The sequence below is a fragment of the Rhizobium sp. N122 genome, from assembly GCF_002211295.1.
GTDB lineage: Bacteria > Pseudomonadota > Alphaproteobacteria > Rhizobiales > Rhizobiaceae > Rhizobium.
The window spans coordinates 111,539-200,640 of sequence record NZ_LOKU01000003.1 but is presented as its reverse complement, the minus strand read 5'-3'; the positions used below and the strand labels follow the sequence as shown (position 1 = coordinate 200,640).

The following is an 89,102-nucleotide window of genomic DNA, read 5'->3' as shown; positions in this document are numbered from 1 at the left end:
AACCGGCTCCAACGCTGCGCGAGATGAAAGCTTCGCGTTTCCGCCGGTTGCTCACACCGCGCCACTTGGCGTATTCAAAACCGCCGGGGCTCTAATCGCTGCCGGATGAAAGTTCGGTGGCAGGTCAACCAAGACATACATACACAAAAAGTTGCGGCATAATTTCTGTTCATTTTCAAAGATATGAAGCCGAAAAGTGAATCACTTTTCGGCTTCATCGTCTTCTTGATTCATCGCATTAAGAACGGCGCGCTTTCTACGCGGCGTCCTCGATCCCTTCGTCCGCCTTGCGCGGCACGTAGTTCAGCACCGGTCCGAGCCAGCGCTCGACTTCGGAAATTTCCATGCCCTTGCGCTTCGCATAGTCTTCCACCTGATCGCGCTCCACCTTGGCGACGCCGAAATAATAGGAGTCGGGGTGGCCGATATAGAGGCCGGAGACGGATGAGCCGGGCCACATTGCATAGCTCTCCGTCAGCTTCACGCCTGCCGTATGTTCCGCATCGAGCAGCTTGAAGAGTGTCTTTTTCTCCGTGTGGTCGGGCTGAGCGGGATAGCCGGGTGCAGGACGGATGCCGGCATAGGCTTCGGTGATGAGCTCCTCGTTGCTGAGCGTCTCGTCCTTTGCATAACCCCAATATTCGCGCCGCACCTGCTCATGCATGCGCTCGGCAAAGGCCTCGGCGAAGCGGTCGGCGAGCGCCTTGACGAGGATCGAGGAATAATCGTCATTGGCCCGTTCGAAGCGCTCGGCGATGGCGATCTCTTCGATGCCGGCCGTCACCACGAAGCCGCCGACATAATCCTGCACACCGCTCGAAACCGGGGCGACGAAATCGGAGAGCGCCACATTCGCCCGCCCATCGCGCTTCGAAAGCTGCTGGCGCAAGGTGTAGAAGGTGGCAAGCTCCTTGCTGCGGCTCTCGTCGGTAAACAGGCGGATATCGTCGCCGACGGCGCCGGCCGGCCAGAAGCCGATGACGGCGCGCGGACGGAACCACTTCTCGTCGATGATCTTCTTGAGCATCGCCTGGGCGTCGGCCCACAGCGCCCGTGCTGCCTCGCCCTGCTTTTCGTCCTCGAGAATAGCGGGGTAGCGGCCGCGCAGCTCCCAAGTCTGGAAGAACGGCGTCCAGTCGATGTACTTCGCAAGCTCGGCCAGATCATAATCCTCGAACACCCGGGTGCCGAAGAATTGCGGCTTTGTCGGCTGGTAGTCGGACCAGTCAACCTTATGCGCATTCTCGCGAGCCCGCGGCAATGGCAGGCGCACCTTCTCTGCCTCGCTGCGCGCATGGGCGGCCGCCACCTTGGCATATTCGGCCCTTGTATCGTCGACATAGCTCTGGCGCATCTCCGGCGACAGCAGCGCCGAGACGACGCCGACGGCGCGGCTCGCATCGGTAACGTAGATCGCCTGGCCCTTGTTGTAACCGGGATGGATCTTCACCGCCGTGTGCACGCGGCTGGTCGTCGCCCCGCCGATCAGCAACGGGATCTCGAAGCCCTGCCGCTCCATCTCGGACGCAACATGGACCATCTCGTCGAGCGACGGGGTGATCAGGCCGGAAAGACCGATGACATCGACCTTTTCGGCGATCGCCGTTTCCAGGATCTTCGTCGCCGGCACCATGACGCCGAGGTCGACGATCTCGTAATTGTTGCAAGCCAGCACGACGCCGACGATGTTCTTGCCGATATCGTGCACGTCGCCCTTGACCGTCGCCATCAGGATCTTGCCGGCCGAGCGACGCTCCTCGCCGCCGTTGAGGCGCTTTTCCTCTTCCATGTAGGGCAGCAGCACGGCGACCGCCTGCTTCATGACGCGCGCCGACTTGACCACCTGCGGCAGGAACATCTTGCCCGAGCCGAACAGATCGCCGACGACGTTCATGCCGGCCATCAGCGGCCCTTCAATGACGTGCAGCGGCCGGGCGGCCTGCTGACGCGCTTCTTCGGTATCGGCCTCGATATATTCGGTGATGCCGTTGACCAGCGCATGTTCGAGACGCTTCTCGACGCTCCATTCGCGCCAGGACAGATCCTGGACGCGGCCTTCCTTGGCTCCGGCACCGCGGAAACGTTCGGCGACTTCGAGCAGCCGCTCGGTGCCGTCGGGTCGGCGGTTCAGCACCACGTCCTCGCAGGCCTCGCGCAGCTCGGGATCGATATTGTCGTAGACGGCCAGCTGGCCGGCATTGACGATGCCCATGTCCATGCCCGCCTGGATGGCGTGGTAGAGGAACACGGCATGCATCGCCTCGCGCACCGGCTCGTTGCCACGGAACGAGAAGGACAGGTTGGAGACGCCGCCGGAGATATGCACGAGCGGCATGCGCTCACGGATCGTCCGCGTCGCCTCGATGAAGTCGACGCCGTAATTATTGTGCTCTTCGATGCCGGTCGCCACCGCGAAGATGTTCGGATCGAAGATGATGTCCTCGGGCGGGAAGCCGATCTTCTCGGTCAGCAGCGTGTAGGCGCGCGTGCAGATTTCCACCTTGCGCTCATAGCTGTCGGCCTGTCCCGTCTCGTCGAAGGCCATGACGACGACGGCCGCGCCGTAATTGTGCAGCAGCCTGGCCTGGGCGAGGAAATTCTCCTCGCCTTCCTTCAGCGAGATCGAGTTGACGATCGGCTTGCCCTGCACGCGCTTCAGGCCGGATTCGATGATCGAGAATTTCGAACTGTCGATCATGACAGGCACGCGGGCGATATCGGGCTCGGCGGCGATCAAGTTGAGGAACTCGACCATCGCCTTTTCGGAATCGATCAGGCCCTCGTCCATGTTGATGTCGATCACCTGGGCGCCGTTCTCGACCTGGTCGCGGGCGACATCGAGCGCTGCGGTGTAGTCGGCGTTGGTGATCAGCTTGCGGAACTTCGCCGAGCCGGTGACATTGGTGCGCTCGCCGACATTGACGAAGGGAATATCCTTAGTCAGCTCGAAGGGTTCGAGGCCGGACAGCGACATGAAGGGGCGGTGCGCCGGGATCGGGCGCGGCTTGTACTTGGCGACGGTCTCGGCAATCGCCCTGATATGTTCCGGCGTCGAGCCGCAGCAGCCGCCGACGATATTGACGAGGCCTTCGCGGGCAAAGCTGTCGATCTGCGCCGCCATCAGTTCCGGCGTTTCGTCATACTGGCCGAATTCGTTCGGCAGACCGGCATTCGGGTAGGCGCAGATGAAGGTGTCGGCAACGCCGGAAAGCTCCTGCAGATGCGGGCGCATCGCATTGGCGCCAAGCGCGCAGTTCAGGCCGATCGTGAAGGGATTGGCGTGGCGCACCGAATTCCAGAAGGCCGACGGCGTTTGGCCGGAAAGCGTGCGGCCGGAAAGGTCGGTGATCGTGCCGGAGATCATCACCGGCAGGCGCACGCCCTTGGCCTCGAAGCGCTCCTCGCAGGCGAAGATCGCCGCCTTGGCGTTCAGCGTGTCGAAGATCGTCTCGATCAGGATGATGTCGGCGCCGCCGTCGATCAGGCCGTCGATCTGTTCGCCATAGGCGGAGCGCAGATCGTCGAAGGTGACGGCGCGGAAACCGGGGTTGTTGACATCGGGCGAGATCGAGGCAGTGCGGTTGGTCGGGCCGATGGCGCCGGCGACGAAGCGGCGGCGGCCGTCCTCGCGCTCGGCACGCAGTGCTGCCCGGCGGACGATCTCCGCACCTTCCTTGTTGAGGTCGTAGACCGCGCCTTCCATCTCGTAATCGGCCTGCGCGATGCGGGTCGAGGAGAAGGTGTTGGTCTCGAGAATATCGGCGCCGGCCTTGGCGTATTTATAATGGATCTCTTCGATCGCATCCGGCTGCGTCAGGATCAGAAGGTCGTTATTGCCCTTCTGATGACAGGCGCAGCCGATGAAGCGAGTGCCGCGGAACTGGTCCTCGTCATAGCCGAGCCCCTGGATCTGCGTGCCCATGGCGCCGTCGAGGACGAGGATGCGTTCGCTGGCGGCTTTGCGCAGCGCTGCGAAAACTTCATTGCCGTCACGTTTGCCCGTTTCCGGACCAAAGAGAGTATCGAACACGGGAGGGCTCCTTGACGTCGTAAGATCAAGCAGTTCAAATCACATAAAGATATCTTTATGTCAATATATGCCTGTCGATTTCGTGCTTTGCAAGTCTGGGCGGATGACAGGCGTGAACGGCCTCTATATAGGCATTTCAAAAGCATCGCCCACGAAATCGGAGGAAGTGTCATGGCACCCGTGCTTGGAAACTGGACGAGCCGCGCCTACCATCGCAGCTGGCTGCTCGCCCAGGCAAACGGCCTCTTCGATTTCTTCCAGCATAATTCGGTCAACCCGAAGGGCGGCTTCTACGATCTCGACGACACCGGCAAGCCTCTCGACGCCGAGGGCCAGGTGCGCGGCATCCATATCGCGGCGCGCGCGGTGCATTGTTTCTCGATCGGCACGCTGCTCGGCCGCCCGGGTGCGAGCGACCTCGTCGACCATGGCATGGACTATCTCTGGAACCATCATCGCGACCGCAAAAACGGCGGCTATTTCTGGTCGCTCGACAATAGCGGCCCGGTCGACACCAACAAACAGGGCTACGGCCACGCCTTCGTGCTGCTCGCCGCCTCGTCCGCCAAGACGATCGGCCACCCGCTCGCCGACGGCATGCTTGCCGACATCACCGAAATCCTGAACACCAGGTTCTGGGAACCGCGCCATGGCGCCATCGCTGAGGAATTCACCGCCGACTGGCAGCCGCTCGATGGCGGCGCCTATCGCGGCCAGAACTCCAACATGCACCTGACCGAAGCGCTGATGGCCGCCTTCGAAGCATCAGGCGACCGGGACTACCTGACCAAGGCCGAAAGCATCGCCGATCTCGTCATCCGCCGGCAGGCGGGTTCCGTCGACTGGCGCGTCGCCGAACATTTCGACGCCGACTGGAAGCTCGACAAGCAATATTATCATCCGAACGAAATGTTCCGCCCGGCCGGCACGACCCCCGGCCACTGGCTGGAATGGGCCCGCCTCATCCTGCAGCTCTGGGTGCTCGGCGGAAAACGCATCGAATGGATGCCGGATGCGGCCAAGGCGCTCTTCGAGCAATCGATGGCGCTCGGCTGGGACAAGGATAAGGGCGGCTTCTTCTACACGCTCGACTGGAACGACAAGCCCGCCAAGCGCAACAAGCTCTGGTGGCCGGCCTGCGAGGGCGCTGCCGCCGCCCATTTCCTCAACGAGCATCTGCCGAGCGACGACCACGAGGAATGCTACCGCAAGATCTGGAATGTCATCGAACGCGCCTTCATCGACCACAAGAATGGCGGCTGGCACGAGGAGCTGACGGAGGATCTCGTTCCCGCCCATTCGCTCTTCCCCGGCAAGGGCGATATCTATCACGCCCTGCAGGCCTGCCTCATCCCGCTCTTCCCAGCAACCGGCAGCCTGACAAAGGGCATCACCGAGGCCAGCGGCAGGCTCTGAGCTTCACTGCCGGCGCCCGCCGGCAAGGAACACCCCGCTCAGAGCGCCGCGAGCCGCAACGTATCCAGGTCCTTCGCCAGCATCAGCGCTAAGGCCTCGACCACGAGATTATGGTCGTCGCGCTGCGGTAGGCCGGAAACGGTGACCGCGCCGATGCAGCCGGTGCCTTTGACGTTGATCGGGAAACTGCCGCCATGCGGCGCATAATCGTCGCCGGAAAGGCCGTTGTCCTCGACGGTCTTGCCGTCCTTTTTCAGCTTCAGGCCCGAGGCGTAGCTACTGCGGAAATAGCGGAATACCATATTGCGCTTGCGGCGGACCCAGTTGACGTTGTCGGGCGTCACCCCCGGCAGCGCCGCATAGAAGACCGGCATCGAATACAGGGTCACATCAATCGCGACCCCGAGGCCGCGCTCGGTGGCGAGTTCCTGCAGGAGTTTGCCGAGCTGCCATGCCGTCGTCAGGTCGAAGGCATCGAAGCTCAGCACCTTCTCCTGCTCCGCGATCCGGTGGAGATCGTCGTCGAGTGTCATGATAAGGCGCTCCTCTGCCGCAATGATCCGTTGCAGACCATTCTCGCGGGAGGCGAAAAAGTAAAGCAAAACTTGGTTCTGGGTGGCCTCAGACCTTCGGCGTCAGCATCTCGAAACGGTCGCGTGTCGTGGCGCAGGTATCGCCGCCGAGCCGCGCGATGGCATCGACCGCGGCCGGATCGACGTGCAGCCGTTCCGGATCGACGACGCCGTCGCGGTAATGCGCATAGACGATCTCGCCCATGACGATCTGCCGCGAGCGGCCGAGCTCCAGCGTCACATGCCGCCGGCATTCGAAGGCGGCCGGCGCCTCGGCAATCCAGGGCGAAGCCACCTTCTCGCCCGGCATTGCCGTCAATCCCGCTTGCTTCAGCTCATCGACACCGCGCGGATATTTGGCGCCGCAAACATGCATCGCCTCGGCGATGGCGAAGGAAACGATGTTGACGGTGAACACCTCGGTCATGCGGATATTGTGGCCGGTGTCCTTGAACGACATGTCGGCATTGTTTTCGACCCCGATCGCCAGGATCGGCGGATCGGCCGACAGGCAGTTGAAGAAGCTGAAGGGGGCGGCGTTGATCCGGCCGTGTTCGTCGACTGTGGTCACCAGCGCGATCGGTCGCGGAATGATCGTGCCGATCATCAGCTTGTAGCGCTCGCGCTCGGAAAGCTCTGTGAAGTCGAAGGAGATAGCCATGGCTCAGCCGGGCCTTCCGGCCGGCGAGAAGGCGCTCATCGCCCCGGTAAAGGCTTTCGGCAGCGGCGAGGCGTAAGAGCCGCGCTTGCTGGTGGAAAGCCCGAGCGACACCAGCGCCTCGGCCTGCTTGACGGCGGCCGAGACACCGTCGACGACGGGCACGCCGTAAATATCCTGCAACTCCCTGGCGAGATCCGTCATGCCGGCGCAGCCGAGCACGATCGCCTCGGCGCCGTCTTCTTCAAGCGCCCGCTCGATCTCCGCCCGGAGCTTGCCGATCGCGCCCGAGGCAGCATCTTCGAGCTCCAGCACCGGGATGTCGGAGGCGCGCACCTTGGCGCGCTCGCCCATGCCGTAACGGCGCACCAGATTGTCGATCAGCAACCGCGACCGCTCGAGCGTCGTCACCACCGTAAAACGCTGCGCCAGGAAACCTGCCGTCGCGACGGCGGATTCGCAAAGCCCGAGGATCGGCACGTCGGCAAAGCTGCGTGCCGCTTCCAGCCCGGTATCGTCGAAGCAGGCGATGACGGCCGCGTCGTAGCCGGCCGCCTGTCGGCCCTTCAGTTCGGAAAGCAGGCCCGGGATCGCCAGCGCCCCGTCGTAGTGGCCTTCGATGGAGACAGGCCCCATCGGCGAGGTGGCGGCGATGATCTCGGTGCCGGGCGCGGCCACCGCGCGCGCCGCGGTGGCCGCCTTCTCGGTCATGGAGGCGGTGGTGTTCGGATTGACGATGAGAATGCGCATGTCAGTTGATCTTTGCCTGTCGCCGGCTGAGCATGGTCATGATGCCGAGCGCAATGAGAATGATGGTGAAGGAAAACAGCGTCGTCACCGTGCCGAGCGCATAGAGCACCGGCGTCGTGACATTGGTCGTCATGCCGTAGATTTCAAGCGGCAGCGTATTGTAACTGCCCGAAGTCATCAGCGTGCGGGCGAATTCGTCATAGGAGAGCGTGAAGCCGAACAGGCCGACGCCGATCAGGCTCGGCGCGATCATCGGCAGCACGACATGGCGGAATGTCTGCCAGGAGCTGGCGCCGAGGTCGCGCGCCGCCTCCTCATAGGCCGGCGAGAAACGGTTGAAGACGGCAAACATGATCAGCACGCCGAAAGGCAGCGTCCAGGTGAGATGCGCGCCGAAGGCCGAGGAATACCAGGCGGGCTTCAGCCCGCCCTCCTGGAAGACGACGCCGATGCCGAGAGAGACGATGATCGACGGCACGACGAGGCTGGCGACCGTGGCATAGAACAGCACGGTCGAACCGCGGAAGCGGCGGCGGAAGGCAAGGCCGGCGAGCAGCGAGACGGTGACGGTCACCACCATCACCATCAGCCCGAGGGTGAAGGAGCGGCGGAAGGAGGCGCCGAAATCGCCGACCGCCTGTTTCTCGAACAGGTTGAAGAACCAGTGCGTGGAAACGCCGTTCATCGGGAAGGTCAGGCCGCCATCCGGCCCCTGGAAGGAGAGGATCAGGATCGCCGAGAGCGGGCCGTAGAGGAACAGCACGAAGACGGCGAAGAAGATCGCCAGAAGATAGAATTCCAGGCCGCGTTTTTCGTGGTTCATCTCAAAGCTCCTTGCGGATGTCGACGACACGCAGGATGGCCGCGACCATCAAGAGCACGACGGCAAGCAGCACCACGGCATTGGCGGCCGCCGCCGGATATTGCAGCAGCGACATCTGGTTCTTCATCATCAGCGCCACCGAGGCGCTCTGGCCGCCGGACATCACCTGCACCGTCGAGAAATCGGCCATGACGAGGGTGACGACGAAGATCGTGCCGATCGCCATGCCGGGTTTGGCGAGCGGAATGACGACGTTCCACAGCACCTGCCAGCCGGACGCGCCGGCATCACGCGCCGCCTCGAACAGCGACCGGTCGATGCGCATCAGCGTGTTGAAGATCGGCGTCACCATGAACAGCGTGTAGAGATGCACCATGGCGAGCACGACGGCGAAATCGGAATAGAGCAGCCATTCGATCGGCTGCGGGATGATGCCCATTTTGATCAGCGACGAATTGACAAGGCCATTACGCCCGAGCACCGGGATCCACGAGATCATACGGATGATGTTCGAGGTCATGAACGGCACGGTGCAGACGAGGAAGAGGATCATCTGCGTCGAGGTCTTGCGGATATGGAAGGCCAGAAAATAAGCGACCCAGAAACCGATGAGAAGCGTCAGCCCCCAGACAATGGCGGTGAATTTCAGCGTGTTGAGATAGGTCTTCCACGTCACCCACGAACCGAGCGTATCGGTATAGTTCATGGTGAGGAAGTCGGGATAGAGGCCGGCGAAATCATAATCCCAAAAGCTGACGACCGCGATCATGGCAATCGGCAGCAGGAAGAAGAAGCCGAGAATGGCGATCAGCGGTGTCGCCTGGAGATAGGAGATGGCCGAGGGGGAGAGGCGGAAGGCGCGGCTGCCGCGGCTGCTCTCTTCCGTGTCTGCTGCGATAGTTGCCATATCCCGTTCTCCGTTCTGATTACGTCAGGTTGGACGAAGGCGCGTGCAGCCCCCTCATCCGCCTGCCGGCACCTTCTCCCCGCAGGCGGGGAGAAGGGAATCGCCGTAGCGCCTTGGCTACCGCGGACCTTGCGTCGCTTGGGGAGGGCTCGAAAAAGACCCCTCCCCAACCCTCCCCACAAGGGGGAGGGAGTTACTGTGCCGCGCCCTCACCGGGCTCCTTCCCTACAAGGGGCAGGAGTTTTTTTGCCATAACCTCGCCAGGCTCCCTCCCCCTTGTGGGGAGGGTTGGGGAGGGGAAAGCGACAACCGCCGACTTGCGTCAGGCCGCGATGAACTCGTTCCAGCGGCGGACCATGTAGCGGTCTTCGTCCATGACCGAGTTCCAGCAGGCAACCGCGCCCATGCGGGCTTCGAAGGCGCCGCCGTCGCGGACGGCTCCGGCCTTTTCCATGACCTTGCCCTCAGGCGACAGGATATCGCCCTGCGCCGGCTTGCCCTCGATCCAGTAGCCCCATTCGTCGGCCGACATGAAGTTCTTGGCGGTGTCCATGCAGGCGGAATAGTAGCCCTGGCGGTTGAGGTAGCCGCCGACCCAGCCTGACGTGTACCAGTTGATGTATTCGTAGGCCGCATCGAGCTCAGCGCCCTTGAGATGCGAGGCAAGGCCGAGACCGCCGCCCCAGGCGCGGTAGCCTTCCTTGAGCGGCTGGAAGGTGCAGGCGATGCCCTTGGAGCGGACGGCGGCGACGGCCGGCGACCACATCGACTGGATGACGACTTCGCCCGAGGCCATCAGGTTGACCGACTCGTCGAACGACTTCCAGAAGGCGCGGAACTGGCCGTCGCCCTTGGTCTTGATCAGGAATTCGATCGTCTTGTCGATCTCTTCCTTCGTCATGTTGCCCTTGTCGGCATATTTGATCTTGCCGGCGGCTTCCATGATCATCGCCGCATCCATGATGCCGATCGACGGAATGTTGAGGATCGCGGTCTTGCCCTTGAAGGCCGGATCGAGAATATCGGCCCAGCTGGTGATCGGACGGCCGGTAAGGTCGGGGCGGATGCCGAGCGTGTCGGCATTGTAGATGGTGGGAACCATCGTCATCCACTGGGTCGGTTCCTTGGCGAATTTCTTGGAACCCTGCGCCTCGACGAAGCCGACCGTGTGCGGCGCCGTGCCCTGGGCGATGACGCTGTCCGGCTTCAGCTTGCCGTTGATGAACAGCGGCACGATCTTGTCGTAATATTTCAGCTTCTTGACGTCCATCGGCTGCAGCACGCCTGTCGGGAACACCTTCTTGGCGATCCAGTATTCGATATCGGCAATGTCGTAGCTGTCGGGCTGGGTGACGGCGCGCTGGGCGGCGGCGTCGGAATCGGTCGCCGTCATCTCCAGCGTGATACCGAGATCGGCCTTGCACTTCTCGGCGATGGCATTGATGTTCGAAACGCCGGTGCCGAACTGGCGAAGCGTGATGTTCGTCTTCGCCCAGATTGTCGGGAAGCCGGTGATCGCGCCGGAGCCGGCGATGGCGCCGACGGCGGCGGCACCCGTCTTCAGCAACGTGCGGCGGGAAAGACCCTTCCCAGCCTTGGTCGATGCTATTTCAGTCGTCATGTCAGTTCCCCTTTTTGTTGATGCGGAAGGATGGATGGTGATGGTTCATGCGGAAGAGCGGCCGAGAAGCACGGCATCCTCGAGCGCCCAGCTGAGCGCAACGGCATCGCCGACCGAAACCGGCCGGGCGAAATAGTCGCTGTCGTCGGATATGACGGTGAAGTCGTCGCTGCCGGCGCCAGTAACGGTGATCTTCACCGAGGAGCCGCGATATTCGACGTTGGAGACGGTGCCGTTGAAGCCGAGCGTCCATTCGGTCGCCACCTGAAGGCGCACGCGGTCGGTGCGGATGCCGATATCGACCGGTTCGCCGACCTCCCTGCCCGCTCCGCGCACCGAAAAGCTCTGCCCCTCCGGCACGGTCATGACGAGCACGCCGTTCTCGCTTGAGGTCACCCGGCCTGACAGGACGTTGTGATCGCCCATGAAGCGGGCGACGAAGGCGGTTGCCGGCTTCTCGAACACGTCGCGGGGCGCGGCCGCCTGCTCGATCCGGCCGTCATTCATGATGACCATGATATCGGCGAGCGCCATCGCCTCTTCCTGGCTGTGGGTGACATGGACGAAGGTGATGCCGAGCGACTTCTGCAGTTTCTTGAGTTCGGCGCGCATGCGGATCTTCAGGAATGGATCGAGCGCCGACAGCGGCTCGTCGAGCAGCAGCGCCTCCGGATCGGTGATCAGCGCGCGCGCCAGCGCCACACGCTGCTGCTGGCCGCCGGAAAGCTGGGCCGGGCGCCGGTTGGCATAGGGCTCCATCTGCATCAGCTTCAGCAGGTCAAGCGCCTTGGCCCGCCGCTCGGCCTTGTCGACGCCCTTCATCTTCAGGCTGAAGGCGACGTTGTCGATGAGATCGAGATGCGGAAACAGCGCATAGGACTGGAACATCATCGCCGTGCCGCGCCTGGCCGGCGGAAAATCGGTGACGACCGTATTGCCGAGCCGGATATCGCCCGACGAAATGCTCTCATGGCCGGCAATCATGCGCAGCGTCGAGGTCTTGCCGCAGCCCGACGGGCCGAGGAAGCAGCAATAGGCGCCGGCCGGAATTTTCAGGCTGATGGCATGGACGGCGGTTGTCGCCCCATAGACCTTCGAAACGGATACTATATCGATCTCTGCCGCTTTCGACATCATGCCTTCCCCTGTTTGGAAAAGACGATGCATCTGCCGTGCCAGATTCCGTTTCGCCGACCAAACCATTGTGAAAAAACAGTTTTATCGACGATCCATCCGAGAGGTAAAATTATCGGCTAGGCAGTGTCTGCACATGATTTAGGCTTTCGTGCTCAATTTGTGCAGAAAATCGTATACAATTAGCCGGCGTTTCGGGCACAAATTCCGTTTAACTTTTGCCGCGAAGCCGGATATGGTTTGCCCGCCATCAGGGAATGATCTCATGAAATCCGCCGCCAAGGCTATGCAGGCCGAAGACTCCGCCGAAACCGGCGCGCAACAGATCCGCGACGCCATTCGCGAGGCGATCGTCGAGCGCCGGCTTTCACCCGGCACCAAGCTTTCGGAAAGCGATGTCGGCAATCTCTTCAACGTCAGCCGCACGCTCGCCCGCGCCGCCCTGCAGGCGCTCTCCTATGAGGGCCTCGTCAGCGTCGAGAAGAACCGCGGCGCCTTCGTCGCCTATCCCTCGCCGGAGGAGGCCCGCCAGATCTTTTCCGCCCGCCGCCTGGTCGAACCCGGCATATTGCGTGAGGCGGCGGCGCGGATCACCACGGATGATATCAGCCAGCTGAAACAGCTTCTGCTGGAGGAAGGCCGGCTGATGAGCGAACGCGGCCAGACGGCGCGACGCGCCGAGATCAAGGCGTCGGGCGATTTCCATCTGATGCTGGCGGAGATCTCAGGCAATGCAATCATGCAACGCTTCATGGAAGAGCTCGTTGCCCGCTCATCCCTGGTGATTGCCCTTTACGGCCAGTCCACCGCATCGAGCTGCGGCCATTCCGAACATGGCGAGATCATCTCGGCGATCGAAAGCAACGACCTCGACCGCGCCTGCCGGCTGATGCTGCATCACATCGCCCATATCGAGACCGATCTCGACCTGCGCGAACGCAAGAGCCTCGGCCTCAAGGAAGCCTTCGAGCTTTAGGAAGCAGGAGACGTCGGACGCACGTCACACGGGGTTCCGAACCCTACCAGGGCGTCTGCTTCGGCAGCATCTCGAGGGCTGCGAAAATATCCTCCGCGGGCCTCGGCTCGCTCGAGCGCAGTTTCACGGTTCCGTCGCGCCCGATCAGGATCAGCCCGAACTCGCCGGATGGCGGCCCCTGCAGCCGCTCTCTGACGTCGTCGGCATCGAGTTCGGAGCCGTCGTCGAGCAGCGAGAAAGCGCCGCCGCCGGCGATGATGAAAACCTCGATGTCTTCCTCGATGAGACGCATATGCGCGTTCCGCAGCCACTCGTCCTGGATGACGGCGCGGTCGTCCTGCGCATCGGCAAAGATGATCAGCACCCGCTTCCTGTCGCGAAACTGCTCGAGCGATTGCGGAAGTTCTGGCTCACGCCGCGGCGTGCCGATGATTTCTTGAACGATGGATTTCAGCATGGTGCTCATTCCTCACCCGCACGAGCGGCGGGCATGCCAGTAAACGGCTGGCAATCGGCGAGGTTCCGCCAGGAAGCGGAAAAGGATCGCAGCCGGGGCCGCGATCCTTTTTCCGTCAGTCGCGGCTCTGGTCTTCGGCTGCATGAGCCGAAACGGCCACGAGATCGACCGTGCCGTTGGCAAGCAGGCGCTTGCGCACCAGTACGCGCATGACGCGCGCCGCCGTCGAGAAGGTCATCTGGTCGAGCGGGCCTTCGCCCTCCCACGGCTTTGTCAGCCGCTCGGTGACGGCGCCGACGATATTCATCGGCACGATGTCGGTGCATTCGCGCATGGCTTCGAAAACGAAGCTGATCGGGATGACGCGGCCTTCGTGGGTCACGATCGGCTCGGTCACTTCGCTGTCCCATTCCTCGAAGGCGTAGAGCGCTTCGCGAAACAGCTGCTGGAGGGTAAACGGCGCGTGGCCGTCATGAAGTGGCGGCAGGGCATTCATCATGTCTGTCTCCTCTTGATGGGTTGAGGCCAAAGTCCTCCGGTATCGGTCGCGCCAACGCGGGGAACGGACGTTTTTGCTGCCCCTGCGAACCGATTAACACGATTGATTCTATAGACTAACGCGCCGGGGTAAAGCCCATTTATCGGCCCTCGCGGAAGCCAATTCCATAACGCGCTGATTTTCTTGCGTGTTTTAGGCGAAATTTTCGCAGCCGCCACCTTTGCTGAAAATCCATGCCGCAGCTTATGGATCGCCCGCGATGCAGAAAAAACCCTGCAAATTCACGGAACTTTTGCCGCTGTAATCTGTTTTGTTCTCACATTTCGAAAACAGTCTGGGGTAATCACCAATGACGCAAATCCGTGAACCGGAGCGCCGAAGCAGGATCCTGCGCGGCCGTCCCTACAGCCTTGACGAATTCGCCTCCAAATACGGCCTGGGCGGCGAGCAGGCCGAAAGCCTCTTTACCCGTTTCGGGCCGTCCTCGATCGAACTCGACCTGCTGATGGCCGCCAAGCGCCGCTTGCCGGTTCGAGAAGACGGGCCGGTTCCGCAGGACAGGCCGGTTCCGCAGGACGGAATTGCCGAATAACGCTTTCACGAATGGAATGGGTAAATGAGCGACAGACGTCACGAATGGATCAGCAAAAGAGCCTACGCGATCTGGGAAGAACAGGGCCGCCCCGACGGGCGTGGGGACGATCACTGGCGCCAGGCGGTTGCCGAACGCAACTCACTCGAACGCACGCAGGCCTCCGTCGACGGCAGAGAGGTGCTGGTGAAATTTCGCCCGAAGCAGCCGAAGCCCGAAATACCGCTCCAGGACTGGGTCAATCCATCGACCAAGGTTGGTTGATATCGGCTGGTGCGCCGGTGGCCGGCCTCGCCCTTCGAGGCCCCTACGGGGCACCTCAGGCTGAGGGCGGAGAGAGGTTGCGGCATGCTCTCATCGGAGAACGCAGCACCCTGCCCCCGATAGTCTAGCAGCAGGGCACAACAACGAGGGCGGAGAGAGGGCGCGGCTTGCCCTCGGAGAGCGGAGCAGCACGCTGGAGCCCAGCAGCACGCTGCAGCCCAGCCTGCAAAACGCGGCACACCGCTCAGCCCACCAGCCAGGCGGCACAACGATTAGCCCTCATTGTGAAGAGGCCCGCAGGGCCGTCTCGAACCACGAGGGCGGGTGGCTGCCGATACCTCTGAGCGCCGGTGGCCGCCCCCGTCCTTCGAGGCCCCTGCGGGGCACCTCAGGCGGAGAGAGGGCGCGGCTTGCCTCATCCGAGAGCGGAGCAACACGATTGCTGCTCACTTGTTCCCCATGCTAGCCTCCCGCCATGGAAGTCACCGTCTATATCCTCCGCTGCAGCGACGGCTCTTATTATACCGGGCTGACCAAGCAGGAGATCGAGGCGCGTGTCTGGGAGCACAATGCCGGGAGCTATGACGGCTACACCGTCAAGCGCTTGCCCGTCGAACTCGTCTTCACCGAAACCTATGACCGCATCATCGACGCCATCGCCCGCGAGCGCCAGATCAAGGGCTGGTCGCGCCGCAAGAAGGAGGCGTTGATTGCGATGGATTACGAGGCCTTGCCGGCATTGTCGAAGCGCGGGGCAGTCAAGGTTGAGTGAGCGCGTGTGGCCGGTGGCCGCCCTCGTCCTTCGAGGCTCCGGCCTATGGCCTCCACGCCTCAGGATGAGGGCGGAGAGAGGTTCACGGCTTGTGTCACTGGCGGGCGGAGAGAGATGCAGCGCCTCTCTCGGAGAGCGGAGCGGCAAGCCATAGCCCACTCTGTTTGCTATCCCACCAGCCCATCAGTCACGCCGCCCACCAATCAGTCCGGTCAAACGGCACCACGATCAGCCCGCCGATACGCTTAGGCGCCGGTGGCCGCCCCGTCCTTCGAGCCCCCTACGGGGCACCTCAGGATGAGGGCGGAGAGAGGTTGCGGCTTGCCCTAACCGGATAACGCGGCGCCCTCCCCCGGATAGCCCAGCCGCAGGGCACAACGATTAGCCCTCATGGTGAGGAGGCCCGCAGGGCCGTCTCGAACCACGAGGGCGGGTGATGAGCGCGCTCCCCTGCGGGGCACATCAGGATGCGGGCGGAGAGATGCCGCAGCTTGCATCAGCGGAGTGAGCGTTGGCGCGGCTGTCGCGGGAAAGTGTCAGCAATGGCACAGTCTAGCCGTGTCAACGACACACCACAGCGCCCGCTGGTAACGTTTCGTCAAGCATAATGGCACAAATCCAGGGAGTATGCGCTTTCCCTCTGCCCGCCCGTGAGAATGCCGCTCGACACTTTCTTCGCAAAATCGGAAACGGATGAGCATGGAAACGTGGTCGCTGGCGGGACACGGATTTCACCTTGCGGTGGCCGATCCTGGTGCCGAGCCGATCCAGTCAATATCGGGAAAAGCCTGAAACACCCGCCGGGGCGGGCCATGTCAGAAAACGTTGTTATCAACGCAAAGCGCCCGGTGGACCTCGGTCCAGAACAGCGCCAGGGGGGTGTCGCCGTTGCGTTCGGCAACGAGCGCGCGGATCAGCGCTTCGGAGCCTGCCATGTCCTGCCAACTGGATTTCAGGCCCTTGGCGGCCTGTTGGCATTCGGCAATCTCGAAGGGTCTCTTGCTGTCCATATGAGGTCTCCTCGTGGAAAGGCGCTAGCAGACGGAGCCGGGATTGTCATTCCCCGCATATGTGGGGATGCCTTGTATTTATGACGGTCCTCACGGTAGGATTGAGGGAATTGGGGCAGTGGAAATGATCGAGAATACCTATAGCGAAAAGTTCGAACCCGCCTTCGAACAGATCAAGGCGGCGGCCAATGTGGATGCGGCCATCCGCATTCTGCAGGCGGAATACGGCCTCGATTTCGTCACCTACCACCTCGCCCAGACAATCGCCAGCAAGATCGATTCGCCCTTCGTGCGCACCACCTATCCGGATGCCTGGGTCTCCCGCTACCTGCTGAACAGCTATGTCAAGGTCGACCCGATCGTCAAGCAGGGCTTCGAACGCCAGTTGCCCTTCGACTGGAGCGAGGTCGAGCCGACGCCGGAGGCCTATGCCATGCTGGTCGACGCCCAGAAGCACGGCATCGGCGGCAACGGCTACTCCATTCCCGTCGCCGACAAGGCGCAGCGCCGGGCGCTGCTGTCGGTGAATGCCCGCATCCCGGTCGACGACTGGAACGAACTCGTCCGCCGCTGCCGCAACGAATGGATCGAAATCGCCCATCTGATCCATCGCAAGGCCGTCTATGAGCTGCACGGCGAAAACGACCCGGTGCCGGCCTTGTCGCCGCGCGAGATCGAGTGCCTGCACTGGACCGCACTCGGCAAGGATTACAAGGATATCTCGGTCATCCTGGGCATATCCGAGCACACGACGCGCGATTATCTGAAGACCGCCCGCTTCAAGCTCGGCTGCGCCACGATCTCGGCCGCCGCCTCGCGGGCCGTGCAATTGCGCATCATCAATCCATAGTCTCTGGCCGGCGCATCTCATAACGCCGGCCCTCATACTTTTGGGCTAATCCCCCCATCTGAGGGGGCCCATCTGAGGGAATTTCCGATCCGGCCCGCCTGAACCATTCTGCTCTCCACGGACTTGCAAACGCTGGAGGGCAAAATGTTCGTTATCATTCAGGCACATGAGTATCAGAAATACGCTGCCGTACTCGATCAGATGTTTCGCCTGCGCAAGAAGGTGTTCGCCGATACGCTGGGTTGGGACGTACCCGTCGTCGGCCCCTACGAGCGCGACAGCTACGATGCGCTGGCTCCGGCCTATCTCGTCTGGTGCAACGACAGCCGCACCCGTCTTTATGGCGGCATGCGCCTGATGCCGACGACCGGCCCGACCCTTCTCTACGATGTCTTCCGCGAGACGTTTCCGGATGCCGCCGATCTTATTGCGCCGGGCATCTGGGAGGGCACCCGCATGTGCATCGACGAAGAGGCGATCGCCAGGGATTTCCCCCAGATCGACGCCGGCCGCGCCTTTTCAATGATGCTGCTGGCGCTCTGCGAATGCGCGCTCGACCACGGCATCCACACGATGATTTCCAACTACGAGCCCTATCTCAAGCGCGTCTACAAGCGCGCGGGGGCCGAAGTGGAAGAACTCGGCCGCGCAGACGGCTACGGCAAGTACCCCGTCTGCTGCGGCGCCTTCGAAGTGTCGGACCGCGTGCTGCGCAAGATGCGCACCGCCCTCGGCCTGACCCTACCCCTTTATGTCAGACATGTTCCGGCCCGCTCGGTCGTGACGCAATTCCTGGAGATGGCAGCATGAACCGCCTCGCTGAAACCGCAATACAGAAAGATATCGGCGCCCTGGAGCGCCACGTGCTCGCCTCCCGCGACATCGCCACGCAGATCGGGGACCCCTTCCTCTCCTATCTCCTCTCGATGGCGCTGTTCACGATCTATGAGAAGAAGGCCCACCACGAGAACGAGGCGCTGAAGAGCAGCTTCAGCTGAGGGCGCGACCCCCTCCGCACGCCTGAAGACGAGCATGTCTCCCGGCGCCTCGCGCGCAGCCGCAAAACCTGTCCCCGTTTTGCGGCTGCGCGCCCCCTTCATCTCATTCGGCGAGCCAGTCACGTCATCAGCGAATCGATCGTCGAGATCAGCGCATCGTGCATGTAGGGCTTCGGCAGGAAGGCGGTATTGGCGGGCAGCGCCATGGGGTCGAGCCGCACCATGCCCGAGGTGATGATGATGCCGATATTCGGCCGCATCGCCCTCACCCGCTTGGCAAGCTGGATCCCGTCCATCGAACCGGCCATGTTGACGTCGGTGAACAGGATATCGACATCCGGCCTGCCCTTCAGCACCACCATCGCCTCGTCGGCATTCGCCGCCTCCAGCGCCACATGGCCGACATCTTCAAGCACGTCGAGAACATTAAACCGGATCAGCGGCTCGTCCTCGACGATAAGCACCACGGCACTGTTCAACGCCACCATCTGCAATCGCCCTCTTCATCGAATCCAATCTCTGTAATTGTCGTCCGCGCGAGAAGGTTCCAGTACCGGCGCCGATGAAATATGCATCGTCCACAGATGCTTGCGCTCTGCGCTTGTGGCTCCCTGCAATTTGCGTTAGAGCGAACCGATGCTGCGGGAACCATTGCCCCGGCATCCAGGCGCCGGCCTCCGGCGCCAAGGCGCATCACCGGCGTCAAGGGCCTGTAGCTCAATGGTTAGAGCCGGCGGCTCATAACCGCTTGGTTGGGGGTTCGAGTCCCTCCGGGCCCACCAATTTTCTTGTTTTTAAGGGATTTGAAGAGTGGTTTTTGCCGGACGCGAAAAATCGGAATTTTGACACTTGGTTCCGGAATTTTTGGAATTTCCTCGAAGCGTCGTCAAAGGTTATTTGAAGGTCGTGGCGGGCGCCTCGAACGGTACCATTGAAGCCCGATTGATGATCCGGTAGCAGGATTTAGAAACCTCGGTAATTGCCGCGTCGATCTCCACCTAGGGCCGTAACATTCCGAGATCGTTGCGAGCGGTGTCGTCATCGTGTACGCACCCTGCTCTATTTTACCTCAGAGGCAGCAATGAATTTTATCTCGCCTGAATATGCGCTGCTTTTCTGCCTCGTCTTCGCGCTCTATTATTTCTTCCCTCGGCTGCAGATTACAATTCTGTTGGTCGCAAGCCTTGTTTTTTATGGTTGGGCGCAACCTCTCGAGATACCGCTCCTGCTAGCCGTTTCCCTTTGCTCCAGCACCGTGACCTACATCATTCTCCAAGGTTGCGCCGCTCCAAAGCCGCTGATGGCTCTCGGCGTCACGGCCAATCTATCGGTACTAGCGTTCTTCAAGTACAAATTTCTCTTCATTGATGCAAAGATGGCAGCAGTTTCGACCTCCAACGGGCTGGTTGAGAGCATCTTGTACGCCCCCCTTCCGATTGGCATCTCTTTTTACACGTTTCACTGCATTAGCTTGATCGGAGATGCCTATAAACAGCAGTTCACCAAAGGCGACCTCCCCGGCGGCCTGAACTACTCTCGCTTCCTCCGAAACGGGCTCCTCTATCTCGTTTTTTTTCCGCAGATCGTCGCGGGGCCGATCGTGAAAGCCCACCAGTTCATGCCTCAGATCGCTAAGAAGACGATCAGGGATGTACCTTTCGCAGAGGCGGCAAAATGGATTATCTGGGGCCTCTTTTTCAAATCTTTCGTCGCCGACAATCTTGCTCAGTTTACAGTTTGGATGGATCAGCCGGAAACATTTCAAGGGCTGGGGCGATATGATCTGCTCGCGCTGCTGTTCTGCTATAGTTTTCAGATTTTTGCGGACTTCGCCGGCTATTCTGCTATCGCGATCGGATCGGCTGCGCTGCTAGGCTATCGGCTGCCAATAAACTTCAATCGACCGTACACCGCGCGTTCATTTTCGGACTTCTGGCGGCGGTGGCACATCAGTCTGTCAAGTTTCTTGCGGGAATACCTTTATATTCCGCTCGGCGGGAATAGACACGGTACGATACGGACATACTTCAACCTGTTCGCCACAATGGCACTTGGAGGTCTTTGGCATGGAGCAGCCGTCTCGTTCCTTCTTTGGGGCGCAGCGCATGGCCTAGCGTTATGCATCGAGAGGGCGCTAACTCCGTTGGCCCGGGTGCTCCCGTCGAAAGGCGCCACGGCCGCCGCTTTGCAACTAGCCTATACAGCACTGATTTTCGCTTTGGTCTCCTGCCTTTGGCTGTTCTTCAAACTGCAAAACTTCGAACACGCCTGGCTCTATATTGAGGCGGTAGCCGGCGCATCAAGACATTTCGGCTTCCGATCAACTCAATATGCATTAATTGCAATTTACGCCGCGCCGGTCATGTTTGCCCACCTCGTACCGAAACGAATAAGCGAGAAGGACAGCCTGCTGATGGCGTTTTGTTATGGTGCTATGCTGATGTTATCGATTTTCGACAAAGGGCGAACAGATGCCTTCATTTATTTCCAGTTCTGAAGCCATCAGCGCGCGCCGCAGGCAACACGACGAGCGTCTGATCTCAATGGCGCGAAACCCTCGTGATTGGAAATTCCTCACTGCAATCGGCAAAAGCGCATTGGCTCTCTGCGTCTCGTGGAGTCTGATGATACCATATCTCCCGCGATATCTTCCAACCCTCAACCAGTCGGAAGACAATCGACAGATCATTCTCGATTTCGCCAGAGCCAACACCTCTCCGCTAACGCTCGCTGGTACATCCCTACTCTACCGACTGTCACCGAATCTCTTTAGCCAAAAGACAGCCAACATATCCCTTCCAGGGCAATCGCCGGTGTCCAGCGCCATGAGCGCTTTGCAAATTCGTCCTAAGGTCCTGGTAATTGAGATCAATATCCTGGATCGGCCGCGTGACCTTCAACTTGAGCACTTCGCGAAGAGCGTTGTTTCCCCGCCGCTTGGTTTTCCTGCTTTAGGCCCTGCTTACAGCCCCGTTCGTTCAATTGTGTCGATCGTATACAATCTGGACGCTAAGGCTGATAAGCGAGAATTAGCGTCAGCCAATGCGGCACGAAAACTCCTCAGTCAATTGCCCGAGCCTTTGAAGTACACTGAAACAATCTCTTCGATGGCCAAAGCGCTGGATTCTCGACCCGTTAGCGCCACAATAAATCAGTCGGCGCAAGAGCTCCGGATAATAGCAGATCGGATAGAGGCTCAAGGTGGCAAAACCTACTATCTGCTCATGCCGATGCACCCTCTCCTCGCCGCGACCGACTACGAGGCGCGTAGCAGACATGCAATGATTGACGCGGACCCCAAATTTGGCGAGCGGTTGCTCAACATTAAATGGGATGACGAAATCCGATGGGAATCGGATGGTGCTCACTTGGATAAAAGATCAGCAGTGATCGCCGCGCGACAACTTGAGCAAGCTATTGCCAATAAGGCAGAATAGGGAAGTGAGCAGCGTCCTCACCCAGTCGCTAACATCTATCCTATCATGGATCGGTGAAGCCGTTACCCAATGTGCCCATTTATATGTCGAGTAAGTTATCTGCCGCTTCCGTTGCCAGAGGGGGAAGGATCGGCGCATGGATTTACTGACTACGCCTGAGCAGGCTACCAAGCGAGTTCGTGTGATCGTCCGGTGAGACTGCGACAAGAAATATGCGCCACGTTTTGCCAACGACCCGCTGGTGGAGATTTACCGAGAATGATCGGAAACTTCGCGTTGGTGCACCGCTTGGCGGATTGATGTGCGCATGATCAGCCTGATCGTCGAGCCACCTGCCTTTCGATAGAAGTTGTGCTACTTATTAGTGGATCCGTTGTTCTCGGGAGGGGGTAGCAATTCATGGTCGTGCACAGGGATATGACTAGCGACGAATGGAAGTGGCTTGTCCGCCTTTGCCAACACGAAGCGGATAGCATTCCGAAGGAAATCGAAGCGCGGTTTACCGAGCTTGGTCTGTTGGGGCCGAATGGTCTTTCGGACGATGCCCGGGATCTGGTTAAAAATGAACTGCTGGCAGAACGACGGAACAGACTGCAAGGGCTTCACTGAGTGTTGACCTTGGACGCCAAGCAGGAGTCCAAAGCGGGTGATGCAGGCAGTTGATCAAGCTCCGCTTGCTCGGCCCATCGGCCGCCGCCATGACGCCAGCTACCCCGATTTCATCTGCGGCGCCATCCAGAAGACATCGTAGCCAAATCAATACCGAGCAGGCCTTTAATAGCTGCAGGAGCGACCGTCGCTCGGTCTGAACCCACCCCCGCAGGCCGGGTTGAGCGGCAGCTCTTCCCGATAATAGCCGCCGCCAATCGACGAGGTCTGGTCGAGATTTCCGGATGACGTGCAGGCCGAAGTGATCGTGGCAAGGCTGATCAGCGCTCCGGTCGCGATAAATGCGAAAAATCGGTTCATCTGAGCTTCTCCTTCGGAGGACATGGGTTTGCCCCAAGAAGGTAATTTACCACGCGATCACGCGTGTTTGTGGGGATTTATAGCGGTTGACCCGCTTGGCGCGCCCTCCTAACGCCAATGTGATTGGCTTTCGGCCTGCACTCAAGCCATGCACCGTCACATAACTGTCATGCAAAATTGCCCATTGCGACGGCAGCCTGAGCAAAATATATGCTGCCGCCTAACAAAAAAAAGAATGAGTGAACTGCCATGAGTGCCCTACAGAAACTTTTCAACCGCAATCTCCTGACCCGTTTCGTCACCGGTCTCGGTGCGGTTCCCCAGCGTTTTCGCGACGCGCGCGAAGAGCGCAAGCCTGCGATCCATCCGTCTTTCATGGATGATTTCGGCGCTTAAATCAGCGCTGCACCCTTCGGCGGTCACGACAAATCCGGTTCCGGATGATGTAAGGCTTTCCACCAGGGATAGCGAAGTAAGAACCGCAGAAAAGAATGCGCTCCACCTCGCAGTTGCGGTCCTAGCCACACAAGTTCCCCACCCCATCCGTCGTCCTCGGGCTTGACCCGAGGACCCATAGCCCGTGCACTGCGTTGGCGTTCGCACGGACAATGGCGACCGCAGCCCAGCAACTCGAGCGAGGCGCGTGCGGCATGGATACTCGGGTCAAGCCCGAGTATGACGGATGGTGGGAGACGCGATTGGCAGAAAGCGGAACGTCCGGAGGAATTCCGGCAAATGCGCGAGCTGTTTGGATGAGAATCGCGTCGCACTTGCGATCCTTGCAGCGCAGACTGCCGCCCTCGGTGGGTCTCAGGGCTGACCCGAGGAACCACGGATGCGAGTGCTCAGTTGACGGCGACCGCTGCCGGTTCTCCCCAGCTCGATATGGGCTGGCCGGCCTTCGTTGCCACCCTTACATCATAGAGCGCGAGCGACGCCTGCAGCTGCCGCATGTCGTTGCAGCGGTTAATGATGCCGCCGATATATTGCACGCAGTCGCTGGCGCTGCCCTGCGCCGAGCCCGTCGCCCAATCCTTGACGATCCCATCGGCGCCCACCAGGAAATAGGAAAGCCGGTTGTTCTGCGAAACCGTGGAGCTGCCGACCAGGCCGGCGAAGTTGGTGCCGGTCTCGGTCTTGGCGGCGGGCGCCATATGCCGGTAGATCGTCATGCCGTTCTTCAGCGGCGTCGCGCCGATCATCGGCCCATAGGTCGCGTCGGAGCCGGAAAGCCGCGCCATCGGCGACTGGCCGACGTTGGCGATCTCCGCGTAGGGTTTGCCGAGCGCGTAGCTGGTGAAGGAGCGGTTGGCGGCATTCTCCGCCTTTTCCGCCACCTGAGAGCAGCCCGCCAAGCCGATGGCGAGGCCGAGCGAAAGAATTGTCATAAATCGCATGCTGCCCCCTTGCCGGACACAGCATGCCCGCCCCTGTTTCTTAACCCGCCGTCTTTGCTAGCAGGTTTGGGGGATTTGGGAAGGTGGTGCGCCTTCATGATAACGAACACGCAGGAATAGAGAGGCTGTGCCGTGGCCGCCCCCCTCTGCCCTGCCGGGCATCTCCCCCACAGGTGGGGAGATTGGCTGGGCGCGATGTCCTTCTCAAACAAGTAACGTCACAAATCGGTGAAATGGCAGATGCGTGGGAAGGTTTATCCACTTGTGATCTCCCCACCTGTGGGGGAGATACCCGGCAGGGCAGAGGGGGGGCGACCACGGCACATCCTCTCCATACTGGTTCCACGCCCGCACCCCCTCACATTTTTCTTCCATCCGCACTCGCCCTTCCCTTCCGCCGCAATAGCTTCACAATCAACCGACAGAAAGTTGATCCGGGAAACGACAACTAGGGAATGAAACATGGCGCCGATGCTTTCCAAGACTCTTCTGATGACTGCCCTTCTGGCCCTGCCGCTCGGCAGCGCAGCGCCTGTTTTGGCGCAGGAGGCAAAGCCGCGCGAGGCGGTGATTTCGGTGACGGGGGACGGCGAGTCGGCGCTTGCGCCCGATATGGCCGTCGTCAATCTTGCGGTCGTCAAGCAGGCGAAGACCGCCCGCGAAGCGCTCGACGAGAACAACAAGGCGATGAACGAGGTGCTGAAGGCGCTGAAGGACGGCGGCATTGCCGAGCGCGATCTGCAGACCTCCGGCTTCTCAATCCAGCCGCAATATAATTATCCGCAGCCGGTCGACGGCCAGCAGCAGCAGCCGCAGCTGATCGGCTACCAGACCATCAATTCCATCACCATCCGGCTGCGCGATCTTGCCAAGCTCGGCCAGGTGATCGACCAGTCCGTCACCCTCGGCATCAACCAGGGCGGCGACATCCAGTTCACCAACGACAAGCCGGAAGCGGCCCTCGAAGAGGCGCGCAAGAACGCCGTCGCCGAGGCCGTGAAGAAGGCGAAAACGCTGAGCGAAGCCGCCGGCGTCAAGCTCGGCCGCATTATCGAGATCAACGAGAATGTGCCCCGCCCGATGCCGCAGCCTGTCTATCGCGCCACGATGATGAAGGAGGCCTCGGATGCAGCGGTTCCCGTCCAGGGGGGTGAGAACAATTATACCGTCAGCGTTACGGTAACTTTCGCGATCGAGCAGTAAGATCACGACGGTGGCAGCTCAAACCCCTCCCCAACCCCTCCCCACAAGGGGGAGGGACTAACTTGCCGCACCGCTTCATATAACAAGACCTCTCCTTTTTACCGCCGCCGCGGGCTGCGGTTTAACCCCTCCCCCTTGTGGGGAGGGGTTGGGGAGGGGTCTGCTGCGCGCAAAAATACCAAAAAACAAAACCGCCCTTGCCGATCCGGGGAGACTGGCAAAGGCGGTTCTGCAGCGCCGCACGTCTTTCAGACGTGCAAAGGACGCTGCAGCACTTTGAATTACTGCATAATTTTATCCTTAGATCGTTTCCGATCTAAGGAATTATGCAGTCGCCGCCGCATCGGGGAGACGGGCGGTATTCTAAATTATATCAGCGACGCAGGGCCGGGCAGCCGCGGACGTTGCCGAAGCTCATCTCGTCGGGGCCGCGGCGTGTCCAGCCCTGGACGATGACGCGGCGGGGCGTGATGTCGACGACGCGGGCGCGGCGGAAGCCGTAATCGCGGGCCATATCTTGGGCCAGACGCGGATCGCAGCCGCGCGGACGGCGGCCCTCGAAGCCCGGACGGTCGTACCCCGGATGGTTGTAGCCCGGAGCCGGACGGCGGTAGTCCCGCGGCGCGTCACGGTCCTGATCGCCGATAATGATATTCAACTGCGCGGCGGCGGGCGCCACCGTGCCGGCAAGGGTGCCGGCGGTCAGCATGACGGCAAGACCCGCCTTTGCCAAAAACTGCATCATCGAAAAACCTCTCGTTTCAAAGTCGGTGCGGCCGAGCCGCCTGGAATCACCCATACGGATTAGAGAAGAAGCGGCTGAAAGTGTCGCCGTCAAGGCAAAAGCGGCCGGCAGGCGCCGTGTCAGCGCCTGCCGGCGCAGTCCTCAGCGCCGGATCAGCGGGCAGCCGCGGACATTAGCGAAGACCATTCTATCCCAGCCGCGGTGGTCGCGGCCGGAAACGACGACGACGCGCGGCGACATGCGGGTGATCTGGGCTCTGCGCAGACCGAAATCGCGCGCCTTGCGCACGGCATGCATCGGCGAACAGCCGCGGATCGGCCGGTGATATTGCGCCTCGACGACGAAATTCGTCTGCGGCCCAGCGGCTGCCGCGGTGGTAACCGTGGCCGGGACGGTGCAGAGGGCGAGCAATGCGGCAAGCGAGGCCTTGGCGAGGAAATGTGTCATGGGGCGTCTCCGTCGATTGGTCTTATTTCTACGCATGTCGTTATTGCGCGACATGCTTGGGTTCTCCCTTAGGGATTGCCTCGACAGTAAACGCTGCAAACTGAATGGCGTTCGAACCGACCATTCACTTCTCATTCACAAGGATTAATCCTTTCACGGGCCGAGATGCAGCACTATTTCCCGGCGGTGCGGCCGGTCGCGATGCTCGAAGAGATAGAGGCCCTGCCAGGTGCCGAGCATCAGCCGGCTGCGCGCGACGGGAATTCCGACCGACACCTGCGTCAGCGCCGCCTTGATATGCGCCGGCATATCATCCGGCCCTTCGGCCCGATGCACGACCCAGCCCATCGCGGGATCGGAGGCCGGCCGCACGAGGCGGCGGAAGAAGGAAAGCAGATCGGTTTGCACGTCGGGATCGGCATTTTCCTGGATCAGCAGCGAGCAGGACGTGTGGCGCACGAAGACGGTGAGAAGCCCCTCCTCCCGTCCCGAAGCGCTGACGAAGGCGTCTGCCTGATCGGTGAATTCGTAAAGGCCCTGTCCGCGTGTGGACAGAGTCAGGATCGTCTGTGGCAAGGCGCTCTCCCGTCTCGGAATCTGATCGCCGCGAGGTGGCGCGTCATAACAGGCAAGTCAATGCTTGGGTTCAGAGTTTGATCAGCGTCTCGAAGCCGCCATAGATCATCCGCTTGCCGTCGAACGGCATCTGCCATTGGTCGCCCTCGAGCCTCGGATCCGCCATCACTTTGGCGTTGATATCGTCGCGCTCCTGCCGCGACCGGTAGACGATCCAGGCAAACACCACCACCTCATCCTCCTTCGCCTGCACGGCGCGGGGAAAGGAGGTCAGCTCGCCATAGGGCACGTCGTCGCCGATGCATTCGACATATTCGAGCGCCCCATATTCCTTCCAGATCGTGCCGGCGAAGGTCGAGAACCTCTTATAGGCCTCGACATTCTCCTTCGGCACCGCCACGATGAAACCGTCGACATAAGACATGACACCTTCTCCACATTCTCGCGCTGACGGGAGAGATAGGAGCGCGCCCGGGCAGGTCCAGGGATGCGGCGCCGGCAGCGGCAATCACGGCCCATTGACCAGCTTGAGGATGAGCTGCTGGATATTGCCGCCGTCGCCCATTTCGATCTTGTCGAAGTCGCGGCCGCGCTGGCGCTGCCTGTCGGAAATCTCGCCGAGGCGGCGCGTCAGTTCGATGCGGATCTTCTTGCAATCCGGGTCGTCGGCAACGGTGAGGCCGACGCTCATCACCTCGATTTCCTTGACCATCTCCTTGATGGTCTCGCCATGCACCCGCTCATGCGCCTGCACGCCGGCGACGAAGCTCTCCCAGCTGCCACCGACGGCCGGGGGCAGCGCAGCCGAGGGTTTCGGCAGCGTATAGGTGATGATGAGCTTCGGCCGGTTGGTGGTGATGACGCAGGCATGGCCCTGCGTTTCGTATTTGCGGGTCCAGGTCAGCTTGAAGGTCGTATGCGCGATCACCCGGCCAGTGGGCCCGGCCTTCGGGCCCCGCGCCCCGATCGATTCGTAGAGCTCCGCACCGGTCGTTCCGGATATCGAATAGGGTCGCACCTCTTCCACCGCCTGCCAATCGGCCGATGCCACCGCCGGCGCCGAGGCGAAAACCGCCGCCAGCAGATAGGATAGAAAGGTTTTCGTCACGCGCCGCCCCGCCGAATAATGATTTGCGCGGACCCTAACGGGAGCCGCCGCCGCTTTCAACGCATCAGGCATGCATCAGCCCTGCAGCGTCTTGACCTTGGTGAGATCGGGAAAGAGCCGCATCCACAGCAACACGACGATCACAGTGCCGAGCCCGCCGACAATGCCGGTGGCGACGGGGCCAAGCGCTGCGGCCATCATGCCGGATTCGAATTCGCCGAGCTGGTTCGAGGTGCCGATGAACAGCGAGTTGACGGCGCTGACACGGCCGCGCATCTCATCCGGCGTCAGCAACTGCACCAGCGAGCTGCGCACGACGACGCTGACCGTATCCGACCCACCGACGACGAACAGGGCGACGACGGAAAGCACGATATTGGTGGAGAGCGCAAAAACGATGGTGGCGAGGCCGAACACGGCGACGGCGGCGAGCATCTTGCGCCCGACATTGCTTTCGAGCGGCCGGCGGGCAAGCACGATCGACATGGCGAGCGCGCCGATTGCCGGCGCGGCGCGCAGGAAGCCCAGTCCCCACGGACCGGCATGCAGGATATCGCGGGCAAACATCGGCAGCAGCGCGGTGGCGCCGCCGAGCAGCACCGCGAAGAGATCGAGCGAGATGGTGCCGAGCATCACCGGGCGGCTGCGAATGAAGGAGACGCCGGCAAAGACCGAGGCGAGTGTCACCGGCTCGCGCTTGCCGGGCGCCCATTGCAGGCGGATCGAGATGACGTTGAAGCTCGCGACGGCAAAAAACAGCGCCGACACGGCGAAGGGCGCCACCGGGTTCAGCCCGTAGAGCAGGCCGCCGAGCGAGGGGCCGATGATCAGCGCTGTCTGCATCAGCGAGGTGGAGGTGGCGACCGCCTTCTGCAGCATCGAGGCGGGCACGATATTCGGCAGCAGCGCCGCCATGGTCGGCCGCTCGAAGGCGACGACGGCGCCGAGCACGGTGACGGCGGCGAGGATGCCTGAAGGCGTCAGCCATTGCTGCCAGGTGGCAACCGCCAGCACCAGCGCCGTCACCGCCTCGATCAACTGGCAGATGAGGCCGATGCGCCGCCGGTCGAAGCGATCGGCGACATGGCCGACGACGAAGGTCAGCGCCGCCATCGGCAGGAACTGGCAGAGGCCGACGAGGCCGAGCGCAAAGGCGCTGTGCGTCTGGTCGTAGATCATCCAGCCCATAGCGATGCCGATCGACTGGAAGGCAAGCGAGGAAAAGACGCGGGAGGCAGCGAAGTTCAGATAGCCGGGGTGGCGAAGAACGCTCCGCGGGCCTTGGGATATGTCCATTGCGATGTCACCGGCCGGCGATGGGAGGCTGCGGCCTTCAGGAGGTTTTCGTGGATGTCGGAACGGTGTTCTGCTCCGATGAGCGATTTGTCAATTGCAACGTGCGGACATGACGTCGCGAAGGCCGGCATCAGCGCGGCTCCTTGACGATGTTCAGATAGGCGGGGTCGAATTCGGCGATTTCCTGCAGGCGCTCCCAGTCGACGATGGTGATCGTCCGGTTCTCCCAGGTGAAGACCCCCTCGCGCCTCAGCGCCTGCAGCGTCTTGTTCAGATGGACGACGGAAACGCCGAGCACGTCGGCCATCTCGATCTGCGTCAAGGGAAACTGGAAGCTTTCGCCCCGCGTCCGCTTGACGACCTGCAGCCGCACGAAAAGCTCGCAGACGAGATGGGCGATATGGGCGCGTTTGGACCGCCGGCCCATGGCGACGATCCACTCCCGGTGAATGGCGCCATCGACCAGCGTATCGAGCCAGAGCAGCCGGGTCAGATGCGGCATGCGCTCGGTGATCGCCCTGAGATCGGCATGATCGGCGAAGGCGACGTGGCAGGCCGACAGCGCGACGATGCCGTGATCCATCTTCTTGACGGGAAAGGCGTGCAGGTCGACGAAATCGCCGGCGACATGCAGCGCGGTGATCTGGCGGCTGCCATCGGCCATCACCTTGTAGCGTGCCGCAAAACCATCGATGAGCAGCGTGCTGTAGGGCGGCCGGCTGCCTTCGAGGACGATATCCTCTCCGGCAGCGAAGTGCCGGTCCTTGACCAGGATCGACCGGAGGAGATTCTCCTCTTCCGCCGATAGCACATCGCGGCTTCCGAGGTTGAGCAGCAGGGCTTCAATCACGGGCTTGTCCGCCGATAGCATAAGAAGGTGATCATGATGATGCGACCTGTATTTTCTATAAGAATCAATGCCTGGCCCCGGGAACAATTGTCTTCATCTGTAATTTCCCCCTGCGACGACAGGAAAAAACATGGCTCGCTACTTTTTCGATCTGCATAACGGCGAAGGCCCGACCCGCGATGAGCACGGCACCGAGCTCCGATCGCGCGCGGACATTCCCAAAGAGGTGACCCGCATCCTGCTGGATGTGGCCCGTGACGAACTGCCGGCGGGCGACCGCGCCATCATCGCCGTCACCGTGCGCGACGAAAGCGGCGATCCGGTCACGGTTGCCAGCCTCGTCTTCAACAATGAATGGCTCGACGTCCTGCGGTAGCGGCCGCCGCGAGGCGGCTTTGGCTCTTTGTTTACATGTCGCAGCATGCATTAGGGCCCGCCTTCATAGCCGGCAATTAAATTTGACATAGTCGCGCCATTGCTCCGATTGTCGGAGGGGCGCCATGCCGGCCACGGCTACTTGGCTATTTCCTCGAGAATCAGCCGGATTTCCGCAAGCGGCCGCCGGCTTTCGTCGAAGAGTTCCACCGACAGCATGTTCAACGGTTCCGCCGGCAGGCCTTCAGCTGCCATCTCCGCAAGCACGCGCCGCGCCTCGGCTTTCGCGGCCTCGATGGAGGCGAATTCATATCCGGTCTCGGTCGCCCCGACGCCATCACGATCGAGGAGCTGAAAGTAGAATTTCGGCACGACACATCCCCCGCTAGACCAATTCAACGATCCCGCAGGCAACATGTTCCACCGGAAGACGCAGCGTCGTCAGAAGGTGCCGGCCTCCGGCGAGGCCATTTCCTCGATGGCGTCGACGCGATCGGGATAGAAGGCGAGATGGTCCTTGATGGTGCTGACGGCGGCATTCGGCGCTTCGTAGGTCCAGACGGCGTTCTTCGAGCGCTCGCCGCCGGCAATGATGCTGTAATAGGCAGCGTCCCCCTTATAGGGACAATGGCTGGCATGGTCGGTGCGCTGAAGCTGCGCCATATCGACATCCCGACGCGGAATATACTGCACCGGCGGATAGGAGGCCTCGCGCAGCGTCAGCGCATCGTGGCTATCGGCAATCACCTTGCCGCCGAGCGTGACGACGACGCGGCAGGGATTGTGCTCGATGGTGATCGGATGGTCGGGCCCGGGGATCTTGATCGATCTGTCTGACATGCGCTTCGCCTCCAGGAAATATCGATGCCGTGGAGATAGGGCGGGCATGCGGCCGGCCCAAGCCCTTTCCTGATGACAGGCGTTAGAATTCGAAACCAGGTGATCCAAAGCTCAGCATCGCCGTTTTCGGCGTCGCCGGCCAGTGAGCTCCAAGCGCATCCGCGAGCGTTTCGATCAGCCTGGCGATATCCTCGCTGGCGCAAACATGCAGGGCCTCGGCAACGATCAGCGCCGAGCGCGTCGTCGGCCGCACCGCCGAAAGCCCGCTCTGCCGGTTTGTCCAGCGCCGCGCATGCGCCCGCCCCGCGCCGTCTGAAAAGATCACCTCGTCCGGGTCCGGATGTTCGATTTCGCCGCCGAAGGTCAAATAGGTCTCCTGCCCCTTCGCCCGCCGGACTTCGAGATCGCCTATGATTTTTTCGGTGTCGAAGATGGCAATCGGAATGGCGAAGGCGAGCGAAATCGCGTTGCAGAGATCGACGAGCGGATGCAGGCGCGGCAGGCCATGGTCCTGGCGGAAGCGGCGCAGCAGCGCCTCGGAGGCGGAGCGATATTGCGTCGGCTTCAGTCCCATGCGGGAAAAGCCGCGCCGCCACGCCTGGATTTCGGGAAACTCGCTCTCCTGCGCTGCGGCCAGCCGGGCCTCGGCAATGGCGCTGAAGCGCGCAATCGCCGTCTCGACCGCGGCATCCGCATGGATCGCGTCCACATGAAGCGCCCCGGCGCGAAGCTCCGGAAACGCTTGCCATATCGCATCGGCATGACGGAACTGCATGGCCTATCTCCCTCCGGATATAGTCATCGCCTCCCGGCTGCCGGCAGCAGCAAGCCCGAGCACGGCCGCCAAGACGCAGGCGATGCCGGCGACCTGGTTGAGCCCGATCGGTTCGCCGAGGATCAGGAAAGCCAGCATGACGGCGGAAACCGGAGCGACCGCGGTGAAGAGCGCGGCCTCCGTGCCGCTCACCCTCGCCGCCCCCGCATACCAGAGCAGGAAGCCGGCGACCGTCGGCACCAGCGCATAATAGGCGACGGCAACGGCGGCGCCTGTCGATATATCCTGTGCGAAAGGCGCCTCGAATACCGCCGGGATGACGGCGACGACGAAGCCGATCCCGGCCATCAGCGTCGACTGGGCAAGCGGCGGAATGTCCGTCTTCAGCTTCTTGTTCAGCAGGATGAACAGCCCCTCGCAGATAACGGCACCGAAGATCAGCCCATTGCCGGCGAGCGACCCGCCGGCCGCGTCCGGGGTGACGGCGATCGAAAGCACGCCCGCCGTCGCCAGCGCCACGGCAACAAGCAAAGCAGGCTTCGGCCTTTCGCGAAGCAGCAGAATGGAAATGGCAGCCGACACCACCGGCAGCGTGCCGATGACCACGCCGGCATCGGCCGCAGAGGTCAAGCCGAGGCCGGAAATCAGCAGCGTCGTATAACCAACGCTGCCGGCGCCGGCCTGAATGGCGAGGATCAGGCGGTCATGCCTGGAGAGCTTCGGCAGCCGCACGCCGGTTGCCCGCATCAGCACCAGCAAGACGGGAAAGGCCAGCGCGAAGCGCAATGCGGTGGCGGCAAACGGCGGCAGGCCGGAGGCGATGAGCTTGCTGGCGATGACGGTGCTTCCGACCGTCAGCATGGCCAGCGCCAGATAGAGATAACCTTGAACCTGCCTCGACATTCCGCGCCTCCTGTTGGACGCGCCGAGGAAACAGCAGGGAGTTCTCGCGGTCTTGAACGAAATTGCAGGGTATAAACAAAGAACCAAAGCGCGGCGGGTGGGTCGGCTCTCACGGCTGCGGGGCACAAGGATGATGCCGGAGAGAGGGTGCGGCATCCTCCAATCTCCCTCATCCTGAGGCGCGCAGGCCAAAGGCCGGAGCCTCGAAGGACACGCTCGGCGCTGCGCCTTGCATCCATCAACCGCCAGCGCACCCGCCTCGTCCTTCGAGGCCCCTGCGGGGCACCTCAGGATGAGGCTCTCTTGGGCGTCGAGCCCAAATCCTCTCCTGTTTTCGATGAAGGTGAGGAGCAGCCATTTCGCCCGCTTATCAGAAGCACGGCACCCACGATCAGCCCTTATCCTGAGGTGTGCAGGCCGCAGGCCGGAGCCTCGAAGGACGAGGGCGGGTGGCTGGCCTGGGTCATGGATCGGATTCCGCCCGCGTGACGAAGCGACCGGCACCGCTCAGAGAAAGGCGCCGGCATAGAGCCGCGGCGACAGACCGTATTTGCGGACGAAGACGCGTGTCATATGGCTCTGGTCGGCAAAGCCGCTGGCGAAGGCCGCCTCCGCAAGCGGCATGCCCTGAGCGATCAGCCGCCGGGCGATATGGATGCGGGCCTGGACGAGATAGGCATGCGGCGTCAGTCCCGTCGCCCTGGCAAAACCGCGCAGCACCTGGAAGCGGCTGAGCCCGCTTTCCCGCGAGAGATCGGCGAGCGAGACGGCGGCAAGCGGATCGTCGTCGATCAGATCCCGGGCCGCGCGGATCGACGCCGGCACCGGCGGCCGCTCGTCGCTGCCGGCGCGCTCGCGCATGACATCGGCGACAAGCTGCAGCAGCAGTTGCTCGCGCAGCATCCCATCCGTCTTGGCCTCGGTCACCGCGCCAAACAACGTTTCGAAGCGGGCAGCGATCGCCCTGTTGCGGATGACCGGATGCGGGATTTCCGATCGCCCTGCCCCGCCGCTGCCGATCTCTCGCGACAGGCCGGCGACGATCTCGGGATCGAAATAGAGAATGCGCCACGACCGCCGCTGGCCGATCGGCGCACCGTCATGCACCTCGTTCGGATTGACCGTGATGATATCGCCGGCCACAGCCTCCACCATGCCGCGGCCGCTCAGCGATTTCTGCGCCCCCGATGAGACGAGGCCGATGCCGAACTGCTCATGCGTGTGCCGGGAAAAACTGTGATGCGTTTCTGCTTCCACCGCTTCGACGCCCGCCAGCGCCGAGCGCAGCATCCTGAACTGGTTCTTCGCCATCGTCTGTCCGCAGGTTCGATTGCGGCCACTGTGCCAGCCGGATGGAGCAATGGCTAGAAGAACTCGTCGAGCAACTGGAAATAATGGAGCGTAGCCGGATCCGGCTTCGTCATCCCGTAACGATCGAGGAAGGGCCGCACCAGCGCCTCGCCGAAATTATAGGTGATGCTGCGGCAGGCGAGCGCGATATCCTGATAGCGGTCGGCGACGCCGAGCCGGCTGCAATCGATATAGCCGGAGAACCCCTCTGCCGAGGCGATGAAATTCGGCAGGCAGGCATCGCCATGGGTGACGACGAGATCCTCGCGGCCCGGCCTTCGGCTTTCGAGCTCGGCAAACAAGGCTTCGGCACTTTTGCCAAGCCGCGTCTCGTCGAAATCGGTCTCGTCGACGATGCCGGCCTGCATCCGCGCTTTGGCCGCGGCAATGCGGTTCTCCAGCCGGTGGTCGAAGGGGCAGGCGGAAATCGGCAGGTCATGGAGACGGGAAAGCGCTGCCGCCAGCAGTTCGACCCGCGCCAGCGGCGTCAGCGCCGAGGCGCTGGCGAGATCATTGCCCGGCAGCGCGCCGATCAGCAGCCAGTTGTGCCCGCCGTCGCTGTCCCGGGCGATCACCTCGGGACACGGCAGGCCGGCGGTCTTCAGCCAGCCGAGCCGGGCGGCTTCATCGGCAAGCTCGCCGAACGGCCCCGCCGTCTCGACCTTCAGATAGAGCGCCGGCAAGCCCTCGCCTTCCAGCCGAAAGACGCTCGCGGTAGAACGGCCGAGCGTATCGCGTTCGAACCGGTAGCCGGACAGCCGCTCGGCAAGCGCTGCCGGCAATGTTTTGGAAAATGTCAATGCAGCGTTTCGGCGGGCGCGGCTTCGAGCAGAATCTCGAACGCCTCTTCCAGAGCCGCCACCAGAATATCGGTCAGCTCGTCGCCCTTGTGTTCCAGGAACAGCGCGCTCACGGCCTCATCCTGACGCTCAAGAAAACGCTCGATCTCGTTCGACATATCATTGTCCTCTTCTTCACCGTACCATCACGGCCATGGTGAGAGGCTAGAGGCGGTTGCTTGCGTGTGGCTGGTTGCCGGCGAGACGCGATCCCATCGCGAGGACTAGTCACGAATATCGTATTTCGCATACTGACTGCGAGGGATCAATCCGCCGACTTCGTGGGCAAATGACACGACTTTCGTCGCTCCCTCATCCAACTCGCACCTGAAACGAACGTGGTACCAGCCCTTGGCTGTGCTAAAGGCCGCATCGTCCACGTTCAGAATGCTGCCGGCTCGCAACCCAAAACTGGGCAATGAGATGGGGAAAAAACGCGGCGAACCGTGAACGAGCTGGGCCTGCAGCTCGGTGGCGCAAAGTGTGGCCACTCGATTTTTACGTGGAAGGCCATTGATCGCAGTTTGCGCAACCGAACTGCCATCGTCTGTCTGTGAAAACAGCGTTTTTGCCTTGGGTAGATCGCTGTTTTTAGCAGTCGTTTTAGGCGTCTCGGCGGTCTTTTCTTCAGGCGGTTTGGCCTGCTCGATGGTCGTATTGGTTTCGCCAGACACGTCTGTCGGCGGCCCATTACGCTCCGGGGAAACGTCTGCCGTCGCAACCTCAGGCAGCTTCACATCATCTGGCAATGGTTTTGATGGAGGCTCCTCAGTTTTAGGCCTATCGGCCGCCGCCTTTGTCGGCACCTGCTCCGGTTCGGAATTCTGCGGCGGCGGAGTTGCCGCAGGTTTGGCTTCACCTTGCGAGGAATTTCCTGCCAGCGATTTTTCGGGGCCGCTATTCTTATCGCCGAACTCGATGACGGGGCGCAGGGTCGGCATCGGCTTCGATTGCGCGGGAGCTTTCTTAGCCGTCGGTGGCGGCGGAGGAGGAGGCGGTGGCAAGGGAGGCGGTTGCTTCTTTGCCTGTTCCGGCGGCTTCGGCTCCGGTGGTTTTTTCTCGGGCTTGGGCTCCGGTTTCTTCTCCTCCGGCGGCGGGACGAGCTCGACCTTCACGCTCTCGTCTTCGGCAGGTTTCGGCTCGATCTTCGGCAGCCCAAAGATCAGGAGCGCGACAAGGGGGACATGCAGAAGCACGGACGCACCGATGCCCCAGCGGATTTCAGGCCGCTGTTTTCCCGTTTCGTGCTGCGTTTCCGCCGGTGCCACGTCTTCTTCTGTCACAGCAGCGATGTGGCCTTTAAAACCGGCAGCATCAAGCCACAAAAGAAAAAAACCACGTGATCGCCGCAGCGATGGGCGTCATTGGTCGGCGGCCCCGTCATCGGCCACTAGATCATGCGCCTGCCATTCAGCCTGCGGAATGGCATCGCCGACGAGGAAGGCGAAGGAGGTGACCTTGCCGGAGCCGGCATCGAGCCCGCATTTGAACTGGATGTTGTACCATGCCCTGTGGCTGCGCAACGCGCCGCCCCTCACCTCGACGCTGTTGCCGCTGATTTTCTCCGGCGCCATGGCATAGGGGGCGAGCAGATCGGGCCGCATATCCGGCCGCGCCCGGCGGACCTGCTCCAGCGCCTCGAGGTCGCAAAGCTGCAGATTGCGCTCGCTGCCGGCAAGGCCGCGCAGCGCTTCGCGAGCGCGCCGGCTGCGCGGATCGGCCAGCACCTTGTCGGAAAACAGCCGGCTTGCCGCGACGAATTCGGTGGGCTTCGGCGCCGGCGGCGCGGTCGGCGTCACGGACGGCATTGCCGCAGCCGGCGCATTGTTGGCAACCGGCCTTTCGGCTTGCGGCGCTGCGGCTTCGGCTTTTGCCGGCTCCGGCGATGGCGCCCTGACCGGCTCGGGCCTTGTCAGCGGCCCCACCGGCTGCGGAACGATCTCCACCGAGAGACCGTCATCGGGCAATAGCATCGGCGGCTCGGCCTTCGGCCACAGCAGCAGGAGAAGGAGGATCGCCGCGGCATGCAGGCCAAAGGACACAGCAGCCCCGCGCCCGATTCCCCCATCCCATTTGCCTGCCGCCAGTTCCATCGGTCAGGAAGCGGCTGTCGCGCGATCGGCGGAGATCATGAAAAGCGCTTTCATCATGGAGCTTGCCGAAAATCGGGCCGGGAGCCCTGCCGCGGAAATTGAAGCACGGCGCGAACACTGCCAGCACAGCCGAAGCCATGCAACAGGTAAAATACGCAATCTATAATTGCATTCAGCCGAGCGAACCGATGAGATCCCGATAGGCCGCTTCCGGAAAGGCCTTCAGCGTCTCGGTCCGGACATTGCCGCCCATGGCCAGCGACAGCGTAAAATGCGCCATCACCGCGTCGTCGGGCGCCTCGCAGACGGCAACCATGTCATGCCCGCCCATCGTCAGAAAGAACTGGTTGAACGAGCCGCCGACACCGGCGAGCAGTTTCTTCGCCGCGTCCAGCCTCTTTGTCGAGTCGCGAACATTGCGGATGCCCTGATCCGTCCAATCGATCAAAAGGATGTAAGTGGTCATGTCGCACCTCCTGACGGAGGATCGGCCGACAGGTACACATCGACCTCGCTCGCGCGTCGCGATCGATCCCTTCCCCCGTGGGCCGGATTATAGTCCTGTCACCAGGGAGGGACAAGAAAGCCGCCGCGATCATTGGTACTAATTACAGCAAAGCAAAAGCCGGGCGCAGGGCCCGGCTTTTCCAATCAGAACGGCGTCGAAACTCAGCTGTCGAGGAACGAGCGCAGCTTCCGGGAGCGGCTCGGATGCTTCAGCTTGCGCAGCGCCTTCGCCTCGATCTGGCGGATACGTTCGCGGGTGACCGAGAACTGCTGGCCAACCTCTTCGAGCGTATGGTCGGTGTTCATGCCGATGCCGAAGCGCATGCGCAGGACACGTTCCTCGCGCGGCGTCAGCGAGGCGAGAACCCGGGTCGTCGTCTCGCGCAGGTTCGCCTGGATGGCCGCGTCGATCGGCAGCAGGGCGTTCTTGTCCTCGATGAAATCGCCGAGATGCGAATCCTCTTCGTCGCCCACCGGGGTTTCGAGCGAGATCGGCTCCTTGGCGATCTTCAGGACCTTGCGGACCTTTTCGAGCGGCATGGCGAGCTTTTCGGCCAGTTCTTCCGGCGTCGGCTCGCGGCCGATTTCATGCAGCATCTGGCGCGAGGTGCGGACGATCTTGTTGATCGTCTCGATCATGTGCACCGGAATGCGGATCGTGCGGGCCTGGTCGGCGATCGAACGGGTGATCGCCTGACGGATCCACCATGTCGCATAGGTCGAGAACTTGTAGCCGCGACGGTATTCGAACTTGTCGACCGCCTTCATCAGGCCGATATTGCCTTCCTGAATGAGGTCGAGGAACTGCAGCCCGCGGTTCGTGTATTTCTTGGCGATGGAAATGACGAGGCGAAGGTTCGCTTCGACCATTTCCTTCTTGGCGATGCGCGCCTCGCGCTCGCCCTTCTGCACCATGTGCACGATGCGGCGGAATTCCGAAATCGAAATGCCGGTCTCGGTCGCCAGATTCTGGATCTCCTGGCGGATGTCGCGGATCGTCGTGTTTTCGCCGCGGGCGAATTCCTTCCAGCCGCGGGCGGCCAGATTGCCGATCGACTTCATCCAGTTCGGATCCAACTCGGCGCCCTGATACTGTTCCAGGAAGCTATCGCGCTTGACGCCGTAGGATTCGGCCAGGCGCAGCAGGCGGCCTTCGTTGGAAACGAGGCGCTTGTTGATGTCGTAAAGCTGCTCGACCAGGGCGTCGATGCGGTTCTGGTTCAAGGACAGCGATTTGACGGCCTTGATCAGCTCGTCCTTGAGCTCCTTGTAGCGGCGCTCCTGGGCTGAAGACAGCGTGCCGGATGCCGACAGGCGCTGCTCGACCTGCTGGTCCTGCAGCTTGCGCAGCTTCTTGTAGGTCTCGGCGATCGTATCGAGCGTCTCCATCACCTGCGGGCGAAGCTCGGCTTCCATCGCCGCCAGCGAAAGGTTGGATTCGTCCTCGTCCTCTTCCTCCTCCTCGGGAGGCAGGCCCTCGCCGCCGACATCGGTGATGTCGTCGTCGCCGGAGCGGGCGCGGCGGGTCTTTTCCTTTTCCTCGGCAGCCTTGCGGTCGGCCTCGATCTTCTCGGGGCTCTGGAACTGCGGCGCAGCCTTGGCTTCAGGACCGGAATAGGTGGTTTCGAGATCGATGATCTCGCGCAGCAGCGTCGTGCCTTCGTTGAGTTCGTCGCGCCAGATGATGATCGCCTGGAAGGTCAGCGGGCTCTCGCAGAGGCCAGCGATCATCGTTTCGCGGCCGGCCTCGATGCGCTTGGCGATGGCGATTTCGCCCTCGCGGGAAAGAAGCTCCACCGAGCCCATCTCGCGCAGGTACATGCGCACCGGGTCATCGGTGCGGTCGGTCGGCTCTTTTTTCTTGGCGGTTGCGAGCGCGGTGCCGCTCGAAGGCGCGAGTTCGCCGCCTTCGCTCTCCTCGTCGCCGCCGGCGTCGTCGTCATCGCCGCCGCCGGAAGCACCGGCTTCCTCGGCTTCTTCATCCTCGATGACGTTGATGCCCATGTCCGACAGCATCGACATCGTGTCTTCGATCTGCTCGGACGTCACTTCCTCAGACGGCAGGACAGCGTTCAGCTCATCCATCGTCACATAGCCGCGCTTCTTGGCGGCCTTGATCATCTTCTTGACCGCGTCGTCGGAAAGATCGAGAAGAGGGCCGTCGCTTGCGCCGTCGCGTTCGACTTCCGCGTCTTCGTTCTCTTTGACCTTGGTTGCCATTTATATCGTCGCCTTCCTGACGCTATCCAATCTCGCTACGGTGAATGGGCCGTCTCAGGGCCTGACGCGTCGCTCGCGCCGCCCTCGAATCACCTTTGCCCACCTAACGGGATGACATTTAAAGCCTGATTAACCACGATCGCCGGCACCGGACAGCAAAGCTTTTTTGCTTTTGGATTTCCGGCCATGGTTGCGCGATCCGCCTTGACCCAGTTCACCGTTTCAACAAGTCGAACGGTGATTCCCACATTTTTTGTTCTCGTCAAGCTTTTCCAGAAAAAAAGCTCACGAATCATCGGAAAAAGCCTTATCCACAGGCTTTGAACCGCGGCAGCGATTGCGAAGCCTTATTTAAGATGCGGCGAACAAAAGACAAGGGCAGCAAGGATTTTGCCCGTAGCGCCGGTTGTTCGCGCCATTTTTGCAGTCCTATCGTTGTTCTGTTCGCCTCTGTCCGGACGAATATTGGCTACTTTGCCTCGCCATCGTAGGCCGTCACCTTCAACGCGCCGAGATCGACCGCGGGAATGCAGCGCAGATTGACCGAGGCCATGGCAGCGCCATTCGGGCCGACCCCTTCGCCGAACGGCGCAATGCCGCAATTGGCGCAGAAGTGATGCCGGATGACATGCCTGTTGAAAGTATAGGTCGAGAGATCCTTTTCGGGCGTCTTCAGCACCAGCTTGTCGCGCGGCACGAAGGCCAGAAGCCCGCCCCGCCGGCGGCAGAGCGAACAGTTGCAGTCCAGCGCTTCGGTGAATTCGCCTTCGACCTCGTAGGCGACCCTGCCGCAATGGCAGCTTCCTTCATAGAGCATGTCTTCCTCCTCACATCCAATCCATCACGACCTTGCCCGAATTGCCCGAGCGCATCGCCTCGAAGCCGTCGCGAAACTCGTCGATCCCGATGCGGTGAGTGATAATCGGCGCAAGGTCAAGGCCGCCCTGGACGAAGGCGATCATCTTGTACCAGGTCTCGAACATCTCGCGGCCATAGATGCCCTTGAGATTGAGCATCTTGAAGATCACCTTGTTCCAGTCGATCTCGAAACCGGCCGGTGCAATGCCGAGAATGGCGATCTTGCCGCCATTGTTCATCTTGTCGATCATATCGCGGAAGGCGGGTGCTGCCCCCGACATCTCGAGCCCGACGTCGAAACCCTCCGTCATGCCGATCGTCTTCATCACGTCGGCCAGATTTTCGCGCGACGCGTCGACGACATGATCGATCCCCAGTTTGCGCGCCAGGTCCAGCCGGTGCGGGTTGATATCGGTGATGACGACCTTGCGGGCGCCCGACCGTTTGGCGACGAGTGCCCCCATGATGCCGATCGGCCCGGCGCCGGTGACCAGCACGTCCTCGCCGACAAGATCGAAGGAGAGTGCGGTGTGCACGGCATTGCCGAACGGATCGAAGATGGCGGCGATCTCATCGGAAATATCTTCCGGGATCGCCACGACATTGCTTTCGGGAATGCAGACGAACTCGCCGAACGAACCCGGCCGGTTGACGCCGACGCCCAGCGTGTTGCGGCAGAGATGCCCCCTGCCCGCCCGGCAGTTGCGGCACTTGCCGCAGACGATATGGCCCTCGCCGGAAACCCGCTCGCCGACATGATAGCGGGTGACCGCCGAACCGATCTCGGCGATCTCGCCGGAGAATTCATGACCGACGACCATCGGCACCGGAATGGTCTTCTGCGCCCACTGGTCCCAGTTCCAGATATGCACGTCGGTGCCGCAGATCGCCGATTTCTTCACCCGGATCAGCACATCGTTCGGCCCGACCTCCGGCACCGGCACATTCTCCATCCAGAGCCCGACTTCGGCTTTCGATTTGACCAGCGCCTTCATCATGTTCGACATATCTTTATCCCTTGGTCAGTGCCTGTTTCGGCCCCTCATCCGCCTGCCGGCACCTTCTCCCCGCAAGCGGGGCGAAGGGGACAAGCGGCGACCTCTCCGTCCCCACCATCCTCTCGCAGGGCACGTCCCCTCGCCCCGTTTACGGGGGTCCGAAGGACGGGTCGAGACCTGTGGCTCGACCCCGGTCGGGCTAGGGTGAGGGGCAGCCTCATTCTCAAATCACACCCAATTCCCGCCCAGCCTCAGCAAAGGCCACAATCGCCCGCTCGACATCCGCCCTGGAATGCGCTGCCGACATCTGCGTGCGGATGCGGGCCTGGCCTTTCGGCACCACCGGGAAGGAGAAGCCGATCACGTAAATGCCCTTCTTCAGCATCAACCCCGCCATGTCCTGGGCAAGATTGGCATCGCCGAGCATGACCGGGATGATCGGATGGCCTTCGCCGGCGAGCGTGAAGCCAAGCTTCGTCATCTCGGTTCGGAAGAGATCGGCATTGTCGGACAGGCGCTTGCGCAAGGCATCGCCATTTTCGATCAGGTCGAACACTTTCAGCGAGGCGGCGGCAATGACCGGCGCCAGCGTGTTCGAGAACAGATAGGGCCGCGAGCGCTGACGCAGCCATTCGACGACCTCGGCTTTCGCCGAAGTATAACCGCCCGAGGCGCCGCCGAGCGCCTTGCCGAGCGTGCCGGTGATGATGTCGATCCGCCCCTCGACGCCGCAATGTTCGGGCGAGCCGCGGCCGTGCCTGCCGACGAAGCCGACCGCATGGCTGTCGTCGACCATGACCATGGCGCCATATTTCTCGGCGAGATCGCAAACGCCGCCCAAATTGGCGATGATGCCGTCCATCGAGAAGACGCCGTCGGTGGCGATCAGCTTGAAACGGCTGCCTTCGGCTTTCTTCAATTCCTCTTCCAGCGCCGACATGTCGTTGTTGGCGTAGCGGAAGCGTTTGGCCTTCGAAAGCCTGACACCGTCGATGATCGAGGCGTGGTTCAGCGCATCCGAGATGATCGCATCCTCTTCGGAAAGCAGCGTTTCGAACAGACCGCCATTGGCATCGAAGCAGGAGGAATAGAGGATCGTGTCTTCCATGCCGAGGAAGGAGGAGATGCGCGCTTCGAGCTGCTTATGCTCTTCCTGCGTGCCGCAGATGAAACGCACCGAGGCCATGCCGTAGCCATAGCGGTCGAGCGCCTGCTTGCCGGCCTCGGCCAGTTCCTCGTTGTCGGCAAGGCCGAGATAATTGTTGGCGCAGAAATTCAGCACCCGCTCGCCGGTCGAAATGGCAATTTCGCCTGCCTGCTTGGAGCTGATCACTCGCTCGGATTTATAGAGGCCGGCATCCTTCAGCGTCGAAATTTCGGCACTGAGATGGGAGAGAAATGGCGAGGTCATGCGCGGCCCTTCCTGATGTTTTTTATAGCTTTCGGGTTAGCATATCGCCATCGGCTTGTCTTGTTCAGCGCTGGGCCGAAGACATCGGTCGGCCCGCTCAGCCGTCCTGGGCCAGGATGATCTCCAGGAACGCATCGCCATAACGCTCGAGCTTCGCCTGGCCGACGCCCGATATGGCAAGCAGCTCCTTGCGGCTCCTCGGCTTCTCCGTGGCAAAGGCGATCAGCGTCGTATCGGGGAAGACGACATAGGGCGGCACGCCGAGCGATTTGGCAATCGCCATGCGCTCGGCCCGCAGCGCCTCGAACAGAGCGCCGTCGGCGCCCGACAGTCCCGATTTGCGCTCGCTGCGCTCCGCCTTCTTCGTGCGCCGTTCGGAGGCCGGCCGGTCCTTGCGGAAGAACACCTGCCGCTCGTGCTTGAAGACAGCGCGCGCCTCCGGCTCCAGCTTCAGTGCCCCGTAAGCCTCGTGATCGACCCGGACCAGCCCCATGGCAAGCAGCTGGCGGTAGACGGATTGCCAGGTGCGCGATGGAATATCCTTGCCGGCGCCGAAAACAGGCATATCGGCATGGCCGAAACGCTCGGTCTTTTCGTTGACATTGCCGACAAGCACGTCGATGACGTGGCCCGCACCGAAACGTTCGCCGGTGCGATAGATCGCGGCGAGCGCCTTGATCGCCGCCTCCGTGCCCTCCCAGGTCTCGACCGGCTTCAGGCAGGTGTCGCAATTGCCGCATTGTCCGGCATGCGCCTCGCCGAAATGTGCAAGAATCGCCTGGCGGCGGCAGGAAGCGGTCTCGCAAATCGCCAGCAAGGCGTTGAGCTTGGCGCGCTCGACCCGCTTGATCTCAGCGGCGGCACCGCCCTCGTCGATCATCCGGCCGCGCTGGATGACATCGGCCATGCCGTAGGCCATCCAGACCTCGGACGGCAGACCGTCGCGGCCGGCGCGCCCCGTCTCCTGGTAATAGGCCTCAACGGAACCCGGCAGGTCGAGATGGGCGACATACCGCACATTCGGTTTGTCGATGCCCATGCCGAAGGCGACGGTGGCGACGAGGCAGAGGTTCTCCTCTTTCAAAAAGGCATCCTGATTGGCGTCGCGAACCGCCCTGTCCATGCCGGCATGGTAGGCAAGCGCACGCACGCCCTGGCCGTTCAGCCATTCTGCCGTATCCTCGACCTTGGCGCGCGACAGGCAATAGACGATGCCGCTGTTTCCCTTGTGGCCGGACAGGAAGCGCAACAGCTGCTGACGCGGCTGGTCGCGCTCGACAATTTCGTAAGCAATGTTCGGACGGTCGAAGCTGGTGGTGAAGATCCGGGCAGCGTCGAGCCCCAGCCGCTCGATGATGTCGTCGCGCGTATGCGGATCGGCGGTCGCCGTCAGCGCCACGCGCGGCACGCCCGGATATTGCTCGCCCAGCTGGCCGAGCGCGCGATATTCCGGGCGGAAATCATGGCCCCACTGCGAGACGCAATGGGCCTCGTCGATGGCAAACAGCGCGATCTTCTCATTGGCGATCAGCTCGCGAAAACCATCAGTGAGGATGCGCTCGGGCGTCACGTAGAGAAGGTCGAGCCGGCCCGCCGAAAGCGCGCGGCGGACCTCGACGAACTCCTCGCGCGACAGCGACGAATTGAGCGCGGCCGCCCGGATGCCGAGCTGCTTCATCGCCTCCACCTGATCGCGCATCAGCGCAATCAGCGGCGAAACGACAATGCCGACGCCGTCACGGCAGAGTGCCGGGATCTGGAAGCACAGCGATTTGCCCGCGCCTGTCGGAAAGAGCACCACGGCATCGCCGCCTGACACCACATGCTCGACCACCTGCTGCTGCTTGCCGCGGAAAGAGGAATAGCCGTAGACCTGCTTGAGAATATCGAGCGGCGCTCGGCCGGCGGAAAACAACGCATCGGAGGCGGAAAAGCCCGGTTCGTTCCGTTCGGTCTGCGGCATCAGTGGTTCGCCGCCCCTTTGACGCGGCCGGAGAGCACGCCGAAGCCGTCGATGATCGCCTCCTGGTTCTCAAGCCGCACACCTTCGAAATGCACTTCCTGTTGCGCCCGCATCAGCTGAACGATTGCCTCGCCGTCGCCGGCTTCGGTCGCCAGCGCAATCTCGCGTTCGAGTTCCATTTTCTGCCGGCGCAGTGCCTTTGCCCGTTTGTGGAAGGCGAGCGCCTGGCGATACCCCTCACGCGCATCCTCCATCGCCGCCTCCTCGGTCGCCGTCCAGAGTCTGGCATTGCGCACCTGCTGGTCGAGGCTCTTGATCAGCGGACCGAAGCCCTCGAATTCCAACCTTTCGGTCAGATATTCGCGCGTCAGATGCGGGCCGGCGACGGCAGCCGCTGCCCCAAGCACAGCCGACCAGAGCTGCTTCAACTCTCGGCTATCATAATCGATCGCGGCGATCTCGTCATAATCGTCGATCATCAGCGACGGATGATTGACGATGGTGAGCGCCAGCACGCTTTCGCGCAGCGCCGTATTGTCCCGGTGGCCGCGCACCGGGCCTGAGCGGGCGAGCCGGTCGGAAATAAGGCTGGGGCTTTTCGGCCCTGCCTTACCCGCATTGTCGCGGCCCGCCCGGTAATTGCCATTGCCATTGAAGCCGCGGCGCTCGCCATTGTTGCGGTTCTGGAACTGAGGCTGGAAGAAGGCGTTCAGCCGGTCGCGAATATCCTGCTGGTAGTGACGGCGCACATTCTCGTCGGCGATGACGGCGACCAGCTGCTTCAGCCGCGCCTCGAGTTCGGCGCGTGCCTCGGGCGTGTCGAACTTGCCGGTATTGATCTCACGGCTCCACAGCATCTCCGACAGCGGCTTTGCCTGGCTCATCACCTTGTCGAAGGGCGCGCGGCCGTCATCGCGCACGAGATCATCCGGGTCCTTGCCATCAGGCAGAAGCGCAAAGCGGACGGAACGGCCGGGCTTCAGATGCGGCAGCGCCAGTTCGGCGGCGCGATTGGCGGCGCGGATGCCGGCGCCGTCACCGTCGAAGCAGAGCACCGGCTGCGGCACCATCTTCCAAAGCAGCTCGAGCTGGTTTTCGGTGAGCGCCGTGCCGAGCGGCGCGACGGCATTCTCGATGCCCGCCTGATAGAGCGCGATCACATCCATATAGCCTTCGACGGCGATGATGGTGCCGCTGGCATTGTCGTCCTGCTGATCGCTACGGCCCGGCCCCTGGATGGCGCGGCGGGCGCGGGCGAAATTATAAAGGACGTTGCCCTTGTGAAAGAGTTCCGTCTCGTTGGAGTTCAGATATTTCGCCGGCGCATCCGATGACATGGCGCGGCCGCCGAAGGCGATCACCTTCTCCCGCGACGAGAGGATCGGGAACATGATGCGGTCGCGGAAACGATCATAGGAAACCGGCACGTTTTCATGAACGACCAGGCCGCAAGCCTCGATCTGTTCTTTCAGCACGCCCTTGCCGGCCAGAAATTCCTTCAGCGCATTGCGGCTGTCAGGGGCATAGCCGAGACGGAAGGTTTCGATAGTGCGCCCGGTCAGCCCGCGGTCGCGCAGATAGGCGCGCGCCCTCGCCCCATTCGCCGTCTGCAATTGATCCTGGAAAAATTGTGTCGCCATCTCCATGACGTCGATCAGCGAGCCGCGTTCCTTCTCGCGCTTCTCCATCACAGGATCGGCAAGCGGCATCGGAACGCCGGCCATATCAGCGATCTGCTGCACCGCCTCGGGAAAGCTCAAGCCCTCCAGCTCGGTAAGGAAGCGGAAATGGTCGCCGGTGACGCCGCAGCCGAAGCAGTGATAGCGGCCCTTCCGGTCCTCGCAGTGGAAGCTCGGCGATTTCTCGCCGTGGAACGGGCAGCAGGCCCAGTAATCGCCGCGTGACACGTTGGTCTTGCGCTTATCCCAACTGACACGGCGCGCAATCACGTTCGAAATCGGAACGCGGTCGCGAATATCATCGAGAAAGGTGTTGGAAAAACGCATTTATACCTCTTGGCCAGCCTCCATATAAGCTGCTTTGCCGCTCCACGCCACGAAACTTGTCATGAAAACCCGCTATTCACAGGCAAGTGCACCCCTCCCCGGTCGCGTCGGTTATCCAATCAAAAACGCGTTATCGCCCCCTGCGACAGGGTGCGACATTATTGTCGTTCAAGCGCTGAAATTCAACCGCGGCAATTGTCTCGGCAAGAGTGGCGATCTCTAATTTCGTCAGATTTAATCGTTTTGAAACAGGTACTTATCTGACGCATCGATGGCGCAGCTTTGTCCCGGCGCTGCCATCCTAGCCTTCGCTTCGAAGCCTCCAAAAACGACGTTTTCGGCAATCATTATTTTTTTGTAATTTGAATAAGCCGCCGCCCCGCAATAGGTTCGATCTCAACAAAGCGATCCCCGAGCGAAGCACCATCCCTACCCCCGGCGCCGCTTCGCAAGGGTGCCTTTGCAAATACCCTCCGGCTTGGGCCTCGGCCCTGCGTTTGCCGGCGGAAGCAAAGAGCAAGAAGGCAGGAGCGCCCCCAGCTCCTGCCTTCTTAAATTTTAGCTTCCCCTGATACAAATTCCCTTTTGAAATTAACTGATTATTGACAAAACCGTTGACAGGCGACGCTTGCGTGAAAGAAGTATGCGCCGAACTCCCTGGACGCCCTCCACATGGCCTTTACCGCTGAAACTCTTGCAGCAGACGATCGATTTCTCGCTGCGATCCTGCATTGCGCCGATCAGATGCTTTCGATCTATCGTGAGAGCCCGCGCATCGCCTCGATTTTCGCCGCGCAGCAGCGCTGGCTGATGGCCCATGCCGGCTTTGCGCTTCATTACGGCGATCCCGACGACGGCAGGAGCGGCCTTTATTCCGGCCGCTTCATCGATTTCGCGGTCAGGAACGACATCGCCAGCCGCAATACGGCGGCGGCCTTCATGCAGGAAATGCTGGCCTATCGTTTCCTGCGGCCGGTTCCCGGCCCCGACAAGCGCACGCGCTATCTGGAGCCCACGGAAACCGCCGAGCAGCATTTCACCCGATGGCTCCTCGCCCATCTGATGATCCTCGACAGCCTCGACGGCGGTCAACGCGCCGGCAAGGTCACCGCCGATGCCTCGGCGATGATGGCCGCGATCCAGCCGCGGATCGCCAAGGCGATCATCGGCAGCGAACGGGTGCGCAACCCTGGCCCCACCTTCAATCTCTTCAACTGGGCAAATACCGGCGGTCTGGTAATGGACTACCTGATCTCGCGCCTGCCGGAATTTCCCCGGGGGGCCGAACGCGTCGCGGTCGGCCCCCTGTCGCTCAGGGAAATCCGCGAACAGTTCATGATCTCCAACACGCACCTGAAGCGGCTGCTGACGCAGGCAGCGGCCATGGAGAGCGTCGGCTGGACAGGCCCCTCCCGCAAGGGCGATTTCTGGCTGTCGCGCCGTTTCATTCTCGAATACTGGAATTATCAGGCGGCGAAATTCGCCATCATCGATGCCGCGGCCGAAGCGGTGCTCGGGCCTGCGGTCCTGGACGAACCGCAGGCAAGACGCGTCGTCTGAGCCGGCTTAAAGCGCGTCGCGATTTTTCAGATTCGCTCCTTGCGCTTTAACCCTTTATTTTGATGCATGTCGTTGTGCCGGAACCGCTGCACACTTCCGGGCGACATGCATTAGCTCAGCAGTTCCTTGACGGTCGCCGACGCCTTGGCGAAATCCATCTGGCCGGCATAACGCTCCTTGAGCGCGGCCATCACCTTGCCCATGTCCTTGGCGCCGGCAGCACCGGTCTCGGCGATGATCGCCGACACATTGGCGCGCACTTCGCTGTCCGAAAGCTGCTTCGGCATGAAATCTTGAATGACGGTGATTTCGGCACGCTCCTTGGCGGCGAGCTCCGGCCGCGAGTTCTCCTCGTAGATCTTTGCCGATTCGTCGCGCTGCTTCACCATCTTGGCGAGGATCTGCAGGATCTCGTCGTCGCTCGCCTGCTCCTTGCCGGAGCCGCGATTGGCGATATCGCGATCTTTGACCGCGGCCTGAATCAGCCGGACGGTGGAAAGCCGCTCCGCATTCTTGGCCTTCATCGCCTCTTTCAGCTGGGTGGCGAGTTGATCGCGCAGCATGGTCTTCACTCCTGTTTTGATGCCGCTTCATAAACCACGCTGATGCGGCGGATCAAATAAATTGCGCGGTCGCCGCGATAAAGCGCAGGAAAACGGCGGCAATCCCGGTTACAAAGATTGACGCTCAGCGATTGCGTGGCTATTTACCGCCACCTGCACCAAAATTCGTGATCAGGCCTGACGCGCGCGGCATAGCCGTGCCCACACGCCTGCGAGATCAAATGGCGACGAGCGCGGCAACGCGCACCGACCGCCGGAAACGGGATGAAGATGACCGCGACAGCACCCTGGACAATCGAAAAGCCGACCGCCCTGCTCATTCTTGCCGACGGCACGGTCATCGAAGGCAGGGGCATCGGTGCCACCGGCAAGGTCCAGGCCGAAGTGGTCTTCAACACGGCGCTGACCGGCTACGAGGAAATCCTGACCGACCCCTCCTATCTCGGCCAGATCGTCACCTTCACTTTTCCCCATATCGGCAATATCGGCACCAACGATGAAGACATCGAGGATCTGACGCCTGCCGCCCGCCACGGCGCCGTCGGCGTCATCTTCAAGGCCGACATCACCGAGCCTTCGAACTACCGCGCCGCCAAGCATCTCGACCAATGGCTGAAGGCGCGCGGCGTCATCGGTCTCTGCGGTATCGACACGCGGGCCCTGACCGCCTGGATCCGTGAGAACGGCGCCCCGAACGCGGTGATCGCCCACGATCCGAACGGCGTCTTCGACATCGAAGCGCTGAAGGCCGAAGCCAAGGCCTGGAGCGGCCTCGAAGGCCTCGACCTTGCCAAGATCGCCTCCTCCGGCCAGTCCTCGCAATGGACCGAGACGCCGTGGGTCTGGAACGAAGGGTACGGCGAACTCGCCGCGGCGGACGCCAAATACCACGTCGTCTGCCTCGACTACGGCGTCAAGCGCAACATTCTGCGGCTGTTTGCCGGTCTCGACTGCAAGGTCACCGTCGTGCCGGCCGCAACGAGCGCCGAAGACGTGCTCGCCATGCAGCCGGACGGCATCTTCCTGTCGAACGGCCCCGGCGATCCGGCCGCAACCGGCGAATATGCGGTGCCTGTGATCAAGACGCTCGTTAAGACCGATATCCCGGTCTTCGGCATCTGCCTCGGCCATCAGATGCTGGGTCTCGCCCTCGGCGCCAAGACCGAGAAGATGCATCAGGGCCATCACGGCGCCAACCACCCGGTCAAGGATCATACGACCGGCAAGGTCGAAATCGTCTCGATGAACCACGGCTTCGCGGTCGACTCGAAGTCGCTGCCCGATGGCGTTGAAGAGACTCATATTTCGCTTTTCGACGGCACCAATTGCGGCCTGCGCGTGCTCGGCAAGCAGATCTTCTCCGTCCAGCACCATCCGGAAGCCTCGCCCGGCCCGCAAGACAGCCACTATCTCTTCCGCCGCTTCATCAACATGGTGCGCGAAAAGAAGGGCGAACCGGCGCTCGCCGAACGCTGATTTCAAGAACTGCCGATTTCGCAAAGGCCCGCCAAACCGGCAGCCGAGACTCGGGCGGGTTGACGCGTTTTGTCGAGCGTCTGAAGACGCGCGGCACTGCGATCCAGACCGTCGTTTCGCGCAGCGCATATCCGTTGATCAAGTCCTCGAACGCGCCGGGATTGTTCCCACTCGCTGTCACGTCTCCGGCAGGCCGGCCTTTCGAAAGCCGTCGACAAAGTGGTCTCGTACGGAGCCATCGCGCAGCGGCTGGGAGCTCAGCCAATGGCCGATCGTGAAATGAGGGTGGGCGATCAGGAACAATTCTGCTTCTCGGCGCGCGTCCTCACTGTGGCCCAACTGCGCAAGCGTAGCAGCCAGGAATTTGCGTGAGTTGGTACGATAGGTGTCTTCCCTGCGGAGCGTAGCGCTTGCCGCCTCATAGTCACGCGCGGCGTATTGCGCCTGTCCAAGATGACAAAGATACCAGCAGGCTGGACGGGGATTGAGCCGCAGAGCTTTTTCGATCTGCGCCAGTCCGTCGGCAACCCTGCCGTCCAGCACTGAAATATCAGACATGGCGGCCCAGGTGTCGGCGTGGTTGGGGTCCAGCTCCAGGGCCTTGGCGAAGGCGGCCTCCGATTCCTCCCATCGCCGCTCATAGGCCAAAATGGTCCCCAGGACGTAACGGCAGCCGGCATCGTTGGGATCGAGCTCGACCGCCTTCTGCGCTGATGTCGTCGCCATCTCCCGGTTAGGATCTTCGGGCTCGCCGAAATGAGTCCAGGCCAGCCAGCGGTTATAGGCGAGCAGCCCGAGCGCCTCGGCATATGATGGCTCGAGCTTGAGCGCGCGCTGGAGGAGCATATAGGCCTCACGCTCGGTTTGCGGCGACTCTTCCGTCAGGAGGCGGGCGCGCGCACACAGATCGTACGCCTCAAAGTTCTTCGGCCGATTGCGCGGCGTCGGGATGGTCAGCCGGCCGACGAGGGCTTCAACAATCTTGGCGTTGACTTCATCCTGTAATTCGAAAACATCTTCCAGCGTCCTGTCGAACCTCTCGGCCCACAAGTGCTGGCCGCCAAGCGCGTCGACCAATTGAGCATTGATGCGGACACGGCCCATTGCGCGTCTGGCGCTCCCCTCCAGGACGTAGCGGACGCCGAGTTCCTGGGCGACCCGCCGTACGTCGACCGGCTTGCCCTTGTAGCCGTAGACGGAATTGCGCGCGATGACGAACAAGCCAACCGTACGGGAAAGGTCGGTGATCAGGTCTTCGGTCAAGCCGTCGACGAAAGGCGCGTCCGCTTCATTCCCACTCATATTCGTGAACGGCAATACGGCGATCGAGGGACGGTCGGGCAGCGGCAATATGCTCCGCAGCGCATCCGGCCAATGCCACACGTGGACTGGGCGAGTGAGGTTCTTCAGGTAGCGTTCGCCTGCGTCGAAGAACCGGTCGCCGATCTTGCCGATGATCTCGCCGTGAACGCCGGCTGAAATGCAGATACCTCCCGGCGCGGCCTGTGTCTCCAGGCGCGCCGCGACATTGACGCCGTCGCCGAGGACGTCTGAACCGTCGTCAATGACATCTCCCAGATTGACGCCTATACGCAAAAGCAGGCGTTGATCTCCGGAAGCGTCGACAGCAGTGGTGGACCGTTGCATTTCCAACGCTGCTTCGACCGCGTCCACCGCGCTAGCGAATTCGATTAGGAAGCCGTCGCCCACGACCTTGAAGATGCGACCGTTGTGGCGCATCACGGCCGGCTCGATAACGCCAGAACGGAGTTCCCTGAGGTTATCAAGCGTCGCGACTTCATCAGCCTCCATCAGGCGTGAATATCCCACCACATCGGCAACGACGATGGCGGCAAGGCGACGCTGAAGAGATTGATCCGTCATGTGAGGACAAGCCCAACGACCGACTTCATAAGTTATTGCTCAACCGCGGGTGAGTCAACAAATGGTTAAGAGGTGATGTCCAGGCGATCTCCACCTCCCTTGAGCCGTCATCCTTCTTTGTGACCGACTGCGTCGAGGTAGACGATCCAGTTGTCGAAAACCACGACATAGGAAGCAATGCCGTCACTCTGGAACACGACGGCTTCAGGAAGCGGTCGCCCGGCAATTCCAAGTTAGTGACCGGACGTCTTCGCTACCATATTGACCTCAACCATAGTTGAGGAATTACAAACGCCCGAAGACATTTGATGCAGGGGAAAATGGATGAGCGGAGCTTTCTTTCGTGTCGACAAATTCGTCGTGCCGGCTGCGGCACGCGAGGAATTTCTCGTCAAGGTGATGATGACCCACAAGCTGCTGGAAACGCAGGAAGGTTTCATCGATCACAGGGTATTGGAGCAGGTCGCCGGTCCCGGCGAATTCAATTTCGTCACCATTGCCGAATGGGAAAATACCGAGGTCGTCGAGCGTGCGCGGATAGCCGTGGCGGCCGCCCATAGGGCCGCAAATTTCGATCCGCAGGAAATGTTCGCACGTCTCGGCATTCGAGCCGATATCGCCAGTTACAAGCCTGTCGCGGCCTGAGGGTAAAGACGGCCGGCTCAGGCGCCTGAAGTCGCTCCTTCCCGGCGAAGCAGAAGATAAAACCGCCAGCAGAGCATGACGGCGGCCGCCGCCAGCCCGACGAGGAAACCGAACCAGATGCCGATGCCGCCGAAGCCCAGCGGGAAGGCGAAGGCCCAGGCGAGGAAGAAGCCGATCGGCCAATAGGCAATCAACGCCATGATCATCGGCACCCGCGCGTCTTTCAGACCGCGCAGCAATCCGTTGGCGACCACCTGCAGCCCGTCGACCAGCTGGAAAAGCCCGGCGACGACGATCAGTGGTCCGGCATAGGCAAGCACCGCTGACGCCTCAGGCGAGTTGACGTCGAGGAACCAGCTGCCGAGGAATTGCGGCATGGTGGCAAAGAGCACCGAGCCGACCGCCGAAATGGCGCAGGCAAGGATCAGCACCATGATCGACGCCCGCACCAGCCCATCGTAATCGCCCTGCCCGTGCGCGACGCCGACGCGCACCGTCGCTGCCTGGCTGAGGCCGAGCGGGATCATGAAGGCGATCGAGGCCCATTGCAGGGCGATGCCGTGAGCGGCGAGCTCGATGGTGCCGATATAGCCCATCAGGAGCGATGCCACCGTGAACAGGCTGACCTCGGCAAGCACGGTGACGCTGATCGGAAAACCGAGCCGGAGAACCTCAAGCAGCGCATGCCAATCAGGCTTCCAGAACCGCACGAAGATCTCGTAGCGGCGTGTCTCCTCCCGCTTCTGGACGAAGGCAAGAATGAAGAGAAAGCCGGCCGTCTGCACGACGACTGAAACGATCGCAGCACCCTCGAGCCCCATCGCCGGAAAGCCGAAATGGCCGAGCACCAGGGCATAGGCGAAGATCGCGTTCAGCACCAGCGTGGCGATGGTGACGTTGAGGATGATGCCCGCCTTGCCGATGGCGCTGACCAGGGCCCGCATGACATTGAAAAGCAGCGCCGGCAGCACGCCGAACTGGCCGATCATGATGTAGCCATGGGCGAGCTTGGCCACCTCCGGCTTCTGTTGCGCGAAGAGAAGGATCTGCTCCGAATTGAAGAAGGCGGGCTGCATGATGACCCAATATGCGATCACCACCCAGAGACCCATGCGCAGCGCCCGGCGCACCGAGACGACGTCACCGCGGCCATAGGCCTGCGCCACCATCGGAATGACGGCGATGGCAAAACCGGAGCCGAAGATCAGGATCGTGAACAGGAACTGCGCCGAAAGCACCATCGCCGCCAGATGCTCGGCGCCGAGGCGACCGACGATCATCACGTCGGTGGTGTTGATGCCGAGCTGGGCGAGCTGCGCGCCGATCAACGGAATGCCGAGCGCCAGCGTTGCACGGAAATGTGCGCCCCAACGATTATCGGTTGTCGGCGCAAGCCTGCGCGCGTCGATCGGCGTGTCCATGACACCTGGTCCTGTGATTGAAATATGCGCCGCCGCACAATTTGCGGAGAAATATCATCGGGATTTAGAGGAAAGCCCCGCAAAGAACTACCCCAAAACAGGCAGATGATGAAAAATTCATCATCGCATCACCATTTCTGATTGATCAGCCCGCCACCTCAAGCGCCTCGGCCGGCTGACGGACCCGGACCCGCACGAGGAACACGCCGGCGGCTACCAGGATGAACAGGGCGGCGGTCAGATAGGGCGCGCCGGCAAAAGTGACAGGCGCTTCGGGCCGGGTGAAATAGCTGAACAACTGCGTGAAGATGAGCGGCCCGACGATGGTGGTGATGCTGCTCAGACTGGTCAGCGCCCCCTGCAACTCGCCCTGCGCCGAGGGCGGCACCTTGCCGGCGGCAATGCTGCGCAGCGGCGGATCGGCGACGTTTTCCATGACGGTCGCGACGATGACGACATAGACCACCCAGCCCTCCCAGGCGAAGGCATAGCCGGTAAGCCCTGCGGCCGAAAAACAGAGGCCAAGAAGCGCTGTCTTCCATTCGCCGAGCAGAGGCACGATACGCGGCAGGACCAGTCCCATCACCAGCGCCGCGCCGATGCCGTAAATACCGAGCGACAGACCGATCTGCCCCTCGCTCCACCCGTAGCGATAGGTCGAGACGAAGGACCAGACGGAGGGATAGACGGCATGCGCCAGGAAGAACAGGAACATGACGAGGCTGACCCAGCCGATGCCCGGATAATGGCGCATCTGCCGCAGCGCGCCGAGCGGATTGGCGCGCTTCCACTCGAAGCGGCGGCGATTCCTAGCCTCCAGCGTTTCCGGCAGCAGGAAGCAGGCGGCGATGAAATTGACGAGCGAGAGTGCTGCTGCGCCGAGAAACGGCACACGCGGGCCAAATTCGCCGAGGAAGCCGCCGATGACCGGACCGATGGTGAAGCCGACGCCGAAGGCGATGCCGATCAGCCCGAAATTCTTCGCCCGGTTCTCCTCGGTGCTGATATCGGCGATATAGGCCGAGCAGGTGGCGAAGCTGCCGCCACTGATGCCGGCAAGCACACGGCCGACAAACAGCATCCAGAAGCTGGTGGCGATGCCGCAGATGAAATTGTCGATCGCGAATGTCAGCACCGACAGCAGAAGGATCGGCCGGCGGCCGAACCGGTCGGAGAGGTTTCCGAGCAGCGGCGCGAACAGGAATTGCATGCCGGCATAGACCAGCATCAGCCAGCCGCCGTCGATCGCCGCATCGCTGACGCCGCCGCCGGTCAGCTGCTCCAGATAGGCCGGCAGCACCGGCATGATGATGGCAATGCCGATAATGTCGAGGAAGAGGATGATGAAGACCAGGAAAAGGCCGCGGCGGACGAATTTGGGGTCAAGCATGAGGCATCTCTACAGCGGTTGGTTCTGAAAAGACGATCTCGTCGCCGAGAAAGTGACATAGCTCAGAAAAGAAACCGAAACAATCCGTGAACATTTCAAAGTTTTTGATAATGCAGAACGGGAAGTTCATGAGAGGGATCAACCGGAGGGCGCGGCGTGTGATTGTGGGAATGAGGAGAGCAAGGGCATTGCCACGATTCCCTTCTCCCCAGCGGGGGTCCGAAGGACGGGTCGAGACCCGTGGCTTGACCCCGGTCAATGCCGGCAGGCAGATGAGGGGTGAGCGATAGAGCCGCGAATGCGCGGCGCGCAAGCGAAGGGCAACAATGAATGTTGTGCCGTGCGGCCCATCCGACCCTTCGGGGCACCGACCGGGGTTGAGCCACGAGTCTCAACCCGTCCTTCGGACCCCCGCTGGGGAGAAGAGGGGAGAAAACAGCATCAGGCGTTTTCGGGGCCGTCACGAAGAAGAATGTTTGGCCCTCAAACCGGCCCCGAAAACGTATCGCAAGCCGACAGCTGGCCGCTGTCGAAGCCGCGCTTGAACCATCTGACGCGCTGTTGCGAGGTGCCGTGGTTGAAACTTTCGGGCACGACGTAACCCTGCGACCGTTTCTGCAGCGTATCGTCGCCGATCTGCTGGGCGGCATTCAGAGCTTCCTCAAGGTCGCCCGACTCCAGCAGGCCCTTCTGCTGGGTAAATTTGCCCCAGATGCCGGCGAAGCAATCGGCCTGCAGCTCGACGCGCACCGACATCTTGTTGGCCTCCTCCTCGCTCATGCGCTGGCGGGCCTGGTTGAACTTCGGCAGGATGCCGAGCAGGTTCTGCACGTGGTGGCCGACCTCGTGGGCGACGACATAGGCCTCGGCGAAATCGCCCGACGCGCCGAACCGGTCGGAAAGCTCCTGGAAGAAAGCCGTGTCGAGATAGACCTTATGATCTTCAGGGCAGTAGAACGGACCGGTCGCGGCAGAGGCAAAGCCGCAGGCCGACTGCGTCTGGTCTGAGAACAGCACCAAGCGAGGCTCCTCGTAATCCCTGCCCTGCGCCTGGAAGATGCCAATCCAAGTATCCTCGGTTTCGGCAAGCACGGTGCGCATGAAGGCGGTCATCTCGTCATTGGCGGGCGTGCGGGTGCCTTGCGACTGGCTCTGCTCGTAGCCTGGACCGCTCGACATGCCGCCGCCTTCGAGCACCTGCAGCAGATCGACGCCCATCATCTTGAAGATGAAATAGATAACGACGAGGAAGATGATCGTGCCGATGCTCAAGCCGCCGCCGGCACGACGAACGCCGCCGCCGGAGGGAAAGTTAAAGCCGCCGCCGCGGCCGAAACCGCCGCTGCTCGGATCGCCGCGGCGATCCTCGACGTTGTCGGACTGACGCCGGCCTCTCCATTCCATCTTCGTTCTCCCCGGCAATGCCCGTGATTGCACTTCAGGAATCTATATATCCGTCGACGGCCGGAATTCCAGCGCGTTCATCGGGGGGTGGTAATCGCTCCTGACGAAATAGTCTTCCGCACCATGTTGGATTCCTGTCGATTCCGCGATTTATGGGGTTCCGTTTGCAAATACATTTGCCTATAAGCCGCTTCTAGCCTGAAAAGACCTCAATGCGCGACCCGACCCGGTGATCTCCCACCCTGGCCGGCTTTTTGCGCAGCCAGATAGTGGATATCGCCCATGCCGAAGCGCCAAGACATCAAATCGATCCTCATCATCGGCGCAGGACCGATCGTCATTGGCCAGGCATGCGAGTTCGACTATTCCGGCACCCAGGCCTGCAAGGCACTGAGGGAGGAAGGCTACCGCGTCATCCTCGTCAATTCCAACCCGGCGACGATCATGACCGATCCGGGCCTTGCCGACGCCACTTACGTCGAGCCGATCACCCCCGAGGTCGTCGCCAAGATCATCGCCAAGGAGCGCCCGGATGCGCTGCTGCCGACCATGGGCGGCCAGACGGCTTTGAATACCGCGCTTTCGCTGAAGCGCATGGGCGTGCTCGACCGCTACAATGTCGAGATGATCGGCGCCAAGCCGGCCGCCATCGACATGGCCGAAGACCGCGCGCTGTTCCGCGAGGCGATGGCCCGCATCGGCCTGGAAACGCCGCGCTCGATGCTGGCGAATGCCACCGACATCAAGGACCTCGACCGCAAGACGCACGAAGCCGAGCGCAGCAAGCTGCGCGAGAGCCTCTCCGGCCCGGACCTCGACAAGGCGCTGGATGAACTGGAAAACCAGTGGAACCTCGGCGAGAGCGATCGCAAGCAGCGCTACATGAACCACGCCGTGGCGATTGCCGCTCAGGCGCTCGATCATGTCGGCCTGCCGGCGATCATCCGCCCGTCCTTCACGTTGGGCGGCACCGGCGGCGGCATCGCATACAACCGCTCGGAATTCTTCGAAATCGTCGGCGGCGGCCTCGATGCCTCGCCGACGACCGAAGTGCTGATCGAAGAATCGGTGCTCGGCTGGAAGGAGTATGAGATGGAGGTCGTCCGCGACACGGCGGACAACTGCATCATCATCTGCTCGATCGAGAACATCGACCCGATGGGCGTCCACACCGGCGATTCGATCACTGTAGCCCCGGCGCTGACGCTGACCGACAAGGAATACCAGATCATGCGCAACGCCTCGATCGCGGTGCTGCGCGAGATCGGGGTCGAGACCGGCGGCTCCAACGTCCAATTCGCCGTCAACCCCAAGGACGGCCGTCTCGTCGTCATCGAAATGAACCCGCGTGTGTCGCGCTCTTCGGCGCTGGCTTCCAAGGCCACCGGTTTCCCGATCGCCAAGGTCGCCGCCAAACTCGCCATCGGTTATACGCTCGACGAGTTGGACAACGACATCACCGGCGGCGCAACGCCTGCCTCCTTCGAACCGTCGATCGACTATGTCGTCACCAAGATCCCGCGTTTCGCCTTCGAGAAATTCCCTGGCGCCTCGCCGGTGCTGACGACCGCGATGAAATCCGTCGGCGAAGTCATGGCGATCGGCCGCACCTTCGCCGAATCGCTGCAGAAGGCGCTGCGCGGCCTCGAAACCGGCCTGACCGGCCTCGACGAAATCGAGATCCCCGATTCCGAGGAAGGCGAATCCAGCCACAACGCCATCCGCGCCGCAATCGGCACGCCGACCCCGGATCGCCTGCGCATGGTTGCCCAGGCGCTGCGTATGGGCCTCAGCATCGAAGAGGTGCATGAGGGCTGCAAGATCGATCCCTGGTTCATCGCCGAACTCAAGAATATCGTCGATATGGAGGCCCGCATCCGCGAGCACGGCCTGCCTGAAGATGCCGCCAACCTGCGCATGCTGAAGGCGATGGGCTTTTCCGACGCCCGTCTGGCGACGCTCGCCGGCAAGCGCCCCAAGCAGGTCGCCGAACTCCGCAACGGCCTGAACGTCCGCCCGGTCTTCAAGCGCATCGATACCTGCGCGGCCGAATTCGCCTCGCCGACCGCCTATATGTATTCGACTTACGAGACACCCTTCGTCGGCGCCGCCCGCTCCGAGGCCGAAGTGTCCGACCGCAAGAAGGTCGTCATCCTCGGCGGCGGCCCGAACCGCATCGGCCAGGGCATCGAGTTCGACTATTGCTGCTGCCATGCCGCCTTCGCGCTGAAGGATGCGGGTTACGAAGCGATCATGATCAACTGCAACCCGGAAACCGTCTCGACCGACTACGACACGTCGGATCGCCTCTATTTCGAGCCGCTGACGGCCGAGGACGTGATCGAGATCCTGCGCGCCGAGCAGGAAAAGGGCGAAGTCGTCGGCGTCATCGTCCAGTTCGGCGGCCAGACGCCGCTGAAGCTTGCCGAGGCGCTCGAAAAGAACGGCATCCCGATCCTCGGTACCGCGCCTGATATGATCGACCTTGCCGAGGACCGCGACCGTTTCCAGAAGCTTCTGATGAAGCTCGACCTCAATCAGCCGAACAACGGCATCGCCTATTCGGTCGAGCAGGCCCGCCTGGTCGCCGCCGAGATCGGCTTCCCGCTGGTCGTGCGCCCGTCCTATGTGCTCGGCGGCCGCGCCATGCAGATCCTGCATTCGGAAGGCCAGCTGCAGACCTATCTGCTCGACACGGTTCCGGAACTGGTGCCCGAAGATATCAAGCAGCGTTATCCCAACGACAAGACCGGCCAGATCAACACCCTGCTCGGCAAGAACCCGCTGCTCTTCGACAGCTACCTCAGCCACGCCATCGAAGTCGACGTCGACTGCCTCTCCGACGGCACCGACGTCTATGTCGCCGGCATCATGGAGCATATCGAGGAAGCCGGCATCCATTCCGGCGACTCCGCCTGCTCGCTGCCGCCGCGCTCGCTGCCCGTCGAACTGCTCGACGAGCTGGAGCGCCAGGCAAAGGCGATGGCCAAGGCGCTCAATGTCGGCGGCCTGATGAACGTCCAGTTTGCCATCAAGGACGGCACCGTCTACGTTCTCGAAGTCAATCCGCGCGCCTCGCGCACCGTGCCCTTCGTCGCCAAGACGATCGGCGCGCCGATCGCCAAGATCGCCGCCCGCGTCATGGCCGGCGAAAAACTCGATGCGACCTTTGCCGCCTACGGCCAGAAGCCCGATCCGCGCAAGCTCACGCATATCGCCGTCAAGGAAGCCGTCTTCCCCTTCGCTCGCTTCCCTGGCGTCGACACCCTGCTCGGCCCGGAAATGCGCTCGACCGGCGAAGTCATCGGCCTCGATACCGATTTCGCGCTGGCCTTCGCCAAGTCGCAGCTCGGCGCCAGCGTCGAACTGCCGCGTGACGGCACCGTCTTCGTCTCCGTCCGCGACGAGGACAAGGCGCGTGTGCTGCCGGCGATCCGCATTCTCGTCGAACAGGGCTTCAAGGTGCTGGCAACCGGCGGCACCGCCCGCTTCCTCGGCGAAAACGGCATCACCGCCACCAAGATCAACAAGGTGCTGGAAGGCCGTCCGCATATCGAGGACGCGATCCGCAACCGCCAGGTCCAGCTCGTCATCAACACCACCGACGGCAACAAGGCGATTTCGGATTCGAAATCGCTGCGCCGCGCGACGCTGATGCAGAAGGTGCCCTACTACACGACCATGGCCGGCGCCGAAGCAGCCGCCCAGGCGATCAAGGCGCTGAAGGCCGGCAATCTCGAAGTGCGGCCGCTGCAGAGCTACTTCGCCTGAGGTTGAAGCAATTCCAGCAAATCTGCGCCCGCGGTTTTGCGTCCGGAATTGCGCAAAAAACAAAGAACAGCGTCACCGCTCGATGAGCGGTGACGGGACTTAAAGCGGAATCACTTTATCCGGCTGACGTCATAAGCCGATGAATCTCCAACATATCCTGACGAAAGCGCGCCATCTCCTCCACCTTCAGCCGCTCGTCGGGAATGCGCAGAAGATAGGAGGGATGCACCGTCACGAAGAGCGTACGCCCCCCTTCGATCGCCATCGCCGTTCCCCTGACGTCCTGCAGGCGCTCTTTCATATCGGTCAGCGCCGCAAGCGCCGTCGCCCCCATGGCGACGATCAGCTTCGGCTTGATGAGTGTCAGCTCCTGATCCAGCCACCAGCGGCAATGTTTGACCTCGCCCATATTGGGCTTTTGGTGAATGCGCCGCTTGCCGCGCGGCTCGTATTTGAAATGCTTGACTGAGTTGGTGACGTAGACCATCGAACGGTCGATGCCCGCCTCCGCAATGACCTGATCGAAAAGCTTGCCGGCCGGCCCGACGAAAGGGCGCCCTGAAATATCCTCCTGATCGCCCGGCTGCTCGCCGACGAACATCACCGCCGCATCGCGCGGCCCCTCCCCGAACACGGTTTGCGTGGCCTTGGCGTGAAGCGGACAGCGGGTGCAGGCGGCAGCCTCGGCGCGCAGGGATTCCAGCGTGCCGGCCGGCGCTTCGGGTTCTGTGGGAAGGTTGCGCGCCGCCTGCTGCAGCCGGTCGTGAAAGGGCAGCGATTGCGTTGCCTCCCTTGCCGCCATCTCCCGCACCTTGCTTTCGGCCGATGCGATCAGACCCGGAATGAGATCGGCCTCCGGCAGGTTCTTCCAGTATTTTTTCGGCATTTCCGCGTGCATTGCCTTCAGCTTCAGCCGCGCCGGGTTGAAGATGCTCGCATAATAGGTGCGCCAGAGATCGTCGGTGGCATCGGTGAGATTGGGCTTCTCGCACGGCGCGTCGTTCATCGTCAGCCGTTCGCCGTCCCAGGCCGCCGAGCCCTTGGGCGTGGCGATCAGCCAGTCCATGTCGGTAAAGCGCCTCTGGAAAAAAGGCGCGGTACGCCGGACAATATGATGGTCCGGCTCGAACCAGGCGATGAATTTTCGCCGTCCTGAGGAAACCGCGCCGACCTCCTTGAAGCGGACGAAAGCCGTCATCTTGTGGGCGTCGCGATGCACATTTTTTGCCATCAGCCGGGCCCGCACGACATCCTCGTCGGAGGCCACCTCAAGCAACTGCCGGTCCAGCTGCAGCCGCCAGAGCAGCCGGTAAAGCAGCGAGAAGCGCGCCGGGTCGCAATGGCAAAGCACCGTCTCCGCAAGCTCGATAAAGGCCGGCGGCACCGTCATCGGCTTGCGTGTCACAGGCGCCGGCGGCATGGCGTCGCGTTGGAATGCAAGATCGGCCTCCGCGCTTTTTTCCCGCCAGTCGATCTCCTCGGGCACTATGCCGGCGGCCGCGAAGGCGCGCGCGGCATCACGCCATTCGGCAAGGTCGCCCCGTCCTGCAAGCACGACCCGGCGCATCATAGCAACGACAATTGTTCAGGCTTCGGCTCGAACATGGCGCGAAGGTCCGGGCGGTCGATCAGCCGGCGCGGCGACCAGCCTTCCGCCGAGATGAAGGACTGTACCTTCTTGATCGAAATGCCGAGCCGCGAGAGATCGTCGAGCCGCAGGCGGCGAAAACGGCGGGCCGAAACAATCGCCTTGACGGTCTTGGTGCCGAGACCGGGCACGCGCAGCAAGCGTTCCCGCTCGGCTTTGTTGATATCGACCGGAAATTCGGCGCGGTTGGCGAGCGCCCAGGCAAGCTTCGGGTCGAGGTTCAGATCGAGCATCCCGTCCGTCTGGCTGGCGGTGATCTCGTCGATGCCGAAACCATAGAACCGATAGAGCCAGTCGGCCTGATAGAGCCGGTGTTCACGCATCAGCGGCGGCTTGATCAGCGGCAGGTTTTTCGACGAATCCGGGATCGGGCTGAAGGCGGAATAATAAACGCGCCTCAGGCCGTAGCTGCTGTAAAGCCGGCCGCTGGTCGCAAGGATCGTCGCATCACTCGCGCCGTCGGCGCCGACAATCATCTGCGTGCTCTGGCCGGCCGGCACGAAGCGCTGACGCTTCTTCGTGCGCAGCGTCGGCTCGCCTGCGGCCTCGATCTTCAGCCTCAGATCGCCCATCGATCGGCGGATATTGGCAGGCTTCTTTTCCGGCGCGAAGCGGCTGATGCCGTTATCCGTCGGCAACTCGATATTGAGCGACAGCCGGTCGGCAAAAAGCCCCGCCTCCTCGATCAGCCGCGGCGAAGCCTCGGGGATCGATTTCAGATGGATATAACCGCGAAAATTATGGGTCACGCGCAATTCGCGGACAATGCGGACCATCTCTTCCATCGTGTAATCGGAAGAGCGGATAATGCCGGAGGACAGGAACAGCCCCTCGATATAGTTGCGCCGGTAGAATTCCAGCGTCAGCCAGATGACTTCCGCGGGCGTGAAGCGCGCCCGTTCGACATTGCTCGACGAACGATTGACGCAATAGGCACAGTCATAGATGCAGAAATTGGTCAGCAGTATTTTCAGAAGCGAGATGCACCGCCCGTCCGGCGCATAGGCATGACAGATGCCGGATCCCTCGGTCGAACCGAGCCCGCCGCTTGTTCCCGAATCGCGTTTCACCGTGCCGCTGGAGGCGCAGGAAGCATCATATTTGGCGGCATCTGAAAGGATTGCCAAGCGTTCTGTTAGCGACTTCTTCATTAGTGTGTTCACTATATGTTCTATGGCGCAAAGTCAACCGCGATCATCCCCGCCTTGACCGCGTTTTTCGGCGGGACACCGGCTGTCGGGGCGGCTTGCATTTCGTCCATGCGAATTTTCTGGAAATCGGCCTTGGCGATCTGCTATAAGCACTTAACTAGGATTGTGGCACGGTTCCGAAGCTCCCCTTCGGGACCTGTTTTCTTTTGTGTGTGCCGGACTGCGTCAAGCAGGGCTGGCGGATACAGGGAGTGAAGGACAGAAAAATGGTTGATAAGGTACCGATGACACAGGGTGGTTTCGTCAAGCTGCAGGAAGAGCTGCGCTGGCGTCAGCAGGAGGAGCGCCCGCGAATCATCGAGGCGATCGCCGAAGCCCGTGCTCATGGCGACCTTTCCGAAAACGCCGAATATCACGCCGCCAAGGAAGCCCAGAGCCATAATGAAGGCCGCATCAGCGAGCTGGAAGACCTGACGGCGCGCGCGGAGGTCATCGACCTCACCAAGATGTCGGGCGACAAGATCAAGTTCGGCGCCAAGGTGAAGCTCGTCGACGAGGACACCGAGGAAGAAAAGACCTACCAGATTGTCGGCGACCAGGAAGCCGACGTCAAAGCCGGCCGCATCTCCATTTCCTCTCCGATTGCGCGCGCGCTGATCGGCAAGGAAGTCGGCGATTCCATCGAGGTCAACGCGCCGGGCGGCTCCAAGGCCTACGAAATCCTCCAGGTTTCCTGGGGCTGATCGCCCGCCACAGACGAGACCCATCCCTTGCCTGATATGCGTGACGTCGAGATCATCGCGCCCAATTTCAAGCGCCGGCTCTCCGGCGTCACGTCGACCATCGTCCAGCTCATCCCCTGCCAGATCCGGCTCGGCGTCAGGATCGCAACCCTCGGCCCCGGCCTGCCGGAAGACCTGCCGAAGCTGCGATGGTCGCAGCTCCTTGGTCTCTGGCGCCCGCCGGCCCGCCGGCGCCGGCGTGTCTGGCACGCCCGCCGCAACAATGAGATGGCGGTTGGCATCCTGCTTCGCCATCTCCTGCGTATGCCGCTGAAGCTGGTCTTCACCTCGGCCGCGCAACGCCGCCACACCGCCTACACGAAATGGCTGATCCGCCGCATGGATGCGGTGATCGCAACCAGCGACCGGTCCGGCTCCTTCCTCGAGGTACCGCACACCGTCATCCAGCACGGCGTCGATCTCTCCCTGTTCCACCCGCCGGAAACGGCGGAAGACGGTATTGCTGCGACCGGCCTGCCCGGCCGCCACCTCGTCGGCTGTTTCGGCCGCGTGCGCCATCAGAAGGGCACCGATCTCTTCGTCCGGGCGATGATCGAACTCTTGCCGCAGCACCCCGAATGGACGGCCGTCGTCTCCGGCCGGGTAACGGCGGAGCACACGGCCTTCGCAGACAAGCTCAAGGCCGATGTCGCGGCGGCCGGCCTCGGTGACCGTATCCTCTTCCTCGGCGAAGTGCCCGATATCAAGGTCTGGTATCGCCGCCTGACGCTTTACGTCGCCCCTTCCCGCAACGAGGGTTTCGGGCTGACGCCGCTCGAAGCCATGGCGTCGCGGACGGCGGTGGTGGCATCGGACGCCGGCGCCTATGCCGAACTGATCGCCGAAGGCGAGACCGGCTCGGTCGTCGTCGCCGCCGATGGCGAAGCACTGACACGGGCGATCGCGCCCTATATCGCCGATCCCGGTCTGGCGATCGCGCATGGCGAGAATGCCCTGCGCCACGTCAGGGCGAATTTTGCCCTGGAGAAGGAAGCAACCGCCATCTGCGCCATTTACGACCGTCTTCTTAGCGACAACCGCGGCTGAGCGGAGCGAGAAGCGGCCTGTTGAAAAGGACAGCCACCCCCTCCTCCGTCATGCTCGGGCTTGTCCCGAGCATCTGCCTCCGGTCGATAGGGCAGCAGATCCTCGGCACAAGGCCGAGGATGACGTCGAGTAGAGAACGAGATCTATTGACAAGCGAACGGCCCGCCGGATGACGGGCCGTTGCAAATATCCGCGACTAGCGAGTGGCTGATTATTCCGCCGGCTGAAGTCCGCCGGCCGGAGCCGTCTCTTCTGCCTGGCCGCCCAAGGCTCTGGCAAGCTGCGCCGTATCCAGTTCGTTTTCCCAGCGCGCCACGACGATCGTCGCCACGGCATTACCGACGAGGTTGGTCAGCGCCCGGCATTCCGACATGAAGCGGTCGATGCCGAGGATGAGCGCCATGCCGGCAACCGGCACGGAAGGCACGACGGAAAGCGTGGCGGCAAGGGTGATGAAGCCGGCGCCGGTGATGCCGGCGGCACCCTTGGAGCTCAGCATCGCCACCAACAGCAGCAGGATCTGGTCACCCCAGGACAGATTGATGCCGGTTGCCTGGGCGATGAACAGCGCCGCCAGCGTCATATAGATGTTGGTGCCGTCGAGATTGAAGGAATAGCCCGTGGGGATGACGAGACCGACGACCGAGCGCTTGCAGCCGGCCTTCTCCATCTTGTTCATCAGGCCCGGAAGGGCGGCCTCCGACGACGACGTGCCGAGCACCAGCAGCAGCTCTTCCTTGATGTAGCGCAGCAGCGCCAGGATCGAGAAGCCGTTATAGCGGGCGACGGCGCCGAGAACGACGAGAACGAAGAGCAGCGAGGTGATGTAGAAGGTGCCGATCAGCATGGCGAGATTGGCGATCGAGCCGATGCCGTACTTGCCGATCGTGAAGGCCATGGCGCCGAAGGCGCCGATCGGGGCGGCCTTCATCAGGATGGCGACGAGCTTGAAAACCGGAGCCGTCAAGGCGTTGAGGAAATTGACGACCTGCTCGCCCTTTTCGCCGACCATGGCGAGCGCGACGCCGAAGAGCACCGAGAAGAACAGCACCTGTAGAATGTCGCCATCGGCAAAAGCGCCGACGATCGTCGACGGAATGATATTGGTGAGGAAGCCTACTATGCTCTGTTCATGCGCCTTGGTGGCAAAGGTGGCGACGGCGGCAGGATCCAGCGATGCCGGATCGATGTTCATGCCGGCGCCGGGCTGGACGACATTGGCGACGACCATGCCGATGACGAGCGCCAATGTCGAGAAGGTGAGGAAATACAACATCGCCTTGCCGGCGACGCGGCCGACCTTCTTCAGGTCGCTCATGCCGGCAATGCCGGTCGCCACTGTCAGGAAGATGACCGGGGCGATGATCATCTTGACGAGCTTGATGAAGGCATCGCCGAGCGGCTTCAACTGGGCGCCGAGTTCGGGATAGAAATGGCCGAGAAGGATACCCGCGGCGATAGCGGCGAGAACCTGAACGTAAAGATGGGAATAAAAGGGCTTCTTGCCCTTGCTCTCTGCGACTGCATCCAATGGTGCTGCGATCATGATGTCCTCCTTAAGGCTCGTCCGGAACAACTCCGGCCTCCCGAGCCGTTCGCTTCAATCCAACAGCTCAGCCGTTGTTGCCTTCTCCTTCGCAATCACCGTGCCAGTTTGAAGTCATCCAATTAAGTAATTGATTTCACATGGTAAAAAAATTTTAACTTATTGCCGGCTCATTAAGAAATGCGGAAGTCCGCACAAATCCCTTTGCAACAGTGCAGAAAAATGCACAAATCTGCCATGTCCCTGTCTCTATCATCGCTGTGGCCTTCCCTGCCTCTGCGGCACCGCATCCGCCGGATGTGGTGGGCCTATGCGGTGATCGCGCTTGTCGCCGTCGCAGCAAGCCTGTGGGCAAGCGGCGAGATCGGCCGCCGCCGGGCCGAGGCGGCCCTCGAAGAGCAGGCCCGCACCGATGCCAGGCTGAATGCGGCATTGCTGCGCACGGTTCTCGAAAAATACCGGGCGCTGCCCTTCGTGCTTTCGCAGGACACGGCACTCGCCGCAGCGCTGACAGGAAACGATGCCGCCACGTTCGGTGAACTCAGCCGGAAGCTGGAAACGCTGGCGATGGGCACGAAGGCTGCTGTCATCTATGTCATCGACAAGGACGGGATGGCGGTTGCGGCCAGCAACTGGCGCGAACCGACGAGCTTCGTCGGCAACGACTATCGTTTCCGGGAATATTTCCAGGGCGCGGTCACTGCAGGACAGGCCGAGCACTTCGCGCTCGGCACCGTCAGCAAGAAACCCGGGCTCTATATCTCCGAGCGGATCACCGGCAGCAATGGGTTGCTCGGCGTCGTCGTGATCAAGGTGGAGTTCGACGACGTCGAGGCCGACTGGAATGCGAGCGACGCACCGTCCTACGTCACTGACGACCGCGGCATCGTTCTCATCACCAGCATTCCCTCCTGGCGGTTCATGACCATCGGCCGGATCGCCGAAGACCGGCTGACGGCGATCCGCGAGAGCCTGCAATTCGGCGATGCGCCGCTTCAGCCGCTGCCGCTCGATACCGTCCGCAGCCTTGGCGACAGGCTCGACGTTGTAGAGATCGTCATGCCGGGCGGCGCCGGAAAAACCAGATTTCTCGATGTCGGGATGCCGGTTCCAGCCACCGCCTGGCGTTTGCAGCACCTCGTGACGCTGGGGCCTTCCGTCGACGCGGGAGTTCGCGAAGCCCGCATGCTGGCATTGCTCACGCTCTTGCCGCTGCTGGCGGGCGCGGCCTTCCTGCTGCGCCGCCGCCAGACGGTCACCCTGAAGATTTTCAGGGAACAGCAGGCGCGGGAGGAGCTGGAACGGCGCGTCGCAGAGCGGACGCTCGATCTCAGCCAGGCGCGCGACCGGCTGCAGGCCGAGATCATCGGCCACCGGAATACGGAGCAGAAGCTGCAGGCGGTGCAGCAGGATCTGGTGCAGGCCAACCGGCTGGCGATCCTCGGTCAGGTGGCAGCCGGCGTCGCCCATGAGATCAACCAGCCGGTGGCGACCATCCGTGCCTATGCCGACAATGCCCGCACCTTTCTCGACCGCGGTCAGACCGCTCCTGCCGGAGAAAATCTCGAAAACATCGCGGCGCTGACGGAGCGCATCGGTTCGATCACCGACGAGTTGAAGACCTTCGCCCGCAAGGGCCGCGGCGGCGCCGAACCGACCGGCTTGAAGGACGTGATCGAGGGCGCCGTGATGCTGTTGCGCAGCCGCTTTGCCGGCCGCATGGACACGCTCGACATCGACCTGCCGCCGGCCGACCTGCAGGTCATGGGCAACAGGATCCGCCTCGAACAGGTGCTGATCAACCTGCTTCAGAACGCGCTTGAAGCCGTGGCGCCGAAGGCCGACGAGGCGCGCGTCGAGGTCAGGACGTCAAGCGAAGGGGACATGGTGGCGCTGACGGTCGCCGACAACGGCCCTGGCATTTCGCCGGAGATCCGCAAGGGCCTGTTCACGCCGTTCAACACCTCTAAGGAAAGCGGCCTCGGCCTCGGGCTGGTCATCTCCAAGGATATCGTCGGCGATTACGGCGGTCGGATGGAGGTCGACAGCGACGGCAGCGGAACCCTGTTCGTCGTGCATTTGAGGAAGGCTTGAGATCATGACCACAGTGATGCCGGTTGCGCTGATCGACGACGACAAGGATTTGCGCCGCGCGACCGCCCAGACGCTCGAGCTCGCCGGATTTTCCGTTTTCGCCTATGATGGTGCGAAGGCCGCGCTGACCGACCTGCCCGCCGACTTTGCCGGCCCCGTCGTCACCGATATCCGCATGCCGGAGATCGACGGATTGCAGCTGTTCGCCACGCTCAAGGGTATGGATGCCGATCTGCCGGTGATCCTGATGACCGGCCATGGCGATATTCCGATGGCCGTCCAGGCGATCCAGAACGGCGCCTATGATTTCATCGCCAAACCGTTTGCGGCCGACCGGCTGGTTCAAAGCGTGCGTCGCGCCGGCGAGAAGCGGCGGCTTGTCCTGGAAAACCGCATGCTGCGCAAGGCGGCCGAGGATGCGCAGGAGAATTCGCCGCTGATCGGCCAGACGCCGGTCATGGAAAATTTGCGGAAGATTCTGCGCCACATCGCCGATACCGATGTCGACGTGCTCGTGGCCGGCGAAACCGGCAGCGGCAAGGAAGTCGTGGCCCAGATTCTGCATCAGTGGAGCCACCGCCGGAAGGGCAATTTCGTGGCGCTGAACTGCGGGGCGCTACCCGAAACCGTCATCGAAAGCGAGCTGTTCGGCCACGAGGCCGGCGCTTTTACCGGCGCCCAGAAACGCCGCACCGGCCGCATTGAACATGCAAGCGGCGGCACGCTTTTCCTTGACGAGATCGAGAGCATGCCGGTCGCCACCCAGGTCAAGATGCTGCGGGTGCTGGAAATGCGCGAAATCACCCCGCTCGGCACCAATGAGGTGCGCCCGGTCGATCTCCGCGTCGTCGCGGCCGCCAAGATCGACCTCGGCGATCCCGAACTGCGCGGCGATTTTCGCGAGGATCTCTATTACCGGCTGAATGTGGTGACGATCTCCATTCCGCCGCTGCGGGAGCGCCGCGACGATATTCCGCTGCTGTTTTCCCACTTCGCCGCCCGCGCCGCCGAGCGCTTCCGCAGAGAGGTGCCGGAGCTGTCGCCCGAGATGCGCCGCCACTTTGCCTCGCACGCATGGCCGGGCAATGTCCGCGAGCTCTCGCACTATGCCGAGCGTGTGGTGCTGGGCGTCGAAGGCGGCGCAGCCGCACCCGTCCCTGCCCAGCCGACCGGCGGCGGCACCCTGCCCGAACGGTTGGAACGCTACGAGGCGGAGATCATCCGCGAGGCGCTCACAGCCAATGACGGCGACGTGCGCAGCACCATCGAGGCGCTCGGCATTCCGAGAAAGACGTTTTACGACAAGCTCCAGCGCCACGGCATCAATCGCGGCGGCTATACCGTGCGCAAATAGACGGTTTCAGACTTCCACCAGTCCCAGCTTCTTCACCTGCCGGATCGTCAGCATGGTGCGCACGGTATCGACATGCTCGTTTGCCGTCAGCACCTCGATGACGAAATCCTGGAAGTGGGTGAGATTTTCAGCCACGCAATGCAGCAGGAAGTCGCTGTCGCCGGAGACCATCCAGGCCTGGCGCACCAGCGGCCATTCGGTGGTGGCGGCGGCAAAGGCCTTGAGATTGCCTTCCGACTGATGCTTGAGGCCGACCATGCAGAAAGCGACGAGGTCGAAGCCGAGCCGCGGGCTGTTCAGCATCGCATGATAGCCCTCGATGATGCCGGCTTCCTCGAGCTTGCGCACCCGGCGCAGGCAGGGCGGCGCCGAAATGCCGACGCGATCGGCAAGCTCCACATTGGTCATGCGGCCATCGGCCTGCAATTCCCGGAGGATCTTTATATCGATGACGTCGAGTTCGGCGCGACCCACATCATTGCCTTTCTTTAATTCTCCGCGGGGAGCTTCTATATAAAGCGGCGAAATACGCAAGAATGTTTCACGCCGATGACGGATTCTTGCACATCCGGGCGATTTGCCTTGTTGGTAACGCAAGGCTGCCCTTGAATAAAAGCATTGGACGTTCATAAATGGCGCAGGGACCGCGAAACGGCCGCAATCGCCACTTAGCCGCCGCCCTCCTGCCAGTCGAAAGGAAATGACATGCCCGCCCGCCACACGAAGGTGCTCATCATCGGTTCCGGACCCGCAGGCTATACCGCCGCGGTCTATGCCGCGCGCGCCATGCTGAAGCCGGTTCTGATCGCCGGCCTCGAACAGGGCGGCCAGCTGATGATCACCACCGATGTCGAGAACTATCCGGGCTTTGCCGATCCGATCCAGGGCCCCTGGCTGATGGAACAGATGCTGCAGCAGGCAAAACATGTCGGCGCCGAGATCGTCAACGACCTGGTGACCGAAGTCGACATGAACCAGCGTCCCTTCGTCGCCCGCACCGACAGCGGCCAGGTGTGGACTGCCGATACGCTGATCATCGCCACGGGCGCCAAGGCCAAATGGCTCGGCATCGAGAGCGAGCAGCATTTCCAGGGCTTCGGCGTTTCGGCCTGCGCCACCTGCGACGGCTTTTTCTATCGCAACAAGGATGTGATCGTGGTCGGCGGCGGCAACAGCGCCGTCGAGGAGGCGCTCTACCTCTCCAACATCGCCAAGTCGGTGACATTGGTCCACCGCCGCGACTTCTTCCGGGCCGAGAAGATCCTGCAGGAACGCTTGTTCTCCAAGGAGAACGTCAAGGTACTGTGGAACACCGAAGTGGCCGAAATCACCGGCACGCCGGCCAAGCCCCCGATGCCGCAATCCGTCGCCGGCGCGCGGCTGCGCGATACTAGGACCGGCGCGATCACCGAGATGCCGATCGACGGCGTCTTCGTCGCCATCGGCCATGCGCCGGCAACCGAACTTTTCAAGGACAAGCTGAAGCTGAAGGACAACGGCTATCTCTGGACCGCGCCGGATTCGACCGCGACCAGCCTCGAAGGGGTCTATGCCGCCGGCGACGTGACCGACGATACGTTCCGCCAGGCGATCACCGCCGCCGGCCTGGGGTGCATGGCGGCACTTGAAGCCGAGCGCTATCTGACGAGCCACGTGCCCGTCGCCGTGGCAGCGGAGTAGGATCGGCATGAGGGGTGGGGGAATGCCATTGGATTGGGACAAGCTGCGTATTTTTCACGCAGCTGCCGAGGCGGGTTCGTTCACACATGCGGCGGATAAGCTGCATCTGTCCCAATCCGCCATCAGCCGCCAGGTCAGCGCGCTGGAGCAGGATGTCGGCACCAAGCTGTTTCACCGCCATGCGCGCGGCCTGATCCTGACGGAACAGGGCGAACTGCTCTACCGCACCGCCCATGACGTGCTGTTGAAGCTCGAAACCGTGAAGATGCAGCTCACCGAGACCAATGAGACACCGTCCGGCAAGCTGCGCGTGACGACGACGGTCGGTCTCGGCCAGGGCTGGCTCACCGACAAGATCCAGGAATTCCTGCAGCTTTATCCCGATGTGCAGATCCAGCTGATCCTCGACAACGAGGAAGTGGATGTGAACATGCGCCATGCCGACTGCGCCATCCGCCTGCGCCAGCCGCAGCAATCCGACCTCATCCAGCGCAAGCTCTTCACCGTGCACATGCACGTCTATGCCGCGCCCTCCTACATCAACCGCCACGGCGAGCCGCAGAAGATCGAGGATCTCGACAATCACCGCATCATCACCTTCGGCGAGCCGGCGCCGAGCTATTTGCTCGACGTCAACTGGCTTGAAGTTGCCGGCCGCTCGTCGGATAACAAGCGCATCCCGCATCTGCAGATCAACAGCCAGACCTCGATCAAGCGCGCCGCCCTGCTCGGCATTGGCGTCGCCTGCCTGCCGGATTATATCGTCGGCCGCGATCCCGGCCTGATTCAGCTGGCGATCAATGCCGACGTCCCCTCCTTCGACACGTATTTCTGCTATCCCGATGAGATCAAGAACGCCGCCAAGCTGAAGGCTTTCCGTGATTTCATCGTCAGCAAGGCCAGAAACTGGAATTTTTGAGCCAGATTTATGGAATGATTTCCATACTATGCGGACAGCGCATAACTGGCATGCACAAATAAGGGTTGCCGTTTGCCCATTAAACCACCATATCGCACATAGCTGATGCACATGGTGGCTTTTCCTCCCAGTTCCACCGCATTAGCTGTTCCCCTCTGGAGGTTTTTGACCTTCACACTTATAAGGGCCCTGGTTTTCCAGTGGCCCTCTTTTTTTGCCTTGGCTCTTCGGGAAATGCCGCACCGCAAAAAAATTGTGCGGCGCATAGCAGGCATGCACAAAAAAGCATTGAAACCTGCCCAAGGAAGCACCATATCTCTCTCAGCTGATGCATCTTGTGGTTTCTCTCCCAGTACCACCGCATTAGCTGTTCCCCTCTGGAGGTTTTTGACCTTCACAATTACAAGGGCCCTGGTTTTCCGGTGGCCCTCTTTTTTTGCCCAAATTTTGCTCACCTGACAAAACTCGCCGCCTCACGCCTCCGTGATTTGCATATCGGCGCCTGACGATCAATATATCGATAAATCACGATTTATAGTTCGGCGAACAACGATGGACAAAGACGAGATTATCAAGGCGCTCGCCCATCCCACCCGGATGGACATTCTGACCTGGCTGAAAAATCCCGAGCAGCATTTCCCCTCGCAGGAGCATCCCTTCGAAATGGGCGTCTGCGCCAGCCAGTTCGAGCGTTGCGGCCTGTCGCAGTCGACGGTCTCGGCGCATTTGGGAACGCTGCATCGCGCTGGCCTCGTCACCACCAAACGCGTCGGACAGTGGATCTTCTACAAGCGCAACGAAGAAACGATCGCTGCCTTCCTGAAGCAGCTGACGCAGGATCTTTAAAATGCCCCTCGCCCTTCTCGTCCTCGCCTTGAGCTCGTTTGCGATAGGCACCACGGAATTCGTCATCATGGGTCTGCTGCCCGAGGTCGCCGCCGATCTCTCGGTGACGATCCCGCAGGCCGGGTGGCTGGTCACCGGTTATGCGCTGGCGGTCGCGATCGGCGCCCCGGTGATGGCTATTTCCACCGCGAAGCTGAAGCGCCGCACCGCCCTGATCGCGCTGATGGCCTTCTTCATCGCCGGCAACCTGCTTTGCGCTCTGGCAAGCGGCTACTGGGTGCTGATGATCGCCCGTATCGTCACCGCGCTTTGCCACGGCGCCTTCTTCGGCATCGGTTCGGTCGTCGCCGCCGGCCTGGTCGGCGAAGACCGCAAGGCCCGCGCCGTCGCCCTGATGTTTACCGGCCTGACGCTTGCCAATGTTCTCGGCGTGCCGCTCGGCACCGCGATCGGCCAGGCCTATGGCTGGCGCGCCACCTTCGGGATCGTCACCGTCATCGGCGTCGTCACTATCGCAGGCCTGATCGCCATCCTGCCCAGGGATAAGCAGCAGGAAAACGGCAGTATTCTGCGCGAAATCGCAGCGCTCAAAAATGGCGGTCTGTGGCTGGCGCTTTCCACCACCGTCTTCTTCGCCGCCTCGATGTTCGCGCTCTTCACCTATATCGCGCCGCTGCTGCGAGACGTCACCGGCGTTTCGCCGGAAGGCGTCACCTGGACGCTGTTCCTGATCGGCCTCGGGCTGACCATCGGCAATCTCGTCGGCGGCAAACTGGCCGACTGGCGGCTTGGCGCGACGCTTGCCGGCGTCTTCGCCGCGATCGCCATCACCTCGATTGCCTTCAGTTACACCAGCCGCTTCTTCATCCCGGCTGAAATCACGCTCTTCCTCTGGGCACTGGCAAGTTTTGCCGCCGTGCCGGCGCTGCAGGTCGGCGTCGTCGGCTTCGGCAAGGACGCTCCGAACCTGGCTTCAACCATCAATATCGGCGCCTTCAACACCGGCAATGCGCTCGGCGCCTGGGTCGGCGGCCTCGTCATCGATGCCGGCTTCGATCTTACCCGCGTTCCGCTCGCCGCAGCCTTGATGGCCCTGATCGGCCTCGGCGCGACTGGACTCACCTATCTCTCCGCCCGGGGCCGGGCCGCACTTGCCCCCGCCGAGTGATCCCCCCGCAAAAGAAAGGACCATCATGGCCAAGCTTTTCGAACCCACCAAGGTCGGCGACATCACTGTCAAGAACCGCATCGTCATGGCGCCGCTCACCCGCAACCGCTCGCCGGGCGCCATCCCCAATGACCTCAATGTCGAATATTACCGCCAGCGCGCCACGGCTGGCCTGATCATCACCGAAGCGACCGCGATCACCCATCAGGGCCAAGGCTATGCCGACGTGCCCGGCCTTTATAGCAAAGAGGCTCTCGACGGCTGGAAGCGCGTGACCGACGCCGTTCACGCTGGCGGAGGCAAGATCGTCGTCCAGATGTGGCATGTCGGCCGCATCTCGCACACGACGCTGCAGCCGAACGGCAACAAGCCGGTCTCCTCGACCGACCGCGTCGCCAAGGCCAAGACCTATCTGGTCGATGGCGACGGCAGCGGCAGCTTTGCCGACACCTCCGAACCGCGCGCGCTCGAAACCGCCGAAATCCCCGGCATCGTCGAGGATTACCGCAAAGCCGCTCGTGCGGCGATCGACGCCGGCTTCGATGGCGTTGAGATCCATGGCGCCAACGGCTACCTGCTCGACCAGTTCATCCGCGACGGCGTCAACGATCGCACCGACCAATATGGCGGCTCGATCGAAAACCGCACGCGGCTGGCCTTCGAGGTCGTCGATGCCGTGGTGAAGGAAATCGGCGCAGGCCGCACCGCGATCCGCATCTCGCCGGTAACGCCGTCGGGTGAAAGCTACGATTCCAATCCGCAAGCGACCTTCACCCACGTCGTCGAAGGCCTGGCAAAATACGCTCTCGCCTATATCCATGTCATCGAAGGCCAGACCGGCGGCGACCGCGACTATCGCCAGGGCGACAATCCTTCCTTCGATTATGAGGCGCTGCGCCAGGCTTATGAAAAGGCCGGCGGCAAGGCCGACTGGATGGTCAATAACGGTTATGACCGCGATCTGGCGATCGACGCCGTCGAAAGCGGCCGCGCCGACCTCGTCGCCTTCGGCAAACCTTTCATCGCCAATCCCGATCTCGTCGGACGGCTGGCGAACAACCTGCCGCTCAACACGCCCGACCAGGCGACCTTCTATGGCGGCACCGCCAGGGGTTATGTCGATTACCCCGCCCTCGAAAAGGTCGCCTGAACCGATCCACGCCAACGTGAATCCCGCCGAAAGGCGGGATTTCCATTTTCGATATGTCTCTGTAGGGTGCCATCATGTTCGCTCCCCATCTTAATCGCTGGTCGCTGATAGCAGACGGCGAGCCTGTCATCACCCATTCAAGCCGCCTGCTGCCCGTGCTCTGGCAGGAGAGGCCCGCCATGCTGAAAGTGGCGACCGATATCGACGAACGATACGGGGCGCTGCTGATGCAGTGGTGGGACGGCGACGGCGCGGCCCATGTCTATGCTCATGAAGACGACGCGGTGCTCCTGGAACGGGCGACGGGAAAACGCTCGCTGCTTGCCATGGCGATGAACGGCGAGGACGATGAGGCGAGCCGCATCCTCTGCCGGACGGCGGCACGGCTGCATGCGCCGCGCGAAAAACCGCTGCCCGATCCCGTGCCCCTCACCCGCTGGTTCCGCGATCTGGAGCCGGCAGCCCAAAACCATGGCGGCACGCTGGCCGATTGCTCGGCGATTGCCGACGCCCTGCTCGCCGATCCGCGCGACCTCACCGTCCTGCATGGCGATATTCATCACGAGAACATTCTAGATTTCGAGGCGCGCGGCTGGCTGGCGATCGATCCGAAGCGGCTCCATGGCGAACGCGGCTTCGATTTCGCCAATATCTTCGCCAATGAAGAACTGCCTGTCATCACCGATCCGGCCCGTTTCCGCCGCCAGCTCGCTGTCGTTTCGGCGGAGGCTCGGCTGGAGCCGAAGCGGCTGCTGCAATGGATCGCCGCCTATTCCGGCCTATCTGCCGCCTGGTTCCTCGGCGACCCCAACATCGAGCAGGCAGAAAAGGCCCTGACGGTCGCCCGGATCGCGTTGGCAGAACTCGAGACTTAACCCGCATTCTCAGGCGAAGGCATAATCAGGGCCGTCGCCGTGTCATGATGCGGTTCCGGCAGGCAGCCGAGAGCCACAAGCGAAGCTCTGACGGCCTCGTCGATCGGCGTTTGCGGCTCCTGGCCAAGTTCGGCTATCAACCTGGCGTTCCGCATCCTGAGCGGCACCTTCCAGAGATAGCGCATCTCCTTGATCTCGCGCATGATCGGAACGAACGGCGCGGCGAGCGGTACGATCCACCAGGGAAAACGGCCGATCCTCGCCTTACCGCCGGCAACACGCCTGATCGCTTCGGCCATCTGCATACCGTCGGCATCCCAGAACCCCTCCATATGGTAGAGGGCAAAGAGCGGCAGCCGATCGGCCCGCTCAATGAGCTGGGCCATAGTTTCCGCCATATCGGGCAGATAGGCCCACTGGTGGCCGATGCCGCGCTGCCCCGGATTCTTGATCGTGCCGACCGGCTTGCCCGGCGTGACGAAACCCGATGAAAACCAACTGTTTCCAGTCGTGCCCGGGCCGAAGAAATCTCCGGCCCGGACGATGATCGCGCCAACACCGGCTTGCGATGCCGCTTCCAGCCGCTTCTCCATCTCGACGCGGATCGCCCCTTTCTTCGTCAGCGGATGGTGCGGGCTTTCCTCCGCCGGCGCCGGCAGGGCATCGGGACCGAAATTGTAGACGTTTCCAGGCAGTACGATGCGTGCGCCGACGGCGCGGGCAGCGGCGATGGTATTGTCCAACATCGGCAGCACCAGCGTCTCCCAATTGCGGTAGCCGGGCGGATTGACGGCATGCACGATCAGACTGACGCCTTCGGCCGCCCTCAGGACGTCACCGGCATTCATCGCATCGCCCTGCACCCATTCGAAAGCCGGCTCGCGCCTCGACACCTTGGCGGCTTCGCGGTTGAGCGCCCGGATGCGCCAGCCGCGCGCAAGCAGCTTGCGGGCAACCGCACCGCCGATACCGCCGGTAGCGCCGAGAACAAGCACCGTCTTCTTCATTTCGCTGCTCATGACAACCATCTCCTTCGACTGACTAGAAGGACTATGCCACCGGGCCGCAATAAACAAAATTGACGAAATAAATGCATCTGCTATACAAAAATACATGAACACCGAACCGAGTTGGGATTTCTACCGCAGTTTCCTGACCGTGCTCCAGCAAGGGTCGCTTTCGGCCGCCGCCCGCGAGTTGGGGCTGACGCAGCCGACCATAGGCCGTCATGTCGACGCACTGGAAACGGCAATCGGCGCCGAACTCTTCACCCGATCCCCGAACGGGCTGCTGCCGACCGAAGCCGCCTTGGCACTGAAGCCCTATGCCGAGACGCTGGCGGCAACCGCCGCCGCCCTTTTGCGCACCGCATCCGGTGAGCGCGAGCGCGTCGCCGGAACCGTCAGGGTCAGCGCCAGCGAGGTGATCGCCGTCGAAGTGATGCCGGGGATTCTCGGACCGCTGCAGGAGACCTATCCCGAACTCCAGATCGAGCTCTCGGCTTCCGATGCGATCGAGGATTTGGTGAACCGCGAGGCCGATATCGCCGTGCGCATGGCCGAGCCGCAGCAAGGCGCGCTCGTCGTGCGCCGCATCGGCGATATCCCGCTCGGTTTCCACGCCCACCGCCGCTACCTCGAACGATACGGCATTCCGCAAAGCCTGGCTGATCTCGCAAACCACCGGCTCATCGGCTTCGACCGGCAGACGGCCTATGTCCGCATGGTAACAAAACGCTATGAAGTGCCGGGCGTCGAGTTCTCCTACAGGACCGACAGCAATCTCGCCCAGCTTTCGGCAATCCGCGCCGGCGTCGGCATCGGTCTCTGCCAGATCGGGCTCGCACGTGATAATCCCGATCTGGTTCACCTCCTGCCGGATGCGTTCAAGATCCCGCTCGGCACGTGGGTGGCGATGCATGAGAGCCTGAAGACCTCGCCGCGCTGCCGCGCCACCTTCGACGCACTGGTCAAGGGGCTTCAGGACTATCACCGATATTCGATCGGCACTTAACCTCTCGAAATCCGGATTCGATTTTCGCAGAGAATCATGCGCAACCTTCAACCGAAAAGAGCATTCAAACTGCGTCCTATCTGATGCGCGGCGCTTTAGCGGATGAAGACAAATGCCCCACGACCCGGTTGAACTCGTGCCCTACGACCCGCAATGGCCGCAGGCCTTCCGGCGCATCCGCGACAGGTTGCTCGTCTTGCTGCCGCAGGCGCTCTCCATCGATCACGTCGGCAGCACGTCCATATCAGGCATGACCGCCAAGCCGCTCATCGACATCGACGTCGTTCTTCCCGGCCTCGGGCATATCGAGGATGCCACGCGCGTACTTCTGACCGAAGACTACGAACCGCGCGGCAATCGTTATGACGACGAGGTCTGGGCGTTTTTATCGAGAGGGTCGGTGCCGCGGCAGCGGGTCTATCTCTGCCCGGCCGGCAATGGCACGCATCGAAACAGGCTGGCTTTCCGGGATTATCTCATCGCGCATCCAGACGCAGCGGCCGAATATGCCGCGCTCAAACGCAGGCTGGCAGCCGAATTCAGGATGGATGGCAACCGCTATACCGCCGAGAAGCGCGGTTTCGTCGACGCGATTGTCGCGCGGGCTTTGGCAAACGATGGTTGACTTCAAATGCCTTGCGAGGCTCCAGCCGCACGGTCCTTCCACTGACCATCCACCACCTCGGTTTCCGGCCGGTCGCCGCCTTCGGCATATTCTTCATGCCACTTGCCGTTTTCATCCTGCCAACTGATCTCGGCGGAATCGCCGCCGACCTGCTGTTCGGCCGCAACGATGCGCGCAGCTTCGAGCGCCTCGGCATGGGTCGGGAATGCTTCGGAGTAGACGCCTCCAAGCCTGTAGGCCCAACCGCCGTCATGCGGCACGACTTCGTAGACCACCTTGATCATGCATCCGTCTCCTCATCTTCTTTTGCGCATTCGCACGCTTCCGGACAGGATCCGGATCATCGCGGCCGCTTGACGAGAATTCGAGGACGCCGCGATCTGCTTTCCGGCCCCGATGGCGTTCAGTATTCCATTAAACGTCAAAGACTGCAAATGGCACTGGATAGCAACCTGCTTGATATGCGAAATCAGTGACTTAGATAAAACGCATGAATCAGGACGGGAGCTAGGACGTGGGGATTGCGTCACGCTTGAAAGAAGAGAAGTTTCTGGTCGCCGCGCTTGCCGTTGCGGCGGTCGCCTATGTCTTGGAACATGCCGTGATCGAGATGGGACGTGGTGTCGCGCTCATCGCCGCCGCCGCCTTGGTGGGCACTATTGTTCTCGCCTCGATCCGTGTCGCCCATCATGCCGAACTGCTCGCCGTCAAGGTCGGCGATCCCTATGGCACGATGATCCTGACGCTGTCGGCCGTCGCCGTCGAGGTCATCATCCTCGCCATCATGATGAGCGGAGAGAGTTCGCCGACACTGGTGCGCGACACGATCTATTCCGCCTTGATGCTCGATATCAACGGCATTCTGGGTCTCGCCGCCCTGCTCGGCGGCCTCAAGCACGGCGAACAGCCTTACAACGACAATTCGGGCAAGACCTACGGCGTGATGATCCTGACCGCCATGGGCATCTCGATGATCGTTCCGGAATTCGTGCCCAGCGATAAATGGCACTATTATTCCGCCTTCACCATTGTCGCGATGATTGCGCTCTACGGCCTCTTCCTGCGCATGCAGGTCGGCCAGCACAGCTATTTCTTCAGCTACAGCTACCCGCGCTCCGAACGGATGAAGGAGAGTCCGGACGAACATGGCTCCGACGAGCCGGCCGCAATCTCGATCGCCACCATTCTCGTCGGCGTCGTCATCATCGGCCTGCTGGCCGAGTTCATGGCCGCTTTCATGACCGAGGGCCTGCGCGACAGCGGCGCGCCGATCGCCGTGACCGCCGTCATCGTCGCGGCGATTTCAGCCGCTCCCGAGATTCTGACCGCCTTGAGGGCAGCGCTCAGAAACCACATGCAGGCAACCGTCAACATCGCTATGGGCGCCTCGCTCTCCACCGTGATCCTGACGGTGCCGGTGATGGAGGCGATCGCGCTCTATACCGGCCAGCCCTTCATCATGGCGATGACCCCGGTGCAGACGGTGATGGTGACGATCACGCTGATTGCCGCGGCGATCAACCTCAATGACGGTGAGACCAACGCCATCGAAGGTATGACGCATTTCATCCTCTTTGCCACCTTCGTCATGCTGACGGCGCTGGGCCTTTGAAGACGGCGCACCGCAGCGCGCACTCAGCCGTCGCACCTTTGGGCCAGGTGCGTCGGTCAATCCTTGGATTTTTCCAGGAAACGTTCTTTACGGGTTTTCGGCTTGAATCGCCGGAAGAAATTTTCGATGGCGCGGATGGATTTGGTGACGGACATCAGCCTGTCGATCTGGCTGTTCGCATTGTGAAGCCGCTCGGACAGGACTTCGGCCGCCGTCATCGCGATCTCGATCGGCGGCACCTGCGGAAAGCGTTTGCCGAGCGCCGCATAAGGGCTGGCATCGACGCCCCCCATCATCGAGATCGTGCCCATCCTGGCAAAGAGACGCAGGAAAATCTGCTCGAACGTCCAATCGTGCACGTCGAAGACCTTCCATTTCTCGCTTCTCTTTGCCGAAAAGCCGGCAAGCAGGATCTTGCCCGGCAGGTGCAGGTCGGCGAGCCAGAGCGCCATCGCAAAGCCGCTCGTAGCGATCTTGCCTGTCGGATAGAGATCGGCGAGCATCTGCGTCAGATCGAGGTGGCGGGCGCCGGTGGCGTTGAAGCGGCTCTCCTCGCTGAAGTTCTCCTCGGGGGAAACGCGGATGTTGATGACACCCAGAAAATCATCGCCGGCGAAGAACCGCAGGACGTCAGTCACCTCGCGCCGGTGGACTATATTGGCGCCCATCACGCCGCTGCGGGCAACCAGCACTGCATGACCGGTGAAGGGTTCGTCGAGCACCTTGTAGACATTGTTGAAGAAGACGTAGAGCGCCGTCTCCGGCAGCTCGCTTCTGAGCCGCTCGAAATCGACCGCCTCGCTGTTTGCCACCAGCACGATGTGCGAATAGCGCGAGAGCAGCGCCGTCCATCCGTCTGGCGTCAGGAAATTGAAGCCGCTATCGGCGGCGGCTAAATCACTGGGGATCGGTTCCATATCGGCTCACATGCACCTTCCAAGGACACGCCTTGCTAGCTGTTGCTGAAATAGGCGCGCATCCGGGCAAGCCGCGCCAGCCCGCCGATCTGCTTTCCCAAATGCGAGAGAAAGCCCGCCACCCGGCCCATCATCGTCGGCTGCCTGCAGAACGAGGCCCAGGGCGTGTTGTCCAGATCCTCGGCATAGTGCCTGGCCATCCGCCGGTGCACCCAGGGCACGGTCGCCTGCCACGGTTTCTTCCGACCGGTAAAGTGAAAGATGGCTGGCCGATCGACAAAAGGCAAAAGCCCCGTTTGCGTATTCCAGCGCGGATCGAGCACCAGCCAGTCGCCGTCGAACGTCACGTTCAGCGCATCCTGGTCGTTGTTCTCGAAAAGATGCGACCGCTCCTCAAAGATTTCCCGGGTTCTGGCGAAAAGCCCCTTCTCCCGGCAGACCGACCAGTCGAATAGCAATACGCCGGCATTGAAATAGCGTCCGCCCTCGCCCATGCCGATCTTCCGCTGCCGTGCTCCGGCTTTCTCTGGAAAGGCCATGACATAATCGTCGACCGCGGCAAGCGCCTTGCCCTGGAGATCCATCGTAAAGAGTTCGTCGACTGGCGCCACCGCGAGCACGTCGGCATCGAGGTAAAGCAGGCGTTCGACATTCTCGGGGATCTGCAGATCCATATAGAGCCGCGCCAGTGTCGCACCCGACCAGCGGCCCCGCGCCTGCATTGCCGTCTCCGGCGTCACATAAGGCAGCACCTTGATCGTCATGTCGTGCAGACGCGCGAAACTTTCGACCTCGGCGATCTCGTTCGGCTTGAGGTCGATACCGAGAAGCAGGAACTCCAGGCCGACGTCCACCAAATTACGCTTGACGGAAAGCAGAGTGCAGCAGGCAGCCGGCAGCATATTAACGTCAGAACAGACGATGACGGCGCTACTCTGCAAAATCGGCCTCCCGAAGCGGCAACTTGAACTTGATGCCGGATATCTAGTTGGTTTGAAGGCTGCCCGCAACCTGAGATCACCCGCGCCACCGACGCTCCCCGTCACGATTTGAGTCGGAATTCAACGACTTGCGAGTCGAAGCGGAATCAATGCCGCAAGATCTTGAATCGGGACGTAAGCCTGATTCAGAGTCGCAGCGCCAGCGGATGATCGACGAGCAATCTATCGACCGTCGCAAGCTGCAAGCTCTCGACCTTGCACTGCGCCAGCAGCAGGCGGTCAAAGGGATCGCGCGTCTTCGGCTCGGGTTCGGCGGCGGTGATGACGTGCGGGATGTCGATCCGCAACAGTATCAATCCTATTTCTTCGAGCGACCGCGCGATGTCTTCAAGCGGCATACCAGGATCCAGCTTTCCCAGACGAGCCTTGATCGCCGTTTCCCAGAGACTTGCGACGCTGACGAATCCCTCGGTCCTGCTATCACCAAGCAGCGCCGCGATCTCCGGGAACCTCTGTCCCACGTCCTTGCGCAGGATCGCGAGAACGATATGAGTATCGAGGAGAAGCCTCATTGCTACGGCAAAGGCTTCAGGAGAAAATCCTCGGGCAGCGGATCATCAAAATCATCGGCGATGAACGGTACAGGATTGGTGATGCCCCGCGCACGAAGATAAGCCTGACCGGCTTCCAGGTCCAAGCCGCCGCGCTTTTGATGCGGCACGAGATCGAACACAGGCCGGCCGTTGCGCGTCACGACGATGGTCTCGCCTTCCTCGACCTCGCGGGCAAGCTCGGTCAGGCGGTTCTTCGCATCGCGGATCGAAACGGTCTTCATGAACTCAAATGTAGCTACATGCAGCCACATCGTCAACGTCGCCACAAGTAAAAGGCCCGCCGTCGCCGGCAGGCCTTCGATCGAGACTGTCGCAGTCCGCTTACTTGCAGGCGGCGCAGAAGCGCTGGATGCGGCGGCAGGCTTCTTCGAGAAGGTCTTCCGAGGTCGCATAAGAGATGCGGAAGTTCGGGCCGAGGCCGAAAGCCGAGCCATGAACGACGGCAACGCCTTCCGATTCCAGGAGCTCGGAAACGAAATCCTCGTCCGTCTCGATAACCTTGCCTGAGGGTGCGGTTTTGCCAATCAAGCCCTTGCAGGAGGGATAGACGTAAAAGGCGCCTTCCGGCACCGGGCAGACGATGCCCTTGGCCTGGTTCAGCATGGAAACGACGAGATCGCGGCGGCCTTCGAAGATCTTCTTGTTCGCCGGAATGAAGTCCTGCGTGCCGTTCAGCGCCTCAACGGCCGCCCATTGGGCGATCGACGTCGCACCCGAGGTCTGCTGACCCTGTATCATGTCCATCGCCTTGATGAGCTGGATCGGGCCGGCCGCATAACCGATACGCCAGCCGGTCATCGCATAGGCCTTGGAAACGCCATTCATCGTCAATGTACGATCGTAGAGCTTCGGCTCGACTTCGACAGGCGTGACGAACTTGAAGTCGCCATAGGTCAGGTGCTCGTACATGTCGTCGGTCAGCACCCAGACATGCGGATGCTTCATCAGCACGTCCGTCAGCGCCTTGAGCTCGGCATGCGTATAGGCAGCACCCGTCGGGTTGGACGGCGAGTTGAAGATGAACCACTTGGTCTTCGGCGTGATCGCCTTTTCGAGATCGGCGGCCTGCAGCTTGAAATTATGCTCCTGGGTCGCCGAAACGAAAACCGGCGTGCCGCCGCACAGCGCCACCATTTCGGGATAGGACACCCAGTAGGGCGCCGGAACGACGACTTCGTCGCCGGGGTTCAGCGTCGCCATGAAGGCGTTAAACAGGATTTGCTTGCCACCGGTGCCGACGATCGTCTGCTCCCAGGTATATTCCAGGCCGTTTTCACGCTTGAACTTGGCGGCGATCGCCTTGCGCAGTTCGGGAATGCCGGAAACCGGCGTGTACTTCGTCTCGCCGCGGTTGATCGCGTCGATGGCGGCCGTCTTGATATTCTCGGGCGTATCGAAATCCGGTTCACCTGCACCGAGGCCGATGACGTCACGTCCTTTTGCTTTCAGCTCGCGCGCTTTCTGAGAGACGGCGATGGTGGCTGAAGGCTTCACACGGGAAAGAGCATCGGCAAGGAAGGCCATGATATCGGTCCTATTGGTTGAAACGGGCAGAAAGCCGAGACCGGAGTTCTGCGGTTAGCTCTATGTCCAATGTATGACGGCATTTCAAGCGCAAAGGCGTGATGGGGGCAATGATTCTTATTGATCGTTTCGCCGCACCGGCGAGCCGACCCGCCGTCCTCTTCGGCATGGCTTGCGGCGCCCAGTCATAATCAATCTGGATGAATTGTTTTTTAAGGTATTGCTGATGAACGGCACCCATGACAAAACCGCCCCGCCGCCGGCCGCGATCCCGTTCAGCCCAATCTTCCTCTCGATCCGATGCCGGCGCGTATCGTGCCGGACGCCCCGAAAGCATCCCGCACTTCCGCGTGCGGCCATCGCGATTTTCGGCGCCTATGTCTTTTGAAATCAGACAGATCGTCGGATTTCGTCATCGCCACGAATAAGCCGCAACAAATGCCGCACGCCGCCGCAATTCGGTCGCGAGCGCGCCGAGATCGAAGCCGCATCATTGCGTTATCCAAAATTGGTTATTGAGGGTACGCCAATGTTTCTGGAAGATGAGTTCGCCATCGGGCGCATGCGCATGCGCCGGATTTCCATTTCATTTCTTGTCGCCGCCACCGCCTTTGTCGCCTGTGTAATGGCAATACTGGGGCTTGCCTCCGCCGCCCGCGCCGAGACACAGCAGGCATCCGGCCAACTCGTGGCCTTCGTCCGGCCGAACGACGTCAACAGCGGCTCGCTGCTCTTCCCGTCGAAGGAGCCGGGCTTTTATGTCGAAGCGCCGCGGCTGAAGACCGACGTCGCAATCGATGTGTCCGGCCCGATCGCACGGGTGAAGGTGACACAGCGTTTCCAGAACCCGAGCCAGGGCTGGGTCGAGGGCACCTATGTGTTCCCGCTGCCGGAGAATTCCGCCGTCGACGCGCTGAAGATGCAGATCGGCGAACGCTTCATCGAAGGCCAGATTAAGCCGCGCCAGGAAGCCCGCGAGATCTACGAGCAGGCCAAGGCCGAGGGCAAGAAGACGGCGCTTCTCGAACAGCAGCGGCCGAACATCTTCACCAACCAGGTCGCCAATATCGGCCCCGGGGAAGAGATCGTCGTTCAGATCGAATATCAGCAGACGGTCCACCAGTCGGGCGGCGCGTTCTCACTGCGCTTCCCGATGGTCGTCGCTCCGCGCTACAATCCGGCCCCGATCGTCCACACCGTCGAGTTCAACAACGGCGCCGGTTTCGCCACGCCGCGCGATCCGGTGGAAAACCGCGAGAAGATCGAAGCCCCCGCGCTCGATCCGCGCGAAAATGCGAAGATCAATCCAGTTTCGCTGACCGTCGACCTCAAGGCCGGCTTCCCGCTCGGCGACGTCAAATCGTCCTTCCACGAGGTCGATATCCGCCAGGACGGCGATCAAGCGAAAACGATCAGCCTGAAGGGAGACGCCGTTCCCGCCGACAAGGATTTCGAGCTCACCTGGAAAGCTGCCCCCGGCAAGCTGCCGAGTGCCGGCCTCTTCCGCGAGGTGAAGGATGGCAAGACCTATCTGCTCGCCTTCGTCACTCCGCCCACGGCGCCGGATGCGGCAGCCGCGCCGGCAAAACGCGAAGTGGTCTTCGTCATCGACAATTCCGGTTCCATGTCCGGCCCGTCGATCGAGCAGGCAAGGCAGAGCCTGGCGCTTGCCATCTCCAGGCTGAACCCCGACGACCGCTTCAACGTCATTCGTTTCGACGACACGATGACCGACTATTTCAACGGCCTCGTCGCCGCTACCCCGGATAACCGTGAAAAGGCGATCGCCTATGTCAGGGGCCTGACCGCAGACGGCGGCACGGAAATGCTGCCCGCGCTTGAGGATGCGCTGCACAATCAGGGACCGGTCGCACCCGGAGCACTGCGGCAGGTCGTGTTTCTGACCGACGGTGCGATCGGCAACGAGCAGCAGCTCTTCCAGGAAATCACCGCAAACCGCGGCGACGCCCGCGTCTTCACCGTCGGCATCGGCTCGGCGCCCAATACTTATTTCATGACCAAGGCTGCCGAAATCGGCCGTGGGACCTTCACGCAGATCGGCTCGGCCGATCAGGTGGCAAGCCGCATGGGCGAGCTTTTCGCCAAGCTGCAGAACCCCGCCATGACTGATATATCAGCGCATTTCAAAGGCATCGCCGCCGAGGACATCTCGCCGAACCCGATGCCGGACCTTTACAGCGGTGAACCCGTCGTTCTCACCGCGGAGCTGCCTGGGAATAAGACCGCCGGCAAGCTTGAGATCGTCGGCAAGACCGGCGATCAGCCCTGGCGCGTCGAAATGGATATCGCCAACGCCGCCGATGGCGGCGGCATCTCCAAGCTGTGGGCGCGGCGCAAGATCGACGACTTCGAAGCCCGCGCCTATGAGCGTCAGGATCCGGCTGCGCTCGACAAGGATATCGAGACGGTGGCGCTCGCCCATCACCTCGTCTCCCGCCTCACCAGCCTGGTCGCCGTCGACGTCACCCCGTCTCGGCCGGCCGGCGAGCCGCTCGGCTCGGCGAAACTGCCGCTCAACCTGCCAGAAGGTTGGGACTTCGATAAGGTCTTCGGCGAAGACGCTACGCCTCCGGCCGGCGGAGAACGTCATGGCGCGGCTACGCCCGCAGGAAACGCCGGACCGCAGCAGGCCGCGGCCGGAACGCGGGATCTCGCCGCATCGCCTGAGATCGCAAACCTGATGGCCGCAGCCCCGACCGCTAAGGCCGCGACGATGATCGCGCAGAAGAGTTCGACCGTGAACCTGCCGCAGACGGCAACGCGCGCCGACGAGCAGATCATCCGCGGGCTTACCATGCTGCTCCTGGCGCTGACGGCGGCAAGCGGGCTCGCCGTCTGGCGTCGGCGCATCAAACGCATGATCGCACTCGGAGCCAAGCCAAATGGTCTCTAGGCTCCTCGCTAGCCAGAACGAGGAAGCGGCCGAATTCGAGCCGCTTCCAACCTATCTGGAACTCGCCATGGCC

88 protein-coding genes and 1 tRNA gene (1 of these 89 cut by a window edge) are annotated in these 89,102 nt (G+C 61.8%); 34 read left to right on the top strand and 55 right to left on the bottom strand.

Translation table 11 applies throughout. The features are described 5' to 3' along the window. Positions 1-256: 256 nt before the first annotated feature. The gene (metH, locus tag ATY75_RS03875) at positions 257-4,030 is read right to left on the bottom strand and encodes a methionine synthase (protein ID WP_088936521.1); all 3,774 of its coding nucleotides are present in this window, start codon (positions 4,028-4,030) and stop codon (positions 257-259) included. 171 nt (positions 4,031-4,201) lie between these two features. Between metH and ATY75_RS03870 the strand changes: the two genes are divergently transcribed. Then, positions 4,202-5,446, top strand: coding sequence for an AGE family epimerase/isomerase (locus ATY75_RS03870; RefSeq protein ID WP_088936520.1), 1,245 nt, complete (start codon positions 4,202-4,204; stop codon positions 5,444-5,446). A 38-nt stretch (positions 5,447-5,484) separates the two neighbouring features. Here ATY75_RS03870 and ATY75_RS03865 read toward each other — a convergent pair whose 3' ends face one another. The 7 genes from ATY75_RS03865 to ATY75_RS03835 all read right to left on the bottom strand — a co-directional run bounded on the left by ATY75_RS03865 (position 5,485) and on the right by ATY75_RS03835 (position 11,911). Next, positions 5,485-5,979, bottom strand: coding sequence for a heme-degrading domain-containing protein (locus ATY75_RS03865; RefSeq protein WP_088936533.1), 495 nt, complete (start codon positions 5,977-5,979; stop codon positions 5,485-5,487). Positions 5,980-6,067: 88 nt separating this feature from the next. After that, complete coding sequence (locus ATY75_RS03860; protein WP_088936519.1) at positions 6,068-6,679, bottom strand: flavin reductase family protein; 612 nt, start codon at positions 6,677-6,679, stop codon at positions 6,068-6,070. Positions 6,680-6,682: 3 nt separating this feature from the next. Beyond that, positions 6,683-7,426, bottom strand: coding sequence for an aspartate/glutamate racemase family protein (locus tag ATY75_RS03855; RefSeq protein ID WP_088936518.1), 744 nt, complete (start codon positions 7,424-7,426; stop codon positions 6,683-6,685). A 1-nt stretch (position 7,427) separates the two neighbouring features. Then, entirely contained in the window at positions 7,428-8,249 is an 822-nt protein-coding gene (locus ATY75_RS03850; RefSeq protein ID WP_088936517.1) for an ABC transporter permease, read from the bottom strand. Position 8,250: 1 nt separating this feature from the next. Continuing rightward, positions 8,251-9,156: an ABC transporter permease gene (locus ATY75_RS03845; RefSeq protein ID WP_088936516.1), complete on the bottom strand. Its 906-nt coding sequence runs from the start codon at positions 9,154-9,156 to the stop codon at positions 8,251-8,253. Between the two features lie 322 nt (positions 9,157-9,478). After that, positions 9,479-10,777, bottom strand: a complete 1,299-nt coding sequence (locus tag ATY75_RS03840) for a PotD/PotF family extracellular solute-binding protein (RefSeq protein WP_088936515.1) — start codon at positions 10,775-10,777, stop codon at positions 9,479-9,481. Positions 10,778-10,822: 45 nt separating this feature from the next. After that, complete coding sequence (locus ATY75_RS03835; RefSeq protein WP_088936514.1) at positions 10,823-11,911, bottom strand: ABC transporter ATP-binding protein; 1,089 nt, start codon at positions 11,909-11,911, stop codon at positions 10,823-10,825. Between the two features lie 265 nt (positions 11,912-12,176). Here ATY75_RS03835 and ATY75_RS03830 point away from each other — a divergent pair, with 265 nt between their 5' ends. Continuing rightward, on the top strand, positions 12,177-12,887 hold the full coding sequence (locus tag ATY75_RS03830) for a GntR family transcriptional regulator (protein ID WP_088936513.1): 711 nt from the start codon (positions 12,177-12,179) through the stop codon (positions 12,885-12,887). Between the two features lie 43 nt (positions 12,888-12,930). Here the strand turns inward: ATY75_RS03830 and ATY75_RS03825 are convergent, their stop codons facing one another. Continuing rightward, positions 12,931-13,344 (bottom strand): DUF4174 domain-containing protein, encoded by a 414-nt coding sequence (locus tag ATY75_RS03825; protein WP_088936532.1) that lies wholly within the window; start codon positions 13,342-13,344, stop codon positions 12,931-12,933. A gap of 115 nt (positions 13,345-13,459) precedes the next feature. Further along, positions 13,460-13,843 carry a hypothetical protein gene (locus ATY75_RS03820; RefSeq protein WP_064839813.1) on the bottom strand — a complete coding sequence of 128 codons (384 nt, stop codon included), beginning with the start codon at positions 13,841-13,843 and terminating at the stop codon, positions 13,460-13,462. Positions 13,844-14,192: 349 nt separating this feature from the next. Here ATY75_RS03820 and ATY75_RS03815 point away from each other — a divergent pair, with 349 nt between their 5' ends. The 3 genes from ATY75_RS03815 (at position 14,193) to ATY75_RS03805 (ending at position 15,471) form a co-directional block, all read left to right on the top strand. Next, positions 14,193-14,435, top strand: coding sequence for a hypothetical protein (locus tag ATY75_RS03815; RefSeq protein ID WP_064839815.1), 243 nt, complete (start codon positions 14,193-14,195; stop codon positions 14,433-14,435). A 24-nt stretch (positions 14,436-14,459) separates the two neighbouring features. Further along, entirely contained in the window at positions 14,460-14,699 is a 240-nt protein-coding gene (locus tag ATY75_RS03810; RefSeq protein ID WP_088936512.1) for a DUF2934 domain-containing protein, read from the top strand. A gap of 475 nt (positions 14,700-15,174) precedes the next feature. After that, a complete protein-coding gene (locus ATY75_RS03805; RefSeq protein WP_088936511.1) occupies positions 15,175-15,471 on the top strand; it encodes a GIY-YIG nuclease family protein in 297 nt (98 codons plus the stop codon). Between the two features lie 815 nt (positions 15,472-16,286). On the opposite strand, the gene ATY75_RS03800 is transcribed toward ATY75_RS03805, so the two are convergent. Then, positions 16,287-16,481: a hypothetical protein gene (locus tag ATY75_RS03800; protein ID WP_049736280.1), complete on the bottom strand. Its 195-nt coding sequence runs from the start codon at positions 16,479-16,481 to the stop codon at positions 16,287-16,289. Between the two features lie 124 nt (positions 16,482-16,605). On the opposite strand from ATY75_RS03800, the gene ATY75_RS03795 reads away from it, so the two are divergent. The 3 genes from ATY75_RS03795 (at position 16,606) to ATY75_RS03785 (ending at position 18,329) form a co-directional block, all read left to right on the top strand. After that, positions 16,606-17,331 (top strand): LuxR family transcriptional regulator, encoded by a 726-nt coding sequence (locus ATY75_RS03795; protein WP_064839819.1) that lies wholly within the window; start codon positions 16,606-16,608, stop codon positions 17,329-17,331. 144 nt (positions 17,332-17,475) lie between these two features. Next, positions 17,476-18,141 carry an acyl-homoserine-lactone synthase gene (locus ATY75_RS03790; RefSeq protein ID WP_088936510.1) on the top strand — a complete coding sequence of 222 codons (666 nt, stop codon included), beginning with the start codon at positions 17,476-17,478 and terminating at the stop codon, positions 18,139-18,141. After that, positions 18,138-18,329, top strand: a complete 192-nt coding sequence (locus tag ATY75_RS03785) for a hypothetical protein (RefSeq protein WP_003593249.1) — start codon at positions 18,138-18,140, stop codon at positions 18,327-18,329. Before ATY75_RS03790 ends, ATY75_RS03785 begins: the two co-directional genes overlap by 4 nt. Positions 18,330-18,448: 119 nt before the next feature. On the opposite strand, the gene ATY75_RS03780 is transcribed toward ATY75_RS03785, so the two are convergent. Next, complete coding sequence (locus tag ATY75_RS03780; protein WP_064839823.1) at positions 18,449-18,817, bottom strand: response regulator; 369 nt, start codon at positions 18,815-18,817, stop codon at positions 18,449-18,451. Positions 18,818-19,035: 218 nt separating this feature from the next. Here ATY75_RS03780 and ATY75_RS03775 point away from each other — a divergent pair. From ATY75_RS03775 to ATY75_RS35530, 4 genes are all read left to right on the top strand, one after another. Next, positions 19,036-19,111: transfer RNA gene (locus tag ATY75_RS03775), tRNA-Ile, on the top strand. Between the two features lie 299 nt (positions 19,112-19,410). Continuing rightward, complete coding sequence (locus ATY75_RS03770) at positions 19,411-20,826, top strand: MBOAT family O-acyltransferase (RefSeq protein WP_088936509.1); 1,416 nt, start codon at positions 19,411-19,413, stop codon at positions 20,824-20,826. Then, on the top strand, positions 20,801-21,766 hold the full coding sequence (locus ATY75_RS03765; protein WP_143535262.1) for a hypothetical protein: 966 nt from the start codon (positions 20,801-20,803) through the stop codon (positions 21,764-21,766). The genes ATY75_RS03770 and ATY75_RS03765 overlap by 26 nt, the downstream gene beginning before the upstream one ends. A 399-nt stretch (positions 21,767-22,165) precedes the next feature. Continuing rightward, a complete protein-coding gene (locus ATY75_RS35530) occupies positions 22,166-22,375 on the top strand; it encodes a hypothetical protein (protein WP_049736274.1) in 210 nt (69 codons plus the stop codon). A 165-nt stretch (positions 22,376-22,540) separates the two neighbouring features. Here the strand turns inward: ATY75_RS35530 and ATY75_RS03755 are convergent, their stop codons facing one another. Continuing rightward, on the bottom strand, positions 22,541-22,735 hold the full coding sequence (locus ATY75_RS03755) for a hypothetical protein (RefSeq protein ID WP_088936507.1): 195 nt from the start codon (positions 22,733-22,735) through the stop codon (positions 22,541-22,543). A gap of 249 nt (positions 22,736-22,984) precedes the next feature. Between ATY75_RS03755 and ATY75_RS34475 the strand changes: the two genes are divergently transcribed. Further along, entirely contained in the window at positions 22,985-23,131 is a 147-nt protein-coding gene (locus ATY75_RS34475) for a hypothetical protein (protein WP_190241308.1), read from the top strand. 449 nt (positions 23,132-23,580) lie between these two features. Here the strand turns inward: ATY75_RS34475 and ATY75_RS03750 are convergent, their stop codons facing one another. Next, positions 23,581-24,132, bottom strand: a complete 552-nt coding sequence (locus ATY75_RS03750; protein WP_088936506.1) for a hypothetical protein — start codon at positions 24,130-24,132, stop codon at positions 23,581-23,583. A gap of 462 nt (positions 24,133-24,594) precedes the next feature. Here ATY75_RS03750 and ATY75_RS03740 point away from each other — a divergent pair, with 462 nt between their 5' ends. Continuing rightward, complete coding sequence (locus ATY75_RS03740; protein ID WP_088936505.1) at positions 24,595-25,335, top strand: SIMPL domain-containing protein; 741 nt, start codon at positions 24,595-24,597, stop codon at positions 25,333-25,335. Positions 25,336-25,708: 373 nt separating this feature from the next. Here the strand turns inward: ATY75_RS03740 and ATY75_RS03735 are convergent, their stop codons facing one another. The 7 genes from ATY75_RS03735 to ATY75_RS03705 all read right to left on the bottom strand — a co-directional run bounded on the left by ATY75_RS03735 (position 25,709) and on the right by ATY75_RS03705 (position 30,357). After that, positions 25,709-26,080, bottom strand: coding sequence for a hypothetical protein (locus tag ATY75_RS03735; RefSeq protein WP_088936531.1), 372 nt, complete (start codon positions 26,078-26,080; stop codon positions 25,709-25,711). A 141-nt stretch (positions 26,081-26,221) separates the two neighbouring features. Continuing rightward, positions 26,222-26,527: a hypothetical protein gene (locus ATY75_RS03730; protein ID WP_064839834.1), complete on the bottom strand. Its 306-nt coding sequence runs from the start codon at positions 26,525-26,527 to the stop codon at positions 26,222-26,224. A 153-nt stretch (positions 26,528-26,680) separates the two neighbouring features. Beyond that, on the bottom strand, positions 26,681-27,103 hold the full coding sequence (locus ATY75_RS03725; protein ID WP_088936504.1) for a secondary thiamine-phosphate synthase enzyme YjbQ: 423 nt from the start codon (positions 27,101-27,103) through the stop codon (positions 26,681-26,683). Between the two features lie 70 nt (positions 27,104-27,173). After that, entirely contained in the window at positions 27,174-27,527 is a 354-nt protein-coding gene (locus ATY75_RS03720; protein WP_088936503.1) for a DUF1428 family protein, read from the bottom strand. Between the two features lie 84 nt (positions 27,528-27,611). Further along, a complete protein-coding gene (locus ATY75_RS03715) occupies positions 27,612-28,283 on the bottom strand; it encodes a DUF922 domain-containing protein (RefSeq protein ID WP_088936502.1) in 672 nt (223 codons plus the stop codon). A gap of 3 nt (positions 28,284-28,286) precedes the next feature. Next, positions 28,287-29,507, bottom strand: a complete 1,221-nt coding sequence (locus ATY75_RS03710; protein WP_088936501.1) for an MFS transporter — start codon at positions 29,505-29,507, stop codon at positions 28,287-28,289. A 130-nt stretch (positions 29,508-29,637) separates the two neighbouring features. Next, positions 29,638-30,357, bottom strand: coding sequence for a Crp/Fnr family transcriptional regulator (locus ATY75_RS03705; RefSeq protein ID WP_088936530.1), 720 nt, complete (start codon positions 30,355-30,357; stop codon positions 29,638-29,640). Positions 30,358-30,487: 130 nt separating this feature from the next. Here ATY75_RS03705 and ATY75_RS03700 point away from each other — a divergent pair, with 130 nt between their 5' ends. Next, entirely contained in the window at positions 30,488-30,733 is a 246-nt protein-coding gene (locus tag ATY75_RS03700; RefSeq protein ID WP_088936500.1) for a hypothetical protein, read from the top strand. Between the two features lie 137 nt (positions 30,734-30,870). On the opposite strand, the gene ATY75_RS03695 is transcribed toward ATY75_RS03700, so the two are convergent. From ATY75_RS03695 to dnaG, 17 genes are all read right to left on the bottom strand, one after another. Further along, positions 30,871-31,104 (bottom strand): hypothetical protein, encoded by a 234-nt coding sequence (locus ATY75_RS03695; protein WP_003565354.1) that lies wholly within the window; start codon positions 31,102-31,104, stop codon positions 30,871-30,873. Positions 31,105-31,173: 69 nt separating this feature from the next. Continuing rightward, positions 31,174-31,572 carry a DUF427 domain-containing protein gene (locus ATY75_RS03690; RefSeq protein WP_064839849.1) on the bottom strand — a complete coding sequence of 133 codons (399 nt, stop codon included), beginning with the start codon at positions 31,570-31,572 and terminating at the stop codon, positions 31,174-31,176. 82 nt (positions 31,573-31,654) lie between these two features. Further along, positions 31,655-32,347 (bottom strand): phenylalanine--tRNA ligase beta subunit-related protein, encoded by a 693-nt coding sequence (locus ATY75_RS03685; protein WP_088936499.1) that lies wholly within the window; start codon positions 32,345-32,347, stop codon positions 31,655-31,657. Between the two features lie 3 nt (positions 32,348-32,350). Next, on the bottom strand, positions 32,351-33,250 hold the full coding sequence (locus ATY75_RS03680; protein ID WP_088936498.1) for a DMT family transporter: 900 nt from the start codon (positions 33,248-33,250) through the stop codon (positions 32,351-32,353). A 507-nt stretch (positions 33,251-33,757) separates the two neighbouring features. Beyond that, positions 33,758-34,561 carry an AraC family transcriptional regulator gene (locus ATY75_RS03675; RefSeq protein WP_088936497.1) on the bottom strand — a complete coding sequence of 268 codons (804 nt, stop codon included), beginning with the start codon at positions 34,559-34,561 and terminating at the stop codon, positions 33,758-33,760. 53 nt (positions 34,562-34,614) lie between these two features. Next, positions 34,615-35,400: an APH(3')-II family aminoglycoside O-phosphotransferase gene (locus ATY75_RS03670; RefSeq protein ID WP_088936496.1), complete on the bottom strand. Its 786-nt coding sequence runs from the start codon at positions 35,398-35,400 to the stop codon at positions 34,615-34,617. Next, the gene (locus tag ATY75_RS34470) at positions 35,397-35,558 is read right to left on the bottom strand and encodes a hypothetical protein (RefSeq protein WP_003565364.1); all 162 of its coding nucleotides are present in this window, start codon (positions 35,556-35,558) and stop codon (positions 35,397-35,399) included. The genes ATY75_RS03670 and ATY75_RS34470 overlap by 4 nt, the downstream gene beginning before the upstream one ends. Positions 35,559-35,663: 105 nt before the next feature. Continuing rightward, positions 35,664-36,764: a DUF930 domain-containing protein gene (locus ATY75_RS03665; protein ID WP_088936495.1), complete on the bottom strand. Its 1,101-nt coding sequence runs from the start codon at positions 36,762-36,764 to the stop codon at positions 35,664-35,666. A gap of 36 nt (positions 36,765-36,800) precedes the next feature. Then, complete coding sequence (locus tag ATY75_RS03660; protein WP_088936494.1) at positions 36,801-37,532, bottom strand: DUF930 domain-containing protein; 732 nt, start codon at positions 37,530-37,532, stop codon at positions 36,801-36,803. 172 nt (positions 37,533-37,704) lie between these two features. Beyond that, positions 37,705-37,998, bottom strand: a complete 294-nt coding sequence (locus ATY75_RS03655) for a GYD domain-containing protein (protein WP_064839863.1) — start codon at positions 37,996-37,998, stop codon at positions 37,705-37,707. Between the two features lie 203 nt (positions 37,999-38,201). After that, complete coding sequence (gene rpoD / locus ATY75_RS03650; protein ID WP_088936493.1) at positions 38,202-40,259, bottom strand: RNA polymerase sigma factor RpoD; 2,058 nt, start codon at positions 40,257-40,259, stop codon at positions 38,202-38,204. Positions 40,260-40,348: 89 nt separating this feature from the next. Then, complete coding sequence (locus ATY75_RS33755) at positions 40,349-40,555, bottom strand: hypothetical protein (RefSeq protein ID WP_141507380.1); 207 nt, start codon at positions 40,553-40,555, stop codon at positions 40,349-40,351. A 173-nt stretch (positions 40,556-40,728) separates the two neighbouring features. Next, complete coding sequence (locus ATY75_RS03645) at positions 40,729-41,076, bottom strand: GFA family protein (RefSeq protein ID WP_088936492.1); 348 nt, start codon at positions 41,074-41,076, stop codon at positions 40,729-40,731. A 10-nt stretch (positions 41,077-41,086) separates the two neighbouring features. After that, the gene (gene tdh / locus ATY75_RS03640) at positions 41,087-42,124 is read right to left on the bottom strand and encodes an L-threonine 3-dehydrogenase (protein ID WP_088936491.1); all 1,038 of its coding nucleotides are present in this window, start codon (positions 42,122-42,124) and stop codon (positions 41,087-41,089) included. Between the two features lie 214 nt (positions 42,125-42,338). Next, a complete protein-coding gene (locus ATY75_RS03635) occupies positions 42,339-43,526 on the bottom strand; it encodes a glycine C-acetyltransferase (RefSeq protein WP_088936490.1) in 1,188 nt (395 codons plus the stop codon). Positions 43,527-43,623: 97 nt separating this feature from the next. Continuing rightward, the gene (recQ, locus tag ATY75_RS03630; RefSeq protein WP_065092450.1) at positions 43,624-45,489 is read right to left on the bottom strand and encodes a DNA helicase RecQ; all 1,866 of its coding nucleotides are present in this window, start codon (positions 45,487-45,489) and stop codon (positions 43,624-43,626) included. After that, complete coding sequence (gene dnaG / locus ATY75_RS03625) at positions 45,489-47,495, bottom strand: DNA primase (protein WP_064839873.1); 2,007 nt, start codon at positions 47,493-47,495, stop codon at positions 45,489-45,491. The genes recQ and dnaG overlap by 1 nt, the downstream gene beginning before the upstream one ends. 672 nt (positions 47,496-48,167) lie before the next feature. Here dnaG and ATY75_RS03615 point away from each other — a divergent pair. Then, a complete protein-coding gene (locus tag ATY75_RS03615; RefSeq protein ID WP_064839875.1) occupies positions 48,168-49,055 on the top strand; it encodes a hypothetical protein in 888 nt (295 codons plus the stop codon). A gap of 110 nt (positions 49,056-49,165) precedes the next feature. Here the strand turns inward: ATY75_RS03615 and ATY75_RS03610 are convergent, their stop codons facing one another. Further along, complete coding sequence (locus ATY75_RS03610; protein ID WP_088936489.1) at positions 49,166-49,618, bottom strand: GatB/YqeY domain-containing protein; 453 nt, start codon at positions 49,616-49,618, stop codon at positions 49,166-49,168. A 270-nt stretch (positions 49,619-49,888) separates the two neighbouring features. Here ATY75_RS03610 and carA point away from each other — a divergent pair, with 270 nt between their 5' ends. Next, positions 49,889-51,094: a glutamine-hydrolyzing carbamoyl-phosphate synthase small subunit gene (gene carA, locus ATY75_RS03605; protein ID WP_088936529.1), complete on the top strand. Its 1,206-nt coding sequence runs from the start codon at positions 49,889-49,891 to the stop codon at positions 51,092-51,094. A 177-nt stretch (positions 51,095-51,271) separates the two neighbouring features. On the opposite strand, the gene ATY75_RS03600 is transcribed toward carA, so the two are convergent. Continuing rightward, on the bottom strand, positions 51,272-52,978 hold the full coding sequence (locus ATY75_RS03600; protein WP_088936488.1) for an adenylate/guanylate cyclase domain-containing protein: 1,707 nt from the start codon (positions 52,976-52,978) through the stop codon (positions 51,272-51,274). Between the two features lie 324 nt (positions 52,979-53,302). On the opposite strand from ATY75_RS03600, the gene ATY75_RS03595 reads away from it, so the two are divergent. Then, entirely contained in the window at positions 53,303-53,623 is a 321-nt protein-coding gene (locus ATY75_RS03595) for an antibiotic biosynthesis monooxygenase (protein WP_088936487.1), read from the top strand. A gap of 17 nt (positions 53,624-53,640) precedes the next feature. Here the strand turns inward: ATY75_RS03595 and ATY75_RS03590 are convergent, their stop codons facing one another. The 3 genes from ATY75_RS03590 to ATY75_RS03580 form a co-directional block, all read right to left on the bottom strand. Next, positions 53,641-55,044 (bottom strand): MATE family efflux transporter, encoded by a 1,404-nt coding sequence (locus ATY75_RS03590; RefSeq protein ID WP_064839880.1) that lies wholly within the window; start codon positions 55,042-55,044, stop codon positions 53,641-53,643. 145 nt (positions 55,045-55,189) lie between these two features. Further along, entirely contained in the window at positions 55,190-56,434 is a 1,245-nt protein-coding gene (locus ATY75_RS03585; protein ID WP_064839882.1) for a TCR/Tet family MFS transporter, read from the bottom strand. A gap of 483 nt (positions 56,435-56,917) precedes the next feature. Beyond that, positions 56,918-57,838 (bottom strand): neutral zinc metallopeptidase, encoded by a 921-nt coding sequence (locus ATY75_RS03580; RefSeq protein WP_088936486.1) that lies wholly within the window; start codon positions 57,836-57,838, stop codon positions 56,918-56,920. A gap of 282 nt (positions 57,839-58,120) precedes the next feature. Between ATY75_RS03580 and carB the strand changes: the two genes are divergently transcribed. Beyond that, a complete protein-coding gene (gene carB / locus ATY75_RS03575) occupies positions 58,121-61,609 on the top strand; it encodes a carbamoyl-phosphate synthase large subunit (RefSeq protein ID WP_088936485.1) in 3,489 nt (1,162 codons plus the stop codon). A gap of 115 nt (positions 61,610-61,724) precedes the next feature. Here carB and ATY75_RS03570 read toward each other — a convergent pair whose 3' ends face one another. Together ATY75_RS03570 and ATY75_RS03565 are read right to left on the bottom strand one after the other, a co-directional pair. Beyond that, a complete protein-coding gene (locus tag ATY75_RS03570) occupies positions 61,725-63,176 on the bottom strand; it encodes a UdgX family uracil-DNA binding protein (RefSeq protein WP_088936528.1) in 1,452 nt (483 codons plus the stop codon). Further along, complete coding sequence (locus ATY75_RS03565; protein WP_088936484.1) at positions 63,176-64,408, bottom strand: putative DNA modification/repair radical SAM protein; 1,233 nt, start codon at positions 64,406-64,408, stop codon at positions 63,176-63,178. The genes ATY75_RS03570 and ATY75_RS03565 overlap by 1 nt, the downstream gene beginning before the upstream one ends. A 266-nt stretch (positions 64,409-64,674) precedes the next feature. On the opposite strand from ATY75_RS03565, the gene greA reads away from it, so the two are divergent. Together greA and ATY75_RS03555 are read left to right on the top strand one after the other, a co-directional pair. Next, positions 64,675-65,151, top strand: coding sequence for a transcription elongation factor GreA (gene greA / locus ATY75_RS03560; RefSeq protein WP_049736238.1), 477 nt, complete (start codon positions 64,675-64,677; stop codon positions 65,149-65,151). Positions 65,152-65,178: 27 nt separating this feature from the next. Further along, positions 65,179-66,237 (top strand): glycosyltransferase family 4 protein, encoded by a 1,059-nt coding sequence (locus ATY75_RS03555; RefSeq protein ID WP_088936483.1) that lies wholly within the window; start codon positions 65,179-65,181, stop codon positions 66,235-66,237. 211 nt (positions 66,238-66,448) lie between these two features. Here ATY75_RS03555 and ATY75_RS03550 read toward each other — a convergent pair whose 3' ends face one another. Next, positions 66,449-67,783 (bottom strand): dicarboxylate/amino acid:cation symporter, encoded by a 1,335-nt coding sequence (locus ATY75_RS03550; protein WP_088936482.1) that lies wholly within the window; start codon positions 67,781-67,783, stop codon positions 66,449-66,451. A gap of 222 nt (positions 67,784-68,005) precedes the next feature. Here ATY75_RS03550 and ATY75_RS03545 point away from each other — a divergent pair, with 222 nt between their 5' ends. Both ATY75_RS03545 and ATY75_RS03540 read left to right on the top strand, forming a co-directional pair. After that, complete coding sequence (locus ATY75_RS03545; protein WP_088936481.1) at positions 68,006-69,877, top strand: sensor histidine kinase; 1,872 nt, start codon at positions 68,006-68,008, stop codon at positions 69,875-69,877. A 4-nt stretch (positions 69,878-69,881) separates the two neighbouring features. Next, positions 69,882-71,231, top strand: coding sequence for a sigma-54 dependent transcriptional regulator (locus ATY75_RS03540; protein WP_088936480.1), 1,350 nt, complete (start codon positions 69,882-69,884; stop codon positions 71,229-71,231). A gap of 6 nt (positions 71,232-71,237) precedes the next feature. On the opposite strand, the gene ATY75_RS03535 is transcribed toward ATY75_RS03540, so the two are convergent. Further along, the gene (locus ATY75_RS03535) at positions 71,238-71,705 is read right to left on the bottom strand and encodes an Lrp/AsnC family transcriptional regulator (RefSeq protein ID WP_003581087.1); all 468 of its coding nucleotides are present in this window, start codon (positions 71,703-71,705) and stop codon (positions 71,238-71,240) included. 231 nt (positions 71,706-71,936) lie between these two features. Between ATY75_RS03535 and trxB the strand changes: the two genes are divergently transcribed. Then, the gene (gene trxB, locus ATY75_RS03530; RefSeq protein WP_088936479.1) at positions 71,937-72,911 is read left to right on the top strand and encodes a thioredoxin-disulfide reductase; all 975 of its coding nucleotides are present in this window, start codon (positions 71,937-71,939) and stop codon (positions 72,909-72,911) included. 22 nt (positions 72,912-72,933) lie between these two features. Next, positions 72,934-73,830 (top strand): LysR family transcriptional regulator VtlR, encoded by an 897-nt coding sequence (locus ATY75_RS03525; RefSeq protein ID WP_003593139.1) that lies wholly within the window; start codon positions 72,934-72,936, stop codon positions 73,828-73,830. Between the two features lie 26 nt (positions 73,831-73,856). On the opposite strand, the gene ATY75_RS33750 is transcribed toward ATY75_RS03525, so the two are convergent. Continuing rightward, the gene (locus tag ATY75_RS33750; RefSeq protein WP_143535260.1) at positions 73,857-74,285 is read right to left on the bottom strand and encodes a hypothetical protein; all 429 of its coding nucleotides are present in this window, start codon (positions 74,283-74,285) and stop codon (positions 73,857-73,859) included. Between the two features lie 97 nt (positions 74,286-74,382). On the opposite strand from ATY75_RS33750, the gene ATY75_RS03520 reads away from it, so the two are divergent. From ATY75_RS03520 to ATY75_RS03505, 4 genes are all read left to right on the top strand, one after another. After that, positions 74,383-74,676, top strand: coding sequence for a metalloregulator ArsR/SmtB family transcription factor (locus ATY75_RS03520; protein ID WP_049736231.1), 294 nt, complete (start codon positions 74,383-74,385; stop codon positions 74,674-74,676). Between the two features lies 1 nt (position 74,677). Then, entirely contained in the window at positions 74,678-75,844 is a 1,167-nt protein-coding gene (locus ATY75_RS03515; protein ID WP_088936478.1) for an MFS transporter, read from the top strand. Between the two features lie 25 nt (positions 75,845-75,869). After that, complete coding sequence (locus tag ATY75_RS03510; RefSeq protein WP_088936477.1) at positions 75,870-76,994, top strand: alkene reductase; 1,125 nt, start codon at positions 75,870-75,872, stop codon at positions 76,992-76,994. Between the two features lie 74 nt (positions 76,995-77,068). After that, a complete protein-coding gene (locus tag ATY75_RS03505) occupies positions 77,069-77,869 on the top strand; it encodes an aminoglycoside phosphotransferase family protein (protein WP_088936476.1) in 801 nt (266 codons plus the stop codon). Here ATY75_RS03505 and ATY75_RS03500 read toward each other — a convergent pair. After that, the gene (locus tag ATY75_RS03500) at positions 77,866-78,888 is read right to left on the bottom strand and encodes an NAD(P)H-binding protein (RefSeq protein ID WP_088936475.1); all 1,023 of its coding nucleotides are present in this window, start codon (positions 78,886-78,888) and stop codon (positions 77,866-77,868) included. The genes ATY75_RS03505 and ATY75_RS03500 overlap by 4 nt on opposite strands. A gap of 94 nt (positions 78,889-78,982) precedes the next feature. Between ATY75_RS03500 and ATY75_RS03495 the strand changes: the two genes are divergently transcribed. Then, positions 78,983-79,882 (top strand): LysR family transcriptional regulator, encoded by a 900-nt coding sequence (locus tag ATY75_RS03495; protein ID WP_088936474.1) that lies wholly within the window; start codon positions 78,983-78,985, stop codon positions 79,880-79,882. A gap of 112 nt (positions 79,883-79,994) precedes the next feature. Further along, on the top strand, positions 79,995-80,507 hold the full coding sequence (locus tag ATY75_RS03490) for a GrpB family protein (protein ID WP_088936473.1): 513 nt from the start codon (positions 79,995-79,997) through the stop codon (positions 80,505-80,507). Between the two features lie 2 nt (positions 80,508-80,509). Here the strand turns inward: ATY75_RS03490 and ATY75_RS03485 are convergent, their stop codons facing one another. Beyond that, positions 80,510-80,791 (bottom strand): DUF2188 domain-containing protein, encoded by a 282-nt coding sequence (locus ATY75_RS03485; protein WP_064839918.1) that lies wholly within the window; start codon positions 80,789-80,791, stop codon positions 80,510-80,512. Positions 80,792-81,021: 230 nt separating this feature from the next. Between ATY75_RS03485 and ATY75_RS03480 the strand changes: the two genes are divergently transcribed. Then, entirely contained in the window at positions 81,022-82,119 is a 1,098-nt protein-coding gene (locus ATY75_RS03480) for a calcium:proton antiporter (RefSeq protein ID WP_088936472.1), read from the top strand. A gap of 56 nt (positions 82,120-82,175) precedes the next feature. Here the strand turns inward: ATY75_RS03480 and ATY75_RS03475 are convergent, their stop codons facing one another. The 5 genes from ATY75_RS03475 to ATY75_RS03455 form a co-directional block, all read right to left on the bottom strand. Continuing rightward, positions 82,176-83,036, bottom strand: a complete 861-nt coding sequence (locus ATY75_RS03475) for a 3-deoxy-manno-octulosonate cytidylyltransferase (protein ID WP_088936471.1) — start codon at positions 83,034-83,036, stop codon at positions 82,176-82,178. A gap of 35 nt (positions 83,037-83,071) precedes the next feature. Further along, the gene (locus ATY75_RS03470; RefSeq protein ID WP_088936470.1) at positions 83,072-83,977 is read right to left on the bottom strand and encodes a glycosyltransferase family 8 protein; all 906 of its coding nucleotides are present in this window, start codon (positions 83,975-83,977) and stop codon (positions 83,072-83,074) included. 185 nt (positions 83,978-84,162) lie between these two features. Beyond that, positions 84,163-84,549: a type II toxin-antitoxin system VapC family toxin gene (locus ATY75_RS03465; protein WP_064839927.1), complete on the bottom strand. Its 387-nt coding sequence runs from the start codon at positions 84,547-84,549 to the stop codon at positions 84,163-84,165. 2 nt (positions 84,550-84,551) lie between these two features. After that, a complete protein-coding gene (locus ATY75_RS03460) occupies positions 84,552-84,812 on the bottom strand; it encodes a type II toxin-antitoxin system prevent-host-death family antitoxin (RefSeq protein WP_064839929.1) in 261 nt (86 codons plus the stop codon). A gap of 100 nt (positions 84,813-84,912) precedes the next feature. Continuing rightward, a complete protein-coding gene (locus ATY75_RS03455; RefSeq protein ID WP_064839931.1) occupies positions 84,913-86,115 on the bottom strand; it encodes a pyridoxal phosphate-dependent aminotransferase in 1,203 nt (400 codons plus the stop codon). A 529-nt stretch (positions 86,116-86,644) separates the two neighbouring features. On the opposite strand from ATY75_RS03455, the gene ATY75_RS03450 reads away from it, so the two are divergent. Together ATY75_RS03450 and ATY75_RS03445 are read left to right on the top strand one after the other, a co-directional pair. Continuing rightward, positions 86,645-89,029, top strand: a complete 2,385-nt coding sequence (locus ATY75_RS03450; protein WP_088936469.1) for a marine proteobacterial sortase target protein — start codon at positions 86,645-86,647, stop codon at positions 89,027-89,029. Next, a protein-coding gene (locus ATY75_RS03445; RefSeq protein ID WP_088936468.1) for a class GN sortase crosses the window boundary here: on the top strand, positions 89,019-89,102 show its 5' end (the start). 690 nt of this gene lie beyond the right edge of the window; only the first 84 of its 774 coding nucleotides appear in the window; its start codon is at positions 89,019-89,021; its stop codon lies off the right edge, out of view. The genes ATY75_RS03450 and ATY75_RS03445 overlap by 11 nt, the downstream gene beginning before the upstream one ends.

Excerpts from the sequence above, each read along its gene's own strand:
- ATY75_RS03515 (WP_088936478.1), top strand. The coding sequence starts at position 74,678 with ATGCCCCTCGCCCTTCTCGTCCTCGCCTTGAGCTCGTTTGCGATAGGC.
- ATY75_RS03765 (WP_143535262.1), top strand. The coding sequence starts at position 20,801 with ATGCCTTCATTTATTTCCAGTTCTGAAGCCATCAGCGCGCGCCGCAGG.
- ATY75_RS03755 (WP_088936507.1), bottom strand. The coding sequence starts at position 22,735 with ATGAACCGATTTTTCGCATTTATCGCGACCGGAGCGCTGATCAGCCTT.
- ATY75_RS03460 (WP_064839929.1), bottom strand. The coding sequence starts at position 84,812 with ATGAAGACCGTTTCGATCCGCGATGCGAAGAACCGCCTGACCGAGCTT.
- ATY75_RS33755 (WP_141507380.1), bottom strand. The coding sequence starts at position 40,555 with ATGATTCGTGAGCTTTTTTTCTGGAAAAGCTTGACGAGAACAAAAAAT.
- ATY75_RS03550 (WP_088936482.1), bottom strand. The coding sequence starts at position 67,783 with ATGATCGCAGCACCATTGGATGCAGTCGCAGAGAGCAAGGGCAAGAAG.
- ATY75_RS03645 (WP_088936492.1), bottom strand. The coding sequence starts at position 41,076 with ATGCTCTATGAAGGAAGCTGCCATTGCGGCAGGGTCGCCTACGAGGTC.
- ATY75_RS03800 (WP_049736280.1), bottom strand. The coding sequence starts at position 16,481 with ATGGACAGCAAGAGACCCTTCGAGATTGCCGAATGCCAACAGGCCGCC.
- ATY75_RS03500 (WP_088936475.1), bottom strand. The coding sequence starts at position 78,888 with ATGAGCAGCGAAATGAAGAAGACGGTGCTTGTTCTCGGCGCTACCGGC.
- ATY75_RS03825 (WP_088936532.1), bottom strand. The coding sequence starts at position 13,344 with ATGCTGAAATCCATCGTTCAAGAAATCATCGGCACGCCGCGGCGTGAG.
- ATY75_RS03635 (WP_088936490.1), bottom strand. The coding sequence starts at position 43,526 with ATGACCTCGCCATTTCTCTCCCATCTCAGTGCCGAAATTTCGACGCTG.
- ATY75_RS03490 (WP_088936473.1), top strand. The coding sequence starts at position 79,995 with ATGCCCCACGACCCGGTTGAACTCGTGCCCTACGACCCGCAATGGCCG.
- ATY75_RS03510 (WP_088936477.1), top strand. The coding sequence starts at position 75,870 with ATGGCCAAGCTTTTCGAACCCACCAAGGTCGGCGACATCACTGTCAAG.
- ATY75_RS03600 (WP_088936488.1), bottom strand. The coding sequence starts at position 52,978 with ATGACGGATCAATCTCTTCAGCGTCGCCTTGCCGCCATCGTCGTTGCC.
- greA (WP_049736238.1), top strand. The coding sequence starts at position 64,675 with ATGGTTGATAAGGTACCGATGACACAGGGTGGTTTCGTCAAGCTGCAG.
- ATY75_RS03465 (WP_064839927.1), bottom strand. The coding sequence starts at position 84,549 with ATGAGGCTTCTCCTCGATACTCATATCGTTCTCGCGATCCTGCGCAAG.
- ATY75_RS03485 (WP_064839918.1), bottom strand. The coding sequence starts at position 80,791 with ATGATCAAGGTGGTCTACGAAGTCGTGCCGCATGACGGCGGTTGGGCC.
- ATY75_RS03730 (WP_064839834.1), bottom strand. The coding sequence starts at position 26,527 with ATGACACATTTCCTCGCCAAGGCCTCGCTTGCCGCATTGCTCGCCCTC.
- ATY75_RS34475 (WP_190241308.1), top strand. The coding sequence starts at position 22,985 with ATGAGTGCCCTACAGAAACTTTTCAACCGCAATCTCCTGACCCGTTTC.
- carB (WP_088936485.1), top strand. The coding sequence starts at position 58,121 with ATGCCGAAGCGCCAAGACATCAAATCGATCCTCATCATCGGCGCAGGA.
- trxB (WP_088936479.1), top strand. The coding sequence starts at position 71,937 with ATGCCCGCCCGCCACACGAAGGTGCTCATCATCGGTTCCGGACCCGCA.
- ATY75_RS35530 (WP_049736274.1), top strand. The coding sequence starts at position 22,166 with ATGGTCGTGCACAGGGATATGACTAGCGACGAATGGAAGTGGCTTGTC.
- ATY75_RS03525 (WP_003593139.1), top strand. The coding sequence starts at position 72,934 with ATGCCATTGGATTGGGACAAGCTGCGTATTTTTCACGCAGCTGCCGAG.
- ATY75_RS03785 (WP_003593249.1), top strand. The coding sequence starts at position 18,138 with ATGAACCGCCTCGCTGAAACCGCAATACAGAAAGATATCGGCGCCCTG.
- ATY75_RS03715 (WP_088936502.1), bottom strand. The coding sequence starts at position 28,283 with ATGCCTGATGCGTTGAAAGCGGCGGCGGCTCCCGTTAGGGTCCGCGCA.
- ATY75_RS03830 (WP_088936513.1), top strand. The coding sequence starts at position 12,177 with ATGAAATCCGCCGCCAAGGCTATGCAGGCCGAAGACTCCGCCGAAACC.
- ATY75_RS03750 (WP_088936506.1), bottom strand. The coding sequence starts at position 24,132 with ATGCGATTTATGACAATTCTTTCGCTCGGCCTCGCCATCGGCTTGGCG.
- ATY75_RS03505 (WP_088936476.1), top strand. The coding sequence starts at position 77,069 with ATGTTCGCTCCCCATCTTAATCGCTGGTCGCTGATAGCAGACGGCGAG.
- ATY75_RS03660 (WP_088936494.1), bottom strand. The coding sequence starts at position 37,532 with ATGGAACTGGCGGCAGGCAAATGGGATGGGGGAATCGGGCGCGGGGCT.
- ATY75_RS03610 (WP_088936489.1), bottom strand. The coding sequence starts at position 49,618 with ATGCTGCGCGATCAACTCGCCACCCAGCTGAAAGAGGCGATGAAGGCC.
- ATY75_RS03845 (WP_088936516.1), bottom strand. The coding sequence starts at position 9,156 with ATGGCAACTATCGCAGCAGACACGGAAGAGAGCAGCCGCGGCAGCCGC.
- ATY75_RS03685 (WP_088936499.1), bottom strand. The coding sequence starts at position 32,347 with ATGCAGTTCCGTCATGCCGATGCGATATGGCAAGCGTTTCCGGAGCTT.
- ATY75_RS03700 (WP_088936500.1), top strand. The coding sequence starts at position 30,488 with ATGGCTCGCTACTTTTTCGATCTGCATAACGGCGAAGGCCCGACCCGC.
- ATY75_RS03840 (WP_088936515.1), bottom strand. The coding sequence starts at position 10,777 with ATGACGACTGAAATAGCATCGACCAAGGCTGGGAAGGGTCTTTCCCGC.
- ATY75_RS03835 (WP_088936514.1), bottom strand. The coding sequence starts at position 11,911 with ATGTCGAAAGCGGCAGAGATCGATATAGTATCCGTTTCGAAGGTCTAT.
- ATY75_RS03780 (WP_064839823.1), bottom strand. The coding sequence starts at position 18,817 with ATGGTGGCGTTGAACAGTGCCGTGGTGCTTATCGTCGAGGACGAGCCG.
- ATY75_RS03850 (WP_088936517.1), bottom strand. The coding sequence starts at position 8,249 with ATGAACCACGAAAAACGCGGCCTGGAATTCTATCTTCTGGCGATCTTC.
- ATY75_RS03585 (WP_064839882.1), bottom strand. The coding sequence starts at position 56,434 with ATGCTTGACCCCAAATTCGTCCGCCGCGGCCTTTTCCTGGTCTTCATC.
- ATY75_RS03855 (WP_088936518.1), bottom strand. The coding sequence starts at position 7,426 with ATGCGCATTCTCATCGTCAATCCGAACACCACCGCCTCCATGACCGAG.
- ATY75_RS03615 (WP_064839875.1), top strand. The coding sequence starts at position 48,168 with ATGGCCTTTACCGCTGAAACTCTTGCAGCAGACGATCGATTTCTCGCT.
- tdh (WP_088936491.1), bottom strand. The coding sequence starts at position 42,124 with ATGTCGAACATGATGAAGGCGCTGGTCAAATCGAAAGCCGAAGTCGGG.
- ATY75_RS03455 (WP_064839931.1), bottom strand. The coding sequence starts at position 86,115 with ATGGCCTTCCTTGCCGATGCTCTTTCCCGTGTGAAGCCTTCAGCCACC.
- ATY75_RS03795 (WP_064839819.1), top strand. The coding sequence starts at position 16,606 with ATGATCGAGAATACCTATAGCGAAAAGTTCGAACCCGCCTTCGAACAG.
- ATY75_RS03810 (WP_088936512.1), top strand. The coding sequence starts at position 14,460 with ATGAGCGACAGACGTCACGAATGGATCAGCAAAAGAGCCTACGCGATC.
- ATY75_RS03790 (WP_088936510.1), top strand. The coding sequence starts at position 17,476 with ATGTTCGTTATCATTCAGGCACATGAGTATCAGAAATACGCTGCCGTA.
- ATY75_RS03540 (WP_088936480.1), top strand. The coding sequence starts at position 69,882 with ATGACCACAGTGATGCCGGTTGCGCTGATCGACGACGACAAGGATTTG.
- ATY75_RS03720 (WP_088936503.1), bottom strand. The coding sequence starts at position 27,527 with ATGTCTTATGTCGACGGTTTCATCGTGGCGGTGCCGAAGGAGAATGTC.
- ATY75_RS03475 (WP_088936471.1), bottom strand. The coding sequence starts at position 83,036 with ATGGAACCGATCCCCAGTGATTTAGCCGCCGCCGATAGCGGCTTCAAT.
- ATY75_RS03860 (WP_088936519.1), bottom strand. The coding sequence starts at position 6,679 with ATGGCTATCTCCTTCGACTTCACAGAGCTTTCCGAGCGCGAGCGCTAC.
- recQ (WP_065092450.1), bottom strand. The coding sequence starts at position 45,489 with ATGCCGCAGACCGAACGGAACGAACCGGGCTTTTCCGCCTCCGATGCG.
- ATY75_RS03655 (WP_064839863.1), bottom strand. The coding sequence starts at position 37,998 with ATGACCACTTACATCCTTTTGATCGATTGGACGGATCAGGGCATCCGC.
- ATY75_RS03580 (WP_088936486.1), bottom strand. The coding sequence starts at position 57,838 with ATGGAATGGAGAGGCCGGCGTCAGTCCGACAACGTCGAGGATCGCCGC.
- ATY75_RS03770 (WP_088936509.1), top strand. The coding sequence starts at position 19,411 with ATGAATTTTATCTCGCCTGAATATGCGCTGCTTTTCTGCCTCGTCTTC.
- ATY75_RS03595 (WP_088936487.1), top strand. The coding sequence starts at position 53,303 with ATGAGCGGAGCTTTCTTTCGTGTCGACAAATTCGTCGTGCCGGCTGCG.
- ATY75_RS03675 (WP_088936497.1), bottom strand. The coding sequence starts at position 34,561 with ATGGCGAAGAACCAGTTCAGGATGCTGCGCTCGGCGCTGGCGGGCGTC.
- dnaG (WP_064839873.1), bottom strand. The coding sequence starts at position 47,495 with ATGCGTTTTTCCAACACCTTTCTCGATGATATTCGCGACCGCGTTCCG.
- ATY75_RS03565 (WP_088936484.1), bottom strand. The coding sequence starts at position 64,408 with ATGAAGAAGTCGCTAACAGAACGCTTGGCAATCCTTTCAGATGCCGCC.
- ATY75_RS03590 (WP_064839880.1), bottom strand. The coding sequence starts at position 55,044 with ATGGACACGCCGATCGACGCGCGCAGGCTTGCGCCGACAACCGATAAT.
- ATY75_RS03450 (WP_088936469.1), top strand. The coding sequence starts at position 86,645 with ATGTTTCTGGAAGATGAGTTCGCCATCGGGCGCATGCGCATGCGCCGG.
- ATY75_RS03735 (WP_088936531.1), bottom strand. The coding sequence starts at position 26,080 with ATGATGCAGTTTTTGGCAAAGGCGGGTCTTGCCGTCATGCTGACCGCC.
- ATY75_RS34470 (WP_003565364.1), bottom strand. The coding sequence starts at position 35,558 with ATGTCGAACGAGATCGAGCGTTTTCTTGAGCGTCAGGATGAGGCCGTG.
- ATY75_RS03815 (WP_064839815.1), top strand. The coding sequence starts at position 14,193 with ATGACGCAAATCCGTGAACCGGAGCGCCGAAGCAGGATCCTGCGCGGC.
- ATY75_RS03805 (WP_088936511.1), top strand. The coding sequence starts at position 15,175 with ATGGAAGTCACCGTCTATATCCTCCGCTGCAGCGACGGCTCTTATTAT.
- ATY75_RS03690 (WP_064839849.1), bottom strand. The coding sequence starts at position 31,572 with ATGTCAGACAGATCGATCAAGATCCCCGGGCCCGACCATCCGATCACC.
- ATY75_RS03520 (WP_049736231.1), top strand. The coding sequence starts at position 74,383 with ATGGACAAAGACGAGATTATCAAGGCGCTCGCCCATCCCACCCGGATG.
- ATY75_RS03870 (WP_088936520.1), top strand. The coding sequence starts at position 4,202 with ATGGCACCCGTGCTTGGAAACTGGACGAGCCGCGCCTACCATCGCAGC.
- ATY75_RS03545 (WP_088936481.1), top strand. The coding sequence starts at position 68,006 with ATGCACAAATCTGCCATGTCCCTGTCTCTATCATCGCTGTGGCCTTCC.
- ATY75_RS03710 (WP_088936501.1), bottom strand. The coding sequence starts at position 29,507 with ATGGACATATCCCAAGGCCCGCGGAGCGTTCTTCGCCACCCCGGCTAT.
- ATY75_RS03570 (WP_088936528.1), bottom strand. The coding sequence starts at position 63,176 with ATGCGCCGGGTCGTGCTTGCAGGACGGGGCGACCTTGCCGAATGGCGT.
- carA (WP_088936529.1), top strand. The coding sequence starts at position 49,889 with ATGACCGCGACAGCACCCTGGACAATCGAAAAGCCGACCGCCCTGCTC.
- ATY75_RS03680 (WP_088936498.1), bottom strand. The coding sequence starts at position 33,250 with ATGTCGAGGCAGGTTCAAGGTTATCTCTATCTGGCGCTGGCCATGCTG.
- ATY75_RS03495 (WP_088936474.1), top strand. The coding sequence starts at position 78,983 with ATGAACACCGAACCGAGTTGGGATTTCTACCGCAGTTTCCTGACCGTG.
- ATY75_RS03820 (WP_064839813.1), bottom strand. The coding sequence starts at position 13,843 with ATGATGAATGCCCTGCCGCCACTTCATGACGGCCACGCGCCGTTTACC.
- ATY75_RS03740 (WP_088936505.1), top strand. The coding sequence starts at position 24,595 with ATGGCGCCGATGCTTTCCAAGACTCTTCTGATGACTGCCCTTCTGGCC.
- rpoD (WP_088936493.1), bottom strand. The coding sequence starts at position 40,259 with ATGGCAACCAAGGTCAAAGAGAACGAAGACGCGGAAGTCGAACGCGAC.
- ATY75_RS03865 (WP_088936533.1), bottom strand. The coding sequence starts at position 5,979 with ATGACACTCGACGACGATCTCCACCGGATCGCGGAGCAGGAGAAGGTG.